At 67.9% G+C, this 111,887-nt stretch carries 104 protein-coding genes and 1 pseudogene (1 of these 105 running past the window's edge); 45 read left to right on the forward strand and 60 right to left on the reverse strand.

The window, feature by feature from the left end; translation table 11 throughout:
* The coding region (locus QZ951_RS11360; protein ID WP_293000709.1) for a Calx-beta domain-containing protein at positions 1 to 1,752 on the forward strand (1,752 nt) is incomplete at its 5' end.
* A 34-nt stretch (positions 1,753 to 1,786) separates the two neighbouring features.
* Here the strand turns inward: QZ951_RS11360 and QZ951_RS11365 are convergent.
* Positions 1,787 to 2,224 (reverse strand): Ohr family peroxiredoxin, encoded by a 438-nt coding sequence (locus tag QZ951_RS11365; protein WP_293000710.1) that lies wholly within the window; start codon positions 2,222 to 2,224, stop codon positions 1,787 to 1,789.
* Between the two features lie 134 nt (positions 2,225 to 2,358).
* On the opposite strand from QZ951_RS11365, the gene QZ951_RS11370 reads away from it, so the two are divergent.
* Positions 2,359 to 2,712, forward strand: a complete 354-nt coding sequence (locus tag QZ951_RS11370; protein WP_293000711.1) for a helix-turn-helix domain-containing protein — start codon at positions 2,359 to 2,361, stop codon at positions 2,710 to 2,712.
* Positions 2,713 to 2,720: 8 nt separating this feature from the next.
* On the opposite strand, the gene QZ951_RS11375 is transcribed toward QZ951_RS11370, so the two are convergent.
* Positions 2,721 to 4,031: a GDSL-type esterase/lipase family protein gene (locus QZ951_RS11375; RefSeq protein ID WP_293000712.1), complete on the reverse strand. Its 1,311-nt coding sequence runs from the start codon at positions 4,029 to 4,031 to the stop codon at positions 2,721 to 2,723.
* A gap of 346 nt (positions 4,032 to 4,377) precedes the next feature.
* Between QZ951_RS11375 and QZ951_RS11380 the strand changes: the two genes are divergently transcribed.
* Together QZ951_RS11380 and QZ951_RS11385 are read left to right on the forward strand one after the other, a co-directional pair.
* On the forward strand, positions 4,378 to 4,782 hold the full coding sequence (locus tag QZ951_RS11380) for a high-potential iron-sulfur protein (RefSeq protein WP_293000713.1): 405 nt from the start codon (positions 4,378 to 4,380) through the stop codon (positions 4,780 to 4,782).
* Between the two features lie 184 nt (positions 4,783 to 4,966).
* Positions 4,967 to 6,838 (forward strand): ATP-binding cassette domain-containing protein, encoded by a 1,872-nt coding sequence (locus QZ951_RS11385; protein WP_293000714.1) that lies wholly within the window; start codon positions 4,967 to 4,969, stop codon positions 6,836 to 6,838.
* 9 nt (positions 6,839 to 6,847) lie between these two features.
* On the opposite strand, the gene QZ951_RS11390 is transcribed toward QZ951_RS11385, so the two are convergent.
* Positions 6,848 to 7,636 (reverse strand): glutathione S-transferase family protein, encoded by a 789-nt coding sequence (locus tag QZ951_RS11390; protein WP_293000715.1) that lies wholly within the window; start codon positions 7,634 to 7,636, stop codon positions 6,848 to 6,850.
* A gap of 232 nt (positions 7,637 to 7,868) precedes the next feature.
* On the opposite strand from QZ951_RS11390, the gene QZ951_RS11395 reads away from it, so the two are divergent.
* The 5 genes from QZ951_RS11395 to QZ951_RS11415 all read left to right on the forward strand — a co-directional run bounded on the left by QZ951_RS11395 (position 7,869) and on the right by QZ951_RS11415 (position 15,194).
* Positions 7,869 to 9,428, forward strand: coding sequence for an FAD-dependent oxidoreductase (locus QZ951_RS11395; RefSeq protein ID WP_293000716.1), 1,560 nt, complete (start codon positions 7,869 to 7,871; stop codon positions 9,426 to 9,428).
* Positions 9,429 to 9,461: 33 nt separating this feature from the next.
* Positions 9,462 to 10,052, forward strand: a complete 591-nt coding sequence (locus QZ951_RS11400; protein WP_293000717.1) for a RidA family protein — start codon at positions 9,462 to 9,464, stop codon at positions 10,050 to 10,052.
* A gap of 278 nt (positions 10,053 to 10,330) precedes the next feature.
* A complete protein-coding gene (locus tag QZ951_RS11405; RefSeq protein ID WP_293000718.1) occupies positions 10,331 to 13,000 on the forward strand; it encodes a TonB-dependent siderophore receptor in 2,670 nt (889 codons plus the stop codon).
* 155 nt (positions 13,001 to 13,155) lie between these two features.
* Positions 13,156 to 14,754, forward strand: coding sequence for a flavin monoamine oxidase family protein (locus QZ951_RS11410; protein WP_293000719.1), 1,599 nt, complete (start codon positions 13,156 to 13,158; stop codon positions 14,752 to 14,754).
* Between the two features lie 23 nt (positions 14,755 to 14,777).
* The gene (locus QZ951_RS11415; protein WP_293000720.1) at positions 14,778 to 15,194 is read left to right on the forward strand and encodes a cytochrome c; all 417 of its coding nucleotides are present in this window, start codon (positions 14,778 to 14,780) and stop codon (positions 15,192 to 15,194) included.
* A gap of 8 nt (positions 15,195 to 15,202) precedes the next feature.
* On the opposite strand, the gene QZ951_RS11420 is transcribed toward QZ951_RS11415, so the two are convergent.
* From QZ951_RS11420 to QZ951_RS11445, 6 genes are all read right to left on the reverse strand, one after another.
* Positions 15,203 to 15,490, reverse strand: a complete 288-nt coding sequence (locus QZ951_RS11420) for a YkgJ family cysteine cluster protein (protein WP_293000721.1) — start codon at positions 15,488 to 15,490, stop codon at positions 15,203 to 15,205.
* Positions 15,487 to 15,828, reverse strand: a complete 342-nt coding sequence (locus QZ951_RS11425) for a low molecular weight protein tyrosine phosphatase family protein (RefSeq protein WP_293000722.1) — start codon at positions 15,826 to 15,828, stop codon at positions 15,487 to 15,489. The genes QZ951_RS11420 and QZ951_RS11425 overlap by 4 nt, the downstream gene beginning before the upstream one ends.
* A 49-nt stretch (positions 15,829 to 15,877) precedes the next feature.
* The gene (locus QZ951_RS11430; protein WP_293000723.1) at positions 15,878 to 16,285 is read right to left on the reverse strand and encodes a GFA family protein; all 408 of its coding nucleotides are present in this window, start codon (positions 16,283 to 16,285) and stop codon (positions 15,878 to 15,880) included.
* Positions 16,286 to 16,317: 32 nt separating this feature from the next.
* On the reverse strand, positions 16,318 to 17,268 hold the full coding sequence (locus QZ951_RS11435; RefSeq protein WP_293000724.1) for a LysR family transcriptional regulator: 951 nt from the start codon (positions 17,266 to 17,268) through the stop codon (positions 16,318 to 16,320).
* A 72-nt stretch (positions 17,269 to 17,340) separates the two neighbouring features.
* Positions 17,341 to 17,841 carry a TlpA disulfide reductase family protein gene (locus QZ951_RS11440; protein WP_293000725.1) on the reverse strand — a complete coding sequence of 167 codons (501 nt, stop codon included), beginning with the start codon at positions 17,839 to 17,841 and terminating at the stop codon, positions 17,341 to 17,343.
* Between the two features lie 122 nt (positions 17,842 to 17,963).
* A complete protein-coding gene (locus QZ951_RS11445; protein ID WP_293000727.1) occupies positions 17,964 to 18,320 on the reverse strand; it encodes a hypothetical protein in 357 nt (118 codons plus the stop codon).
* Between QZ951_RS11445 and QZ951_RS11450 the strand changes: the two genes are divergently transcribed.
* The 4 genes from QZ951_RS11450 (at position 18,301) to QZ951_RS11465 (ending at position 20,790) form a co-directional block, all read left to right on the forward strand.
* Positions 18,301 to 18,570, forward strand: a complete 270-nt coding sequence (locus tag QZ951_RS11450) for a hypothetical protein (RefSeq protein ID WP_293000728.1) — start codon at positions 18,301 to 18,303, stop codon at positions 18,568 to 18,570. The genes QZ951_RS11445 and QZ951_RS11450 overlap by 20 nt on opposite strands.
* A 172-nt stretch (positions 18,571 to 18,742) precedes the next feature.
* Positions 18,743 to 19,345: an NAD(P)H-dependent oxidoreductase gene (locus tag QZ951_RS11455; RefSeq protein ID WP_293000729.1), complete on the forward strand. Its 603-nt coding sequence runs from the start codon at positions 18,743 to 18,745 to the stop codon at positions 19,343 to 19,345.
* A gap of 56 nt (positions 19,346 to 19,401) precedes the next feature.
* A complete protein-coding gene (locus QZ951_RS11460; protein ID WP_293000730.1) occupies positions 19,402 to 19,788 on the forward strand; it encodes a DoxX family protein in 387 nt (128 codons plus the stop codon).
* 123 nt (positions 19,789 to 19,911) lie between these two features.
* Positions 19,912 to 20,790, forward strand: coding sequence for a pirin family protein (locus tag QZ951_RS11465; protein WP_293000731.1), 879 nt, complete (start codon positions 19,912 to 19,914; stop codon positions 20,788 to 20,790).
* Positions 20,791 to 20,812: 22 nt separating this feature from the next.
* Here the strand turns inward: QZ951_RS11465 and hutG are convergent, their stop codons facing one another.
* The 3 genes from hutG to QZ951_RS11480 all read right to left on the reverse strand — a co-directional run bounded on the left by hutG (position 20,813) and on the right by QZ951_RS11480 (position 23,572).
* Complete coding sequence (gene hutG / locus QZ951_RS11470) at positions 20,813 to 21,613, reverse strand: N-formylglutamate deformylase (RefSeq protein ID WP_293000732.1); 801 nt, start codon at positions 21,611 to 21,613, stop codon at positions 20,813 to 20,815.
* 34 nt (positions 21,614 to 21,647) lie between these two features.
* Positions 21,648 to 23,021: a formimidoylglutamate deiminase gene (locus QZ951_RS11475; protein ID WP_293000734.1), complete on the reverse strand. Its 1,374-nt coding sequence runs from the start codon at positions 23,019 to 23,021 to the stop codon at positions 21,648 to 21,650.
* 119 nt (positions 23,022 to 23,140) lie between these two features.
* A complete protein-coding gene (locus QZ951_RS11480) occupies positions 23,141 to 23,572 on the reverse strand; it encodes a DUF3429 domain-containing protein (protein ID WP_293000735.1) in 432 nt (143 codons plus the stop codon).
* Between the two features lie 177 nt (positions 23,573 to 23,749).
* On the opposite strand from QZ951_RS11480, the gene QZ951_RS11485 reads away from it, so the two are divergent.
* Positions 23,750 to 24,637 (forward strand): fatty acid desaturase, encoded by an 888-nt coding sequence (locus tag QZ951_RS11485; protein ID WP_293000736.1) that lies wholly within the window; start codon positions 23,750 to 23,752, stop codon positions 24,635 to 24,637.
* A gap of 15 nt (positions 24,638 to 24,652) precedes the next feature.
* Here QZ951_RS11485 and QZ951_RS11490 read toward each other — a convergent pair whose 3' ends face one another.
* The 4 genes from QZ951_RS11490 to QZ951_RS11505 are packed head-to-tail and all read right to left on the reverse strand — an operon-like array spanning position 24,653 to position 27,105.
* Positions 24,653 to 25,330 carry an MBL fold metallo-hydrolase gene (locus QZ951_RS11490; RefSeq protein WP_366943882.1) on the reverse strand — a complete coding sequence of 226 codons (678 nt, stop codon included), beginning with the start codon at positions 25,328 to 25,330 and terminating at the stop codon, positions 24,653 to 24,655.
* Positions 25,327 to 26,463 (reverse strand): mechanosensitive ion channel family protein, encoded by a 1,137-nt coding sequence (locus QZ951_RS11495; RefSeq protein ID WP_293000737.1) that lies wholly within the window; start codon positions 26,461 to 26,463, stop codon positions 25,327 to 25,329. Before QZ951_RS11495 ends, QZ951_RS11490 begins: the two co-directional genes overlap by 4 nt.
* Before the next feature lie 25 nt (positions 26,464 to 26,488).
* The gene (locus QZ951_RS11500) at positions 26,489 to 26,875 is read right to left on the reverse strand and encodes a type II toxin-antitoxin system death-on-curing family toxin (protein ID WP_293000738.1); all 387 of its coding nucleotides are present in this window, start codon (positions 26,873 to 26,875) and stop codon (positions 26,489 to 26,491) included.
* The gene (locus QZ951_RS11505; protein WP_293000739.1) at positions 26,875 to 27,105 is read right to left on the reverse strand and encodes an AbrB/MazE/SpoVT family DNA-binding domain-containing protein; all 231 of its coding nucleotides are present in this window, start codon (positions 27,103 to 27,105) and stop codon (positions 26,875 to 26,877) included. Before QZ951_RS11505 ends, QZ951_RS11500 begins: the two co-directional genes overlap by 1 nt.
* A 122-nt stretch (positions 27,106 to 27,227) precedes the next feature.
* Here QZ951_RS11505 and QZ951_RS11510 point away from each other — a divergent pair, with 122 nt between their 5' ends.
* Positions 27,228 to 27,626 (forward strand): hypothetical protein, encoded by a 399-nt coding sequence (locus QZ951_RS11510; RefSeq protein ID WP_293000741.1) that lies wholly within the window; start codon positions 27,228 to 27,230, stop codon positions 27,624 to 27,626.
* A gap of 13 nt (positions 27,627 to 27,639) precedes the next feature.
* Here QZ951_RS11510 and QZ951_RS11515 read toward each other — a convergent pair whose 3' ends face one another.
* Positions 27,640 to 28,053, reverse strand: a complete 414-nt coding sequence (locus QZ951_RS11515) for a YchJ family metal-binding protein (protein WP_293000742.1) — start codon at positions 28,051 to 28,053, stop codon at positions 27,640 to 27,642.
* Positions 28,054 to 28,061: 8 nt separating this feature from the next.
* Complete coding sequence (locus QZ951_RS11520; protein WP_293000743.1) at positions 28,062 to 28,664, reverse strand: DUF938 domain-containing protein; 603 nt, start codon at positions 28,662 to 28,664, stop codon at positions 28,062 to 28,064.
* Between the two features lie 160 nt (positions 28,665 to 28,824).
* Here QZ951_RS11520 and rsgA point away from each other — a divergent pair, with 160 nt between their 5' ends.
* Positions 28,825 to 29,853 (forward strand): ribosome small subunit-dependent GTPase A, encoded by a 1,029-nt coding sequence (gene rsgA, locus QZ951_RS11525; protein WP_293000744.1) that lies wholly within the window; start codon positions 28,825 to 28,827, stop codon positions 29,851 to 29,853.
* An 11-nt stretch (positions 29,854 to 29,864) separates the two neighbouring features.
* A complete protein-coding gene (locus tag QZ951_RS11530) occupies positions 29,865 to 30,662 on the forward strand; it encodes a hypothetical protein (RefSeq protein ID WP_293000745.1) in 798 nt (265 codons plus the stop codon).
* 143 nt (positions 30,663 to 30,805) lie between these two features.
* Here QZ951_RS11530 and QZ951_RS11535 read toward each other — a convergent pair whose 3' ends face one another.
* Positions 30,806 to 31,663, reverse strand: coding sequence for a D-hexose-6-phosphate mutarotase (locus tag QZ951_RS11535; protein ID WP_293000746.1), 858 nt, complete (start codon positions 31,661 to 31,663; stop codon positions 30,806 to 30,808).
* A 300-nt stretch (positions 31,664 to 31,963) separates the two neighbouring features.
* On the opposite strand from QZ951_RS11535, the gene xth reads away from it, so the two are divergent.
* Positions 31,964 to 32,764, forward strand: coding sequence for an exodeoxyribonuclease III (gene xth / locus QZ951_RS11540; protein ID WP_293000747.1), 801 nt, complete (start codon positions 31,964 to 31,966; stop codon positions 32,762 to 32,764).
* Between the two features lie 131 nt (positions 32,765 to 32,895).
* Positions 32,896 to 33,879 (forward strand): HD domain-containing protein, encoded by a 984-nt coding sequence (locus QZ951_RS11545; protein ID WP_293000748.1) that lies wholly within the window; start codon positions 32,896 to 32,898, stop codon positions 33,877 to 33,879.
* Between the two features lie 123 nt (positions 33,880 to 34,002).
* Here QZ951_RS11545 and QZ951_RS11550 read toward each other — a convergent pair whose 3' ends face one another.
* From QZ951_RS11550 to pyrE, 19 genes are all read right to left on the reverse strand, one after another.
* A complete protein-coding gene (locus QZ951_RS11550) occupies positions 34,003 to 35,238 on the reverse strand; it encodes a hypothetical protein (protein WP_293000749.1) in 1,236 nt (411 codons plus the stop codon).
* A 165-nt stretch (positions 35,239 to 35,403) separates the two neighbouring features.
* Complete coding sequence (ggt, locus tag QZ951_RS11555; protein WP_293000750.1) at positions 35,404 to 37,140, reverse strand: gamma-glutamyltransferase; 1,737 nt, start codon at positions 37,138 to 37,140, stop codon at positions 35,404 to 35,406.
* Positions 37,141 to 37,174: 34 nt separating this feature from the next.
* Positions 37,175 to 37,426, reverse strand: coding sequence for a YfhL family 4Fe-4S dicluster ferredoxin (locus QZ951_RS11560; protein ID WP_293000751.1), 252 nt, complete (start codon positions 37,424 to 37,426; stop codon positions 37,175 to 37,177).
* Between the two features lie 127 nt (positions 37,427 to 37,553).
* Positions 37,554 to 42,470 (reverse strand): protease pro-enzyme activation domain-containing protein, encoded by a 4,917-nt coding sequence (locus QZ951_RS11565; protein WP_293000752.1) that lies wholly within the window; start codon positions 42,468 to 42,470, stop codon positions 37,554 to 37,556.
* 284 nt (positions 42,471 to 42,754) lie between these two features.
* Positions 42,755 to 43,624 (reverse strand): hypothetical protein, encoded by an 870-nt coding sequence (locus QZ951_RS11570; protein WP_293000753.1) that lies wholly within the window; start codon positions 43,622 to 43,624, stop codon positions 42,755 to 42,757.
* Entirely contained in the window at positions 43,621 to 44,307 is a 687-nt protein-coding gene (locus QZ951_RS11575; RefSeq protein ID WP_293000754.1) for a sigma-70 family RNA polymerase sigma factor, read from the reverse strand. Before QZ951_RS11575 ends, QZ951_RS11570 begins: the two co-directional genes overlap by 4 nt.
* Positions 44,304 to 47,582 (reverse strand): CHAT domain-containing protein, encoded by a 3,279-nt coding sequence (locus QZ951_RS11580; protein ID WP_293000755.1) that lies wholly within the window; start codon positions 47,580 to 47,582, stop codon positions 44,304 to 44,306. The genes QZ951_RS11575 and QZ951_RS11580 overlap by 4 nt, the downstream gene beginning before the upstream one ends.
* Before the next feature lie 86 nt (positions 47,583 to 47,668).
* A complete protein-coding gene (gene coaD, locus QZ951_RS11585) occupies positions 47,669 to 48,160 on the reverse strand; it encodes a pantetheine-phosphate adenylyltransferase (RefSeq protein WP_293000756.1) in 492 nt (163 codons plus the stop codon).
* Positions 48,157 to 48,732 carry a 16S rRNA (guanine(966)-N(2))-methyltransferase RsmD gene (gene rsmD, locus QZ951_RS11590; RefSeq protein ID WP_293000757.1) on the reverse strand — a complete coding sequence of 192 codons (576 nt, stop codon included), beginning with the start codon at positions 48,730 to 48,732 and terminating at the stop codon, positions 48,157 to 48,159. Before rsmD ends, coaD begins: the two co-directional genes overlap by 4 nt.
* The gene (locus QZ951_RS11595; RefSeq protein ID WP_293000758.1) at positions 48,729 to 49,139 is read right to left on the reverse strand and encodes a type II toxin-antitoxin system VapC family toxin; all 411 of its coding nucleotides are present in this window, start codon (positions 49,137 to 49,139) and stop codon (positions 48,729 to 48,731) included. The genes rsmD and QZ951_RS11595 overlap by 4 nt, the downstream gene beginning before the upstream one ends.
* Positions 49,136 to 49,549 carry an AbrB/MazE/SpoVT family DNA-binding domain-containing protein gene (locus QZ951_RS11600; RefSeq protein ID WP_293000759.1) on the reverse strand — a complete coding sequence of 138 codons (414 nt, stop codon included), beginning with the start codon at positions 49,547 to 49,549 and terminating at the stop codon, positions 49,136 to 49,138. Before QZ951_RS11600 ends, QZ951_RS11595 begins: the two co-directional genes overlap by 4 nt.
* Before the next feature lie 72 nt (positions 49,550 to 49,621).
* Positions 49,622 to 50,341, reverse strand: a complete 720-nt coding sequence (locus QZ951_RS11605; protein WP_293000760.1) for a hypothetical protein — start codon at positions 50,339 to 50,341, stop codon at positions 49,622 to 49,624.
* A complete protein-coding gene (gene tldD, locus QZ951_RS11610; protein WP_293000761.1) occupies positions 50,338 to 51,780 on the reverse strand; it encodes a metalloprotease TldD in 1,443 nt (480 codons plus the stop codon). Before tldD ends, QZ951_RS11605 begins: the two co-directional genes overlap by 4 nt.
* Before the next feature lie 78 nt (positions 51,781 to 51,858).
* Positions 51,859 to 52,707, reverse strand: a complete 849-nt coding sequence (locus QZ951_RS11615; protein WP_293000762.1) for a carbon-nitrogen hydrolase family protein — start codon at positions 52,705 to 52,707, stop codon at positions 51,859 to 51,861.
* Positions 52,700 to 56,560, reverse strand: a complete 3,861-nt coding sequence (locus QZ951_RS11620; RefSeq protein ID WP_293000763.1) for a YhdP family protein — start codon at positions 56,558 to 56,560, stop codon at positions 52,700 to 52,702. The genes QZ951_RS11615 and QZ951_RS11620 overlap by 8 nt, the downstream gene beginning before the upstream one ends.
* Before the next feature lie 40 nt (positions 56,561 to 56,600).
* Complete coding sequence (gene rng / locus QZ951_RS11625) at positions 56,601 to 58,061, reverse strand: ribonuclease G (RefSeq protein ID WP_293000764.1); 1,461 nt, start codon at positions 58,059 to 58,061, stop codon at positions 56,601 to 56,603.
* A complete protein-coding gene (locus QZ951_RS11630; protein ID WP_293000765.1) occupies positions 58,058 to 58,660 on the reverse strand; it encodes a nucleoside triphosphate pyrophosphatase in 603 nt (200 codons plus the stop codon). Before QZ951_RS11630 ends, rng begins: the two co-directional genes overlap by 4 nt.
* Positions 58,661 to 58,938: 278 nt before the next feature.
* Entirely contained in the window at positions 58,939 to 59,661 is a 723-nt protein-coding gene (locus QZ951_RS11635; protein WP_293000766.1) for a hypothetical protein, read from the reverse strand.
* A complete protein-coding gene (gene pyrE, locus QZ951_RS11640) occupies positions 59,648 to 60,295 on the reverse strand; it encodes an orotate phosphoribosyltransferase (RefSeq protein WP_293000768.1) in 648 nt (215 codons plus the stop codon). The genes QZ951_RS11635 and pyrE overlap by 14 nt, the downstream gene beginning before the upstream one ends.
* Positions 60,296 to 60,461: 166 nt before the next feature.
* Here pyrE and QZ951_RS11645 point away from each other — a divergent pair, with 166 nt between their 5' ends.
* Positions 60,462 to 61,247: an exodeoxyribonuclease III gene (locus QZ951_RS11645; RefSeq protein ID WP_293000770.1), complete on the forward strand. Its 786-nt coding sequence runs from the start codon at positions 60,462 to 60,464 to the stop codon at positions 61,245 to 61,247.
* Here the strand turns inward: QZ951_RS11645 and QZ951_RS11650 are convergent.
* Positions 61,235 to 62,563 carry an MFS transporter gene (locus QZ951_RS11650; protein WP_293000772.1) on the reverse strand — a complete coding sequence of 443 codons (1,329 nt, stop codon included), beginning with the start codon at positions 62,561 to 62,563 and terminating at the stop codon, positions 61,235 to 61,237. The two genes, QZ951_RS11645 and QZ951_RS11650, sit on opposite strands and share 13 nt — an antisense overlap.
* Before the next feature lie 49 nt (positions 62,564 to 62,612).
* Positions 62,613 to 63,242, reverse strand: coding sequence for an N-acetyltransferase (locus QZ951_RS11655; RefSeq protein ID WP_293000774.1), 630 nt, complete (start codon positions 63,240 to 63,242; stop codon positions 62,613 to 62,615).
* A gap of 118 nt (positions 63,243 to 63,360) precedes the next feature.
* On the opposite strand from QZ951_RS11655, the gene QZ951_RS11660 reads away from it, so the two are divergent.
* From QZ951_RS11660 to arsH, 4 genes are read left to right on the forward strand one after another with little or no spacing between them, the layout of a single operon-like run.
* Positions 63,361 to 63,729: a metalloregulator ArsR/SmtB family transcription factor gene (locus QZ951_RS11660; protein WP_293000776.1), complete on the forward strand. Its 369-nt coding sequence runs from the start codon at positions 63,361 to 63,363 to the stop codon at positions 63,727 to 63,729.
* Positions 63,726 to 64,439, forward strand: coding sequence for an MIP/aquaporin family protein (locus tag QZ951_RS11665; RefSeq protein WP_293000778.1), 714 nt, complete (start codon positions 63,726 to 63,728; stop codon positions 64,437 to 64,439). Before QZ951_RS11660 ends, QZ951_RS11665 begins: the two co-directional genes overlap by 4 nt.
* Complete coding sequence (gene arsC, locus QZ951_RS11670) at positions 64,436 to 64,867, forward strand: arsenate reductase (glutaredoxin) (protein ID WP_293000780.1); 432 nt, start codon at positions 64,436 to 64,438, stop codon at positions 64,865 to 64,867. Before QZ951_RS11665 ends, arsC begins: the two co-directional genes overlap by 4 nt.
* Positions 64,848 to 65,582: an arsenical resistance protein ArsH gene (gene arsH, locus QZ951_RS11675; protein WP_293000782.1), complete on the forward strand. Its 735-nt coding sequence runs from the start codon at positions 64,848 to 64,850 to the stop codon at positions 65,580 to 65,582. Before arsC ends, arsH begins: the two co-directional genes overlap by 20 nt.
* 99 nt (positions 65,583 to 65,681) lie before the next feature.
* On the opposite strand, the gene QZ951_RS11680 is transcribed toward arsH, so the two are convergent.
* Positions 65,682 to 67,115, reverse strand: a complete 1,434-nt coding sequence (locus QZ951_RS11680) for a mannose-1-phosphate guanylyltransferase/mannose-6-phosphate isomerase (protein WP_366943885.1) — start codon at positions 67,113 to 67,115, stop codon at positions 65,682 to 65,684.
* 635 nt (positions 67,116 to 67,750) lie between these two features.
* On the opposite strand from QZ951_RS11680, the gene QZ951_RS11685 reads away from it, so the two are divergent.
* From QZ951_RS11685 to QZ951_RS11705, 5 genes are all read left to right on the forward strand, one after another.
* The gene (locus QZ951_RS11685) at positions 67,751 to 70,693 is read left to right on the forward strand and encodes a ribonucleoside-diphosphate reductase subunit alpha (RefSeq protein WP_293000785.1); all 2,943 of its coding nucleotides are present in this window, start codon (positions 67,751 to 67,753) and stop codon (positions 70,691 to 70,693) included.
* 738 nt (positions 70,694 to 71,431) lie between these two features.
* Complete coding sequence (locus QZ951_RS11690) at positions 71,432 to 72,643, forward strand: ribonucleotide-diphosphate reductase subunit beta (protein WP_366943910.1); 1,212 nt, start codon at positions 71,432 to 71,434, stop codon at positions 72,641 to 72,643.
* Between the two features lie 32 nt (positions 72,644 to 72,675).
* Positions 72,676 to 72,969: a BrnT family toxin gene (locus QZ951_RS11695; RefSeq protein WP_293000789.1), complete on the forward strand. Its 294-nt coding sequence runs from the start codon at positions 72,676 to 72,678 to the stop codon at positions 72,967 to 72,969.
* Positions 72,950 to 73,234, forward strand: a complete 285-nt coding sequence (locus QZ951_RS11700) for a hypothetical protein (protein WP_293000791.1) — start codon at positions 72,950 to 72,952, stop codon at positions 73,232 to 73,234. Before QZ951_RS11695 ends, QZ951_RS11700 begins: the two co-directional genes overlap by 20 nt.
* A 212-nt stretch (positions 73,235 to 73,446) precedes the next feature.
* Complete coding sequence (locus QZ951_RS11705) at positions 73,447 to 75,498, forward strand: AAA family ATPase (RefSeq protein WP_293000793.1); 2,052 nt, start codon at positions 73,447 to 73,449, stop codon at positions 75,496 to 75,498.
* Positions 75,499 to 75,767: 269 nt separating this feature from the next.
* Here the strand turns inward: QZ951_RS11705 and QZ951_RS11710 are convergent, their stop codons facing one another.
* Complete coding sequence (locus tag QZ951_RS11710; RefSeq protein ID WP_293000795.1) at positions 75,768 to 76,007, reverse strand: hypothetical protein; 240 nt, start codon at positions 76,005 to 76,007, stop codon at positions 75,768 to 75,770.
* A 398-nt stretch (positions 76,008 to 76,405) separates the two neighbouring features.
* On the opposite strand from QZ951_RS11710, the gene QZ951_RS11715 reads away from it, so the two are divergent.
* The 5 genes from QZ951_RS11715 to QZ951_RS11735 all read left to right on the forward strand — a co-directional run bounded on the left by QZ951_RS11715 (position 76,406) and on the right by QZ951_RS11735 (position 81,994).
* A complete protein-coding gene (locus QZ951_RS11715) occupies positions 76,406 to 77,545 on the forward strand; it encodes a restriction endonuclease (RefSeq protein WP_293000797.1) in 1,140 nt (379 codons plus the stop codon).
* Positions 77,546 to 77,724: 179 nt separating this feature from the next.
* Positions 77,725 to 78,429: a deoxyribose-phosphate aldolase gene (gene deoC / locus QZ951_RS11720; protein ID WP_293000799.1), complete on the forward strand. Its 705-nt coding sequence runs from the start codon at positions 77,725 to 77,727 to the stop codon at positions 78,427 to 78,429.
* Positions 78,416 to 79,654 carry a phosphopentomutase gene (locus tag QZ951_RS11725; RefSeq protein ID WP_293000801.1) on the forward strand — a complete coding sequence of 413 codons (1,239 nt, stop codon included), beginning with the start codon at positions 78,416 to 78,418 and terminating at the stop codon, positions 79,652 to 79,654. The genes deoC and QZ951_RS11725 overlap by 14 nt, the downstream gene beginning before the upstream one ends.
* Positions 79,651 to 81,006 (forward strand): thymidine phosphorylase, encoded by a 1,356-nt coding sequence (locus tag QZ951_RS11730; RefSeq protein WP_293000803.1) that lies wholly within the window; start codon positions 79,651 to 79,653, stop codon positions 81,004 to 81,006. The genes QZ951_RS11725 and QZ951_RS11730 overlap by 4 nt, the downstream gene beginning before the upstream one ends.
* A 268-nt stretch (positions 81,007 to 81,274) precedes the next feature.
* Positions 81,275 to 81,994, forward strand: coding sequence for a hypothetical protein (locus tag QZ951_RS11735; protein ID WP_293000805.1), 720 nt, complete (start codon positions 81,275 to 81,277; stop codon positions 81,992 to 81,994).
* A gap of 42 nt (positions 81,995 to 82,036) precedes the next feature.
* Here QZ951_RS11735 and QZ951_RS11740 read toward each other — a convergent pair whose 3' ends face one another.
* The 3 genes from QZ951_RS11740 to QZ951_RS11750 form a co-directional block, all read right to left on the reverse strand.
* Positions 82,037 to 82,240, reverse strand: coding sequence for a hypothetical protein (locus QZ951_RS11740; RefSeq protein WP_293000807.1), 204 nt, complete (start codon positions 82,238 to 82,240; stop codon positions 82,037 to 82,039).
* Positions 82,241 to 82,412: 172 nt separating this feature from the next.
* Positions 82,413 to 83,108, reverse strand: a complete 696-nt coding sequence (locus QZ951_RS11745) for an SET domain-containing methyltransferase (RefSeq protein ID WP_293000809.1) — start codon at positions 83,106 to 83,108, stop codon at positions 82,413 to 82,415.
* A gap of 110 nt (positions 83,109 to 83,218) precedes the next feature.
* A complete protein-coding gene (locus QZ951_RS11750) occupies positions 83,219 to 84,322 on the reverse strand; it encodes an alpha/beta fold hydrolase (RefSeq protein ID WP_293000811.1) in 1,104 nt (367 codons plus the stop codon).
* Positions 84,323 to 84,686: 364 nt separating this feature from the next.
* On the opposite strand from QZ951_RS11750, the gene QZ951_RS11755 reads away from it, so the two are divergent.
* Positions 84,687 to 85,268, forward strand: coding sequence for a hypothetical protein (locus QZ951_RS11755; RefSeq protein WP_293000813.1), 582 nt, complete (start codon positions 84,687 to 84,689; stop codon positions 85,266 to 85,268).
* A gap of 65 nt (positions 85,269 to 85,333) precedes the next feature.
* Here the strand turns inward: QZ951_RS11755 and yghU are convergent, their stop codons facing one another.
* The 5 genes from yghU to QZ951_RS11780 form a co-directional block, all read right to left on the reverse strand.
* Positions 85,334 to 86,209 carry a glutathione-dependent disulfide-bond oxidoreductase gene (yghU, locus tag QZ951_RS11760; protein ID WP_293000815.1) on the reverse strand — a complete coding sequence of 292 codons (876 nt, stop codon included), beginning with the start codon at positions 86,207 to 86,209 and terminating at the stop codon, positions 85,334 to 85,336.
* Positions 86,210 to 86,438: 229 nt separating this feature from the next.
* On the reverse strand, positions 86,439 to 87,539 hold the full coding sequence (locus QZ951_RS11765) for a hypothetical protein (protein ID WP_293000817.1): 1,101 nt from the start codon (positions 87,537 to 87,539) through the stop codon (positions 86,439 to 86,441).
* Positions 87,540 to 87,553: 14 nt separating this feature from the next.
* Positions 87,554 to 88,669 (reverse strand): phosphotransferase, encoded by a 1,116-nt coding sequence (locus QZ951_RS11770; RefSeq protein ID WP_293000819.1) that lies wholly within the window; start codon positions 88,667 to 88,669, stop codon positions 87,554 to 87,556.
* Positions 88,670 to 88,809: 140 nt separating this feature from the next.
* Positions 88,810 to 89,244: a thioredoxin TrxC gene (gene trxC / locus QZ951_RS11775; RefSeq protein WP_293000821.1), complete on the reverse strand. Its 435-nt coding sequence runs from the start codon at positions 89,242 to 89,244 to the stop codon at positions 88,810 to 88,812.
* A 91-nt stretch (positions 89,245 to 89,335) separates the two neighbouring features.
* Complete coding sequence (locus QZ951_RS11780) at positions 89,336 to 90,367, reverse strand: hypothetical protein (protein ID WP_293000823.1); 1,032 nt, start codon at positions 90,365 to 90,367, stop codon at positions 89,336 to 89,338.
* A gap of 250 nt (positions 90,368 to 90,617) precedes the next feature.
* On the opposite strand from QZ951_RS11780, the gene QZ951_RS11785 reads away from it, so the two are divergent.
* Positions 90,618 to 91,898, forward strand: coding sequence for a PHB depolymerase family esterase (locus QZ951_RS11785; RefSeq protein WP_293000825.1), 1,281 nt, complete (start codon positions 90,618 to 90,620; stop codon positions 91,896 to 91,898).
* A gap of 30 nt (positions 91,899 to 91,928) precedes the next feature.
* On the opposite strand, the gene QZ951_RS11790 is transcribed toward QZ951_RS11785, so the two are convergent.
* The 5 genes and pseudogenes from QZ951_RS11790 to motA all read right to left on the reverse strand — a co-directional run bounded on the left by QZ951_RS11790 (position 91,929) and on the right by motA (position 97,679).
* The gene (locus tag QZ951_RS11790) at positions 91,929 to 93,350 is read right to left on the reverse strand and encodes a histidine-type phosphatase (protein WP_293000827.1); all 1,422 of its coding nucleotides are present in this window, start codon (positions 93,348 to 93,350) and stop codon (positions 91,929 to 91,931) included.
* A 106-nt stretch (positions 93,351 to 93,456) separates the two neighbouring features.
* The gene (locus QZ951_RS11795; protein WP_293000829.1) at positions 93,457 to 94,971 is read right to left on the reverse strand and encodes an NAD(P)/FAD-dependent oxidoreductase; all 1,515 of its coding nucleotides are present in this window, start codon (positions 94,969 to 94,971) and stop codon (positions 93,457 to 93,459) included.
* 255 nt (positions 94,972 to 95,226) lie between these two features.
* A complete protein-coding gene (locus QZ951_RS11800) occupies positions 95,227 to 95,511 on the reverse strand; it encodes a hypothetical protein (protein ID WP_293000831.1) in 285 nt (94 codons plus the stop codon).
* A gap of 260 nt (positions 95,512 to 95,771) precedes the next feature.
* Positions 95,772 to 96,824, reverse strand: a pseudogene (motB, locus tag QZ951_RS11805) (flagellar motor protein MotB); the annotation flags it as partial.
* Positions 96,825 to 97,679 carry a flagellar motor stator protein MotA gene (motA, locus tag QZ951_RS11810; RefSeq protein ID WP_293000835.1) on the reverse strand — a complete coding sequence of 285 codons (855 nt, stop codon included), beginning with the start codon at positions 97,677 to 97,679 and terminating at the stop codon, positions 96,825 to 96,827. It lies immediately after the preceding pseudogene.
* A gap of 323 nt (positions 97,680 to 98,002) precedes the next feature.
* On the opposite strand from motA, the gene QZ951_RS11815 reads away from it, so the two are divergent.
* The 4 genes from QZ951_RS11815 to QZ951_RS11830 all read left to right on the forward strand — a co-directional run bounded on the left by QZ951_RS11815 (position 98,003) and on the right by QZ951_RS11830 (position 101,083).
* Positions 98,003 to 98,626 (forward strand): flavin reductase family protein, encoded by a 624-nt coding sequence (locus QZ951_RS11815; RefSeq protein ID WP_293000837.1) that lies wholly within the window; start codon positions 98,003 to 98,005, stop codon positions 98,624 to 98,626.
* 143 nt (positions 98,627 to 98,769) lie between these two features.
* Positions 98,770 to 99,441, forward strand: a complete 672-nt coding sequence (locus tag QZ951_RS11820; RefSeq protein WP_293000839.1) for a porin family protein — start codon at positions 98,770 to 98,772, stop codon at positions 99,439 to 99,441.
* Between the two features lie 151 nt (positions 99,442 to 99,592).
* Positions 99,593 to 100,261 carry a nitroreductase gene (locus QZ951_RS11825; protein WP_293000841.1) on the forward strand — a complete coding sequence of 223 codons (669 nt, stop codon included), beginning with the start codon at positions 99,593 to 99,595 and terminating at the stop codon, positions 100,259 to 100,261.
* Positions 100,262 to 100,387: 126 nt separating this feature from the next.
* The gene (locus QZ951_RS11830; RefSeq protein WP_293000843.1) at positions 100,388 to 101,083 is read left to right on the forward strand and encodes a mobilization protein; all 696 of its coding nucleotides are present in this window, start codon (positions 100,388 to 100,390) and stop codon (positions 101,081 to 101,083) included.
* A 76-nt stretch (positions 101,084 to 101,159) separates the two neighbouring features.
* Here the strand turns inward: QZ951_RS11830 and QZ951_RS11835 are convergent, their stop codons facing one another.
* Both QZ951_RS11835 and QZ951_RS11840 read right to left on the reverse strand, forming a co-directional pair.
* Positions 101,160 to 101,948 carry a hypothetical protein gene (locus tag QZ951_RS11835; protein WP_293000845.1) on the reverse strand — a complete coding sequence of 263 codons (789 nt, stop codon included), beginning with the start codon at positions 101,946 to 101,948 and terminating at the stop codon, positions 101,160 to 101,162.
* 202 nt (positions 101,949 to 102,150) lie between these two features.
* Positions 102,151 to 103,014: a PA4780 family RIO1-like protein kinase gene (locus tag QZ951_RS11840; RefSeq protein ID WP_293000847.1), complete on the reverse strand. Its 864-nt coding sequence runs from the start codon at positions 103,012 to 103,014 to the stop codon at positions 102,151 to 102,153.
* Between the two features lie 113 nt (positions 103,015 to 103,127).
* On the opposite strand from QZ951_RS11840, the gene QZ951_RS11845 reads away from it, so the two are divergent.
* The 4 genes from QZ951_RS11845 to QZ951_RS11860 all read left to right on the forward strand — a co-directional run bounded on the left by QZ951_RS11845 (position 103,128) and on the right by QZ951_RS11860 (position 105,916).
* A complete protein-coding gene (locus tag QZ951_RS11845) occupies positions 103,128 to 103,475 on the forward strand; it encodes an FKBP-type peptidyl-prolyl cis-trans isomerase (RefSeq protein ID WP_293000849.1) in 348 nt (115 codons plus the stop codon).
* A 13-nt stretch (positions 103,476 to 103,488) separates the two neighbouring features.
* Positions 103,489 to 103,827 (forward strand): alpha/beta fold hydrolase, encoded by a 339-nt coding sequence (locus QZ951_RS11850; protein ID WP_293000853.1) that lies wholly within the window; start codon positions 103,489 to 103,491, stop codon positions 103,825 to 103,827.
* Positions 103,828 to 103,853: 26 nt separating this feature from the next.
* A complete protein-coding gene (locus tag QZ951_RS11855) occupies positions 103,854 to 104,492 on the forward strand; it encodes an alpha/beta hydrolase (protein ID WP_366943887.1) in 639 nt (212 codons plus the stop codon).
* Between the two features lie 74 nt (positions 104,493 to 104,566).
* Positions 104,567 to 105,916, forward strand: a complete 1,350-nt coding sequence (locus QZ951_RS11860; RefSeq protein ID WP_293000855.1) for a DUF5666 domain-containing protein — start codon at positions 104,567 to 104,569, stop codon at positions 105,914 to 105,916.
* An 84-nt stretch (positions 105,917 to 106,000) separates the two neighbouring features.
* Here the strand turns inward: QZ951_RS11860 and QZ951_RS11865 are convergent, their stop codons facing one another.
* From QZ951_RS11865 to glnE, 3 genes are all read right to left on the reverse strand, one after another.
* Complete coding sequence (locus QZ951_RS11865; protein WP_293000857.1) at positions 106,001 to 106,441, reverse strand: hypothetical protein; 441 nt, start codon at positions 106,439 to 106,441, stop codon at positions 106,001 to 106,003.
* 405 nt (positions 106,442 to 106,846) lie between these two features.
* Positions 106,847 to 107,782 (reverse strand): ADP-glyceromanno-heptose 6-epimerase, encoded by a 936-nt coding sequence (gene rfaD, locus QZ951_RS11870; RefSeq protein WP_293000858.1) that lies wholly within the window; start codon positions 107,780 to 107,782, stop codon positions 106,847 to 106,849.
* Positions 107,779 to 110,589 carry a bifunctional [glutamate--ammonia ligase]-adenylyl-L-tyrosine phosphorylase/[glutamate--ammonia-ligase] adenylyltransferase gene (gene glnE, locus QZ951_RS11875; RefSeq protein WP_293000859.1) on the reverse strand — a complete coding sequence of 937 codons (2,811 nt, stop codon included), beginning with the start codon at positions 110,587 to 110,589 and terminating at the stop codon, positions 107,779 to 107,781. Before glnE ends, rfaD begins: the two co-directional genes overlap by 4 nt.
* A 247-nt stretch (positions 110,590 to 110,836) precedes the next feature.
* Between glnE and QZ951_RS11880 the strand changes: the two genes are divergently transcribed.
* Positions 110,837 to 111,887, forward strand: the 5' portion of a protein-coding gene (locus QZ951_RS11880) for an FAD-dependent oxidoreductase (protein WP_293000860.1). It continues 212 nt past the right edge of the window; the window shows 1,051 of its 1,263 coding nt (coding positions 1-1,051); its start codon is at positions 110,837 to 110,839; its stop codon lies beyond the right edge, outside the window.

Genomic DNA, 111,887 nt, shown 5'->3' on the forward strand with positions numbered 1-111,887 from the left:
AGCTGCAGCGGCGTGATCTCGGTGGCGTCGATCGGCGATGGCGGCAGTCGCGCGCCGTACTCGAACTACGGCACCGGCGTCGACATCGCCGCACCCGGCGGCGACATGAGCCGCGGCAGCACGCTCGGCATCCTGTCGACCTACAACAGCGGCGCGACCACGCCGGGCAACGATTCCTACGCCTACCTGCAGGGCACCAGCATGGCCTCGCCGCATGTCGCCGGCGTCGCCGCGCTGCTGGTCGCCGCGCAGCCGTCGCTGACGCCGGATCAGGTCGAAGCGGCGATCAAGGGCAACGTCCGCAGCTTTCCCGGCACCTGCACCGGCTGCGGCGCCGGCCTGATCGACGCCACGCGGGCGCTCGGTTCGCTGGCGCCGACGGCCGGCACGCTCGCCTTCACCGGCACCGCCTTCACCGTGGCCGAGAACGGCGGCAGCGCCACGATCAGCGTGCAGCGCACCGGCGGCTCGGCCGGCGCCGTCACCGTGGCCTACGCCACCGCCAACGGCACGGCGACCAGCGCCGACTACACGACCAGGACCGGCACGCTGAGCTGGGCTGCCGGCGACACGGCGACGAAGACCATCGCCATCCCGATCACCAACGACACGCTGGCCGAAGCCACCGAAACCGTGAACCTGACGCTGTCCGGCGCCACCGGCGGCGCCACGCTCGGCACGGCACGCACGGCCGTGCTGTCGATCACCGACGACGACAGCGCCGCCGGCAGCGTCAATGTCTCGGCCACGGCGGTCACCGTCGCCGAGAACGCGGGCGCCGTCACCGTCAGCGTCACCCGCACCGGCGGCAGCAACGGCGCGGCGTCGGTCGCGTACGCCACGGCCAATGGCAGCGCCACCGCCGGCAACGACTACAGCGCGACCAATGGCACGCTGACCTGGGGCTCCGGCGACAGCTCGACCAAGACCGTGCGCATCCCGATCGCCAACGACACGCTGTCCGAATCGAGCGAAACACTGCAGCTTCGGCTGACGTCGCCGGTCGGCGCCACGCTCGGCGCGGCGGCCACGAGCACGGTCACGATCACCGACGACGACACCATCAGCGCCGCCGGCGTGGTCGCGGTGTCGGCGGCATCGGTCACCGTCGCCGAGAACGCCGGCAACGCGACCGTCACCGTGTCGCGCACCGCGGGTGCCACCGGCGCGATCAGCGTTGCGTACGCCACCAGCAACGGCACCGCGACGGCCGGCAGCGACTACACCGCGAAGAGCGGCACGCTGAGCTGGGCCGCGGGCGATGCCACGTCCAAGACGATCATCGTGCCGATCACCGACGACACGCTCGCCGAAGCCAGCGAAACGCTGCTGGTGACCCTGAGCGCGCCGACCGGTGGCGCGACGCTCGGCAGCAACAAGGTCGCCACCGTCACCGTCACCGACAACGACGGCCAGCCCGGCACCGTCGGCTTCTCGGCGACGGCGTACAGCATCGGCGAATCCGGTGGCGCAGTCGTGCTGACCGTGACCCGCACCGGCGGCAGCACCGGCACGGCAGCGGTCGACTACACGACGGCGAACGGCCTCGCGCAGGCCGGCAGCGATTTCCTCGCAAGCAGTGGCCGGCTGGTCTGGCAGAACGGCGACAGCGCGGCGAAGACGATCACCATTCCGATCTACAACGACGCGCTGCGCGAGGGCGCCGAAACCATTCTCGTGCGGCTGAGCAATGTCGTGACGGCGCGCCTCGGCACTGCCTCGGCGACGGCGACGATCGTCGACAACGACTGATCGTCGCAGCACGCCGCCGCAGCTCGGCCGGCGCTCAGGCTTCGATGGCGTCGTCCGCCGATGCCAGCGTGATCGCCGTCTCGATGTTGCCGCGCACCGCGTTGGCGAAGGCGCAGATGCGCCGCGCCTCGGCCAGAACTGTCGCGCCGGCCTCGCCGCGCAACCCCGGCGCCGTCACCCGCAGGCTGACATCCAGCAGGTAGCGGCCATCATCGGCCACGGACAGGCCGACCGTGGCCTCGGTCTGCACCGCGCCGGGATCGAGCTGGCGCTGACCGGCCACATAGCGGACCGAGCTGGTGAAGCACGCCGCATACGCGGCCCCGAACAGCTGCTCCGGATTGACGCCGCGACCGCTGCCGCCGATCGCCGGCGGCATCGCCAGCGGAACGTCGAGCTGGCCATTCGCCGAGCGCGCGCGGCCGTCGCGGCCGCCACTGACCTGAACCTGCTCCGCATAAAGCTTCTTCATCGCAGCACCTCCAAGGGTCGATAATCACGAGGCGCGCAGTCTCGTGGCCGCCTTCGGCAGCGTCCACGCACAAATTTGTTCGTGATGGCGGGGTCCGGTGGCGCGCACCGCACGGCCCGGCACGGAGGCCAGCGATGGCGATCACCCGCAAGAAGCTGTCCGGTTGTCCGATCGAAGTGACGATCAACGCGGTCGCCGCGCGCTGGAAGGCGATGATCCTGTGGCAGCTGCGGCCCGGCGCGCGCAGCTTCACGGCGCTGCGTCGCGCGATTCCCGGCATCTCCGATCGCATGCTGCAGACGCAGTTGAAGCAGTTGGCGGACGATGGCGTCGTGCGCCGCAGCGCCGACGACGTTCATCCCGAGTGGCAGCTGACCCCGCTCGGCGAGCACCTGCTGCCGGTGATGGATGCGATGAAAGCCTGGGGCGAAGCCTCGCAGGCGCTGACCGCCGGACGCGCTGTCGCGCCGCCGCGCGCGACCCGGTGAAACGCCGCCTACTGCAGCCTGTCGAGCTCGACGCACGCCGCCATCGCCGCGTAGCCGCTGGCGTTGGGATGCAGGTGGTCGCCGCTGTCGTAGTCGGCCCGCAGGTGATCGCTCGCGACCGGATCGCGCAGGCAGGCGTCGACATCGACGACGGCATCGGCGATCGACTGGCTGCGAACCCAGGCGTTGACGAGCTGCCGCGCGGCGTCCGCTGCCTGTGAACCATGCAGTGCGCCGAAGCCACCGGGCTGACCGATCGCGCCCAGCGGCCCGGCGAAGGCACCGCGCGCCGGCGGAATGGTGCCGAGCAACACCCGCAAGCCGGCCGCCTTCATCCGGCTGACCGCCGTCGTCAGCCCGGCGATCACCGGTGCCGGGTCCGGCGCACGGCCGGCGCTGCCGAAGCCGAGATCGTTCTGGCCGGCGATGACGATCACGTCGCTGACGCCGGGCACGGCCAGCGCGTCCTGATCGAGTCGATCGACCAGCGACGGCCCGTACGTCGGCAGGAACGGCCCGGCCGCGACGCGATTGCCGGAGATGCCGGCGTTGACCACGGTGTAGCGGCCGGGAAAGCGCTGCGCGAGCCGCAGCGCGAGGAAATCCGGATAACGCTCGTTGAGGCCGAGCCGCGTGTTGTCCGACAGCAGCGGCGAGCCGCCGCTGGAGATGTAGCCATCGGTCAACGAATCCCCGAACGCGACGAGCGTGCGGCGAGCGTCGGTGTCGCGCACGTCGACGCCTTCGAGCAGCACGAACACGTTCTGGTTGCCGAGCGGCCGCGCGCGGTAGCCGGCGCCGTCGAGTTGATCGACCGCGGCCGGGTCCCGGCTGAAGGTCGGCGTGTCGCGGGCGATCGCGTGCTCGGTTACCTGCGCGACCGCGCTGCTCGTCGCGACGCTGATCACCAGATCCTGAAACGCAGCGACCGGCAGATCGATGGCATCGCTCGCCACCGACTGGCCGCCGGGAATGGTGACGCCGCGCGCGCCGCCGAAGCGCACCGCACGCAGGCTGCCGGGGACGATGCCGATGCCGTTCGCGCTGCCGGCATCGCGCAGACCGACGCTGACCGCGCCGAGCGTCACTGCCTGCGTGCCGTAGCGCTGCGTCAGCCGCAGCCGCAGTTGCCGGCCCGAGGCCGACAGATGCACGACCTGCCGCACGCTCTGATTCGCGGCCAGCGGCAGCGACGTCAGCGCGTGCGACGGGCTGGCGCCCCAGACCGCGCGCCAGGATTCGGGCGTGCCGGCGGCGGCCAGCATCGGCAGCAGCAGGCTCAGCAGGGCAAGCGTGACGGACAGCGGCGAGCGGGGCATGGACTAAATTCCGGTGGCGGGCAGGCTGTCGCGGACGGCAGACGCTGCCCTGTGTCGGCACTACGCGCCGGCATCGGCGTGCGGATGCGCGAACGTGGGCGCCGCGCGTGAACGTCCCGGCGAGCCCGGACAAATGTGCAAACAATGTCAATGACGTTGGCCTCGACGGCGGCTTGCGGCCATTTCGCCACGGATGGCGGCTTGATCGAGGTTCAAAGCACGAAGAAGACTGACGATAGATGTGCAGCCTGTGATAATTTCAGCAGGTAGATACCGCTCCGCTCGCTGCGTTGTCGCGATGCGCTCTCACACGTTGGATTACCCACCTCCACTCAGGGAAACAACCATGGCCACTCGTCGCAAGTTCCTCCAGTTCATCCCCGTTGCCGGCGTTGCCGTCGTCGCCGCCTGCTCGAAGAAGGAAGAAGCTCCGGCCGCTCCGGCTGAAGCCGCTCCGGCTCCGGCCGCCGAAGCCGCTCCGGCTGCTGCGCCGGAAGCCGCCGCTCCGGCCGCTCCGGCCGAAGCGCTGACCGAAACCGATGCCCAGGCCGTCTCGCTCGGCTTCGTGCTCGAAGCGGCGAAGGCCGACAAGACCAAGTTCCCGACCTACGCCGAAGGCCAGAAGTGCTCGGGCTGCGCCCTGTACGCCGGCGCTGCCGATGCCGCGACCGCCCCGTGCGGCCTGTTCGGCGGCAAGCTGGTGCCGGGCGCCGGCTGGTGCAGCGCCTTCGCCGCGAAGCCGGCCGCCTAAAAGCGCTCCGCTTCAGCGAGAACCCCGCGCCGGGTGACTGGCGCGGGGTTTTTTGTGTCCGATGGTCCTCGCCGCCGAGCGAATCCGGCCCGAACTGCCCATCTCGGCCACCCATCGGCCGCCATTCGACCGGTTTCCGTGCTGCATCGCATCAGAGATACGCGCCAGCCAGTAAACTGCGCGGATGATCTCTGCCTCCCGCCTCACCCTTCGCCGCGGCCCGCGTCCGCTGCTCGAAGATGCCAACTTCACGATCCATCCTGGTTGGCGCTGCGGCGTCATCGGCCGCAACGGCACCGGCAAGTCGACCCTGTTCGCCGCCGTGCTCGGCCAGCTGGCGCCGGACAAGGGCGAAATCTCGTCGCTGAAGAACCTCGCGGTCGCCACCGTCGCGCAGGACACGCCGTCGCTGCCGGATCTGGCGATCGAGTTCGCGCTCGATGGCGACGTCGAGCTGCGCGAGCTGGAACGCCGGCTGGTGATCGCGGAAGACAAGCTCGACATCGACAAGATCAGCGCGATCCACGAGCGCCTGAACGACATCGGCGGTTATGCCGCCCGCGCCCGCGCCGCCGCGCTGTTGCACGGTCTCGGCTTTTCGCAGGAAGCACAGCAGACCGCCGTCGCCGACTTCTCCGGCGGCTGGCGCATGCGTCTGAACCTGGCGCGCGCGCTGATGTGCCGGTCCGACGTGCTGCTGCTCGACGAGCCGACCAACCACCTCGATCTCGACGCTGTGATCTGGCTGCAGAGCTGGTTGAGCAGCTATCCCGGCACGATGATGGTGATCTCGCACGACCGCGAGTTCCTTGACGCCATCACCACGCACACGCTGCATCTCGAAGGCACCAAGGCCACGCTCTACACCGGCAACTACTCGCAGTTCGAGCGCACCCGCGCCGAGAAGATGACCCTGCAGGCCGGCATGTTCGCCAAGCAGCAGAAGCAGGTCGCGCACCTGCAGAAGTTCATCAACCGCTTCCGCGCCAGTGCCGCCAAGGCCACTCAGGCGCAGAGCCGCATCAAGGCGCTGGAACGCATGGAGATGGTGTCCGCCGTCCACGCCGATTCCGAGTTCTCGTTCGAGTTCGCCGAGCCGGATCGCCTGCCGAGCCCGCTGGTCCGGTTCGACGACGTGGTCTGCGGCTACGGCGAGAAGGTGGTGCTGAAGAACGTGCGCCTGCTGATCGCGCCGGGCGAGCGCATCGGCTTGCTGGGCCCGAACGGTGCAGGCAAGTCCACGTTGGTGCAAACGATTGCGGGATCGATCCCCGGCCTTCGCGGCGACATGATGCGCGACGGCTATCTGCGCGTTGGCTACTTCGCCCAGCACACCACCGACAGCCTCGATCCGAAGGCCTCGCCGATCCTGCACCTGAAGCGGCTCGATCCGACCGCCACCGAACAGAACCTGCGCGGCTTCCTCGGCGGCTTCAACTTCAAGGGCGACCGCGTCTACGAGAACGTCGAACCGTTTTCCGGCGGCGAGAAGGCGCGCCTGGCGCTGGCGATGGTGGTCTACCAGAAGCCGAATTTATTGTTGCTCGACGAACCAACGAACCATCTCGATCTCGACATGCGTCACGCGCTGGAGACCGCGATGCTCGAATTCTCCGGTGCGGTGATGGTGGTGTCGCATGACCGCCACCTGCTGACCTCGACCTGCGATCAGCTGTGGCTGGTCGCCGAAGGCGGCTGCCGGCCGTTCGTCGGCGATCTCGACGACTACGCCAAGTGGCTGAATTCGCGGGAATTGAATCCGGGCAGCGGGAAGAAGAAGGACAAGAAGCCTCAGCGCAGCGCCGAGGAAATCGCGGCCCAGACCAAGGCCCTGAAGGACACCGTGCGCAAGCTCGACCAGCAGATGGCCAAGCTCAGCAAGGACGTCGACACGCTGACCGAAAAGCTGGCCGATCCGGCGCTGTACGCGCCGGAGAAGAAGTGGGATTTCACCAAGCTGCAGAAGGAACAGGCTGCGGTGAAGAAGAAGCTGGCCGAGACCGAGGAAGAGTGGATCGCGGCCACCGAGCAGCTGGAAGCGCTCAGCGCAGCGTAGGCGTCGGCGTCACCGGCGCGGCGGAATCCGCGCCGCCGCCAGCATCAGCGGCGACTGCTGCGGTTCCAGCGGCCGGTGGCGCGCGTAGACCTCGCGCACCCATTGCAGCGTCGGGTGCCGTTCCCACGGCGCGATGGCCTCGGCCATCAGCGCCCGCACCGTCGGATGCGCGTAGATCGGATGCGCGGCCGGCGCCGCCAGCGGCGCCAGCAGCGCGCAGACGCTCAGATCCTCGACCGTGAACGCGCCGGCCAGCGTGTCGGCACCGGCACGCCGGCGGTCGATCGCGTCCAGCGCGCGTGAAATGCCGTCACGCGCTTCGGCGCCATGGGCGTCGTCGATGCCGAAGCTGCGCTTGAATCCGGGCAGCAGCACCGGCAGCAACTGCTTGATCGCGAACGCTTCCGTCGGCGTGGCGCTCAGCGTCCACATCATCAGCATCGCGCCGGGCTGCCGCACCAGCGGACGATAGACCCAGCGCATCACATGGCGACCGAGCGCGTCGTGCGCCGCCGCCGCGGCGAGGCAGGCCTGATGCTCGTCCGGATCATCCGGCAGCACGGCGGACAGGTCGAAGCGTGCGCCGAGCCGCGCGAGGATGCGGTCGCTGCCCTGCACGCGCAGGCCGTCGCCGGTGATGATCGGCACCGTCGTCGCGCGGCGCGACAGCCACAGCGTGGTCGGCATGTGCAGCCCGGGCACCAGCGGCACTTCGACGAACGGCAATCCGGCCACGCGCAGGACCCAGCGGATCTTCTCGCTGAAATGGGAAATCGCGAATGTGTGCAGGGTCAGCATGGTGGCCAGCGGCAGCGGTGTGGCACCTGATCATGCCCGCGCAGCGCGGCAGACAGATGAAGGCGGTGCACCGAAGCGACGCAGCCGGCGCCGCGGCTTGACCTGAATTCGACGTCGACGCGACCCGGTTTCGACCTGCAATCAAGGCGCTGTCAGCGTTTCCGCGACCCGGCATGGTTTTCGCTCACGAATCTGTCACAAACCCCGAACGCCTCGGGCGAGACGTTTTTCGATGCCGATGACCCGCCGCCAGTTCGTGACCGCGCTGAGCCGTGCCGGCGGCTACCGCGCTGCGTTCGGCGCGATGCGGGCGCTGGGTCTCGTCGCCGTGCCGGTGGCCGCCGCGAAGACGCCGCAGCTCGGCAGCGGTCACGGCCGCGGAAAGAAGGTGGTGATCCTCGGCGCCGGCATCGCCGGTCTGGTCGCGGCCTACGAGCTGGGCAAGGCCGGCTATCAGTGCATCGTGCTGGAGGCGCGCGATCGCGTCGGTGGCCGCAACTGGACGATCCGCGGCGGCAGCAAGGTCGCGATGACCGATGGCAGCGTGCAGACCTGCGCCTTCGACGACGGTCACTACTTCAATGCCGGCCCGGCACGGCTGCCGAGCCATCACAGGACCATCCTCGGCTACTGCCGCGAGTTCGGCGTTCCGCTCGAAGTGGAAGTCAACATGAGCCGCAGCGCGTTGCTGCACTCGGACGACGCCAACGGCGGCCAGCCGATCGAACTGCGGCAGGCCGCGCACGACCTTCGCGGTCAGGTGTCGGAACTGCTGGCGAAGTGCAGCGCGCAGCACACGCTCGATCAGGAACTGAGCGCGGTCGATGTCGCGGCGTTCCGCGAGTTCCTGCGTAGCTATGGCGATCTCGACCCGGACTTCCACTACGCCGGCTCGGCCCGCGCCGGCTATGCGGTGCTGCCGGCGGCGGGCGATGTCGTCGGCCGCGTGCGCGAGCCGCTGCCGTTGAAGACGCTGCTCGATCCGGTGTTCTGGGGCGGCGCGCAGTTCGACGACGAATTCGAGATGCAGCCGACGATGTTCCAGCCGGTCGGCGGGATGGATCGGATTCCGCAGGCCTTCCACGCACGGCTCAAGTCCGTGGTGCGGCTGAACGCGGAGGTCACCGACATCCGCAACGGCGAGCGCGACGTGCGCGTGGCCTGGCGCGACGGCAAGTCGGGCAAGACCCAGACGATCGCCGCCGACTACTGCATCTGCACGATCCCGCCGAAGGTGCTCGAAACCATCCCGAGCAACTTTTCGCCGGCGTTCGCGGCGGCGATCCGGCAGGTGCCGGCCGGGGCGGCGAACAAGATCGCGTGGCAGGCGCCGCGCTTCTGGGAAAGCGACCGCGGCATCTACGGCGGCCTGAGCTTCATCAAGCGCGACATCCAGCTGATCTGGTATCCGAGCGGCGGCTACTTCCAGCCGGAAGGGGTGCTGGTGGGCTGCTACAACTTCGACGACGTCGCTGCACGCTTCATGCAGCAATCGATTCCACAGCGCCTGCAGGCCTCGCGCGATGCCATCGACGCGCTGTTCCCCGGCCGTGCCCGCCTGCTCACGCGCGGCATCACCGTGGCCTGGAATCACGTTCCGCACACCCTGTCGCCGTGGCATCACTGGGATGACCCGAGCGGTCCGGTCTATCGCCTGCTGGACCAGCCGGAAGGCCGCGTCTACCTCGCCGGCGAGCACATGAGTCATGTCAACGGTTGGCAGGAGGGCTCGGCGCTGTCGGCGCACCGGGTGCTGAAGCTGATTGCCGAGCGCGTCACTGCTACCGTCTGACCTCACCCGCTCAACGCACGAGGATTGCCACCGATGCTGTCGAATTCCCGTTCCACCCGCCGCCCGTCCAGCCCACTGTCCGGGGCTCTGTTCGGCGCCATTGCCGGCCTTGCCCTGTTCGCCGCCGCACCGATGGCGTCGGCGCATGACGAGGTCACCCGCAAGTCGCTGGGCGACCCGAAGTTCCCGATTGCCGCCGCCGTCACCGTGCCGGCCGGCTTCGAGACCACCTACCTCAGCGGCAACCTGCCGGACGTGGCCAATCCGGACGCGCCGAAAGGCTCGCTGGAAGCCTATGGCAACACCGAAACGCAGACGGCGTCGGTGCTGAAGAAGCTCGGCGACACGCTGACCTCGCTCGGCCTCGGTTATGGCGACGTGGTCTCGGCCACGGTCTATCTGGTCGGCGATCCGGGCAAGGGCGGCGAGATCGATTTCGCCGGCATGAACGCCGCATTCTCGAAGGTCTTCGGCTCCGAAACGCAGCCGAACAAGCCGGCCCGCTCGACCGTGAAGATCGCCGGGCTGGTGATTCCGGGCGCGCTGGTCGAGATCGACTTCATCGCCGTGCACAAGCCGGAATCGCACAAGGGCGAGAAATCGTCGAAGGCAAAGGCGCCGTAAGGCAGGGATCAACCTCCGGAAGCGCTGATCGCGGCGGCTAGCCGCAGGCGCTCCCGGCTTTCAGGCAGCAGGACACGCGATGCCCGCCACGCGGGCATGACGGCGGAGCTTTGCCCGCAATCCGGCGGGACAGCCGCCATGGCAACGGAAAGCAGCACCGGCAGCACGCAGCAACCGTCGGGAGCGATGCCGGCCACAGAGCCGGCACGGAGTGGAGTGCGAGAAGGACCCGTCATCTGGGGATTCACGTCTGATCACACTCAAGGGGGTTGGCATCAATGAAACGCAAGTCAGATCTGTTCACGGCGGCAATCGCGGCGAGCTTCGGCGCCACATTCGGCGCAGGTTTCGTGACCTCGGCCCGTCAGCGGCGAAAAGCCGGCCCGGCCTGGTTCCTGGCGCTGGGCATGGGCGCGATGCCGGTCTTCGTGCAGGCGGCGGCACCCGAAGCCGCCGCCCCGGTGGAAGTGGCGCAAGTCGAGGTCGCGCAGGCCGGCGGCACCGAAGTGGCTGCGAGCGATGTCCCCGCCACCAGCAAGGTGCTCGAACAGGTCGTCGTCACCGGCACCCGCAGCAAGGGGCTGCAGGCGTCGGAAACCCTGGCGCCGGTGCAGGTGCTCGGTGCCGAAACGCTGAAGAGCGCCGGCCAGCCGGATCTGATCGGCGCGATCGCGCAGATCGTGCCGTCGTTCACCGCGCAGGCCTTCGGCGGCGACCAGGCCAACCAGACCTTGACCGCCAAGCTGCGCGGCGTGTCGCCGAACCATGCCCTGGTGCTGATCAACGGCAAGCGCCGGCACACCACCGCCAACCTCGCAGTTCTCGGCGGCCCGTTTCAGGGTGCAGCCGCGGCCGATCTCAACTTCATCCCGGTTTCGGCGATCAAGCGCATCGAAGTGCTCACCGATGGCGCCGCAGCGCAGTACGGCACGGATGCCATTGCCGGCGTCATCAACATCATCCTGAAGGACAAGGACGACGGCGGCCTCGTCGACGGGACCTACGGCGGCTATCTCGACGGCGGCGGCGGAACGGTGAATGGCTCCGGCAACATCGGTTTCAGCCTCGGCAGCGGCGGATACGTGAACCTCACCGGCGAAGTGCGTCGACGCGAGCGAAGCTTCCGCGGCGGCATCGATCCGCGCGTGATCGATCCCGGCAACCTGGCGACCTTCCCGAACTCGAACCTGCCGCAGGCCAGCGGCTTTCCGTTCCTGAACCGCATCCAGGGCGATCCCGAAATCGATCTCTACAGCGGCTCGTTCAATGCCGGCTACAGCTTCGAGAACGTCAAGCTGTACAGCTTCGGCACCTACGGCATCAAGAAGGCCAACTCGTTCCAGAACTATCGCCTGCCGAGCCGCGCCTCGTACACGCCGCCGCCGATCACGGATTCCAACGGCAACACGGTGCAGCCGCCGACCGAGTACTTCTACCCGTTCGGCTTCAGCCCGCGCGAGGCGACCGACGAAGAAGATTTCGCCGCGACCTTCGGCGCCAAGGGCACGGTGTTCGGCAACTGGGACTGGGACCTGAGCACGACCTACGGCAAGGACGAGGTCAAGTTCTTCACGCTGGATTCGATCAATCCCGATCTGTATGCGCTGAACGGCACGTCGCCAACCGATTTCTTCGGCGGCGTGTACCTGTCGAGCCAGCTGACCAACAACTTCGACGTGGTGCGTGAGTTCGACGTCTCGCTCGCCAGCCCGCTGACGGTCGCGGTCGGCCTCGAACAACGCTACGAGACCTATCAGCTCAAGACCGGCGATCTGGCGTCACGCTTCGGGTCCGGCGCGCAGGCCTTCCCGGGCGTGCAGGTCGGCGACGCGGGCTCGCATGGTCGCCACAACTACGCGGTCTATGCCGATCTGTCGACGTCGCCGATCCAGAACCTGCAGGTCGATGTCGCCGGCCGATTGGAGTACTTCACCGACTTCGGCAGCACGCTGGTCGGCAAGCTGACCTCGCGCTACGACTTCACGCCCGCCGTTGCGGTGCGCGGCACCATCAGCAGCGGTTTCCGCGCACCGACCCTGGCCGAATCGTATTACTCGGCCACCAACGTCGGCCCGCGCAGCGCGTTCGTGCAGTTGCCGCCGAATGCGGCCGCCGCGAGCCTGCTCGGGCTCGGAAGCGGCTTGCGGCCCGAGGAATCGACCAACTTGAGCCTCGGCGTGGTGCTGCATCCGATCGAGCGCCTGTCCGTCACGATCGACGCGTACCAGATCGAGATTCGCGACCGCATCGTCGGCTCCGGCACGCTGTTCAGCCAGTTCAACGGCGTGCCGGTGCCGGGTGCCGAAGCGATCACCGCCGCGATCATCGCCAACGGCAACGTGCTGGATCCCACGGTCACCGACACCGGCATCAACATCTTCGCCAACGGCCTGACCACGAGAACCCGCGGCGTCGATCTGGTGCTGAGCTACCCGTCCAACTACGCGTGGGGTGCGGTCGACTGGTCCGCCAGTGCCAACTACAACAAGACCAAGGTCACCAAGATCAACGCCAGCCCGGCGCAGCTGGGTGGTCAGTCGCTGTTCGATGCGGTGGCGCTGTCCGATCTGGAAACGGCCTCGCCCGAGTACCGATTCAACCTGGCTGCCGTCTGGAGCCTCAATCGGTTCTCGGTGACGTTGCGCGAAACGATCTACGGTCCGTCGGCGCAGAATGAGATCGGCAACGACGGCACGATCTTCAACAACCGGATCAAGGTCACGCCGATCACCGATCTCGAAATCGGCTTCAAGGCGACCAAGCAGGTCAAGCTGAGTCTCGGCGCGAACAACCTGTTCAACGACTATCCGGAACAGAAGAACGCGGCGCTGTTGCAGGGCTATCGGGACGGCAACAACAATTCCGCGGTGGGCATCTATCCGTCGTCGTTCTCGCCGTTCGGCTACAACGGCGGCTACTACTACGCAAAGCTCGCGTACACGTTCTGACGCGTCGTCAGGATGGCCTGGTGGCGGCCCGTTCCGATCTGTGACGGGCCGCCGCCTCGCCGCGCAACAGTGACCGGGTCGACACAACCCGCGGCCCGGTCCCGGTGATCGTGGCAGCACGGTCGACCGGGTTTTCACGCGACATGGAGCAATCGATGAATCGATCCGAAGTCCCCTCGTCGCTGACGCGACGGGAATTGCTCACCCTCATCGGCAGCATCGCCGGCACCACCGCCTCGTACACGGCGATGGCCGGCATCGGCCTGACCACGCCGTCGAACTACAGCGGACCGGTGAAGCTCGAGGGCTCCGGCCGCGGCACCTCGGTGCTGATACTCGGGGCCGGACTCGCCGGCATGACCGCAGCCTACGAACTGCGCAAGGCCGGCTACAAGGTCCGGATCCTCGAATACAACAACCGTGCAGGCGGCCGTAACTGGACCCTGCGCGGCGGCGACAGCTTCACCGAACTCGGTGGCCTGACGCAGCGCTGCGAGTTCGACAAGGACCTGTACATCAACCCCGGTCCCTGGCGCATTCCGTACCACCATCACGGCGTGCTCGATTACTGCCGCCGCCTCGGCGTGGCGCTGGAGCCGTATGTGCAGGTCAACTACAACGCCTTCGTGCATTCCAGCCGCGCGTTCGGCGGGGAGCCGCGACGCTTTCGCGAAGTGCAGTCGGACTTCCACGGCCAGATCGCCGAGATGCTGGCCAAGGTCACGCAGCAGGACAAGCTCGATCAGGCGGTGACCAAGGAAGACAAGGAGATGCTGCTTGAAGCGCTGCGCGATTGGGGCGCGCTCGACAAGCATTACGCGTACACCGAAAGCAAGGAAAGCAGCGAGCGCCGTGGCTTCGAGAAGCCGCCCGGCGGTGGACTCGATGCCGTGCCGATCCATTCGAAGAACATCATCCCGATGCAGAAGCTGCTGCAGTCGCGGATGTGGGCAGCGATCGGCGCCGGCCACAACTTCGAGATGCAGACCATGCTGTTCCAGCCGGTCGGCGGCATGGACAGGATCGGCGACGCGTTCAAGCGCGAAGTCGGCGATCTGATCCAGTACAACGCCAAGGTCACGAGGATTCATCAGGAACCGGGCAAGGTCACCGTCACCTACACCGACAGCATCAACGGCGGCACGCCGCGCACGGCAACGGCCGACTGGTGCCTGTGCACGATTCCACTCTCGGTGCTGAGCCAGATCGAGATCAATGTCGGCGACAAGATGCAGGCCGGCATCAACGCCGTGCCGTACGCGGCATCGGCCAAGATCGGCCTGCAGTTCAAGCGCCGCTTCTGGGAGCAGGATGAGCACATCTACGGCGGCATCACCTACACCGACCTGCCGATCCGCGTGATCGCGTATCCGAACTCGGGCTATCACCAGTCCGGCAAGGGCGTCTTGCTCGGCGGCTACATGTTCGGCCCGAATGCCTTCGAGTTCACCTCCCTGTCACCGCAAGAACGAGTGCGGCAGGCCGTGGCGTACGGCGCGCAGATTCATCCGCAGTACAAGACCGAGTTCGACAACGGCGTCGCCGTCGCCTGGCACCGCGTGCCGTGGACGCTCGGCTGCCTCGGCATCTGGTCCGACGAGCGCCGCGAGCAGCACTACGCCAACCTGTGCCAGATCGACGGCCGGATCCTGCTGGCCGGCGAGCATGCCTCGTACATCCCGGGCTGGCAGGAAGGCGCAGTGCTGTCGGCGCTCGATGCGATCAAGCGCCTGCACCAGCGGGTGGTGGCATGAACCGTTTGATGGAGTGCACATCGATGATCCGCATCACTTCCGTGGCTGCCGTGCTGCTGGCTGCCGTCGCGATGCCAGCGGCGCAGGGCCAGACCGATCTGAAATCCGGCACCCTGTTCAGCAGCGGCAACACGTTCGAGGAACAGGACGGCGCCGCGCTGTATCACGGCATCTGCCAGGGCTGTCACCAGCCTGATGCCAAGGGCGCGATCGGCGCTGCCGCCTACCCGGCGCTGGCCGAGAACCCGAAGCTGGTCACGCCGCTGTATCCGGCCGTCATCGTGCTGAAGGGCCTGCGCTCGATGCCGGCTTTCGGCGACAGCCTGAGCGACGAGCAGATCGCGCAGGTGGTCAATTACGTGCGCAGCCACTTCGGCAATCACTACACCGACACGATCACGGCCGAGACCGTGAAAGGCCTGCACCCGGAAGCACCGTAAGGACCGCGCTACGCCGGACCGACGGTCTGGCAGCGCGCGGGCGCCGTCGCCGCTTCCAGCCGCGTCAGAAACTGCAAAGCCTGACCGCGCGTGGTGCCGCACATCTCCACGCTCGGTTTCAGGCCGCTGCAGACGGCCGGACGACGTGGATCGCCGAAGATCAGGCAGCGTTCGTCATCACCGAGCTGCACGCAGCGCACGCCGGCCGGCTTGCCGTTCGGCATGCCCGGGATCGACGAGGTGATCGACGGCGCGGTGCAGCAGGCGCCGCAGCCGGCGCGGCATTCCACGGTCATTGCGGGGCTTTCAGCTGCGGCAGATACGGCGGAACCTTCCTTTCCAGCAGTGCAATGAGTGCGGCATCCATGTAGTCGTACTCGTCCGGAATGCCGAGACAGATCACCCGCTTGCCGTTCAGGGCCGCCCAGCACTTCCGCTGCAGCTTGCGGCGATGCGCCGGCTCCATCACGAAGATCAGGTCAGCCCAGGCGACCAGCTCCGCCGTCAGCGGATTGTCGGCCGCGACATCGGTGCCTGCCGAAGCGGTTTCGACCCCCGGCCAGCGCGCGAACACCTGCTCGGCCGTCGGGCTGCGCAGGCGGTTCTGGCTGCAGACGAACAGTAGCTTCTTCATGGCGCCCGAACTCGGCCCGCGCCGACGCGCACGCGACAGGGCCGATCGATCAACCCGGCATCCGCTCGAACGACGGCACGCCGTCCGGAATCTGGTGGAAGCTCTGGCGGTCGATGGTGAACACGGCGATGTCGGGCTTGCCGAAGACCGAAGGGTCATCGAAGCTGCCGACCTTGACCAGCACCATGCCGGCGAGCGCCGGCGCGCGCGAGGTCAGCGGCGTGCCGCAGTCGCCACAGAACTCGCGCGTGACCGGCTGCGACAGGTCGGTGCGGCGGAACACCTTCGGCGTGCCCTTGATGTAGCTGAAGCCGGCTTCCGGCAGACCCATGATCACGTTCGGGCTGCCGCCGCTGATGTACTGACACTCGCGGCAATGGCACTGGGCCTTGATCTGGCTCGTGCCTTCCGCGCGGAAACGCACGGCGCCGCAGTAACAGCCGCCTTCGATGCTCATGGTGTTGCTCCTCGTGTTGTTATGGGGACGATCTAGAGACCGGGCACGACCATCGGCGGCAGCGCCGGATCGGGCGTCGGGCAGGTCGATGTTGCCGTCTCGCGCAGGATTTCCGCCAGTTTCAGCAGCCCGGGGCCGGCATAGTCGCGGTCGGCGAAGATCAGGTACAGCGTCAGCACGCGCACCGTGCCTTCGCGCAGCGGCAGCACCTTGAGCCGGCCGGCGACGAGTTCGTCGACGATCTTCTCTTCCGGGAACCACGCGAAGCCGTGACCCATGGTCGCGGCCTGGATCGAGGTCGACATGTGGCTGACCACCCAGCGCTGCTTGGCATCGAGCGAGTACTGGTTGCTGCCCGGCCGCAGGTCGCGGCTCAGCGCGGAATCGCGGACCACGAGGTGGCGATGCGCGCGCAAGTCCTCGCGCGTCAGCGTGCGGCCCAGGCGATGCAGCGGATGATCCGGATGCGCCACCGGCAGGAAGCGCAGGCTCATCAGCGGATCGCCGAGGAAGCCCGGCGGAATCACCGGCGCGATCGCGAGATCGACCTTGCCGGTCAGCAGCGCCTCGCTGGTGCCGCCGATCACCGATTCGATCAGCTCGATCCGGGTGTGCGGGCTGATCTCCCCGAACGCCGCGAGCGCCGGCAGCAGCACGCGGTTCGGAAAGATGATCTCGACCGCCAGCCGCAGCTCGGCTTCCCAGCCGGCCGACAGCACGCCGGCGGCGCGTTCGAGGCTCGCGGCTTCATCGATCAGTGCCTTGGCACGCCGCACCAGCAGCTGCCCGGTCGCGGTCAGCACTGCCTTGCGGCCCTGCACCTCGAAGGCCTTGATGCCGAGCCGCGCCTCGATCTGCTGCACCGCATAGGTGATCGCCGACTGGCTCTTGTGCAGCGCTTCGGCAGCCTGCGCATAGCCGCCGGATTCGACGACCTGCAGCAGCGCGCGCCATTGTTCGAGGGTGATCCGGGGAGCCGACATGCCGCGCATGATGCGGCAGGCCGTGGCGGCCTGTCGCGCAGCTTTCAACGCGCGCTGCGGCAGCCGCGCGCGTCAGCGAGACGCGGACGAACCAGCCGTCGCGGCGACTTCGACATCGCCGAGTGCCACGGCGATCCTGCGCGCAAGCTCCTCGGCTTCGCTGCGGCGGAAGCTGCGGCGAACCAGCACCACCTTGCCGGCGGGATCGATCAGGAAGGCCGTCGGCATCGTGTCGACCTCGTAGTTGCCGGGTGTGTAGGCACTGCCGTTGAACAGCACGGTGAATGCCGGCGCTGCCTGGTCGAGAAACTGATGGGCGGCCACGGCATCGGTATCGATGTTGATCGCCAGCACTTTCAGGCCGCGCGCAGCATGACGCGCCTGCAGCTGATCCATCCACGGAAAGCTCTGGCGGCATGGCGCGCACCAGGAGGCCCAGAAATCGACGTAGACATAATGGCCCCGCAGACTTTGCAGACTGACCGGCACGCCGTCACGCGTCGGCAGAATGAACCCCGGCGCCACGGCGCCGGCATCCAGCGCCTGCGCGGGCGTCAAGCCGATCAGCAGCATCGCGGCACCCGCTGCCGATGACCGGCGTGCGGACTTGCAGAACCTGCGGATGGCGGAGATGGCGCTGATGGCGAAGCGTCCGGTGATTGTGGGCCGACGTTGCGCAACAGTAAGTCAAGCCATCAAAAACAACCACTGCTGATGATGGATGGTGAGCCGGCGCTGATCGAAGGCGTTCCGCTGCGGCGGGCCGCGCAGGACGGGCCGCTGACTACGAAACTGGCGTTGCTGGCCGCGATCGCCGTGATCGACAGCGCCGCCGTGCCGGTGTTGCGCAGGGTCACGGTCTGGGCAGCGCTGCTGCCGACGGCGACCGAGCCGAAGGCGAGCGCGGCTGGCGACGCGCTGGCGATCGGCCCGGCGGTGACGTTCGGATTGCCGAGGTACGCGGCGATGTCGGCGACATCGACCGCGGTCAGCACGTTGTTGCGGTAGATGCCCATGCCGCCGGTGTTGCCGTTGATCCCGTTCTGGATCACGGTCGGGTTGTTCGCGCTGCGCAGGTTCCTGTTCGTGCCTCGCGTCGGGTCGGTGCCGTGGCAGCTCGAATGGGCGCAGGAGATGCTGCCGGGCGTTGTGGCGTCCAGCGTCTTGCCGCGCAGGGCATCGGCGGCATGGGCCGGCAGCGCGAGCGACGTCGATGAAACGGACGAACTTCGTGAACCTGCGTTGGAGATCCATGCGCACCGACCGGCGGCGGCGGGCGATTGGGTCCTAGTGAGTGATTAAACAGGGATTTAACCTTCTGGAGCCGCACAACGCACGCGCCATACATCGAACGAATCGATGATTAAGCGCGAATATTTGCGCTTTTTTATCGAATGGATCGCGAGTGAAATAGCCGCACGTTCCAGCCGCCCACGCCGACATTCCGCCGGCGGGCCCCATTCGGAGAACTGCGATGACCACCCTGCTCCAGATCAACACCAGCCTGTTTGCCGCCCATGGCCAGTCCAGCCAGCTGGCTGACCGTTTCGTGGCCGAGTACCTGGCCGCCCATCCGGGCACGCGCCGGGTGCTGCGCGATGTCGCCAGCGAACCGCTGCCGCACCTCGATGGCCGTCGCTTCACCGCGTTCACCACGCCGGCCGACAGCCGCAGCGACGAGCAGCGCGCCGTGATCGCCGAATCCGATGCCCTGATCGCCGAACTGAAGGCAGCCGACGTGATCGTGCTCGGCCTGCCGATGTACAACTTCGGCGTGCCGAGCCAGCTGAAGAGCTATTTCGACCACATCGCCCGCGCCGGCGAGACCTTCCGCTACACGGCGAACGGCCCCGTCGGCCTCGTCACCGGGAAGAAGGTCTATGTCTTCGCCACCCGCGGCGGCCAGTACGCCGGCACGGCGCTGGACACGGAAACGAAGTACGTGCGCGACTTCCTCGCGTTCATCGGCATCACCGATGTCGAGTTCGTCTACGCCGAAGGCCTCGCCTATGGTCCGGAGCAGAAGGACGCCGCCGTCGCCAAGGCCATCGCGACGATCACCCAGCTCGCGGCCTGAACCCGCAGCCGCCCTCTCATCCCCTGCTGCCCATCCCTTCATTCAGGAGAATCGACATGAACCCGAACAACCCCGCACTCGAACTGGCCGGCCGCATCCTGCTGGCCTCGCTATTCTTGCTGGCCGGTCTGACCAAGCTCGGCGGCTATGCCGGCACGGAGGCCTACATGGCCTCGGTCGGCGTGCCCGGCGCGCTGCTGCCGCTGGTGATCGCGCTGGAAATCGGCGGCGCGGCTTCGATCATCGTCGGCTTCAAGACGCGCCTCGTCGCCGTGCTGCTGGCCGGCTTCTCGGTGGCGGCGGCGGCGCTGTTCCACAACAATTTCGCCGACCAGATCCAGACCATCCTGTTCCTGAAGAACGTCTCGATCGCCGGCGGCTTCCTGATCCTCGCCGCCAACGGCCCGGGCGCCTGGAGCCTGGATGGCCGTCGCCAAGCCTGAACCCGAGCCCGTTCCACAGAACTTCGCCTCACCCAGGGCTACCGCCCGTTCGATTGCCGCTCGAAAGTGCCATTCGCGACACTTCTGGAAGCACGCGGCATCGAACCCTCACGGAGTAACGCCATGACGACCCGCACCCTGCAGCACGTGATCCCGTCGATGCCGACCAGCGATGGCGCCGGCGTCAAGCTGCGCCGCTCGATCGGCGCGCAGCGCGGGCTGTATCTCGATCCGTTCCTGATGCTCGACGAGTTCGGCACCGACAACCCGGGCGACTACATCGCCGGCTTTCCGGCCCATCCGCATCGCGGCTTCGAGACCGTGACCTACATGCTCGATGGCCGCATGCAGCACCGCGATCACCTCGGCAATGTCGGCGACCTCGGTCCCGGCGGCGTGCAGTGGATGACCGCCGGCCGCGGCGTGATCCATTCGGAGATGCCGCTGCAGGAAAGCGGCCGGATGCGCGGCTTCCAGCTGTGGATCAACCTGCCGGCGCGCGAAAAGATGAAGCCGGCCTGGTACCGCGACATCCCGGCATCCGAGATTCCGGCGCACGGGCTGCCGGGCGGCGGCACGGTCAAGGTGATCGCGGGCACGACGCAGGTCGGCGACGCGACCGTCAGCGGCCCGATCAATCCGCCGACGGCGACGCTGTCGACCGATCCGCTGTATCTCGACCTCGTGCTGCCGGCCGGTGCGCATTTCGAGCAGGCCATCGGCAGCATGCACACGGCATTCATCTACGCCTACGAGGGCCAGGTGGTGATCGGTGACGGCGCGGCAGCGAAGGCGCTGCCGACGCAGGCGGCCGGCGTGCTGACGCCGGGCGACACGGTGCGCGTGACCGCCGGGCCGAACGGCGCCCGCGCGGTGCTGATCGCCGGCTTGCCGATCCGCGAGCCGATCGTGCAGTACGGCCCGTTCGTGATGAACACGCGGGAAGAGATCGAGCAGGCGATCCGCGACTACAACGACGGCACGCTGGCGAAGGTGGCCTGAGCGGCCGGCACCGGTCGGCGGCTCAGGATGCGGGTCGCCAGCGCGCCAGCAGGTCGATCAGCCGCTGCAGCACCGGCCGCAGCCGCAGGCCGTCGGCCGGTTGCCAGGCGGCCGGCGCGGCCTCGTTCATGTAGCAGGCCTGCACGATTTCGAGCTGCATCGCGTGCAGGCCTTCGTCCGGAATGCCGTAGCGGCGCGTGATGTAGCCGCCCTTGAAGCGGCGGTCGATCGCGAGGCTGAATTCCGGGCTCTGGTCCAAGGTCTCGACCACGGCTTCGCGCAGGTCGGCGCCGCAGCTGCGGCCTTCGAAGGTACCGAGGTTCAGGTCCGGCAGGCGGCCGCTGAACAGGCGCGGCACTTCCGCGCGCACCGAGTGAGCGTCGAGCAGCACGACGTGGCCGTGACGGCCATGGACCTCGGCGATGCGCTCGGCGAGGAAGTCGTGGTACGGCTCCCAGTAGCGACGGCGACGGTCGTCGACCTCGTCCGCCGTCGGCGCCTCGCCGGGGCTGTAGATCGCTTCGTTGGCGAAGGTGCGGGTCGGCACCAGCTCGGTGCCGTCGAGGCCGGGATACAGCGGCGTGCCGTCCGGATCGCGGTTCAGATCGACCACGTAGCGCGAATGCGTGGCGGCGATCAAGGTCGCGCCGTTGAACACCGCGAAGTGATACAGGAACGACAGGTGCCAGTCGGTGTCCGGCGTGGCGCGGCCGGCGTCGGTCATGCGGGCCGCGAATTCGGCCGGCAGCAGCGTTCCGGAATGCGGCACGTTGATGATCAGCGGCGAATCGCCGCGGATCAGCAATTGCAGCGGTTCCGTCATTCCAGCGCCGCCATGCCGGACGCCGCGCGTGCCATCAGGCCAGCAGCCGTTTCATGACGCTGCGGTAGCGCGCGAAGCTCGCCGCGCCGTCGGCATGCAGGCCGTCGCGCACCACCCAGCGGCCGGCGACCATGACATCGCGCACCGGCTGCCGCGCCGGGCCGAAGATCGCGGCGTCGAGCAGGCCGTCCTGACGCTGTTCGGCCAGCGCGGCATCGTCCGCGTTCAGCACCAGCCAGTCGGCGCGGTTGCCGACCGCGAGGCTGCCGACCGGCTGCCCGATCGCCTGGGCGCCACCCGCCGCGGTGATCCGGTACAGATGGCCACCCAGCGAATCGCCGATGCCCTTGGCCAGCACGTTGCGGCGCTCGAAGCGCACGCGCTGGCCGTATTCGAACAGGCGCAGTTCGAGGAACGGATCGACGCCGACGTGGCTGTCGCTGCCGATGCCGATGCGGCCGCCGTTGCGCAGGAACGGCACGGCGTTGAAGAAGCCATCGCCGAGGTCACCCTCGGTGGTCGGGCAAAGCCCCGCCACGGCACCGGTGCGCGCGAGGCGCTCGGCCTCGCCGACTTCCATCTGGGTGGCGTGGATCACGCACCAGCGGGCATCGAGCTTCACGTGGTCGAGCAGCCACGTCACCGGCCGCTGCCCGGACCACGCGAGGCAGTCGTTCACTTCCTTGAGCTGTGCGGCGAGGTTCAGGTGGATCGGCAGGCCGGGTTCGAGGCTGTCGGCCAGGATCACGGCCGCGTTCAGCTGGCTGGGCGTCACCGCGCGCAGGCTGTGCGGGGCGATGCCGATGCGTCGCGCCGGTCGGCCTGCGACCGACTTGCGCAGCGATTCGACGATCTGCGCATAGCCGACGGCGTCGTTGATGAAGCGCTTCTGGCCGTTGCTCGGTGGCGTGCCGCCGAAGTTGTCGTGCGCGTACAGCACCGGCATCAGGGTCTGGGCGATGCCGGCGGCATCGGCCGCGGCCAGCAGGCGCTCGCCGACTTCGGCGCGGTTCGCGTACGGCGCCCCCCCGGCGTCGTGGTGAAGGTAGTGGAATTCGGCCACGCTGGTGTAGCCGGCGCGCAGCATCTCGATGTAGACCTGCGTGGCGATGACTTCGACATCGTCCGGCCGCAGGTTTTCGAGGAAGCGGTACATCAGCTTGCGCCACGACCAGAAGCTGTCGCCCTGCGGTCCGCCTTTCTCGGTCAGGCCGGCCATGCCGCGCTGGAAGGCATGCGAATGCAGGCTCGGCATGCCCGGCACGACCGGCCCGTTCAGCACTTCGGCATCGCCGGCGGCGGCGCGCGGCGTGATCGCCGTGATCAGGCCGGCGTCATCGACATCGAACAGGACCTGTTCGGACCAGCCGGTGGCGAGCAGGGCGTTGGCAGCGAAGTAACGGGGCATGGACGGTTCCGGATGGCGACTCGGGCGGCAAGATGCGCGCAAGAGTACGAAATCCCGCAGATTTTCGCCGTCCACCGGGTCACGGATGAACAGCAATTTATGCTCAGCCTCACAGGGTCCTAGAGCAGGGCGTAGCGCCAGCCGATGCAGACCAGCACGCCGGTGGTCAGCGACACGCGCAAGGTGAAGTAGCCACTCAAGGGATCGAGCACGCGCTCGCGCCAGACTTCGGCCAGCACCAGCAGCACGAACACCGCGCCGAGCGCCAGCAGCGCCTGCGGAAACGGCAACGCCGTGGCCGCCCAGGCCAGCAGCATCAGCCCGGTCGACAAGGCCATGCCGGCCAGCCCGTTCGGCCCTTCTGCCGTGGGCAGCGCCAGCCCCCACAGGGTGCCGGCCATGAAGCTCGCGATCATCGCGGTGTACGACAGCCACATCGGATCCAGCCAGGCGGGCGCGCCGGCCGGCGCGGCGGTCAGCCACAGCGGGCCGGCGATGAATGGCAGCAGCCCGGCATAGCCGAGCGCGAAGACCAGTGGCGGCAGTTTCATGGCAGGCGGTGTCCCGAGTTCGAAGGAGGTGCGAAAGCATGGCAGAGCGCATTCGACCCTTGGTCGCGTCGAGGCTGTGCCTTCACCGAAGTTTGTTGTACGATCGTTCAATAAACACCGTAAATGTTTGCGCCGATCGTTGTGATCGCGGCGACGAGCGTCAACCGAGGAGCATCCATGTCGCATTCCGTGTCGTCCGCCGCCCTGTCCGTGCCCGCCGCGCCGCGTCCGAAGGTGCCGAAGGATCCGCTGTACCAGCCACCGTCCGTGGCCTGGCCGACCCTGCTGCTGTTCGTCGTGGCGCTCGCGCTGTGGCTGACCGGCCTGCACGGTGCGCTGACCGGCTGGCTGCCGCCGGCCGCCGCCATCGCGCTGCAGACCGTCGCCGCGTTCATGCACTTCACCGTGCTGCACGACGGCGTGCACCGCTCGTTCATGCGCGGCCACCCGCTGCTGAACGACCTGATCGCGACGATTTCCGGCGCCTCGCTCGGGCCGGTCGTCACCGGCGCCGCCTTCCGCCACGTGCATTTCTCGCATCACCGCAACACCAATGACCCGGTGAAGGATCCGGACTGGTGGAGCGGTACAGGCCCGGCGTGGCGCATGCCGCTGCAATGGGCGACGGTCGATCTGATGTACGCGGTGGTGCTCCTGCGCGAATGGGCCCAGATCAGCACCAAGGAGCGGGTTCAGATCATCGTCATCACCGGCGGCCTGTTCGTCGGCTATGGCCTGAGTTGGGTGTTCGGCTTCGGCTGGGAAGCGACGCTGTACTGGCTGCTGCCATCGCGCATCGCGATCACCTGGCTGGCGTTCGCGTTCAACTACCTGCCGCACCATCCGCACAACGTGCCGCAGTCGCACAACCCGTACGCCGCGACCAATGTCCGCCGCGGCGGCGAGCCGGTGATGAAGTGGCTGTTCCTGTACCAGAACTACCACGTCATCCATCACCTGTTCCCGAGCGTGCCGTTCTACCGTTACCTGAAGATCTGGAACGCGCGGCGCGAGGAGTTCACGCGGCTCGGCACGCCGGTGGTGCCGATGCTGAAGCTCGGCTGAGGCTGGCGGCGCCGCTCAGTCGTCGAACATCGAATCGGCAACATACGGATTGCTCTGCCGCTCGCGGCCGAAGGTCGACATCGGGCCGTGGCCCGGCACGAACTGGGTGTCGGGCCCGAGCGGAAACAGCCGCGTGCGGATCGCGTGGATCAGGTCGGCGTGATTGCCGCGCGGGAAATCGGTGCGGCCGATCGAGTTCTGGAAGATCACATCGCCGACCATCGCGAGCTTCGATGCCGGATGGTGGAACACGACATGGCCCGGCGTATGGCCCGGGCAGTGCAGCACGTCCAGAGTCAGCGAGCCGACGGTGACCGTGTCGCCATGCGCCAGCCAGCGATCCGGCACGAAGCTGCGCGTCGGCGGGAAACCGTACTGCTTCGCGGCATTCGGCATGCCGTCGATCCAGAACGCGTCATCGCGATGCGGACCTTCGATCGGTATCGTCAGGCGCTCGGCGATCTCGGCCACGGCCCCGGCGTGATCGAGATGGCCGTGCGTCACCAGCAGCTTTTCCAGGGTCACGCCGCGTGCGGCCACGTGCGCCAGCAGTTTGTCCGCCTCGCCGCCGGCATCGACCAGCGCACCCCGCATCGTCGCCGGGTCCCAGATCAGCGAGCAGTTCTGCTGGAACGCGGTGACCGGGATGATCTCGCCGCGCAGCACGGCCGGTGTCGTGCGCGGGTCGGTCATCGCTTCATCTCCGGGGCATCGCTGCCGCCGCCGACCTGGGCCACCGAACCGGCCGCCGCGGCCGCGGCCGCGACCTCGCGGCGCGACGGGCCGGGGAACGAGAAGCGGATGCCGGCTTCGTCGAAGCCCCGGACGATGCCGAGCAGCACCGCCTGCCGCGTGTCCATGTACAGCGTGTAGTTCGGGTCGAGCATCCAGTAGACGATCTCGAACTGGTAGGCGCCGCCGGTCAGCGCCTTCAGGTGCGCGCGGTCCATCCGCACCAGCGGCTGCGCGGTGACGATGTCGGCCAGCAGCTTCGGCACGGTCTCGACGACATCCGGCGCGGTCGCGAACTCGACATCCAGCGTCAGCACCACGCGCCGCTCGACCATGCGCTTGTAGTTGCGCAGCCGGGCCTTCAGCAGATCGCTGTTGGAGAAGATCAGCTGCTCGCCGCTGTCGGCGCGCACGCGCGTGGTCTTGAGTCCGACATGCTCGACGGTGCCGGAATAGCTGTCGACGACGATCGAATCGCCGATCACGAACGGCTTGTCGATGACGATCGACAGGCTCGCGAACAGGTCGCCCAGGATGTTCTGCACGGCCAGCGCCACCGCGATGCCGCCGATGCCGAGCGACGCCACCAGCGCGGTGACGTTGATCCCGAGATTGTCGAGGATGAACAGCAGCATCATCATCCACAGCAGCAGCTTGCCGATGAAGCTCAGCGCCGACAGGCTCGTGGCCTCGGCCAGATTGCCCTGCTCCGCGCGCATCCGCGACGTGGCAACCCAGAAGTCCAGCATCGCCGAAATCCACAGGCCGACCTGCAGCAACGCGGCGACGGTGACGATCTTGTCGAGCACGCCCTCGGTCTTCTTGCCGAGTTCGAGGTACTGGCTGGCGAAGTACAGCGAGATGAACACGACCAGCCACAGCTTGGTCGACTCCACCGCGCGGATCATCGCCTTGTCGAGGCGTGTCGGGTTCTTGCGCGTGCCGCTGGCCAGCCAGCGGATCAGTATCCGCTGCACCGCGAACACGACCAGCACGATCGCGAGGCCAACCGCGACGGCGACCAGCCAGTCGCTCAACGGATTGCGGACCAGGATGCGGTCGAGGCTGGACAGATAGTTGAAGAGGTCGTTCATCGAGTCAGGCAGGGGCTCGCAGCGGTCAACGGGTGGAAGGCTTCAACGGCTGTCGCGACAGCCAGTCGGCAAAGGCGGATTCATCGAGCGTGCCGTCGGCGAGCTGGACCATGTGCTCGACGGCTTCTACGCGATCTGGCGTGATGCGGCGACCGTTGACGGCGAGAAAGGTCCGCGCGACCGTCCACGCGGTTCGCTTGTTGCCATCGACGAACGGATGATTCCGCGCAATGCCGAACGCATAGGCCGCAGCCAGCGTGTGCAGATCGTCAACGCCATAGGCATGTCGATTTCTTGGACGATCCAGTGCGGAATCGAGCATCGCCGCGTCGCGCAGTCCCGCCATGCCGCCGTGTTCCGCCAACTGCCGATCATGAATCGCCAGCACGACTTCCTTGTCGATGAATGTCATCAGCGCTTGGCCAGCACGCGCAGGATGTCACGGTCTTCGCGCATCACATCTTCCGCAGCCGCCATCTGCTCGGCGAAGCTCTCATCGAACGGCGTGATCCGGAACGAGCCGTCCGGCGCCTTGGTCGCGAAGATCGAATCGCCCTGCTTCAGGCCGAGTTCGGTCATCATTTCCTTCGGCAGCAGCACGCCGGACGACGAGCCGACGGCGCGCACCTTCAATTCGTACATGGCCAGTCTCCTGATGAATGTCGGGCCGCAGCGCGTCATGGGCACGCGCTGCACGGCCGTTCGAGCCTATATATTGCCACGCTTGTTATAACTCACTGGCCAACCGGACTTACCCGCGGACCATGATCGACCTCCCCGAAGACCCGCTGAAGCGCGCCGGCCTTGTCTTCACGTTCCTGTGGTTCGTCGTCGGCGGCGCGGGCCATTTTCTCGTGCCGGCGTTCTTCGTCTCGATCTGCCCGCCGTGGGTGCCGGAGCCGCTGCTCGTGGTGCAGGTCAGCGGCGTGATCGAATTGCTGCTCGCCGCGCTGCTGATTCCGGCCCGAACCCGCAGCCTCGCCGGGCTGGCGCTGGTGGCGCTGATTGCCGCGGTCACGCCGGTGCATGTCTACATGCTGCAAGTGCCGGAAAAATACCCGCAATTCCCGGTCGCCGCGCTCTGGCTGCGGCTGGTGATCCAGGCCTTCTTCATCGTCAACGTCGGGTGGAGCACGCGGCCGGAACCGGCCCCGGCCCGCTAGGCGGAACCGGCGGTCACTGCTGATCGCCGTCGACGTAGTACCAGCGGCCATCCTCGCGCACGAAGCGGCTGGTTTCGTGCAGGCGCACCGCACTGCCGCCGCCGAGGCGATATCGGGCCACGAATTCGACGATCGCCGCGTGCTCGCCGGTCAACCGATGCTGCCGCACCTGCAGGCCGAGCCAGCGGGTCGGCGGCGTGGTGACGAGATTCAGGTCCGGCGCCCGGGTGCTCGCGTGCCAGGTCGCGAGCAGATAGTCCTTGAGCCCGAGCACATAGGCGCTGTAGCGCGACCGCATCAGCGCTTCGGCGGTCTCCGCCGCCGTGCCGGCATGGGCCGGGCCGCAGCAGGTCCGATAGGTCCGACCACTGCCGCAGGGGCAGGCGTCGTCAGGCTGGATCGTCACGAAATCCGTTTTCGCAGTCATCGAAGGGCTCATGGCGCGGTGCGCCGGAAGATCAGACAGCGATTGTTGGCCGGCATCGCGTGATCCGCCGTGCAGGTCAAGCCGATGCCGGCGGCGAGTTCGATCAGCCATTCGGCATCGCGAATGCCGCGGCTCGGGTGATCGGCGCGCAGGGCTTGGTCAAACGCGGCATTGCTGGCGCTGGTGTGCGCGCCGGCATAGCGGAACGGGCCGTAGATCGCGAGCGTGGCGTCGTCCGCGAGCACCGCCGGCAGCATCGCGAACAGGGCTTCGCCATCCGCCTGACTCATGATGTGCAGCGTGTTCGCGGTGAACACGGCATCCGCCCGAATCGCCGGCCACGGGCCGTTGACGTCGAGCAGCAGCGGCGCGGGCGTGTTCGGCAGCGCGGCCTCATCGAGCCACTGGCGGATGCCCGGCAGGTATGGCGCGCGGTCGCTGGTCTGCCAGATCAGGTGCGGCAGCGCGGCCGCGAAATGCACCGCGTGCTGGCCGGTGCCGCTGCCGATTTCCAGCACGTGCTTGCGATCGGCGAACGCTTCGCGCAGCACCGCGAGGATCGGCTCGCGATTGCGTTCGCAGGCGGGCGAGAACGGTTTGTCGGGGGTCACGTCAGGGCAGCGGGTTCGATGGCACGGAATGGCGCGCAGCATAGCGACGCCACCCGCAACGCGGGCAGCGGACCGTCCGCACACGGCGACCGACAGCGTTCACGGCCAGCCGCTACCATGCGCAACACCACTGACATCCTGCCTAACCGATGACCCGCGCTTGAGCCTGACGATCGACGAACCCGCACTGCGCGCCATCGGCTGGAATGCGCATTGCGCCGCTGCCCTGGCGGCGATGCCCGATGCCATTGGCCGCCCGGCCCGCGTGATCGAGCAGCATCGCGCGCACCTCGTCGTCCATGACGGTGCCGAGGGGCTCAAGGCCAAGACGCTGACTGCGCTGTTCGATCGTCTGGAAGCGAACACCGATGGCCTCGCCGTTGGCGACTGGGTGCTGATCAACGAGGACGGCGGCAGCCTCTACATCCACGAGGCCCTTCCGCGCCGCAGCCTGTTGCTGCGCAGTCGTGCGGACAACGGCGTGCAGCGCATCGCCGCCAATGTCGACAACGCGATCCTCGTGATGGCGCTCGACAACGACTACAGCCCGAACCGCCTCGAACGCTACCTGCTGATGGTGCGCGGCGCCGACGTCACGCCGATCATCGTGCTGACCAAACCCGACCGCGCGACCGATCTCGACGCGCAGCGGGCCGAGATCGCCGCCCTCGCCGGCCCCGGCACGCCGATCTTCGCGCTCGATGCCCGCACGCCGGCCGTCGTTGCATCCCTCGCGCCGTGGCTCGCCGAAGGCCAGACCCTGGTGCTGCTCGGCTCGTCCGGCGTCGGCAAGTCCACCCTCGTCAACAGCCTGCTCGGCAGCGAAGCGCAGCGCACCGGCCACACCCGCGCGTATGACGACCGCGGCCGCCACACCACGACCACCCGCACCCTGCGCACCCTGCCGCAAGGCGCCTGCCTGATCGACACGCCTGGTGTGCGCGAACTGAAACTCGGCGGCGAAGAGGACGTGACTGCCGATGCCTTCGAAGACATCGCCGAACTCGCGCGCCACTGCCGCTTCCGCGACTGCCGCCATGGTGCCGAACCCGGCTGCGCCGTCGTCGCCGGCCTGCCGCCGGAACGCCTCGACAACTACCGCAAGCTGCGCAGCGAACTCGCCGCCACCGCCCAGAAACGCCTCGAAGCGCCGACGGTGGTGGTCACGCGGCGATCGAAGAAGCGGTGAGGGCCTAAGAAATGTCACGGATTCAGCCAGATCCGGTTTCGCTAACGACGCATCATTTGCATTTTCGCGTCGCTACAACAGACACCATCGTTTCATCCGCGACTGGATTTGCCTACCGATATCAGGATCAATTTTTCCTGATTACCAATTGGCACAATTTAACTGGTAAGAATCCGCTGACTGGTGAGATGTTGGGGAAAGGCGCAATTCCAGACACCGCATCAACACTTTTTAGACGGAAAGATAATCCAAGTAACTGCGCCCGCGAGACTCTTCGGCTTTATAGTGACAACACATTGTTAGAGCCTCTATGGCTTGAACATCCTGTTCATGGGCGAGCCGTCGACGTTGTAGCACTTCCGCTAGATGCTTCAACCGCCGATCGATATGCACTTTTCCCAATCAACGACATAAGTTTTGATCGCGGGTTCAAAGCGGAAGTGGCCGACGACGCGTTCATCATTGGCTATCCATTTTCCGATCCTACTTACCTCCAACTACCTGTTTGGAAACGAGCCAGCCTAGCTTCTGAACCTGACGTAAACATCGATCAACTCCCGAAAATGCTGGTCGATACTGCAACACGCGCGGGCCTCTCCGGATCACCGGTCGTTACACAACGCACCGGCGTACATGGCTTGAAAAACGGAAGTTTTTCCCCAGATACCGTCATTGGTCGAATACGCGACTTCATTGGCGTGTACTCGGGCCGAATTGGTGACGACGAACTAAAAGCGCAACTCGGCATCGTTTGGAAAGCTCACGTCATTGACGAGATTCTTAGACGAAGTGTCCATGGCTCAAATTGAGCGATTGCGAATAGCTCGAGTGTTGGGCAAACGCTCGCGCCCTCGAAAGCCGCAAAGCGTAATGCCTCGTTAGGCGGAGCGGTATTGACCCGACGGCAAGCAACACCTCCGCCATAAGGCGTTGCCCAGCCTAAACAATCGCCTCAACCCGCCAACAACACCTGCTCGCCCACCCACCGCCCGCCTGCCGCCAGTACCACCGGCCGGCCGACGACGGCGGCTTCAATGCACAGCATGTGCGCGTAGCCGCCGTCATCGAGATCGGCAAGCTGCGCGCCTTTTGCCGCCCCCGGATTCCAGACCACGGTGTCGCTGAACCCGGTCTGGCGGATGCGTAGATCGCCGCGCGGCTGGCGCAGCACGGTTTCAGGCGGGGCATCGAAGTAGATGCGGTCGACTTCGCCGCGGATCGTGACCTCGGAGGATGTTTCCTCGCGCGCGACGTTGCCATTGGCGGTGTCGCGATAGCGCAGGCCCTGCAGGCCGAGCACGCGCGCTTCGTCGATGGTGTCGACCGCGAGATAGGTGTGCAACGCGGCGGTGAAATCGAATGGCTGGTTGCCGGTGTTGTCGATGGTCAGCCGCACCGCGAGTTGCTGGCCGTGGATCGTGGCGCTCAGTTCGGCGCGGAAAGCGTGCGGCCAGATCGCGCGGGTGGCGGCGGAATCGGTCAGTTGGAAGCGCAGCCGCAGGCCGCTGCCATCGACGGGCAGCGCGTCGACGAAATCCCAGCGCGCGGTACGGGCGAAGCCGTGCTTCGGCAATGCGCCCTCGCCCGCGAACTGCGGAAAGATCACCGGGATGCCGCCGCGGATCGCCGCGGTGCTCCGGTAATCGGCCTTGCCGCTGAGGTACAGGCGTTCGAGGCCATCGACCGGCGTCCACGACGTGATGTGGGCGCCATGACGGTGGACGGTGATGCGGGCGCCGTCGGCTGCGACCAGATTGATGATGGCGGCGCTGGCGTGGCTTTCGGTGAGCGGATCGGGCGTGGCAGTCATTGCAGGAGCATAGCGTTGACCTCGGCGGTTTCGGAATCGCAGCCGCGATCAGCGTTTCGCTTGGCGCAGACGGCGCGCGGAACAACGGAATTCGCGAAACGCCGTGATAACAGCTGTTGTCTATCGCATGAAACGGGGCAATGGTGGGCAAGCGCTTGTTCCAGCAACACAATTCACTGAGATTTCGATCACGATCGTTCACCGGAAAATCAATAATGAACGGCGTTTTCTATTGTGTTTTCGCACAGCAAACACTCGTTTTCCGGTAGGCTTTCGACTCGCCCGCGTTGGACTGCCGCCTTGAGAATCGCGACCTGGAACGTCAACAGCCTGAAGGTCCGGCTGCCGCAGTTGCTGGACTGGCTCGCCGTCCGGGCCGAGTCGGCGCCGGTCGACGTCATCGGCCTGCAGGAAACCAAGCTGACCGACGAGGCCTTTCCCGGCGCGGAGCTGGCGGCGGCCGGCTGGCACTGGGTGCATGCCGGGCAGAAGACCTACAACGGCGTCGCGATCGTCTCGCGCTGGCCGCTGAGCGAGGTGCAGGTCGGCATTCCCGGTTTCGACGACGAGCAGAAGCGCGTGATCGCGGCCACCGTGGCCACGCCGGACGGCCCGCTGCGCTACGTCTGCGTCTACGTCGTCAACGGCCAGGCGGTCGGCTCGGACAAGTACGCGTACAAGCTGCGCTTCCTCGCCGCGCTGAGGGACTATCTGGCGGCGGAACTGGCGCAGCACCCGAAACTCGCGGTTGGCGGCGACTACAACATCGCACCGTCTCCGAGCGATACCCATGACCCGGCGGTCTGGGAAGGCAACATCCTGTGCTCCGAACCGGAGCGCGAAGGTTTCCGCGCCTTGCTGGCGCTGGGCCTGCGCGATGCCTTCACCCTGTTCGAGCAGCCGCCGAACAGCTTCACCTGGTGGGATTACCGTGCCGCCGGCTTCCGCCGCAATCTCGGCCTGCGGATCGACCACCTGCTGCTGTCGGCACCGCTCGCAGCGGCCTGCCGGTCGGCCTCGGCCGATCTCGCGCCGCGGAAGTTCGAGCGGCCATCCGACCACACGCCGTTCATCGCGGAGATCGCTTCCCCGTCGTCCTGACACGGCCGCCGCGTTCGTCGGAATTCGTCCGCGGACACCGACACCGATGTGACGGCGGTCACAACAGCAGGGTGGCAAACCGCAGCCTTGGCCCCATGCTCCCTCCAACTATTCAGACCTCGAGGCTCGATATGGAATCGCGCCGACGCAACCATTACGACGTCAGCAACAAGGTGTGCATTGCCGATCCGGATGCGGTTCGACAGGAAGTCGAGCGCCTGATCGCGACCCACCATCCGCGCGTCGACCGCGCCGTGCTGGCTACCGCGTTTCACGACTTCACTCGGCTGCATGCCGGGACCTTGCCCGGCTATGCCGCGGCTGACACGAACTATCACGACGCACAGCACAGTCTCGACTGCACGCTGGCCGCGGCGCGGATGATCGAAGGCCACGAGCGCACGGCCACGGGCAACGAAGCACTCGGCGCACGGCGGGCAGTGCTCGGCGTGCTGATCGCGCTGTTCCACGATGCCGGCTATGTCCGCCGGCGTGGCGACGCGGCCGCGAACGGGGCTGCGTACACCTTGACGCACGTGCAGCGCAGCGCCGAATTCCTCGGCGTGATGCTGCCGAAACTCGGCTACGGCGACGAAGCCGAACTGGCCGGCGAGATCGTCCACTTCACCGGATTCGAGCGCGCGCTGGACGCGATCGACGTGCAAGACGAACGCGACCGGCAGCTCGGTTTCATGATCGCCAGTGCCGATCTGCTGGCGCAGACCGCGGATCGCTGCTACCTCGAAAAGTGTCGCGACTTCCTGTTTCCGGAGTTCGAGGCCGCCGGGCTTGCCGGCGCATCGGTCCCCGGCGGGCAGACGCCGCTGTACCGGGACCGGTACGATCTGCTGAACAGCACGCCGGAGTTCAACGCCCGGATCTGGGCGGATCGTCTCGATGGCTATTTCGGCGGCATCCACCGCCACCTCAGCCAGCACTTCAGCGGCACGGCCAGCGGCCGCAATCCGTACGTCGACTGCATCCACGACAACCTGCGCCGGATCGGACGCTCGATCGACCGCGGCCACTTCCGCGATCTGACCCGCCATCCGCGCGCGATCGGCGCGGCCTGCATGCGCAGCCGTCTCGACAGCGCTCGGCAGCTCGCCGCCTGAAGCCAGACGCCAGCGACCGCGGCCACGAAAAAGGGCGGCGATCCGCGAGGACCGCCGCCCTTTTTTGTCAGCATCCGGCGTTGCGGTGCCGCCCGTTCGGGACGACGCCGCAGCCGGCGACGCTCAGTTGGCGTTGGCGATCGATTCCGGCCCGCCGACGCTGCCGAGCGAGGCCGTGGTCACCGAGCGATTCGGCGCGAGGTTGCCGCCGGTGCTGCTCAGGATGCCGTTGAACACGAGGATCTGGCCGCCGCCGTTCAGCTTTTCGGCGACATAGAGGCTGCCGTCGCCGCGCAGCGTCAGATCCACCGGGTTGCCGAGGCGCGTGTTGCTGCCGCGGATCACCGCCGCCGGCTGCACGATCGGCACGCCGTTGGTGCCGGTCGCGACGTTGTTCGCGGCATTGGCGCCGTTGAACACGTAGATGCTGCCGTCGCTGGCGTTTGCGGCGTCGGCGACGTCGGACACGATCAGCTGGTCGGTACCCGGGTTGTAGAAAATGCCGTGCAGGTTGGTCGAAATCGACGCCGACACGCCGTTGGCGACCATGCCCGGGGTGATCAGGCGGCTCGGCGTGACGGCCGGGCCACCGAGGCTGGCCAGCAGCGAGCGGCCACCGAAGGCGTCATAGACCGCGACGGTGCCGTTGGTCATCGCCGCGAACAGGCGATCACGCGGGCTGTCGTACGCCACGTCCCAGGTCCGGCCGCCGGCTGCGGCCACCGACACCGTGTGCAGGATCACCGGTCGCGGCGCCAGGCCCAGCACGCTGCTGAGCAGATGCACGGACGGCAGCGTGGCCGGATCGTCATTGGCGCCCGACGGCGGCGCATCGGCGACGACCGCCGAATTGCGGGTCAGGCCGGCGAAGTCGATGCCGCGCGGCGCGATGATCTCGTTGAACTGGAACTCGCGGTCCTGGTTCGGATCGTAGGCCGTGTTGCCGCGGTTCGCGAAGTTGGTGAACTGGCGCAGGGTGGCGATGCCGCCGACGACGCCGACGCCCTGCAGCGTGCCGGAATTGTCGACGATGCCTTCGTTGAGGCCGGTGTTGAAGGTGGCGATGCGCGACGACAGGTCGCCGGCATAGGTATCGGTGGTGCCGATCTCGCCGCCGCCGTCGAACGAGACGTAGACATTGCCGGTGCCGCCGACGATGCCGCCCGTCGTGCCGCCGGTCGAACCGCCCGTGGTGCCGCCCGAGGAACCACCCGTGGTGCCGCCCGTCGTGCCGCCGCCGGTGCTGCCACCGCCGGTCGTGCCGCCGGGGCTGTCGCTGCTGCCGCAGCCGACCATCCCGAGCGTTGCGGCCATCAGCGCCGCGATGGTGCCCAGCCGAATCCGTTTTGCAGTGCCCATCGTTGACCTCGTTCAGTATGGATAAGGGGCGCTCTGCCGATGCTGACAGAGCATTCAGCCACAAATTCTAGCGGCTGATGTTTGCCGACATCATGAATCTTTCACGGCCGAGCATATTCCGCGGCGGCCGCGCGCAATGACGCGGCGTCCGGGGCTCGCGCTGCCTCAGCGCCGCGTCAGCCGCACTTCGCCGCTGCCGACGCCGCGCGGATCGGCCGCGGCATCGAGCGTGTCGGTCGCCGGCTTCCAGATCACGGCCTGCAGGTTGCCGTACGGGCTGTCGAGCGGCTTCAGCACGTGACCCAGCGCGGTCAGCCGCGCCTGTTCGGCCGGGTTCAGGCCGCCCGGCTCGAACTGCACGACATCCGGCAGGTACTGATGGTGGTAGCGCGGCGCGCCGACGATGGCCTTGGCATCGGCGCCGTTGATGAAGTTCAGGATGCCGAGCAGCACCATCGTCGCGATCCGGCTGCCGCCCGGCGTGCCGATCACCAGCACGCCGTTCGGGCCTTCGACGAAGGTCGGCGTCATCGTCGACAGCGGCCGCTTGCGCGGCGCGATCAGGTTCGCGGCGGAGCCGATCAGGCCGTAGGCGTTGCTGGCCGTGGTGGACGCGGCGAAGTCGTCCATCTCGTCGTTCAGCAGGATGCCGGTGCCCGGCGGAATGTAGGCCGAGCCGAACGACAGGTTGATCGACATCGTCGCCGACACCCGGTTGCCGTCGGCATCGATCACCGAGAAGTGCGAGGTGTTGTCGCCGCCCTTGGCCTGCGGGCCGGTCGGCGGCAGGCTGGCGGACGGCGTGGCGTGCTCGCGGTCGATCTGCGCGGCCAGTTCCAGCGCGTAGCTGCGCGACGTCAGCTTGGCGATCGGCAGCGGCACGAAATCCGGATCGCCGAGGTAGGCAGCGCGGTCGCGGTAGGCGCGGCGCAACGCTTCGATCACCAGATGCTTCGAGGTGCCGTCCGTGGTGTCGGTCCAGCCGAGCGCTTCAAGCTGCTGCAGCGTTTCGGCCAGCGCCAGTCCGCCGGCCGACGGCGGTGCGGCCGACACCAGCTTGTAGTCGCGGAAATGGCTGACGATCGGCGCGCGCTCGACCACGGTGTAGCGGTGCAGGTCTTCCGCCGTCCAGATGCCGCCGGCATCGGCGACACCGGCCAAGAGGCGCTTCGCGGTCTCGCCGCTGTAGAAGCCGGGCAGGCCCTTGTCCGCCAGCCGCTGCAGCACGCCGGCGAGATCGGTCTGCCTGATCGTCTGACCAACCGCCGGCACCTTGCCGCCGGGCATGAAGATGGCCTTCGCGGCCGGCGAGAAGCGCTTGGCGCTCTGCTCGATCGCCTTGATCAGCTTGGCGTCGGCCGGAAAGCCGTTCTTCGCGTAGCCAATCGCCGGCTGCAGCGATTTCGCCAGCGGCAGGCGGCCGTATTTCTTCGCCAGATAGACCAGCGCCGCCGGCTCGCCCGGAATCGCGGCGGAACGCGCGCCATCGCGCGACGCCTTGTCGACGGCGTTGCCGTCGCTGCCGAGATACATGTCGGCATTCGCGGCCATCGGCGCCACTTCGCGGCCATCGACCATGGTCTCGAAGCCGTCGGACTGCCGATGCAGCAGCCAGAAGCCGCCGCCGCCGATGCCGGAACCGGTCGGCTCGACCACGGCGATCGCCGCCGTCACCGCCACAGCGGCGTCGAAGGCATTGCCGCCGGCGGCAAGGATGTCGAGCCCGGCCTTGGTCGCCAGCGGATGCGCGCTGGCCACGGCATGGCCCGGCGGCCGGTCGCCGGCCTGCACGCCGATGACAAGACTCGCGCCGAGCAGCAGCCCCATCGCCAGCAGGCGAGCGACACGCGGGCGGCGAGTCTGGAACGGTTGGGACGCGGACGACGGGGCGATCGGGAACATGGTCACTCGGAGGGCGGTGGAGCCGGCGCGGCGATCAGCCGGCGGCAGTCAGGCGCTGGTACTTGGTCAGCAGTTCGTCGCGGCTTTCGACATGCCGCTCGTCGAGCGGGATGCAGTCCACCGGGCAGACCACGCGGCACTGCGGCTCGTCGAAATGGCCGACGCATTCGGTGCAGCGCGCCGGGTCGATCTCGTAGAACTCGGGCCCCTGGAAGATCGCCGTGTTCGGGCACACCGGCTCGCAGACATCGCAGTTGATGCAGGCATTGGTGATCTTCAGGGCCATGGCGCGATGATACGGCAGGCCCTGCCGACCGCGCCGGTCGCACGCCCGGCACCCTGAACGCCGTGGCCCCTCGCGCCGCCGGCTGGCAGGCGCAAGGGGCCGTCGTCCGCGACCGCCTCGCGACGGATCAGCGCACGGGCGTCTGCCCGCGCCGCCGCCGCAGCAGGCCGGCGAGCAGCATCAGCCCCAGCAGGGCCGCACCGTCGAACGCCCCGCCCTTGCGCCGCGGTGGTGGCGGTGGTGGCGGCGCGGCGGTGACGGTCAGGGTTGCGCTCGCGGCGGTCGTGCCGCCGCTGCCGGTGCAGCTCAGGGTGTAGACGGCGCTGCCGGTGGCGGTCGGCGTCACCGTTTCGCTGCCGCTGGTGGCGCGGCTGTTGCTCCAGGCGCCGCTCGCGCTGCATCCGCCGGCATTGGTCGACGACCAGGTCAGCACCGCGCTCTGGCCCAGCGTGATCGTCGTCGGTGCGACGCTCAGGCTCACGGTCGGCAATGGTGGCGGGGCAGCCATCGCGACGAAGCCGATGCTGGCCGAAGCCGGCAACAGCGCGGCCGTGCCGGCGAAGCTGGCGCGCAGCGTGGCGGGACCGACCGCCGCCGGCGTGAGCGCGCAGCGCGCCAGCCCGGCAGCATCGGTGGTCGCGCGGCAGCTGCCGGCGCCGAGCGTGAAGTCGACGAGCTGCCCGGTGGCGGGCGTTGCCGGGGCGTTCGAGACATCGGCCAGCGCTGCCGCCACGGTGACCGGCTGACCCGGCGTGCCGGACACCGGACTCGGATTCAGGCTCAGGAAGCTCGTGTGCGGCCCGACCGTCCAGGTGATCTCCGCCGTGTTCGACACCAGCGTGCCGACCTCGGCTCCGGCGGTCGCCCCGTCGCCGCCGGCGACCCGCGATGCCGGATCGACCGGGCGCGCAGCCGACGGCACCGGCGGTGCCACCGCTGGCTGGCGAACCCCGATCGCCGGAATGCCGGCTCGCCCCGCGGCGGCGGTCGAGGCCGCGTAGGCGATGCCGTCGCCGCTGCGCGTGGCGGCGGCGCTCGCGGGCAAGGTCGCGGCGCGTGGCGCGATGCCCGCAGCGCGACGGCCCGACGGCGCGGTCGGCGCGGCGGTCGACGGCAACTGCACGGTCGCCGTGATCGTGTCGCGGCCCGGATTCACCGCGCGGTAGCTCAGCGCGGCAACGCCATCGGCGCCGGCGCGCACCAGCTTCACCTGCGGATTGGCCCCGGCCACGGTGAACAGGATCGGCAGGCCCGCCGGTGCGGCGACATTGCGCAACGTGGCGGTCAGGGTCTGCGCACTGCCCTGCGCCGGAGGTGGCGACACCGTGTCCGGCGTCAGCACCAGTGACGGCAGTGCCACGGTCGGTGCGAAACGGCAGGCGCCGCTGATCGGCGCGAGGCGATAGATGGCATCGGCCGCGGTCAGGTACTGGCAGCCGTCCGGTCCGGTGGTGCCGGCGCTTGCCGGTGCCAGCAGCGACGTCAGCGCCGGAGCGGCGGCGGTGATGTCGGCAATGCTCAGGGCGCGCTGCTCGAAACTGCCGGGATCCACCAGCAGCGAACGCGCCGCCCCGGCGGCATCGGCCTCGCCGATCGCCGCCGAGAAGCGTGTGGCGAGGCCGGGTACCGGCTGCACCGTTGCCGGCTGCGGCCGGTTGGTGCCGCTGATCCGCAGCACCGGCGGCGCGTCGTCCAGATAGCCGCTCATGGCGAACAGCGTGCCGTCCGGCGCGAACGCCATGCCGAAGTTCGGCGTGCGCGGCAGGGTCGCGTAGATCGACAGGGTGCTCGGCTGGCCACCGGCCGCCGCCGGATTCCGCACCCGGAAGATCGACGCGACGTCCGAGCCGCCGCCGAAGCAGCCGCCGTTGAAGAACAGGTCGCCGCTCAGCGGGTCTTCGGTCAGCCCGCCCGGGCAGGTCAGGTTCGCCGCCACCACGCGCAGCAGCGCGCCGGTCGCCGGGTCGATCTGGATCAGGTCGCCGGTGCGGAAATCGCCGGTCGTCGCCGAACGCGTGGCGTACAGGTTGCCGTCGCGGCCGAAGATCGGCTGGCCCAGAGTCAGCCCGAGGTTCGACAAGCGCGTGGCCGGCGTCGCCGCGCCGCCACCCGGCGGCAGGCGATGCAGGTCACCGGTGCGGAAGTTCGCGACATAGGCGTTGCCGGCGGTGTCGAACGTCGGATTGCTGGCGCCGCCGCAGCCGAAATTGACGTTGCCGAAGAAGAAGGCCTGCGCCAGATAGCCGTTCGAATACGGTGTGATCGCGTAGCCCGGTGCCGGCGTCGGTGGCCCGCCGGCGCAGGATGTGCTCGCCGTCCCGCCGAAGGTGATCGCGACCGAACCGGGCACCGGCAGATTGCCGTCCGACAGCACGCGCGCCGTGTAGGTCACCGTTTCGGCGACGGTGCTGGAGACGTTGAACACGATCGTGCCATCGGCTCCGGTCGCGCCACTGGCCGGACCGGCGATCAGCGAGCGCCCGGCACCCTGGGCGATCGCCACCCGCTTGCCCGGCGTCGGTCGGCCGAGCGCATCGCGCAAGGTCACGGTGATCGGCACGGTCGCCACGCCGTCATTGACTGCGGTCGTGGTCAGTGCGGTGATGCTGGCGGCGGTCGCGGCCGGCGTGACGAACGGCAGCGGCGCGGTCTGCGCGAGCGGCGTGCCGTCGACCGTGGCACTGAGCGTGACCTGCGCCGGCGCCAGCGCGGTGATCCGGAAGCTGGCGCTGCCATTGTCGATGCTGGTGACGGCCGTGGCCGGCGTGATCGTCACCGTGCCGCCGCTGGCGGTGAGGCTGACGCTGCGGCCGGCCAGCGTGTTGCCGTTGCCGTCGACGACGCGAACCAGCACGCCGCCGGCCTCGACGCCATCGGCCTGAATGCCGCCGGACTGGCGCTGCACCGCGGCCAGCGGCACCACCGGCGTCACCTGCGAGGCGCCGGCATCGAGCGCCCCCGGAGCCTGGCCGCGCAGCAGGCGGCCGAGCACGTTGAGATTCGGCGAGCCCAAGCCGACGTGGGCGAAGTCGCTGCCGAGCGATGCCGGGCGATGGAAGGCGTCGCTCGCCGCCAGCGGATACAGCAGCGGATTGAAGGCGCCGAGATTGCGCCCGGCGCGCTCGTTCAGCAGCGCCGCGAAGCCGGCCCAGATCGGGGCCGACAGGCTGGTGCCGCCGTACAGCCGGCCGCTCGGGCAGCCGCCATCGCGTGCCTGGCAGATCATCACGCCGGCATCCGGGTCGGCGTTGACCGCGACATCCGGGATCGAGCGCATGGCGTTGGCGTTCAGGCCGTTCTGGTACGCCGGCCGCGTGAAGTGACGGCTCAGCCCGTAGCCGCCGGCGCCGCCGATCGGCGCATCGTTCCAGTAGGTTTCGCTGCCGTAGGTGCCGCCGGGTCCGAAGCGCAGCGAGGTGCCGCCAACCGCCGTCGCGTTCGGCGACGACGCCGGCACCGCCGCCGTGTTCGGGCTGCCGTTGAGGCAGGTGCTGCCGCTGTCGCCGCTGGCGTTGAAGACACTGATGCCGGACGCGGCGGCGGTTTCGAAGATGCGATCGATCGCCTGCGCCTCGGCCAGCGACACCTGATCCTCGCACGAGGCCCAGCTGTTGCTGATCACGCTGACGCCGCCGTTGACCATGGCGTTGAACACGGTGACGTAGCTGGTGGCGCGGCCATCGAACGGCGCGCTGTAGACCGCTGCCCGCGCGCCCGGTGCCAGCGTCATCACGGTGCTGACGTCGAGCAGCACTTCGGCCTCGTCGACGCCGCGCGGGGCGCCGCCGTTGACCGCGACGACCGACAGATCGTCGATGCGCGTCGCCGGTGCGCCGATCAGCGCGAAGTAGTCCTGCATGTCCTGCCGATCGACGTTGTCGAACGCGACGATGCCGACGGTCTGGCCGCGACCGGTCGCCGCACGGTCGCCCGCGGCGGCATCGGCGCGCAGCACCAGCGGCGCCCCCGTGGCACCGCCGCCGCCCCCGCCGCCCGACGGTCCGTACGCCGCGCCGTAGACCAGGGCGGTGATGCAGACCAGTGCCAGCAAGGCCAGCACCGCCGCACCGAGCGGCGTGAACAGCACAGGCGTCAGCACGCCGCCGACGAAGATCGCGCCATTGACCGCCAGCGCGCCGGAGGCGCCGACGATCGCGCACAGGTTCTGGGCGTCCGAGACCGACCGCACCGCATGGCGCGGCGTCGCGAGGTTCGACAGGCCCGAGATCGATTCGACCGACGACGCCAGCCGCGCCGGCAGCGCGGGATCGTCGACATTGGCGCGGAACGCGACATCGCCGATGCGGAAATCACGAATGTCGACGGCCAGCGCCGCTTCCGCCGCGCGACGCGTGCCGCGCACGGTCACGGTCAGGCGGTTCGGCGCCGGATCGACGACGGTGAAGCCGTGACGGCGGAAGTGGTCGACCACGCGCTCGTGGCGCGAGCGCGACGGCCCGAACCGGTCGGACAGCGCCAGCGGCGACTGGTAGCGGCGGAACTGCGGCGAGGCCGGGTCCTGCACCGATGCGAGATAGCGCGCAAAGCCGGCTGCATCGTCGCGACGCAGCAGCACGGTCAGGGTCAGCGGTTCCTCGTCGGCAGGCCCTTCGAGCGGCCCCAGCCGCGCCAGCGGCCGGGCGCTGTCGAGCGCGGCCAGCACGTGTCCGGGCAGGCGTCGATGGCCGCGTCCGGGATCGGGGCCGATGGCACCGGACGCCGCCGGCTTCGCAGTCGCCAAGCGTGCCAGCTGCAGGCGATCCTCGTGCTGCAGCAATGCCTGCCGACGATGCTCGGCCGCGGCGGCCGCCGTCACCGCCTGCTGCACCTCGCGCACGCTGCCTTCGACAAAGCCGCGCGAGGCCGTCAGCGCCTCGGTCGCGCGACGGTCGGCGGTGCCGTGCCAGCCTGCCGGCAGGCCGCTGGCGGCCCAGGCCGCCTGTTCGACCAGCATCAGCAGCACCATCGCGATCAGGCACTGGCTGCCGAGGTGTAGCAGGCGCGCGCGGAGTCGGTCGACGCGCGGTTCGTCGTGGTTCGTCATGTCTGCATCCCTTGCCGTGGACGGGTTGATCGACTCCGCGTCCGCAGGCGGGCGCAGGGTCCTGTCCCAGCAGTGGTCGAGAACCGCGATCCATCACGGCGCAGGCGCTGCCGTTGGTCGGCTGACGCGTCCGATGCCCGCGCCGGGGCGAGCGCGGCGCGGCAGGCATGGCCGCGAATCAGCGGCGATCGGGTACCGCGGCAGGTGCGAGCGGGCGTGAGCCGCGCCGCCCGGATCGCCGCTGATGCAGGAGCCGCCGCGTCAGCCGGCGGCGGCGGGCGGGCTCAAGGCCGGATCGGCAGCACGGTGCGCGGATCTTCCGGCGGCTGCACGCCGGCCTGCACCGGCCATTCGAACGCGAACGCCGCGGCCGGCGGCTGCGATTCGATCCGGATCGTGCGCTGCGCCTGCGCCAGCAGCTTCGTCGGCAGCAGCGCTTCGACGAAGCTGTAGCGGCCGACCCGCGACAGACGGATGTCGTCGAACGTCAGCAGCGGCGCGGCGGCCCCTTCATCGCCGAGCACGAGCAGGCGATAGCGCGCGTTCTCGTCCGGCTGCTCGACTTCCGCCTGAACGCGGATGTCGCCGGCATCGTCGGCCAGCAGCAGCCGCACGGTTGGCCGCTGCGCGCCGCGCTGGACCGTGGCCAGCAGCACAAGGGTCGGCTCGGCCGCGTGCTTGCGGGCGAGCGCGGCCTTTTCGGCCGCGAGCGCGGCGTCGGGATTGCGCAGGTAGATCGACGAGACGACGGCCAGCACGACCGCGATGGCGGCGCCGGTCAGCGAGAACCACAGCGTGCGCCGGCTCCGTCGTGCAGGCTTGTGCTTGAAGCGCTGGTTGCGTGCGGCGGCCGGGCGCGGCACGACCGGCTTCAGCGCATGGGCAAAGCGCAGGCGCTCGCGCGCTTCGGGCGTGTTCAGCCGGTGCTGCTCGAACGCGGCATGCTCGACCGACGTCAGGCGCAGCCGGGCGTAGTCGTCGAACAGGTCGGCTTCGGCTTCGTTCAGCGCCGCCAGCGCTTCGGGATCATCCAGCAGCCGCTGTTCGAGCGCCGCCGCAACGTCGTCCGGCAGGCGATGCAGCAGCAGCGCGCGCCAGTCGGCCGGCGTCGGCACGCTGGCATCGGATGCGGCGGCGGTCGGGGATTCGTTCATGACAGTTCAGTGGCGGACGGCGCGCTTCCATCACGCGACGACGGATGGGCGGTGGTGCCGGATCCGGCTAGTGGGGCGGCGGGCGGCGCGGTAACCGGCGTGCCGGCAAGGCGGGCGCGGACACAGGTTTCCAGCTGCTGGCGCAGCCGCAGGGCCCGGTTGCGCAGCGCATTCAGGCTGACGCCGAGCCGCCCGGCGAGCTGCTGGCGGCGGCGGATGCGGCCTTCGCCGTCATCGTCGTAGTAGGCCAGGATCAGACGCGCCGATTCCGGATCGAGCTTCGCGAAACAGGCGCGCAGCGCGTTGCGGGCATCGATGTCGATCTCGTCTTCCTCGGCCATCGTCGTCGGCGGCGCCGGCAGTCGTTCCAGCGCGTCGGCCGCGGCGCGGCGCTCCTGCGGGCGATCGCGCGCTTCCAGCAGCACCAGCCGCGCGATGCCGTGCAGATACGCGCCGACCTGCTCGACTGCAACACCTTCGTGCAGACGCCGCGCCAGCCGTTCGAGCGCCTCGTCCGCCAGCGTTTCGGCCTCGATCGGCAGATGCAGGCGGAACACGGCGATCAGCCGATGACGCAACTGCTCGTAGACTTCGGCAGGCGCTGCGCCGTCGCGGCCGAGGCGTGCCAGCAGCGCGTCGAACGCGCCGCGGTCGACGGCCGTCGGTGCCGGCTCGGCGCTCATCGCGCGGCCTCGCGCCAGTCGCCCTGCAGGACGTAGCCGGCCCAGTAATACGGTGCTGCCCAGTGTGGATCGTTGGCCATGCTGAATTGTGCCCGTTGCAGCGCGCTTGCGGCATCGAGCCGTTCGCCGAGATGCGCGTCGTAGAAGCGCCGCATGAATTCGGACGCGGCGCGGTCGTCGACGGTCCACAGGCTGGCCAGCACCCGGCGGGCACCGGCATAGAACAGCGGCCGCGCCAGATTGAACACGCCTTCGGCCCCGCTGCTGGCGCCGAGCGCCGATTCGCAGGTGCTGAGCACCACGAGATCGACCGGCAGCTTCAGCCGGTACAGATCGTTGATCCTCAGGAAGCCGTCCTGCGGCTGGCCGCGGGCATCGAACAGCGACAGCACGACGCCGGACAGCTCGGGCCGCTCGAAGTCGAGCAGCGCATGGGTCGCGAAGTGGACGATGCGGGTGTTCGACCAGTCGGCATTCAGCGCCGCGTCGCGGCTGGCGTCGAAATCGACCAGCACGCGCCGGGCATCCGCCGGCACCCGCGCCGACAGGCTGTCGGCCTCCGCGCGCGAATTCGGCAAGCGCGGCAGGCTCGGCACGCCAGCCGCGGCGGCGGCACGGTCGACCGACGGCTGGCGCGCGGCGCTGCCGACCGGCCGTGCCTTGAGCCGCGGATCGTCCGGCGCGAACACCGGGTCGGCGAGGATCGCGACCTGCTGGCCCCTCCGCGGCGCGGCACCATCGCGCAGCCAGCGCAAGGTCTGGATCGACGGCAGATAGACGCTGGCCGGCCCGTTCGCGTCGTCGAGCACCGCCAGCGGCAGCCGCTGCAGTTCGCCGTCCGCCACGATCACGCGGCGCGTCTGCGGCATGGCGCCGGCCGGGCCGAGCAGGGTCTTGCGCAGCGCCGTCGCCATCTGCCGCGTGGTCGCCAGATCCTCCGCCTCGCGCGCGGCGAGATCGGCCAGCGTCTGGCCGGGCAGCAGCGGCACCGGCGTGGCGATGCGCTGACGCAGGGCGGTGATCGCCGGTTCCAGCGCGCCGCGCGGCGGCAGGCGATGCACGGCGAGGCCGTCGCGGGTCAGCACCCAGAGCCAGCTCGCGCGGCTGCCGAACCAGGTTTCGAGCAGCACGGTGTCGGCATCGAGCGCGTGCTGCTGCACGTCACGCAAATCGACGGGCTGCGGATCGGCCGCTTCGGCAAAGCGCGCATCGGCGGCGCGCAGCCGGCCGCGAACGGCATCGAGCGCCCGCGTGGCGCGGTCGAGATCGCGCTCCAGCAGCCGGCGCGCCGCCGGTTCCGAGGTCGGCGTGCGCGTCAGCCGGTACGACAGCACGCGCAGCGCGTCGGCGGCGGCATCGCGCTCGGCCAGCAGGGCGGTCACGGCCTTCGACGGCGGTGCCAGCGCGGCAACGAGGCTGCGACTGGCCAGCTGGTCGCTCAGCGTGCGCGCCCGCGCCCGCTCGGCCACGACCAGCGCCGCCGCGGCATAGCCGGCCTGCGGCTGACGCTGGTGCTGGGCCATGCGGATGTCGATCAGCAGCTCGTAATAGGCGCGGGACGACTCGAAATAGCGCGTGCGCAGGCTCGGTTCGTCGATCCGCGCCCGCTCGGCCTCGACCCGCGCCAGCGCCTGCTCGATGCGGCTGCGCGCGCGATCGAGCGCGCCGGCGTCGAAATCGAGCCGCGCGAGGCTGGCCAGCGCCACCACCTCCGAACCGTGCTCGGCCTGCGCCTGCGCGAGGCTCAGGCCGAACTCGTACTGGCTGCGCGCCTGCGCCACGCGGCCGACCTTCTGTTCGAGATCGCCGAGCGCCAGCAGCGCGACGATCTCCTCGCCGGCGCGCACGCGGCGAAACGCGGCGACCGCGCGTTCGAGCAGCACGCGCGCCTCGTCATGCTGGCCGCGCGCCATCGCGCACAGCCCGAGCCCGCGCTGCAGGTAGGCGATCTCGCGGGCGCGCTGCCCGTCCTGCGCCAGCATCAGGCCGCGCCGGTAGTCGGCCTCGGCGGCATCGAGCCGGCCTCGGTCGCGGTGCAGGTCGCCGCGGCTGGCGAGAATCGAGATCAGGCAGCCGTCGTCGTGACTCGCGGTGCAGATGCGCTCGCCATCGGCCCAGGTGTCGAGCGCGGCAGCATCGTCGCCGAGCCGATACAGCGTGATGCCGAGGTTCAGCCGGGCATTGCCTTCGACCAGCGGAAACTTCAGCCCTTCGAGATCGACCAGCGTCTGCCGGTGCAGCGCCAGCGCCGTCGCCAGTTCGCCGCGCGTCAGGTACAGCCCGGCGAGGCTGTCGCGAGCGAAGGCGATGCGCTCGCGATCGCCGATGCCCATTGCGAGATCGAGCGCCTCCCGCACCGTCGCCAGCGCGCGGCCGCCGTCGCCGATCACGCGGTACATCGTGCCGAGGTTGCCGAGCAGGGTCGCCTCATTGACCGGATCGCCGCCGATCGCGCGCGTCAAGACCAGCGCCAGCTGTTCGGAAGCGGCGGCGCCGAAGTAATCGCCGAGTGCCGAGTTGGTGACCGCCAGCAGATGATGGACCTTGGCGATGTCGGCGCGATCGTCCGGGCAGCGCGTGGTCAGCGCCGCACGCCCGGCCGCGGCGGCGGCGGTGTAGTCGGCGGCACCGTATTCCAGCCGGCCGCTGCCGAGCCAGGCCACGCGCAACTGGCAGCCGGCACCGGCCGCGGCGAAGGCCGTGCGCGCTTGCGTGTACAGCGGGCGGGCTGCGGCGAAGCGTCCGGCATCGCTGCCGCGGCGCAGCGCTTCGGCGCGGGCCAGCGCCGTTTCGCCCTCGATGATCCGGCGCACGGTCGGCGTGATCGGCACGGCCTCGCTGAGGCTGACGCGATAGGCCGTGTCGCGCCCGGGCTGGCTTGCCGGCTCGCTGGCCGCGACGGTCATCGGCAGCGGACTGCCGGTGATCGTCAGCAACAGGCGCGATTCGCGCCCGCCGGCCGGCTTCTGGATCGGCGCATCGCCGGTCGGAAAGCCGCGCAGTTCCAGCGGCTGGTCGATCTGGCTCAGGGTCAGCGTGGCGGCGAAACCGTCCGGCACGGTGATCGACAACGTGTCGGTCGCGTTCGCGGCGAGGCGCGCGTCAAGGCTCTGGCCCGGCGTCAGGCTGCGCTCGGTCGCCTGCGCCTTCGACACCGCCATGGCGAGCAGCACGATGACGACCGCTGCGCGGCTCAGCGCGCCCCAGCGCGAAGGCGGCGCGATCCGTCCGTCGCTGCCGCTGCCTGTCCGAATGATGGCGCCCTGGCCGCGCATGAAGTCCGTCTCCTGAAGTCGGGCGGACTGTAAGCGGGCCGGCGCGCGGCCTCAATGATTCCGCGCGGACGCGCGGCGCATGACGATCAGCGCGTCTTGCGGCCGAAGCGCGCGAGCAGCGCCGGAATCACCGGCTTCGGCACCAGCTTTTTCACCGGCGCGCCGAGGCTGGTCAGCTCGCGGACGAGGCTCGACGACAGATGCTCGAACTGCGGGCTCGGCGCCAGCATCACGGTGTCGAGGTCCGGATACAGATCGCGGTTCATCGTCGCCATCTGCTTCTCGTACTCGACGTCGGCCACGGTGCGCACGCCTCTGACCAGCACGGTCACGCCGTTGTCGCGCGCGAAATCGACGACCAGTCCGCGGAAGCCGATGACGGTGACGTTGTCGAGATCACTGACGCAGTCCTCGATCAGCGCAACGCGTTCTTCGAGCGTGAATTTCGGGCTTTTCGACGGGTTCAGGCCGACCGCGACGATCAGCTTCGGGAACATCTTGGCCGCCCGGTGGATGATGTCGTTGTGACCGAGCGTGATCGGGTCGAAGGTGCCCGAATAGGCGGCGATGACACTCACGGTTGCGGGTCTCCCGGTGGCGCGTACGTGAACAGGCCGTAGCTTACCTGCCCGGCGGCCTTTTCCTTCAGCATCGCGTAGCCGGCCGGCAGTTCCGGCGGCTTTCCCTTCGGCCATTCGAGGTAGATCCGGTTCATCTCCTTCAGCACCTGCGGCAGGTTGGCCAAGGTCGCTACCAGCAGCGCGCTTTCGTACGGCGGGTCGATGAACACGATCTCGAAGCGGCGCGGCGTGGCGCGCAGCAGCGAAATGCCGTCGCCGCGCATGACATCGCTGCGCTCGACACAGCCGAGCTTGGTGATGGCGGCGCGGATCGCCTCGGCCTGCTTGCCGCCGGTTTCGGCAAACGTGGCGTGGGCCGCACCGCGCGACAGCGCTTCCAGCCCCAGCGCGCCGCTGCCGGCGAACAGATCGAGCACGGTGCTGCCGTCGACCACCGGGCTCAGCCAGTCGAACACGGTCTGGCGGACGCGGTCCGGGGTCGGACGGACGCCGGCCTCGGCATCGAAATCGATCAGGCGGCTGCGATATTCGCCGCCGATGATGCGCAGGCGGCCAAGCGGTCTTCTCATGAGGTCTTCGGAATCCAGTTTTCGAGCTTCAGACCCGGCACGCGCCGGAACTCGGTTTCATTGTTGGTGACGATGGTCAGGCCGCGGCTCAGGGCCTGCGCGGCGATCAGCAGATCGTAGGGGCCGATGGGCGTGCCTTTGCGCTCGAGGTAGGCGCGTTGTTGTGCGGCGATACGTGCATCTTCGCGCGTCAGCGGCAATACGGTCAGCGAGGCCAGAAACCGGGCCAGCGTTGATTCATAGCGAATGCCGCGCTGAGACTTGATTCGTTCGACTTCCAGTTCCAGTTCCGTCATCACCGACAAGATGCAGTCGGCGACGCTGAAACGCCTTGCGATCTCGATCGACTCCGGGCGGCGGCCGTTCAACAGGTAGATGCAGATGTTGGTGTCGAGCAGATAGCTCACGGCCGCTTGCGCTTGGCACGGTACGGCTGGGTCAGCGTCTCGGCGACCGGCAGGCCCTGCGTCCAGTCGCGCTCCCGCATCGGCGGCTGGTTGCGCTCCAGATTCAGGCCTTCCGGACATTCGGCGTAGAAGCGTTCGATGACATCCGCCAGCGATTCGCCGCGGCTTTCAATCGGCTCCATCACCACCCGGTTGCCTTCCTTCCAGATCCGCACCTCGGTGCCGCTCATGCGGAATTCCTTCGGCAGACGCACGGCCTGCGATGCGCCGTTGGTGAACAGGCGCGCGGTCTTGCGCTCGCTGGTGGCGGCAGCCGTGGCCGCCGCGACAGCCTGATCGGCCCGGCTGATGCGCTTGCGCTTGCCACCCACGAGCGACACCGGGGCGACAGGGGATGCGGCAGCTTTCATGGCGAGCACTCCGGATGTCTATACAGGCTGTATAGACTACGCCGCCGCTCGAAACGCGACAAACCGGCGCGATCAGCGGCCGGATGCGCTGCCCGTCGCTGCTGGCGCGGGGGCCGGGGCTGCACCCGCCGTCCGCTCGCGCGCCACGGCCACCTGCGCCGCTTCCAGCAGCGGCAGCATCCGCCGCTCGACGTCCGCCAGTTCCGCGTACTGGTTCGAGCGCAGCCGCAGGTAGCGCGAGCCGTTCGCGAAGTCGGTCTGGATGGTGGCGCTGGCGTAGGTGCGCAGCAGATCGTCGTAGGCGCTCTGCTCGGCGTACAGCGCCGACAGCTTCAATACCGTGTCGATGCCGATGCGCGGCAACACCTGCGCGATCACCGCGGAGTCGTACGCGGCCCGCGAGAAGCGCACGGCGGCGCTGCGATTGCGCGCGTCGTCCGGAAAGCGGAATTCGCCGGATTTCTCGAACACTTCGTACGCCTCGCGAAAGGCGATCGCCATGCGGTCCTGATAATCGAGCGCGGCATTGATCGCGCCGCGGTTGGCGTCGATCTCCTGCGCCAGCGCCGCCAGCACCGACTGCGTCAGCGCCGCCTTTTCGCGATCCTCGCGCCAGTTGTCGAGGGTCAGCGCGAGCAGCACGCTGATCACCACGAGCAGCATCTCGAACAGGCTGCGACCCAGCGCGCGCCGATGGCGGCGGCGAGGCTTCGCCGGCGGCGCGGCGGCGGCAGGCGCCGCAGGATCGCGCGTCTCGGGCGTCGCCGAATCGGCGGCCGGCGTCTCGCTCACGCCGCGGTGCCACCGACGGTCATGCTGTCGATCTTCAAGGTCGGCTGGCCGACGCCGACCGGCACGCTCTGGCCGTCCTTGCCGCAGGTGCCGACGCCGCCGTCGAGCTTCAGGTCATTGCCGACCATCGACACGCGGCCCATCGCTTCCGGGCCGTTGCCGATCAGGGTCGCGCCCTTGACCGGCCGCGTGATCTTGCCGTTCTCGATCAGATAGGCCTCGCTGGCCGAGAAGCTGAAGTTGCCGTTGGTGATGTCGACCTGGCCGCCGGCGAAGTTCACCGCGTACAGGCCCTTTTCGACCGACGCGATGATCTCCGCCGGATCGCTGGCGCCGGGCAGCATGTAGGTGTTGGTCATGCGCGGCATCGGCAGATGCGCGAACGATTCGCGGCGGCCGTTGCCGGTGGCCTTCATTCCCATCAGGCGCGCATTCATCTTGTCCTGGATGTAGCCGCGCAGGATGCCGTTCTCGATCAGCGTCGTGCACTGCGTCGGCGTGCCTTCGTCATCCAGCGTCAGCGAGCCGCGGCGGCCGTAAAGCGTGCCGTCGTCGACGATCGTGCACAGCTCGCTCGCGACCTTCTGGCCGATGCGGTTCGAATACGCCGACGTGCCCTTGCGGTTGAAGTCGCCTTCCAGCCCGTGGCCGACCGCCTCGTGCAGCAGGATGCCGGGCCAGCCGGCACCGAGGACGACCGTCATCGAACCGGCCGGCGCCGGCACCGCTTCGAGCAGCATCAGCGCCTGCCGCACCGCTTCCGCGGCATGACGCTCCGGGGCATCGCCGCCGAAGAAATCCGAATACGCGCCGCGGCCGCCACCGCCGCTCGACGCCTGCTCGCGCCGGCCGTTCGATTCGGCGATCACCGAGACATTCATCCGCACCAGCGGACGGACATCGGCCGCCAGCGTGCCGTCGGTCGCGGCGACCAGGATGATCTCGTGCGTCGCGGCGAGCGACACCATCACCTGCGTGATGCGCGGGTCGATGGCGCGGGCCGCCGCATCGGCGCGCTTCAGCAGTTCCAGCTTCTTCTCGGTGGCCCAGCCGTCCAGCGGGCTCGCCGCCGGATACAGCGCCTTCGGGCTCGCGGTCAGGATCGCGCCGAGCGAGCCGGTCTGGCCCTGACGGACGATCGCGGTCGCGGCACCGGAGGCATCGACCAGCGCCGGCAGGCTCAGCTCGTCCGAATACGCGAAGCCGGTCTTCTCGCCGCCGATGGCGCGCACGCCGACGCCCTGCTCAGTGTGGCTGGAACCGGACTTGACGATGCCGTCTTCGAAGAACCACGACTCGGACACCGAGTTCTGGAAGTACAGGTCGGCGGCGTCGATGCCCGGCTTCATCAGCCCGGACAGCACGCGCTGCAGCACGCCTTCATCGAGTGCCGAGGGTTGCAGCAGGGTTTCGCGGGCCAGCGTCAGCGCAGAGGTCATGGGGTCGGAAAGGAAAACAATCGATCAGGATGGAGGGAGCTTGGCGACAATCGGCGGCGATGCAAGCGCAGGTCCGGCTCAGACGCCGATCCGGCGCTGCGACAGGTTCGGAAAGCTGGCGCGCAGCCGGTGCAGCGCCGGCACGTCGGCATCGGCGATCGCCACGCCTTCGCCGCTGTCGATGCAGGCCAGCACCTCGCCCCACGGACCGATCACGCTCGAATGGCCCCAGGTCTGGCGGCCGCCGGCATGGGTGCCGGTCTCGCCGGGCGCGATGACGTAGACCTGATTCTCGATCGCCCGTGCCCGCAGCAGGATGTCCCAGTGCGCAGCACCGGTCTTCGCGGTGAACGCGGCCGGGATGCAGAACAGCTCGGCTCCTCGCGCGGCGAGCGCGCGAAACAGCTCCGGAAAGCGCAGGTCGTAGCAGACCGACAGTCCGAGCCTGCCGGCCGGCGTGTCGATGACGGTGAAGCTGGCCGGATCGCCGGCGGCGATCGAGTTCGACTCCCGATAGCGCTCGCCCTGGGCATTGGGCACGTCGACATCGAACAGGTGGATCTTGTCGTAGCGCGCGACCTGCCGGCCGTCGGCATCGAACACGAGGCTCGCCGCCCAGACGTGCTTCGGGTCGCCGTCGACCGCGATCGGCACCGTGCCGGCGACGATCCACAGCCGAAGCTTCTTCGCGGTGTCACTGAGAAAGCGCTGGATCGGCCCGTCGCCGAGCGGCTCGGCCACCGCCAGCTTGTCGGTCTCGCGCGCGCCCATCAGCGCGAAGTTTTCCGGCAGCGCGGCCAGCACGGCGCCAGCGGCGGCGGCCTCGGCCAGCAGGCGGCCGGCGGTTGCGAGGTTTTCGGCGACCACGGCGGTCGAATTCATCTGGATCGCGGCCACGCGGGGCAGCGGGTGCACGGGTTCAGCCATGGTTGTCGGCTCCAACGGTTTCCGGGGCAGCGGCGGGATGCTGGTCATCCGCGCCCTTGTTGACGATGGGATCGTCCCAGCTGCCGGTGACACGGTAGCTGAACTTGCCGAGCTGGTTGAACGGCTTGTCGAACAGCTGCTGCGCGACCAGCAGGATGCCGCCGGCAATCGGCCCGCCCAGCAGGGTGGCGCCGACCGTGACGCCGGTCGACAGGTCCGGGTAGACGGTGACTTTCTGATCGTAGTCGCGCGCCGCCAGCCCGATGCGGCCGCGCATCTCGACCTTCAGCGACGGCCCGTCGATCTTCAGGTTGTCGGTCACGGCATTGCCATCGGCCAGCTTGAACCGGCCCTTGAGCTGGTCGAAGCCGAGCCCGTCGGCGACGACATCGCGGAAATCGAACAGCAACCGGCGCGGCAGCGCGTACAGGTTGACGAGGCCGAGCACGCGGCCGGCACCCGGCTCCACCGCCTTCAGCGAACCGTTGTCGACCGCAACCTCGATGTCGCCGGTCGCCTGCGACAGTTCCAGCCCGGCCGGCACCCGCGGCCAGACCAGCGCGCCGGAGAACATCGCGCGCTCGGCGCTGAGGTTCGGCGCGTAGCCGAACACGCGCAGCACGTCGCCGATCGCGTCCGATTCGACCTCGAAGCGCAGGTCGGCGCTCGAGCCGTCGATGCCGGCTTCGCGGCTGCGCAGCCAGAAGCCGCTGGCCTTCGCGGTCAGATGGCCGCCATCGAGCCGCAGCGTGTCGATGCGCTGGCCGTCGGTGACGCGCGACGTCACCGCCGCGAGCTGGCCAAGCGCGACATCGCCGACCGTGAGCTGCGCGACCTGCAGGTCGAGCGTCGGCACCCGCTGCGGTCGCAGCGGCGCGTCCGCCGGGGTTTCGGGCGCGGCACCCGGCGCCGGCGGTGGCAGCGGCGTCAGCGCCGCGAGCGCCAGCGCCTCGAGCCGCGCGGTGACGCGGCCACTGTCGGCCGGCTGCCAGTCGACCGTGCCGCTGGCCGCCCCCGTCGCCCGCACGGTGATGCCGTCGCCATTCGGCAGCGCGACGAGATGCGTCGGCCCCAGGGTCCAGCGACGCAGGCCGACCTGTGCGGCGTGGACATCGGCACTGGCGAAGCGCAGCGCCGGGTTGCCGAGGCTGCCGGTACCGCCGAGGAAACCGATCCACGCGCCGAGATCGAGAAACGCCGGCGCGCCGATCAGCACCACGCCGTCGCCGTTGGCCTGCGGCATGTCGCCCGGCCCCAGCCGCACTTCGACGCCGCGCGTCTGTGCCGCGCCACCATCGGCGGGCGGCAGCATCCGCAGGCCCACCTTCAGTTCATCGCCGGCCGTGATCCGCAACCGGGTCGCGTTCGCGGCCGGATCGCCGGCCAGTTCGATCGCGACCGGCAGTGCGGCGTCGGCGGCCTTGGTCAGCGGTCGCGGCAGGGTCGAGGTCACGCCGCGCAGCGCGCTGGCGAGACTGAGACGGCCGTTGTCCGGCCCGCCGAGCGGCAGCCGCAAGGTCATCGCGGTGCTGCCGCTGAGTCCGCCGCGCAGCCACGCGGGGATGAACGCGGCCGACAGCCCGTCGTCGCGGCCGGGCTCGACCGTCAGCCGGCCGCTCAGGATCGGGTCCGGCGCGCCGGGCTCCGGCGCGATGCGGGCTTCGATCGGGGTGTCGAACAGGGTCGCCGTGAGCTTGTCGGCGCTGATCGACTTGCCGAACTGCAGCCGGCCGGTGACCGCGCGCAGCGGTTCGGCAAGGCCGCGGACGGTCATGGTCGCGCCCGCGACATCGACCGTGCCGCTGGCCTCGACCGGCGGCTGCGGGATGTGCAGCGGCACGCGCAGGCTCAGCTCGGCGCTGGCCGGGCCGCTGGCCTCGGTGCGCGCCAGCAGGCCCGACAGCCGCGTGCGCAGCGGCGAGTCGCGGAACAGCCGGTAGAAGTCCGCGGCATCGCCGGCAATGCGGCCGTCGAGCTTCAGATCGGCCTCGAAGAAGTTGGCGATGTCGGCGCGCAGCCGCTCGATGCGGGCGCCGCTGACGGTGCCGTCGCTGGCCGCGATGTCGAGCCCGCCATCGTGGAAATCGAGCTGGGCCGTGAGGTTCTCGGCCACCGGCCAGTCGCGCGCGAATTCCAGTGCTGCCCCGGTCACGTTCAGGCGCAGCTGCCACGGGATCGTCGGGTGGTTGTCGGCATCGCGCGGCGTCATCGGCGCATGGATCGTCAGTTCGCCGGAGGTCACCCGCGCCTCCTTCAGCGCCCGCGTCAGCCAGGCGCGGGTGTTGACGCCCCAGGTCTTTGGCATGTACGGCTTGAGCGCGGCGGCGTCCTGCGAGCGCAGGTCCAGCCGCAGGTCGAGATCGGGCACCTGCCCGTCATGCAGGGTCACGCCGAGTTCGCCGCCGACTTCGCTGCCGCCGAGCCGCATGTCGAGCGCCGGCGAATCGATGCGCCAGCCGTCATCGCGCCGGGCCCAGCGCACGCTGCCGCGCAGCGAGCTGATCGGCACCGGCACCTCGAACACCTTCGGCAGCCGCAGTTCGAGCGCGGCATCGGCCAGATCGATCGACCCACCGTCGCGGGTGGCTTCGACCGTGCCGGTCAGCCCGGCGAAGCCCGGCTCCTCGTCGCTGCCGCTGACGCCGACGCCGACCAGCGACGCGCGCACCGCAACCGGCTGCGGACCTTCATCGGCGATGCGCGGCGCAATCGTCAGCAGCAGGTTTTCGAGATCGCCCTGCACGTCGCGCAGCCGCGCCAGCGGCTTCGGCAGGTCGCGCCAAGTGCTGAGCCACGGCGCCAGATCGTCGAGCCGCAGGCGATGCGCGGTGAGCTGCCGCGCGCCGCCCGGCATCTGCTGCAGCGCAAGCTCGCCGGAGGTCCACGGGCCGCGCGTGCCGGTCCACGCGGCATTCGGCACGCGCAGGGTCCAGCCACCGTCGTCATTCGGCTGGAACTGGGCATCGGCGACGATGTCGGCGAGCGCCGCCACCGGCGTCTGCGCCCGCGCCGCCGCCACGCGACCGACGCGCAACTGCATCGCGACGCTCGTCGAACGACCCTCGACCACGGTGCCATCGAGCACCAGCCGGCCCTCGTCGATGCTGAGCGCGGTGCCCGGCTTCAGGCTCTGCGCCAGCCACGGCCAGCCCTCGATGCGGGTGAACTCGGCGCGCCAGCGGCCGGCCAAGCGCTCCGGCTGCGCCAGGTCGCCGGTGACGGTGGCGCTGACATCGACCCGCCGCGCCAGCGCCGCCGGCGGCCGCAGCACGGCTTCGGCAACGTAGCGATCGCCGTCGTGACGCAGGCTGCCGGTCTCCAGCACGAATTCGAGCGGCGTCTTGTCGGCGAGACGGGCATCGGTCAGCGTCAGGCGGCAGTCGCGCAGGCGGATGCGCTCCAGACGCGCGAGATCGGCCGTCAGCGATGGATGGCCGCCCGGCTTCAGCTCGAAGCCTCGCAGATGCAGCGTGCCGTCGGCATCGGCGCTGGCGAACAGCTGCACGCCGAGCGCGTCGATGGCACTGGGCACGCGCGGCCCGAACGCGAGCCGCCAGATCGAGAAACCGAGCCGCAGCCGTTCGGCTTCGAGCAGCGGCACGCCGGCGGCATCGAGCAGCGCGATGCCGCGCAGTTCGAGCGTCGGGCGGATGCCGCGCCAGGTCAGCGCCATCGAGCCGACCCGTGTGGGATGGCCGACGGCCTTCGCGACCTGCCGCTCGAGCTCGATCCGGTACGACGGCACCGAATCGACCAGCAGCCGGAAGCCGACGCTCAGCGTTGCCGCGAACACCGTGAACACCGCCAGCACCGTGACCAGTCGGGTCCACCAGCGCTTGCGGTTCCGCTTCATCGTTCGCCGAAGGTATGCGACAGCAGGCAGGACGCTGCCGTCACACCGGCACCACGTCGAACGTCTCCTGCGAGTAATGGGTCTCCGCCTGCAGCTTGATCGGCCGCTTGAGCTGCGCTTCCAGCTCGGCCAGACCGCCGCTCTGCTCTTCCTGCAGGCGCTCGATCACTTTCGGATGCGCCAGCACGAGGAAGGCCTTCGGGTCGTACATGCGCGCGGCGCGCTGCACTTCGCGCGCGATCTCGTGGCAGATGGTCTCGACGGTCTTGACCACGCCGCGGCCATCGCAGGCCGAGCACGGCTCGCACAGGATGTGGCCGAGGCTTTCGCGCGTGCGCTTGCGCGTCATCTCGACCAGACCGAGTGGCGAGAACGGATAGACGTGGGTGCGGGCGGAATCGCGCGCCACGTCCTTCTCCAGCGTGCGCAGCACCTGCGCGCGATGCTCTTCGGACTTCATGTCGATGAAGTCGATGATGATGATGCCGCCGAGGTTGCGAAGCCTCAGCTGGCGCGCGATCGACGCCGCCGCCTCGAGATTGGTCTTGAGGATGGTCTCCTCAAGGTTGCGGTGGCCGGTGAAGGCGCCGGTGTTGACGTCGATCGTGGTCATCGCTTCGGTCTGGTCGATGATCAGATGACCACCGGACTTCAGATCGACCTTGCGATCGAGCGCGCGGTTCAGTTCGTCCTCGACGCCGTACATGTCGAAGATCGGGGCATGGCCCTGATACGGCTCGATCTTCGACGCCGCCGCCGGCACGAAGACCTTGGCGAACTGCTGCACGCGTCGCGCTTCCTCGGCGTTGTCGATGCGGATGCGCTCGACCGTGGTGCCGAGCAGGTCGCGCAGGATGCGCATCGACAGCGGCAGGTCGCCATGCACCAGATGACCGGGCTTGGCGAACTGCGTCTGCTGGTTGACGCTGCCCCACAGCCGGGTCAGGAAATTCAGGTCCTGGCGCAGCCCGTGCTCGTCCGCGCCTTCGGCCGCGGTGCGCGCGATGACGCCCCAGTTCGGCGACAGCTCGGGCACGATCACTTCGAGAATCGCCTTCAGCCGCGCGCGCTCGCCTTCGTCCTCGATGCGGGCCGACACGCCGACATGCTTCTCGAACGGCATCAGCACGAGGAAGCGCGACGGGATCGACAGCAGGGTGGTCAGCCGCGCGCCCTTGGAACCCATCGGGTCCTTCAGGATCTGCACCAGCACTTCCTGCCCTTCGTGCAGCAGCTTTTCGACCGGCGGCAGCGGCACGCCGGCATTGCCTTCGCTGGCGATCATGTCGGCGACGTGCAGGAACGCCGTGCGATCGAGCCCGAGATCGACGAACGCCGCCTGCATGCCCGGCAGCACGCGCACCACCGTGCCCTTGTAGATGTTGCCGACCAGCCCGTGACGCGCCGCGCGCTGCACGTAGATTTCCTGCGTGGCACCGCCTTCGACGAGCGCGACGCGGGTTTCCTGCGTCCCGATGTTGACGAGGATTTCGGTGCTCATGCGGTCACGCGGCCATGGTCGATCGGCGTGCCGTGGATGCCGAATCGCGCCAGCAATTGCGCCGTCTCGTACAACGGCAGGCCGACGATGTTGGTGTAGCTGCCGTCGATGCGCCGCACCCAGCGCGCCGGATAGCCTTGGATGCCGTACGCGCCGGCCTTGTCGAGCGGATGGCCGGTGGCGGCATAGGCCTCGGCATCGGCCCGGTCGATGACGCCGAACTCGACCTGCGTCGTCACCACCACCGTGTCCAGACGCGCACCGTCGATCACGGCCACGGCGCTGACCACGTCGTGCGCGCGGTTCGACAGCCGCATCAGCATCGCCACGGCATCGTCGGCATCGCGCGGCTTGCCGAGGATGCCGCCATCGATCGCGACGTCGGTGTCGGCGCCGAGCACCGGCAGCGGCCGCTCGGCATGGGCGGCGCCGGCGCGGGCCTTGGCGATCGCCGTTTCCTGCGCGTAATCGGCCGGCGACTGGCCGGGGCGGGGTTGTTCGACGACGTCACCGTCGACCAGCGCGTACCGCAGGCCGAGCGCCGACAGGAACTCGGCGCGGCGCGGGGATCGCGAGGCTAGATAAAGCTGGAACGACATGGCCGGAAGGGAAAACCATCAATTGGGCCCTATTGTCGGCGATTCGTCGTCGGGCTGGAAACCCGCCCTTCGACCGGGTGCCGGCCGCGACCGGCCGCCGCCGCGAGTGGCAGCCCGACGATCAAGCGTGGCGAGGCCGTCAGGCAGCATCAAGGCGGAAGCGGGAGGCAGCGGGGCGGCGATGGGGCCGCGGTCGCGCGCCGTGTCGGTCACCCGTAACACGATGCCGATGGGTCGTCGCCGTCGGGGGCGTATCAGTGCCGGCGATTGCGCTGGCGTCAGGGCGCCGGGGACGGTGCCGGCGCAGCCGGTGGTGTCGACGCCGCTGCTGCGGGCGCCGGCGCGCGCAGTTCGCGGTAGCGGTTGATGTCGCGCGCGAAATCGCTCTGGATGCGCTCGCGCTCGTGGCGGAGCCGGGTCACCGCCTCGGCCTGGCTGGCGCGGCTGGCGGTGAAGGTCGCGATCTTGTCGGCGAGCTTCGGATCGATCTCGTCGGCCGCGGGTTTCGTGGCGGCCGGCGCTGCCGGCGCTGCCGTCGCGGCCCGCTGGCGCAGTTCGTTCAGGGTCGCGCTGGCATCGGCCAGCGATTTCTCGGCGATGCGCAGGCGGGCGTCGATGGCGGCGATGCGCTCGTCGCGCGCGCGGCCGATCTCGTCGACGCTCTGGTAGGCCTGCAGCAGGTAGCGGTCGTAGGCCTCCGCCTGCTCGCGCGCGTGCTGGGCTTTCAACTGCGCTTCGATCTCGGCGGCGGATTTCTGCGCCGGCAGCACCTTCTTCACCACGCCGCGCTGGTCGATGATCGCGCGCTGGCGGCGCGCTTCGCCGGGCGGCACGGCATCGCCACAGGCGCGCTGACCGGGATCATCGGTCCAGCATTGCAGCTTCTTGGCGTTGCCCGTCGCCGCCTGCGCGAGCACCGGCGACGGTGCGGCGGCCAGGCTCAGCGCCAGCAGCGCCAGGGCGCGGCCGAACGCTAGGCGGCAGCGTCTATGCCACGCCATAACGCTGCTGGTAGTCGGCGATCGCCGACACCACGTCCGCCAGTCCGCCCTTGTCATGCAGGTAGCGGAGCAAGTCCTGGACCGTGACCAGCGAGATCACCGGAAGCCCTGTCTTTTCAACAAGTTCAGCGACCGCCGAGCGGCCGTTGGCGCCAACTTCCTGACGATCGAGCGCGGTGATCGCGAGCACCGGCACGGCACCGGACGCGACCAGCAGCTGGTGCGATTCGCGCAGCGCGGTGCCGGCGGTCAGCACGTCGTCGACCACCACGACCCGCTGCCCGGCGACCGGGGCTCCAACCAGCACGCCACCCTCTCCATGATCCTTCGCTTCCTTGCGGTTGTAGGCAAACGGTACATCACGCCCGGTCAGTTCGGCATGGGCGATGCTGACGGCTGCCGCCAGCGGAATGCCCTTGTAGGCCGGACCGAACAGCAGGTCGAATTCGATGCCGTGGGCCATCAGCGCTTCGGCGTAGGCGCGGCCGAGCGCGCGCAGCGAGGCACCGGACGAAATCTTGCCGAGATTGAAGAAATACGGGCTGATCCGGCCGGATTTCAGCGTGAAGCTGCCGAACTTCAGCACTTCGGCCTTCAGGGCGAGATCGAGAAACGTGGTCTGGTACGGCTGCATGCGCGGGAGATTCGAGGTCGGGCGGAAGATCAGGACATCGCGAAGTTTCGCATATGGGGCCTGAAAGCCACCTGAACGGGAACGGACGGGCGGACGTCGCCACGCGGTAGCATTTGCGCCTTCCGCCGCCGGCGCCGTGCCGGGGCCCGCCTCCGGATTCCGCTCGATGCGCGTCATCTCCGCCAACACCAACGGCCTTCGTTCCGCGGCCAAGAAAGGCTTTTTCGACTGGCTGGCCACCGCCGATGCCGACTATGTCTGCATTCAGGAAACCAAGGCGCAGCCGGAAGACCTGACCGACGCGCTGTTCGCGCCGGCCGGCTATTCCGCGCACTTCCGCAGCGCGGTGAAAAAGGGCTACGCCGGGGTCGCGGTCTACGCCAGGCACGCGCCCGACGCCGTGCTCGACACGCTGGGCGCCGCCGAATTCGATGACGAGGGTCGCTACCTCGAACTGCGGCGCGGCAATCTGTCGGTGGTGTCGCTGTATCTGCCGAGCGGCTCGTCCGGCCCGGAGCGGCAGGCATCGAAGGATCGCTTTCTCGCGTTCTTCCTGCCGCGCTTGCGCGAATGGAAGGCGTCCGGCCGCGACTATGTGATCTGCGGCGACTGGAACATCGCCCATCGCAACATCGACATCAAGAACTGGCGCTCGAACCAGAAGAACTCCGGCTTCCTGCCGCACGAGCGGGCCTGGCTCGACACCGTGTTCGGCGCCGAACCCGCCGGCCTCGGCTGGGTCGACGGCTTCCGCAGCCTGCATCCGACGATGGAAGGCGAGGCTTACAGCTGGTGGTCCAACCGCGGCAACGCCTACGCCAACAACGTCGGCTGGCGCATCGACTACCAGATCGTCACGCCGTCACTGGCGGCGAAGATCACCGCCGCCGAGGTCTACAAGGGCCAGAAGTTCTCCGACCATGCACCGGTGGTGATCGACTACGCCGACTGACCGTCGGCCTGATCGGCCTCGCGCGCCGGAATCGAGCCATCGATCAGCCCGGCCCGCCACATCCACGCGAACAGCAGCACGCCGGGCAGCGCCACGATCGTCGTCAGCACATAGAACTGCACGTAGCCGAGGGCCTCGATCAGGGCCCCGGCGGTGGAGCCGGTCAGCACCCGGCCGACCACCGAGGTTGCCGCCGACAGCAGCGCGAACTGCGTGGCCGTGAAGTTCAGCGAACACAGCGCCGACAGGTAGGCGACGATCACCACGCCGCCGATGCCGCTCGCGGTGTTCTCGAAGCCGATGGTGAACGCCAGCAGTTGCGGGCTGTGGCCGACCGAGGCCAGCAGCGCGAAGCTCAGGTTCGACACCGCCATCAGCACCAGCGCGATCAGCACCGAGCGCTTCATGCCGAGCCGCGCGTAGATGACGCCGCCGATGAAGATGCCGACCAGAAACGCGATGAAGCCGACGCCGACGTCGTAGGTCGCGATCTCGTCATTGCTGAACTTCAGATCGTTCAGCAGCAGGCGCAGGGTCAGGTTGGCCAGCGTGTCGCCGATCTTGTGCAGCAGCACGAACAGCAGCACTAGCCACGCCCCGCGGCGCCGGAAGAAATCGACCAGCGGGCCGATCACGGCATCGCTGAACTGCGAAATCCCCTTGCCGACGAGGGCCTGCCGCCGCCGCACCGGCTCGCCGAGAAACAGCGTCACCGACAGCGCCGGCAGCACCAGCAGTGCGCACAGTCCGTAACCCAATCCCCAGCCGGCGCGATCCGCGACCAGCAGTGCCAGGGTCGCGGCGACCACCGAGCCGATGCGCCAGCCGTACTGCGACATGCCGGAGCCGACGCCGAGCTGCGACGGCGCAAGCAACTCGATGCGGTAGGCGTCGATGACGATGTCGAACGTCGCACCCGCCACGCCGACGAGGATCGCCGCCAGCGCCATTCGCGGCAGGCCGTCTTCCGGCGTCACCAGACCCAGATGAATCACGCTGAGCGCGACCAGCGCACCGGCGAGCCACAGCCACGACACGCGTTGGCCGAGGTGCCCGAGCAGCGGCAGCCGCGCCCGATCGATCAGCGGCGCCCAGAGGAACTTCAGGTTGTAGACGAGGAAGGCCAGCGAGAACGCGGTGACCGTGCGCTTGTTGATGCCGTCCTGCGCCAGCCGCGTGGTCAGCGTCGCGCCGATCATCGCGTACGGAAAGCCGGACGAGATGCCGAGCAGCAGCGCCGCCAGCGGGGCCGATTCGGTGTACGGCTGCAGGGACAGCGGCAGGCGCGCGCGCCAGCCGGGATTCAGGGTCGTCATTCGGTGCGGGAAACGAAGAGGTCGAGGTGCTGCGGCCGGTCGCGAGCGTTCAGACGGCAACCGGCGGCGCGATCATCACATCGTTCATCAATTGTGCGAAGCGCAGCGCCGTGCCGTTCTCCACCGGCACGTCGCGCCCGCGGGCATAGACCGGCATCTCGAGGGTCGCGACGTTCGATTCCGAGCCGACCACGCGCCCACCGAGCGCCTTCAGGTAGCGCAGGAACTTCTGGTTGTCGAGCAGCACGTCGTAGACGAACGTGCGGTAGCCGTGACGCGACGCGGTCAGGTGCAGGCAGGCATGCAGCAGGGTGCCGGCGCGGATGTTCTGGTAGCGATCGACGATGGTCAGCGCCACTTCGGCAACGCCCGGGCGCTCCATCAGGCCGATGTAGCGGGCCACGCCGATGCCGACCGGCTCCTTCTCGCGCAGGTCGAGCGCGCCCCAGGCCTCGTGCTTCACGTGATCCAGCTGCGTGAAGAACGCCAGTTGCTTCGCCGACAGCTCCGCCGCCTGCGAAAAGAAACGCAGATGGCGCGATTCGGCCGACAAGGTCGAGTAGCCGCGGACGAAGTACGGCACATCGCTGGCCCGCACCGGCCGGATCAGCGCCCGCGTCTCGTGTCCGAGCACGAAATGGAATGCCTGCGGGGGCAGCGGCAACAGCGGATCGGGCATGGCGACACTGTAGCGGCTTGCGCGGCGCGGCCGGCCGGGCGCTGCGTGTCGCTCGCAGGCGAGCAAGACGTCCGCTCGTGGCTTGCGCCGATTTCGATATTTCCATTATTGTCGAACTATGGAAATCAAAACCGCTGTCGGCGCGCTCGCTGCGCTGGCCCAGGACACGCGGCTCGCGGCGTATCGGGCGCTGGTGCAGGCCGGGCCGGGCGGACTCGCGGCCGGCCGCATTGCCGACCTGCTCGCGGTCCCGCCGGCGACACTGTCGTTCCATCTGAAGGAACTCGATCGTGCCGGCCTGATCACGGCGCGGCAGGACGGACGCTACGTGCTGTATTCGGCCAACTTCGACCAGATGAATGCCCTGCTCGGGTTCCTGACCGAAAACTGCTGCCGCGGCCCCGACGCTGCCGCGCACCCGGACTGCCCGGGCACGGCCGCGCTGCCGACGGCCTGTTGCCCGCCGCCGGTCGAGGCCCAAGCATGAGCGCACGCCCTGCCCTGCCGCGCGCAATCGCGGCCGAAGCGCTCGGCAGCGCGCTGCTGCTGGCCGTCGTCGTCGGCTCCGGCGTCATGGGCGAGCAACTCGCCGCCGGGAACACGGCGGTGGCGCTGCTGGCGAACGCAATCGCCACCGGCTGCGGCCTCGTCGTGCTGATCGTGATCTTCGCGCCGCTGTCCGGCGCCCACTTCAATCCGGCGGTGACTGCCGTGTTCTGTGTGCGCGGCGAGCTGCCGTGGTCGCAACTGGCGGCCTACCTGCCGGCGCAACTGTCGGGCGCGGCGCTCGGCGTGGTCGCGGCGCACGGCATGTTCGGGCTGCCGCTGATCGAGGCCAGCCAGCACGCCCGCACCGGGGGCGCGCAGTGGCTCGGCGAATTCATCGCGACATTCGGACTGATCGTGACGATTCTCGGCTCGCTGGCGACGCGCCCGGCCTGGACGCCGCTGCTGGTCGCGGCCTACATCACCGCCGCGTACTGGTTCACCTCGTCCACCAGCTTCGCGAACCCGACGGTGACCATCGCCCGCTCGCTGACCGACACCTTCGCCGGCATCGCGCCTGCCGACGTCACCGGCTTCATCGCCGCGCAACTGCTCGGTGCCGCCGCCGGCGCCGTGGCGGGCCGCTGGCTGTGGCCGGCGGACGGCGCGGCCTGGCGCCTTCCCTGCACTCTCAAAGGATCAAGCCCATGAGCATCACGATCTATCACAACCCGGCCTGCGGCACGTCGCGCAACACGCTGGCGATGATCCGCAACGCCGGCGTCGAACCCACCGTCATCGAATACCTGAAAACCCCGCCGGACCGCGCCACGCTGGTCGACCTGATCGCACGCACCGGCCAGCCGGTCCGCGCGCTGATCCGCGACAAGGGCACGCCGTTCGACGATCTCGGCCTCGGCAATCCGGCGCTGACCGACGATCAGCTGATCGACGCGATGCTCGCCCACCCGATCCTGATCAACCGGCCGCTGGTGGTCACGCCGCTCGGCGTCGCGCTGTGCCGGCCATCGGAGAAGGTGCTGGACCTGCTGACGGAAGCGCAGCGCGGCGCCTTCACCAAGGAAGACGGCGAGGCGGTGATTGACGCGGAGGGCCGGCGTGTCAAGCCTTCAACCTGAACTGAACGACGGCCTGCCGAATCTCGACCTCGCCGAGTTCCGCCGCCCGACCCTGGAAGCGCTGACGCCGGCGACGCGCGCCACGCACCCGCCGCGCATCCTGCTGCTGTACGGCTCGCTGCGCACGCGCTCGTTCAGCCGGCTGCTGACGTTCGAGGCCGCGCGCCTGCTGCAGGCGATGGGCTGCGAAACCCGGATCTTCGACCCGACCGGCCTGCCGCTGCCGGACGGCGCGCCGGACACCCACCCGAAAGTGCAGGAACTGCGCGAACTCGCCGCGTGGTCGGAAGGCATGGTCTGGACCTCGCCGGAACGCCACGGCGCGATGACCGGCATCCTGAAGGCGCAGATCGACTGGCTGCCGCTGAATCTCGGTGCGGTGCGCCCGACGCAGGGCAAGACGCTGGCGGTGATGGAAGTCAGCGGCGGCTCGCAATCGTTCAACGCCGTGAACCAGATGCGCATCCTCGGCCGCTGGATGCGGATGATCACGATCCCGAACCAGTCCTCGGTCGCCAAGGCCTTCCTCGAATTCGACGCGCACGACCGCATGAAGCCGTCGAGCTACTACGAGCGCGTGGTCGACGTGATGGAAGAACTGGTCAAGTTCACCTTGCTGACCCGCGACGTCGCGCCGCATCTCGTCGATCGCTACAGCGAGCGCCGCGAGTCGGCGGCGGAACTGGCGAAGCGGGTGAATCAGCGGTCGATCTGACGCGATCGGCCAGCGCCTGCCCGGGTCCGGGCGGCGCAGCGAGCACGGCGCCCTTCGCCGCGCGCGTGCCTCGCGCGGCGAAGGGCCGGAACCGGCGCCTTACGGCATCCCGGCCGGCGTGCGCCCGTAGACATCCTCGAAGCGGACGATGTCGTCCTCGCCGAGGTAGCTGCCGGACTGCACTTCGATCAGCTCCAGCGGCACCTTGCCCGGGTTTTCGAGGCGGTGGCTGTGGCCGAGCGGGATGTAGGTCGACTGGTCTTCGCCCAGCAGGAAAACCTTCTCGCCATTGGTGACGCGGGCGGTGCCGGTGACGACGACCCAGTGCTCGGCGCGGTGATGGTGCATCTGCAGGCTGAGCTTCTCCCCCGGCTTCACCATGATCCGCTTGACCTGATAGCGGTCGGCCAGCGAGATCGTCTCGTACCAGCCCCACGGCCGGTAGACGCGCGGGTGGCTCGCCGCTTCGCTGCGGCCGGCGGCTTTCAGGCGGGCGACGACCTTCTTCACGTCCTGCACGCGATCGCGGGTCGACACCAGCACGGCATCGCCGGTCTCGACCACGACCAGATCCTTCACGCCGATCAGGCTGACCAGCCGGGACGTCGCCTGCACCAGCGAGCGGTCGCTGTCCTCGATCAGCACGTCGCCACGCGCGACATTGCCGCGGGCATCGGCCGGCAGGGTCGCGAGGAAGGTCCACGAGCCGACGTCGTCCCAGCCGGCGTCGAGCGGCACCAGTGCCGCCTTCTCGGTCGTTTCCATCACCGCGTAGTCGATCGATTCGTTGCGCGCGCTGCGGAACGCGGTGGCGTCCAGCCGCACGAAGTCGACATCGCGCTTGGCATCGGTCAGTGCGGCGCGGCAGGCGGCGTCCATCGCCGGCTCCAGCCGCGCCAGTTCGGCGAGGAAGACATCGGCCCGGAACAGGAACATGCCGCCATTCCAGAAGTAGCCGCCCTCCTCGAGGAAGGCCTGCGCCTTGGCCAGCACCGGCTTCTCGACGAACGCGGCGATGGTGCTGGCACCGTCAACCGCGGTGGCACCGCCGGCCTTGATGTAGCCGAAACCGGTTTCCGGATGCGTCGGCTTGATGCCGAAGCTGACGATGTGGCCGGCCTGCGCGGCCTTCACGGCCACCTCGGCGGCGGCGGTGAACGCGGCGGTATCGGGAATGATGTGGTCGGCCGCCATCACGAACAGGATGGTGTCCGGGCCATAGGTCTCGTGGGCCCAGTGCGCGGCGCAGGCCGCGGCCGGCGCCGTGTTGCGGCCTTCCGGCTCCAGCAGGATGGTCGAGCCGGCAATGCCCGCGGCGCGCAACTGCTCTGCGACGATGAAACGGTGGTGCTCGCCGCAGATCGCCAGCGGTGCCGCGGCCTGCGGCAGCTGCCGGGCGCGCAGCGCGGTGTTCTGCAGCAGGGTGCGATCGTCGGTCAGCGCGAGGAATTGCTTCGGGTACTGCTCTCGGGACAAGGGCCAAAGGCGAGTGCCGGAACCTCCGGCAAGCAGAACGGGCAGCAGGGTCATCATCAGGTCTCGGGGGGATCGGGTACTGTCGGCTGCAAAGCCTAGCCGATGCTTCGCTCTTTTCTCATGGCGGTGGTGCGTCACGGCCCCGGTCGGGCCAGGTTCGCGGCACGTGCCGGCCGGATCATGGCGCAATCGCCGGGTACGGGCGCCGCCGGGCGCGTCCGTCCGCGTGCGGGCGCTTCCCGAGGCAGCGGGCGCAAGGATCGCGCCAGCCGCGGCCACGGGGCGTGCGCGGGCGGTGTCGAAACCGGTCGCACGGCGCCGGCAGCGCGTCGTGTGGCGCTCGCTCCGGCGGCCAGCGGCGAGCTGCGCGGCGCGATCGATCTTTCGACAAAACCATTCGTCGGATGCAAACGGATGATGGGTCGTGAAAGCGGGTTTGCACCGGGGCCGACGACCACCGGCACGGGCCCGGTTTCGTGTTTCGGCAGACGCACTTAGGTCATTTATGCACAGCTTGTGCACGGTGCGTTCAATCGGCCATCAACAGACTTAACCACCGCATCTTGGGGTTGACCGCATGGATAACCCCTATATATTGATCCCCCAAGCCACCCAGATGGCTTGGACACCTTCCGTCGCATGCCGGTCCCGCACCGGCCGCAAGCCCGCCGCATTGGGGAGAATCCAGATCCATGCAAACTCAAGCTGTCACGCCGTCGACCTCGCGCGCCGCGCCGTCCGAAGCCCCGTCGAATGTCCCCAGCGCCGCTGAACTGGCCGCCACCGCACCCGGCGCGATCAAGGTCATCCGCCGCAACGGCAAGCTGACCAACTTCGACGCCAGCAAGATCGGCATCGCGCTGACCAAGGCCTTCATCGCCGTTGAAGGCGGCCAGGCCGCGGCCAGCGCCCGTATCCGCGACAAGGTCAACGAGCTGACGCAGTCGATCGTCAGCGCGCTGACCCGCCACCTGTCCGGCGGCGGCACCCTGCACATCGAGGACATCCAGGATCAGGTCGAACTGGCGCTGATGCGCGCCGGCGAGCACAAGGTCGCCCGCGACTACGTGATCTACCGCGACGAGCGCGCCCGCGCCCGCGCGGCCGAAGCCGCGGCGAAGACCGCACCGGTCGCCGCACCGACGCTGAACGTCAAGATGGACGATGGCCGCCTGCTGCCGCTCGACGAGGCCCGCATCACCCGCGTGGTCAACGAAGCCTGCGCCGGCCTCACCGGTGTCGATGCCGGCGAAGTGCTGGCCTCGGCCCTGCGCGACCTGTACGAAGGCATTTCCGAATCCGAGCTGAGCCAGGCGCTGACCCTCGCCGCCCGCGCCCGCATCGAGAAGGAGCCGAACTACACCTACGTCTCCGCCCGCCTGCTGTGCGACGCGATGCGCCACGAGGCGCTGACCTTCCTCGGCATGCCGGAATCGCGGCCGACGTTCGAGGACATGAAGGCGGTCTACGCCGACTATTTCCGCGAGTTCATCCACAAGGCGGCGGAGCTGGAACTGGTCGACTCGAAGCTGTGCCTGTTCGATCTCGACAAGCTCGGCGCCGCGCTGCTGCCGGAGCGCGACGCGAAGTTCGACTACCTCGGCCTGCAGACACTGTACGACCGCTACTTCATCCACAGCAACAAGACCCGCTTCGAGCTGCCGCAGGCGTTCTTCATGCGCGTGTCGATGGGTCTGGCGATGAACGAGATCGACCGCGAAGCCCGCGCGATCGAGTTCTACACGCTGCTGTCGTCGTTCGATTTCATGTCGTCGACGCCGACCCTGTTCAACTCCGGCACGCTGCGCCCGCAGCTGTCGTCGTGCTACCTCACGCAGGTGCCGGACGACCTGCACGGCATCTTCAACGCGATCCACGACAACGCCATGCTGTCGAAGTTTGCCGGCGGCCTCGGCAACGACTGGACGCCGGTGCGCGGCATGGGCGGCTGGATCAAGGGCACCAACGGCAAGTCCAATGGTGTGGTGCCGTTCCTGAAGGTCGCGAACGACACGGCGGTCGCCGTGAATCAGGGCGGCAAGCGCAAGGGCGCGGTCTGCGCGTACCTCGAAACCTGGCACCGCGACATCGAGGAATTCCTCGACCTGCGCAAGAACACCGGTGACGACCGTCGCCGCACGCACGACATGAACACGGCCAACTGGGTGCCGGACCTATTCCTGAAGCGCGTGATGGAAGAAGGCCAGTGGACCCTGTTCAGCCCGGAAGAGACGCCGGACCTGCACGAGCTGTACGGCAAGCCGTTCGAAGCGCGCTACACCGAGTACGAGAAGCTGGCCGATCAGGGCCGGATCAAGAACTTCAAGCGCATTCCGGCGCTGAACCTGTGGCGCAAGATGCTCTCGATGCTGTTCGAGACCGGCCACCCGTGGATCACGTTCAAGGACCCGTGCAACCTGCGCTCGCCGCAGCAGCATGTCGGTGTCGTGCACTCGTCGAACCTGTGCACGGAAATCACGCTGAACACCAAGGCGAACCAGGAAATCGCGGTCTGCAACCTGGGCTCGGTGAACCTGCCGTCGCACATCGTTGACGGCAAGCTGGATGTCGCGAAGCTCGAGCGCACCATCACCACCGCGATGCGCATGCTCGACAACGTCATCGAGTACAACTACTACTCGGTGGCCACGGCGCGGAATTCCAACCTGCGTCACCGCCCGGTGGGCTTGGGCGTGATGGGCTTCAACGACGCGCTGTTCAAGCTGCGCCTGCCGTACGAATCGGCCGAGGCGATCGAGTTCGCCGACCGTTCGATGGAAGCGATCAGCTACTACGCGATCAAGGCCTCGGCCGATCTCGCGGTGGAGCGCGGTGCCTACGCCAGCTTCAAGGGCTCGCTGTGGGATCAGGGCATCCTGCCGCTGGACTCGATCAAGCTGCTGGCCGACGCCCGCGGTCCGTACCTGAAGCAGGACACGAAGGAATCGGGCCAGTTCGACTGGCACAGCCTGCGCAACCAGATCCGCGTCACCGGCATCCGCAACTCGAACACGATGGCGATCGCGCCGACCGCGACGATTGCCAACATCACCGGCGTGTCGCAGTCGATCGAACCGGTCTACCAGAACCTGTACGTCAAATCGAACCTGTCGGGCGACTTCACCGTCGTCAACGAATATCTCGCGAACGACCTGAAGAAGCTCGATCTGTGGGACGAGGTCATGGTGCACGACCTCAAGTACTTCGACGGCAGCGTGCAGAAGATCGACCGCATCCCGGCCGAGATCAAGCAGCTGTACAAGTGCGCGTTCGAGATCGATGCCAAGGTGCTGGTCGATGCCGGCTCGCGTCGCCAGAAGTGGCTCGATCAGGCGCAGTCGCTGAACCTGTACATGGCCGCCCCGTCGGGCAAGAAGCTGGACGAGCTGTACCGTCACGCGTGGCTGTCGGGCCTCAAGACCACGTACTACCTGCGCACCCTGGGTGCCACGCACGCCGAGAAGACGACGATCCAGGACGGCAAGCTGAACCAGGTCGGCAGCGCGCCGGCCAGCCAGTCCGCCGCGCCGGCCGCCAAGGCCGCGCCGAAGCCGGCGTCGATGGCAGCCGCCAGCGAGCCGACGGCGCCGAAGGTCTGCTCGATCCTCGATCCGGACTGCGAGGCCTGCCAGTAAGCCTGCTCCCGCGTTGATGGCCGCCCCCTTCCGCCGGACGGCGGACGGGCGGAACGAGAAGCCCCGGTGTGGTTGCCGGGGCTTTTTCGTCGGTGTCACCGGCCTCATTGCGATGGCGGCGACGCCGGCGCCATGACCACCCGCAAGCCGATGCTGCCGTCACGCAAACCGTTCGTCGGCTCAAAGACGGCTTTGCAGCGAGAATCGGTCCAAATCGCTACATGTAGTGGTTTGCGAGACCAAAGACACAACTAATCGTGTCCGATGACATTTTTCGGGTTGACTTCGATCAGGTCGCGGAGCAACCTAGAGGCCGGTTTCGACGCGCGGCAGACGCCGGTTTTCCGGCCCGCCAGCCGTCAGGATCACGCCCCGCCCGGCGCTTGCCGGCAGCCTGTCGATCGATGTGCCGGCACGCTACCGGTGGCCACCCGGCCAGAACCGGCACCGTCGGCAACAACGCCAGACAGGCGTACGGTCGGGCGCGGCAAGGCCTGAGGGCTTGGTCGGTCATCGTCCGCCGCGTTGCCGGCCCCGGTTGTTCAGCAGTACCCGAATCATCGGCACCGCGTGTTGCGCTCCCGCAGCCGCACCGCGAGGCCGTCACCGTTTCACCTGCTCACGGCGCGCTGCCGCACTGGCGTTGCCGCACCACTTTCGATTCGACTTCAAGAGGACAGACACATGCTGGATTGGGATGACGCCCCGGTTGCCACCGCCCCGACCGCTTCAACGCCGATGCACGTGCCGCCGATGATCGATCCGATCGTCGCCACGCCGCGTGTCGCCGCCCCGGCTGCGCGCCCGGTCTACGCCGCGCCGACGCCGGCCGCCACGCCGCGCATTCCGGAAGCCAGCGAATTCAAGCTGACGCCGCCGCAGGCCAAGGCCGAAGCCGGTGCCACCGGCCTCGAAGACATCACCATCGGCGCACGCCGGATCCAGGTCGACGACAAGAAGATCATCAACTGCCGCGCGGACCTGAACCAGCTCGTGCCGTTCAAGTACGAATGGGCCTGGAAGAAGTACCTCGACGCCTGCAACAACCACTGGATGCCGCAGGAAGTGAACATGAGCGCCGACATCGCGCTCTGGCAGGACCCGAACGGCCTGACCGAAGACGAGCGCATGATCATCAAGCGCAGCCTCGGCTTCTTCTCGACCGCCGACAGCCTCGTCGCGAACAATCTCGTGCTCGCCGTCTACAAGCACCTGACGAACCCGGAATGCCGCCAGTACCTGCTGCGTCAGGCGTTCGAGGAAGCGATCCACACGCACGCCTACCAGTACTGCATCGAATCGCTCGGCCTCGACGAAGCCGAAGTGTTCAACATGTACCGCGAAGTGCCGAGCATCCACGACAAGGCCGCGTGGAGCCTGCCGTTCACCCAGAGCCTGGCGGATGAAAGCTTCCACACCGGCACCCCGGAAGCCGACCAGCGCCTGCTGCGTGACCTGATCGCGTTCTACGTCGTGTTCGAAGGCATCTTCTTCTACGTCGGCTTCGTGCAGCTGCTGAGCTTCGGCCGCCGCAACAAGATGGTCGGCGTGTCCGAGCAGATCCAGTACATCATGCGCGACGAGTCCATGCACATGAACTTCGGCATCGACGTGATCAACCAGATCAAGATCGAGAACCCGCACCTGTGGACGCCGAAGTTCCAGGACGAAATCGCCCAGATGCTGACCGAGGCGACCGAACTCGAAATCAAGTACGCCCACGACACCATGCCGCGCGGCGTGCTCGGCCTGAACGCCAGCCAGTTCAACGAATACCTGAAGTTTGTCTGCAACCGCCGCTGCTCGCAGATCGGCCTGAAGCAGCTCTACCCGGGTGCGGAGAACCCGTTCCCGTGGATGAGCGAGGTCATGGATCTGAAGAAGGAGAAGAACTTCTTTGAGACGCGAGTGACGGAGTATCAGACGGGTGGGGCTTTGAGCTGGGATTGATTCCGCCGCAGATTTTGAGGCTTTAATCCCCAATGATCCGGTTCGAGTGGGACCCCAACAAGGACCACGCGAACCGGATCAAGCATCGGCTCAGCTTCGAAACAGCCGTTCTGGTGTTTGACGATCCAGTCGCACTGACAATCGCGGATCGTGATTCCTCAGTCGGCGAGCAACGCTGGCAGACCATCGGCAAGGCAGGATCAGCACTGCTGGTCCTGGTTGTACATACGCACCGTGACGAGCAGGATAACGAGGTTATCCGCATCATCTCGGCCCGCCGGGCCACACCGTCGGAACGCAAACGCTATGAGCAAGCTGACCGCTAAACAGCGCCAGGAGCTGGAAGCACTCGCTGCGCAGCCGGACGATCAGATCGATACGTCTGACGCTCCCGAAATCCAGGATTGGAGCAACGCAGAACGCGGGCGCTTCTATCACAAGGATGCCGTCAAACAAATCCCGATTTATCTCGATGCCGACGTCATGGAATTCCTCGCGGACCGCGCCGAGCGCCGCAAGATCGACACCAGTACGCTGGCGAATGAGTTGCTCAAGAAGAATGTCGAACTCATCATGGCGGCGGAAGCATGAATGCCGCTCGCCGTGTCTGCACATCGAATTGAAGCAGCCTTGCACTGGCACGAAGCACCCGCTCCCATAGATAAGCAAGGTCACGGATCTGAAGAAGGAGAAGAACTTCTTTGAGACGCGCGTGAAGGAGTATCAGACCGGTGGGGCTTTGAGCTGGGATTAATAAAAGGCCGGCTTGCCGGCCTTTTTCTTATGACGGCACCGAGTTAAGTATGAAAATTAATAAAGTAAGTATCAAAAATTTCCGAAAGCTGGCTGATATTGAGTTTTCACTTAAAAAAAATATTTCAGTCGTCGTTGGCCCCAATGCTGCTGGGAAAAGTTCGATTTTCGAATCAATTCGGCTCGCCAAAGCCGTCCTATTCCCAAGAATGCAAGATGAACTGCGTAATGTGCTTATTCACCTAGGGGCAACCAGCGCACACTTCTACAATGGTCAGCTTCAATATGATTTTTCCGCGCTCGCGGGGGATGTAACTAAGCCAGTTAACATAGCGTTAACTTTGACCTTCACAGCGTCAGAGATTGAAACACTTAAACGCTGTAACACTCAGATAGCTCGGAACTTGGTCTCCGCGCAACTAGGGCGGTCGTTTGATGACCCAACCTATGATCTGCGCGCGTATTTCTCGACTAATGTCGGACAGCAAGCCCAGCTGGAAGCTTCGGCTCATGTAGAGGAAGCTTTGGCATCACTGAAACCAGACGCACCCTTCGTTACTTCAATTGAGATAACTGCAACGCAGATATCCACATCCGGCGCCATCATCAATCTCTTCGTAAGTGCGGTCGAAAGAAATCTTACCCCCGACAAAGCGATCTTTAGTTACTTTCCAGCTGATAGATCCCTCCCTCAGGGGGAAATTGCGATACAAATTGGCCCACAAGATTTTAAAGCACAAACTGATAGTCACTTTGCTACTGCAACAACAAAATATGGTCGACTAAAACAATCTGTTATAAATCAAACGCTTCTTGGAGCGATGGAAGGCATCTCAATTGAGTCAGAATTTAACAAGATATTTACAACTTTCTTGCCTGGTAAGCAGTTTATAGGCCTAAGTCAGAAACCATCTGGGCTACTTGCGGTCCTGGTTAAGGATATTACCTCCGGTAAGATTTTTGATATTGACAGCCTGAGCAGCGGAGAAAAAGGACTAGTACTGAGTTTTCTTCTCTTTCGTAATGCTATCACTGAGGGAAGTATCATCCTTGTTGATGAGCTTGAACTTCACCTTAACGCTGCAGTATGCAAAAAAATTCTTCCATACCTTGCAAAAGAAATTGTTGGAGTAACTGATTCTCAGTTTATTGTATCTACCCATAGCCCAGAGTTAATGCGTGATGCTTTCGAGCATGATGATGCTGAACTTTTTCATCTACGAAGCGACACTGATATATCTCCAGTTTTACCGCAAGATAAAATAGAAGTTTTAGAGATAGTAAGACGTCTTGGTGTGAGTACGGAAAGTGCACTAACTTCCAAAGCATTAATGTTCGTGGAAGGCGACAGCGACGTTGCAATACTGGAAGCTGCATTTCCTTCGGATTTGGTTGGCGTTCAAAGTCGCGGATTAAATGGAAGACCGGAAGTAGAAAAATCAATACGAGACCTACAGGCTGCAGAAGCAAAAGGATTACTTCGAGAACCTCAAGGCTTTCTATTTGATAATGATCGTCAGCCGACGCAATTCAAAAGCAGCAACTTAGTCAAAATTGCTCAGTTAAACAGATACTGCATTGAGAACTATCTTTTAGATGAGGAAGTACTTTACGACAAGATTCAGAAATCGGCCAAACGACCACCCGACTCCCGTGGCACTTTTTCGCGCCACATTAAAGAGCTTGCAATCGCGCAACTCGAACGAGTAATACTTAATGATTTGATCAATGAATACCGATCAATAACAGTAGCAATTAAAGCCAAAGAATTGAAAAATAAATCTGTAACTGATATAGCAAATTTACAACTACAAAAATTCAATGAAGCTGCTGATCAGTTAAGAGTATTGACCTCGAAGGCTGATTGGGAAACAGATTTTTACACGAAATTTGATGCCAGACGAGGTGAATTGCAGCCGCAATGGGAAAACGACTGGAAATCTTTGTGTAGTGGCAAGCTCCTGTTCGAAGATCTACAACGTCACTATGAAATTGGGGTAGATTTACTTAAATTTAAGACCGCGCTGGCCGAAGAATTAGGGCGGCAAAACAAAGATGATATCTTAGCGCTCCGAAGTACAGTAACGTCATTAATTTCTTGAATTAAAGGGGCTTGAGTTAAAAGGGGCCAGGCTCAATTTAATTGTTGCCAATCCCTCGCCAGCTAACTGCATCGGCGAATTACGGTGACAGCTTACAAATTCACCCAATCCCCGTGTGCGATAGGTCGCGACGTCAGACGGTAGCGATCTAGCTTACGGCCTCGCGGCCCCGCCACAACTGTAAAAAAACCTCTCACGCGTAGGCGTAAGAGGTGGCTTGTGCAACGAACCACGAGCGTTAGCGGCCTGTGGCCGCCAGCGTCTCAGGCTTATTCGGGCTTCTTTTCCTTCTTCTCGGCGGTATCGCCACCGACGCTGATCGACGTGCTGTTCTTGCCGTTGTCGCTTTCGTAGGACACGGCACCATCCTTGGCGTTGATGCTGAGGCTGGTGCTGGCAGCGGCGGCGGCCGGGGCGGCGGCGGGTGCGGCTTTCGGGGATTCGCTGCCGGAGCAGGCGCTCAGCAGCAGAACGAGGGCGGCGGCGGAGGTCAGGGTCAGAGTGCGCATGTGTGGTTTCTCGATGAGGGTCACACACGGTACGCCCCGCTACCTGAACGGCAGCCGCTGGAATCCCGAAGGATGGCGATGACCCTTTGCTGGACCGCACGCGTTCGGCGCCACTGAGGCAAGCCCACGAATCAGACGGTCCCAGTTCACCCCTGCGCTGAACTCCGGTGACACGGTGTTGGGTTGCAGCGTCCACTCCGTGCCATGGATCGCGAACTCAGGCGTATGACCTGACCTGTGGCCTTGCCCGAACGCCACCGCCGCAAGGCATTTTTCGCCGCAGGCCATGACCGGCGGCCTGTGCAACGCGCCGTGAATGGAGACGATCTGTCGTCGCCGAGAACTCAGGCTTACGCTAATGCCTTGGCTGCCGGAAGCCGTCTCAGCATCGAGGGTTCGTGAACGTGTCGAACTGCCTGAATGCCGTATTGCTGGTGGCACTGGCCGTGCTGGCGCAGCAGGCCGCCTTTGCCCAGGGAACGCAACGCCCGTTCTGGGTTTGCGTGGGGGCGGATGGCGCGCGGAAAGCGCAGGACAGGGCTTGCGACGTCCAGGATCAGACGATCAGCGCCCCGCGCGGTGCAGTGTCGACGCCACCGTCGGTTCAGCCGGCGGCAGCGATCAAGGTGGACGGTAATTTCGCGGCGGCACAGGCGCCTTCATCGGTCGACGGTCGCCCCAACCCGTTCAAGCCGATCATGGACGTTGCGGTGAAGGGCTTCGGCGTGACCGCAGTTATCCTGCTTGCCATCGGCGCGATCAAGGTGCTGGTGATCAAGGCGACGACGCGCAAACAGGGCGGGCGATCGAACCGTCGATCTAGCGGCCAACCGAACCGGCGCGCGTCGAACCCTTCAAGCCGCAACGGCGAGGCGGCGTCTCCCGTGCGGGACCCGTACGAATCGGAACCGGACGCGCCGAGCCGGCCGGCGCCGTCTGGGCCAGCCCGATCCGAACAACCTGCGGACGCTGCGCAGGCTCCGTTGACGTGGAACATCGCCCTGATCCGGGAGCTGGAGTGGAAGCGCTTCGAGGAACTGTGCATGCAGTTCTGGAACTGCAAGGGCTATCCAGCGCGACTGAGCGGTCCGGGTGCGGATGGCGGCGTCGACGTCCTGATCGCCGACCGGCGCGATCCCGGCAAGATCTTCGCAGTGGCGCAGTGCAAGTCCTGGTCGTCAAAGCCCGTGGGGGTGGAGTCAGTGCGCGCGCTGTGGGGAGCCAAGGATCACTTCAAGGCCAATCTCGCGCTGTTCTACGGCTTGTCCGGTTTCACGCCGGACGCCCGGGCATTCGCCGAAGGCAAGCATCTGAAACTGATCAGTGGCGAGGAACTGCTGCAGCAGATCATGGCGCTGACGGCTCCGGAACAAGCCGAGCTGCTGGCGACGATCACGCGTGGCGACTACACCACGCCGACCTGTCCGGCCTGCGACATCAAGATGCATCGCCGAACCGGCAAGGACGGAAAGCCGGACTTCTGGGGCTGCAACAACTTTCGCCGTTGCGGTTCGAAGCCGATCCCCCTTCGTGGCTGAAGCCCGTCGGGCCGGTGACCGGCACGGCAGTCGCCGCTCGCATCACGGCCATTGATCCGCATCGCTTCCAGCCCGACTCCCCCACCCGACCGCGGCCGTTGTGGTTCAGTATTCGCCGCTGAGCCCGGTCGATTGCACAACCGGCCGGGCCGCTCACGAATCAGGGGATTTGCCGACTCATGGATGCCGCTCGACTCGCCGGAATGATCGACCACACGCTGCTGAAAGCGGAGGCGACGGCGTTGCAGATTCGCCAGCTGTGCGCGGAAGCGGTCGAGCACGGCTTCTATTCGGTGTGCGTCAATCCGCGCTGGATTCCGTTCGCGGTGCAGTGCTTGGACCATGCGCCGGTGCTGCCGATCACGGTGGTCGGCTTTCCGCTCGGCGCGAGCCTGGCCGGTGCCAAGGCGCGGGAAGCGCGCGAGGCGGTGGCGGCCGGCGCGCAGGAGATCGACATGGTGCTGGACGTTGGCGGCGCCAGGTCCGGCCTCTGGGACGAGGTGGCGAACGATATTCGCGACGTGGTCGCCGCCAGCGGCGGCAAGCCGGTGAAGGTGATCCTCGAAACCTGTTACCTGAGCGATGACGAGATCCGCTTGGCCTGCGCGGCGGCGGCGGCCGGCGGTGCGCGCTTCGTGAAGACCTCCACCGGCTTTGGCTCGGGCGGCGCCACCGCTGCCCACATCCGCCTGATGCGGAACTGCGTGGGCGCTGATCTCGGCGTGAAGGCCAGCGGCGGCATTCGGGATACGGCGACGGCGCTGGCGCTGGTCGAGGCCGGGGCCACTCGGTTGGGCTGCTCGGCGTCGATCGCGATCATTCGCGGACTGGCCGCATCGACAACGGCGGCGACTGCCGACGGCGGGACGCATGGCCTGTATTGATCGCGTCATCCTCGTGGTGCTGGATTCCGTCGGCGTCGGCGCGGCGGCGGATGCCGCGCGCTTTGGCGATGAGGCCGCCCACACGCTGCGGCATGTCGCCGAATGGTGCCGCGATCATCAGCCGCCGTTCGCGCTGCCGAATCTCGAACGCTGGGGCCTCGGCAACATCGCGGCCGTGCCCGGCTGCGGCGCGGTGGCTGCGGCGCAGGCCGCGACCGCGCGCTTGCAGGAGCTGTCCCCCGGCAAGGACACGACGACCGGGCACTGGGAAATGGCCGGGCATGTGCTGCAACACGAATGGCCGCTGTTTCCGCAGGGTTTCAGCACCGAGCTGATGGAGCGCTGGTGCCGGGACAACGATCTGCCCGGCTGGCTGTGCAATCGGCCGGCGTCCGGCACGGCGGTGCTCGACGAGTTCGGCGACGAGCATCGGGCATCCGGCAAGCCGATCGTCTACACCTCCGGCGACAGCGTGTTTCAGGTCGCCTGCTCGGAAGAAACCTTCGGGCTTGAGCGCCTGTACGCGATCTGCCGCTCGGCCCGTGCGCTGCTGGACCCGCTCGGCGTGGGCCGCGTGATCGCCCGGCCCTTTATCGGCACGGGCACGGGGTCGCAGGCCGGCGCCTACGTGCGCACCGAGAACCGCCGCGATTTCAGCATGCCGCCGCCGGCGCCCAATCTGCTTGATCTGCTGGTGGCGCGGCAGCATGTCGTGGCCGGCATCGGCAAGATCGAGGACATCTTCGCGCACCGCTCGGTGACGCTCGTCGAGCACACCGGCCGCAACGAGACCAGCCTTGCGGCGACGGTGGAAGTCATGGCGCGCACGGCCGGAAGCCGAGGGCTGATCTTCACCAACCTGATCGACTTCGATCAGTTGCACGGCCATCGCCGCAATCCCGGCAGCTACGGGCAGGCGCTGATCGATTTCGACGCCTTCCTGCCCACGCTCGAAGCCGCCTGCGGCCCGCGCGACCTGCTGGTGCTGACCGCCGACCACGGCAACGACCCGACGCATCCCGGCACCGATCACACCCGCGAGGACGTGCCGCTGCTGTTCTGGAGCCCGTCGGCCGCGTTCAAGGCGCAGGACTTCGGCACCGTGCCGGGCTTCACCAGCATCGCGCGGCTGACGCTCGACAGCCTCGGGCTCGACGATGCGCTGGTGCAGCTCGAAGATGCCGCGCGCAGCCCGGCGCTCGCGGCCGCGAGCGGTCTGGCATGACGGCCGCACCTGCGTTCCTGGTCTCGGAGCTGCTGCGGAAGAAGCGCGACGGGCTGGCACTGAACGATGACGAGATCGCCTTCCTCGTGCGCGGCTTTTCCGATGGCTCGATCCCGGACTATCAGGTCGCCGCGTGGCTGATGGCGGGCTACCTGAAGGGCTTTTCGCGCCACGAAACCCTGTTCCTGACGCGCAGCGTCAAGGAATCCGGCCGTTGCTTCGACTGGCGTGCGCTCAGCGCGAACTTCCACAACGCGGTGTTCGCCGACAAGCATTCGTCCGGCGGCGTTGGCGACAAGGTATCGCTGGTGCTGGCACCGGTCGCGGCCTGTCTCGATCTCAAGGTGCCGATGATGAGCGGCCGGGGCTTGGGCCACACCGGCGGCACGGTCGACAAGCTGGAATCGATTCCCGGCTTCACCATGCAGCCGAGCGAACGGCAAATGGTGGAATGGCTGGATCGCACCGGCGTCTGCCTGACCGCGCAATCGCACGACCTGTGCCCGGCCGACCGCAAGCTCTACCACCTGCGCGATGTCACCGCGACCATCGACAGCGTGCCGCTGATCACGGCGAGCATCGTGTCGAAGAAGTGGGCGGAAGGGGTGGACGTGGTGGTCTATGACGTGAAGTGCGGCGAGGCCGCGTTCATGACCGACCTGCCGCAGGCGCGGGCGCTGGGCCGTTCGCTGGTCGATGCCACCGCCGGTGCCGGCATCCGCGCGCTGGCCTGCGTCACGCGCATGGACGAACCGCTCGGCAGCATGATCGGCAACGCCAATGAAGTGACCGAATGCCTGTGGATGCTGCGCGACGACTACCCGAGCGCGAACCATCGCCGGCTCGCAGCACCACTGCTGGAATTGTCGCTGCGGCTGGCGGCGGAGATGGCCGTGCTCGGCGGCACGCGCGGCACGATGGCGCAGGCGATCAGCGATGCGCGGGCGGCGATCACGTCGGGCCGCGCGCTGCAGGTGTTCATGGACATCGCCCGCAACCAGGGCGCGGTGGCCAGCTGGGAAAGCCGGCTGCCGCAGGCGGCGGTGACGCGTGTCGTGAAGGCGACGCGCAGCGGCACGATCACGCACATCCACGCGCGCCGGCTCGGGCTGGCCGGCATCCGCATGGGCGCGGGCCGCGCGACCGCGGAAAGCCGGATCGACGTGGCCGTCGGCATCGAGATGCTGGTGCGGCCGGGCGACGTCGTCGCGAACGGCGACGCGCTGATGCGGCTGCATCTGCAGGCCGGCCAGACGGTGGAGATCGAGCCCGAGATCGAGCGGATCTTCGGCTTTGATGATCCGTCCGGACCGCCGGTGTCGGAACTGCTGATCGAGCGGATCACGGCCTGACCGGACGAGGACCGGGACGAGGCTGCAGACGCGGATGGCGGCCGCGGCCAGCCGCTGGCGATTGATCGTCGTCCATGGTCCCGGCGCCGTCGCGGTGTAAAACCCCGATGGAGCCCGTCCCGTCCACGGCCACGCGCCGTCGACGGTTGTGATGCAGCGCTCATTGCGGGTCGCGATCGCCCTGTCTGTGTTTCATCGTCCGTTCCTACTATCAACTGGCAGCCGTGGCGGTTGCGCGAGCCGTGAGTGATCAGACTGGGAGACGACGATGAATCCGTTAAACGCATTGAATCAGTTGCAGGCGAATCCCGATCACTTCTTCCGCTACTACCCGATCCGCATCGCTGGCGCCTCGGCACCGTGGGTGCCGGGCGCGGCCAACCTCAAGCCGTTCTACCTCGCCAAGAAAGGGGCCGGCCATGCCGGACAGATTGGCGGGCAGGTTCGAAAGGAGGGTCATTACGGCGCAACGCGACCGGGCTTCCTGCACACGAAGGAGATTTCGAGCTTCTTCCTGCAGGAGGGCGTGATGCCCAACAGCACCGGGCCGTTTCAGACCCTCGGCGTGCCGATGGTGAATTACAACTCAATGTTGTATGGCTGCCCGAATCTGGCCGGCAACATCGGGGCGATGCCGCACTATGTGGTCGACCACTCGGCCAACCTGATGACGACGGGACAACTGTCCGGCTGCACTTTCGCGTGGATCACGCAGGGTGCAGATCTGTGGTGCATCCATGTCCAGCCGAAGGACGGAATCGTCGGCACCGTGCTGCATACGCAACTGGACGTGAACGGCCATTTCGCGGCCGCGGCCGGTGTGCCGCTGCAGACCTTTGGCCCCAACGACTACCACGGCGCTCGCGCCACCGTGATCGGCGTCCGGCATGCCGGCGCCTGGCGGCTCTACGCACAGACCTCGATCGACATGTTCTCGACCATCAGCGGCGCGTGGCGCCTGCATCCCGGGCCGGTGGTCGCGCTGTAGCAGCACCGCACCGCCGCGCGCGCCGAAGCGATCAGCGATCGATCAGCCTTCGTCCGGCGAATCAGCGCTGCCATCCGGCAGCCCGCGCCCGATCGCGTTGCGGATGAACTGGCGGCCGTAATGACGGTTGCGCCGGTTCTTCTTGGCATCGGCGCGCTGCTCGTTGCGCTTGTCGACGATGATTTCGTCGAGACGGCTCAGGTCGTCGAGGCTCTTCAGATCGTTCGGGGAATTGCGCTTCGGCATGACGGATTCGGGGCCAGCGCGGATGGTGCCGCGCGCGGTGATCGTAGCGTGTCGATCGCTCCGGAAGTGCTCGCGATGGCGTTCGCCGGCAGTCGTTCACGGTGGCCGCCGCTGATTCTCCTGGGCGTGGTGGACAGGGCCGTGGCCGCTGCCGATGAAGGTTGCCCAACCCTCAGCCGATGCGCTGGAACCAGGCGGCGATCTGCGCCTTCGGCAGCGCGGCGATCTCGGGCGGGCGCTCCGCCTCGCAGCGGCTGCAGCGACACAGGAAGCGGAAGTCCTTCAGCAGCTGCGCGTTGCGCGCGAACCAGTCGAGCGCGAGGAACGAATCGTCGCCGAGATAGTTCCAGCAGATCGCAGTGCCGGGCGCGATCGGACGGGTCGCGATCAGCAGTTCCAGCAACGGCTGGCCTTCGCTGGCGCCGAGGCGCGCGTTCGGGTCGCAGGAGTGATTCGAGCGGCTGACGATCGGCCACAGGCCGTAGCCGATCACGCCGCCCTGCGCGTAGCGGATGTTGTTCGCGGCAACGCGGTGATAGAGCTGCGTGAGCTTCTTCGGATTGCGCCGGTAGACCGCGGCGTAGTGCGCGAGCCGTTCGGTCTCGCGCCCGCTCAGCGTCCAGACGCCGAGCTTGAGGTCCGCCGCACGGTCATGCGCCTCGCGGTCCTGCGTCGCGAGGATCGATTCCAGCAGCAGCAGCGCGCCGTCGTCTTCCTCGTGCGGCTGGACCTCGACGAAGGCGATCGGATATTCGGCGACGAGCACCGCGCCGGGCTCGATGGCAGCGGCCGCCAGCAGTTGCCGTTCCTCGCCCCAGCGTTCGATGCGAACCAGCTCGGCGTAGGCGGCAGGCAGTGACACCGTCATCGCGGCGTTCTCGTCGTGCGGTTGGACATCCGGCAGGCCCCTCCCGAGGCAGGCAATCCGGCGACGCGCAGTCTAACGAGCGCGTGCCCCGCCCGGCAGTGGCGCGGCGATCAGGCCGAGCGCGCCGCCAGCCAGTCGCCGACCAGCGGCCAGACCGTGGTCGGGGCCTGATTGCCCGACACGATGGCCATGTGGCCGCCGGGCACGACCTCGACCTTGACGTCGCGGCTGGCGACGAACTTCAGCAGCGCCCGGGTGCAGGTCGGCGTGACGATCGGATCGCCGCGCCCGGCGACCAGCAGCAGGTTCGCCCGGATCGCCGAGAGGTGGGCATCGCTGCCCGGAATCGGCAGGCGGCCGGCGGCCAGCACGTTGTCGGCCCACAGGTACTGCACGGTGTCCTGAATGACGCCGCCCGGGTAGGCCACCATGTCGTCGAGGAAAGCGGCATGGGTGGCGTGCGCGGCGACCTTTTCGCGGTCGTGCAGCTCGGTCAGCAGATCGAGATACGGCCGCAGGCTGGCGGCGGGCGCGGTGAGCTTGTACAGCGCGCTGTTGAACCAGCCCGGCGCGCGCCACAGCCGCGGCGGCGTGGCATGCGGGCGCAGCGCGCGCACCTTGCCCAGCCCGCGGATCACACGGCTCAGGCGCTGGTGCTGGCGGCCGATCGCGCCGTTGTCGTGGTAGTCGCACGGCGCGCCGAGCAGCACGAGGTTGCGGATGTCGGCGTCGCCGCTCCACGCCGTGTAGCCGTACGCGAACAGCCCGCCGAAGCTCCAGCCATGCAGGCTCAGCGTCCGCGTGCCGGCATGCGCCCGCACCTGGGCGAGCAGGGCCGGCATGAATTCGGTGATGTAGGTCTTGAGCCGCCAGTGATCGTGCGCAGCGTCCGGGCGGCCCCAGTCGATCAGGTAGACCTTGCAACCGCGCGCCAGCAGGTCACGAACGAGACTGCGCTCCGGAAACAGGTCGTAGATGGTCATGTTGACAGCGAGCGGCGCCACCAGCACCACCGGCACCGCGTGCACCGGCGTGGCCGTCGGCGTGTAGCAGCGCAGCTGGATGATGTCCTGCGTGTGGATGACCTCGAACGGCGTCTGCCCGGACTGCACCAGCGTGTCGGCGGCGAACAGGCGATCGCGCAGGTTGTTCAGGCGTCGGGCGGCACCCCGCGCGGCACGGGCCGGCGAGCGAAGACGGGCGGTCACGGACATCGGCAAGCAGTCTCGACAGGGGCCTTGCGGCCGTGGGATTTCGGGCGGGCGCGCAGCCCGGCGCAGGGTCGCGGCGGGCAAGCCGGTTTTTGCGCGGCCGCAGTGTGCACGATCGTTCACTCGCTGCCCACTGCCGCCGAGCGTCGACTGCTCACGGATCGATCGTCGTCCGATGACCGCGATTCGCTGCGGCCACCAACGACGCGACGAACCGCGTCGCGCCGCCCGCGCCGGCCGACATTGGCGCGCGATCGGCATCGGGAACTCGGTCACGAACGGTGGACGCAATCGGTTGCAATGAGAACAATCGTTCACTAAATTGAACACAGGATTATTCAGCCCGTCCACCGCAGGGAGTTTCGACATGGCGATATCGCGCGTTCCGCTGTACTTGCTGACCTCCACCGTGCTGGCCGCCGTGTCGGCGTTGCCGGCGACCGCGCAGCAGGCCCGCGCCTCGGTCGGCGTCAACGTCGACGTCGAAGTCGGAGATCGCGACGGTCGACGACACGACGACCGCTATTACGGACGCCACGACGACCGCTATGACGATCGCTATGACGATCGCTATGACGATCGCTATGGCGGGCGCTACGACGATCGCTATGACGACCGGGGTCCCGGTCGTCGGCCCGGACTGGTCGGCGGCATCATCGGCGGCGCGCTGGGCGTGGCGGACACCGCGACGCGCGGCGCCCTCGGCGTGGCGGGCGATGCGACGCGTGGCGGGCTCGGCCTTGCCCGCGACGTCACCCGCGGCAGCCTCGGCATCGCCCGGGACGCCACGCACGGCGCGCTGGACACCGCCGGTGGCGTCGTCCGCGGCACGACCCGCGGCGGCGTGAATGTCGGTGTCGACGCCCGCGTCAACGCCAGCGCCGGCAATGCGCGCCGCCCGGCACCGGCGCCGCGCCGTCGCGACGACTCGCGCGACGACCGCCGCTAGACCGCGGACTCACCTTGGTCCGGTCGCCGCCGGGCAGCACGCTGCGGCGGCGATGCCCGTCGCGATCAGGCCGGCTTCTTCAGCTTGTCGAGCGTGCCGGTCTCGAAATCGCTGGCGTCGTGACGCTCGTGCAACTGTGACGAGGCCTCGCCCCACAGGCGGTTGACCATGCGGCCGCGCTGCGAGGCCGGGCGCTCGTTGATCTGATCGGCCCAGCGCACGACGTGGCGATACTCCTGGACCTGCAGGAACTCGGCGGCGTCGTACAGCAGGCCCTTGACCAGCGCGCCGTACCACGGCCACGTGGCGATGTCGGCGATGCTGTATTCGTCGCCGGCGAGATAGGCATTCGTGGCCAGATGCCGGTCGAGCACGTCGAGCTGGCGCTTGACTTCCATCGTGAAGCGATCGATCGCGTACTCGATCTTGAACGGCGCATAGGCGTAGAAATGCCCGAAGCCGCCGCCGAGATACGGCGCGCTGCCCATCTGCCAGAACAGCCAGTTCAGCGCCTGCGCGCGAGCCGCCGGGTCCTTCGGCAGCAGCGCCCCGAACTTCTCGGCGAGATACAGCAGGATCGCGCCGGATTCGAACAGGCGGGTCGGCGTCGGCGTGCTGTGGTCCATCAGCGCCGGAATCTTGGAATTCGGGTTGACGTCGACGAAGCCGCTGCCGAACTGATCCCCCTCGGTGATGCGGATCGGCCAGGCGTCGTACTCCGCACCCGCATGGCCGAGTGCCAGCAGTTCCTCGAGCATCACCGTGACCTTGACGCCGTTCGGCGTGGCCAGCGAATACAGCTGCAGCGGATGCCGGCCGACCGGCAGCACCTGCTCCTTCGTCGCGCCGGCAATCGGACGATTGATGTTGGCGAACTGGCCGCCGTTGGGGCTTTGCCAGGTCCAGATCTTCGGCGGCTTGTAGGTCGGGGTATCGGACATGGCGGGGCTCGGTGGATGCGGATGCAAGGGACAGACGGGAAGACGGCGCACGACACGGACGTGCCGGGTGCGAGGGATGGACCCTGCCCGGCTCGCCGAGTTCGATCGACGCGAGGTGCCGAGGGTGCCCCGGCACGGCCGCCCCAGCAAGCCGGTGGCGACCGCGGTCAACGCCGCGCGGCGTCGATCTGCACGCCGGCGCGATCCGCGGCGCTCGGTCAGCCGCTGCTCACGGCATCGGATCGAGCAGGCCGGTCAGGCCCAGTGGCTGGTACGGTCCGATCAGCAACTGCTCCATCACGCCGTAACCGTGCTGCACGCGGCCATCGGCGTGCGTCATCGTGGCGTGGACGAAGGCCTGGATGTGCGTGTACGGCGGCGCGTGGGTCTTGATGTCGGCGGTGCGGATCTCGTCATAGCCGATCGCCAGCGGGCCCTTGTTCAGGCCGTGCGCCCAGTCCGGATTGAAGTAGCCGAGGCCGGTCATGAAGAACGGCCACTTCACCGTGACATCGATCCGGCTTTCGTCGCCATTGCGATGCACGAGCTTGTACACGGCCGCCTCGGCGTGGCGCGTGCCGGACGGAATGCACAGCGCCGAGGTCGCGCGGCGCATGTGATCGACATCGCCGCTGCCGCGCCGGCCGATCACGGCATCGGTGTTCCACGGCTCGCCAAACTCGTCGGCATTGAGGTGGTACAGCACGTAGCAGTCGTCGAAGTGCAGCGGCGACCAGATCCAGTGGAACTGCGAGAAGTTCGGCGGATCCATGGCTTGCGGGTCCGGCAGGCCGATCGGCCGGACACCCCACGAGCGGTCGCGGGTGCCGCGGGTACCGGCGACGTCGAAACGCCGGCCCTTGAGTTCGACCCAGCCGCTGTAATCGCCCTGCTGGGTCAGCCGGGTCAGGTCCATGAACATGCGCGGACCGTTGCGGCGCGTGTAGCGCGGCTCCTCCAGCACGTCGGCATAGCCGGTGAACAGCAGGTCGGCCTTCAGGCCGTGCTCGGCGGAATCGACCCGCACCCGGAGCTGCTGCAGCGGCACGACGACGTCGATCGCGATCGGCCCGACCGTCGTGTCCATGCGCTCCATCTTCAGGTGCCGCGAGGCATGCAGGTTGTGCTGCACGCCGTCGACGACGACGCAGAACGACGCATCCATCACGTTCAGCAGCGGATAGACGCCGAGGGCCGCCGCGAAGTACAGCGTGCCTTCCGGGTTGTAGCCGTTGAAGAAGTAGCGGTCGTAGAAATTGCGATCGGTGCCGGCGTAGGCAATCGGCTCGGCCGTCTGGTGAATCGGGTAATCATCGCCCTTGGTCAGCATGGTCAACGCTCCGGTCAGCGAATCAGCGACAGCGTGTCGAGGTCGACCATCTGCCGGGCATGACGATTGATCATCGTGCTCAGCATCCGGTCGCCGCGTTCGGTCGGGGTGGTGATGGCGGCGCCGACCACGGCCATGATCAGGCCGTGCGCGGCGGTCAGCCGGTAGTCATGCCAGCAGCGGTCCCAGTCGTAGTCGCGGATGCCGCGCGCCAGCAGGGCCGCGTGATAGCGGCGGGCCAGCCGTTCCTCGTTCGCGCGGCGATCGTCGGCAAGCAGGCCGGCGCCGATGAAGTAGGCGACGTCGAGCACGCCGGGACCGGCCATCAGCGTCTGCCAGTCGAGCGCGGCGACGGGTGTTGCGCCGCCGCGGGCATCGAACAGGATGTTGTCGAGCCGGTAGTCGTGATGGGCGATGGTGAACGGCGCGGTCTGCTGCGCGAACCATGGACCGATCACGGCCGCGAAGGCATCGAGGATGGCCGGCACGCCCGGCTCCAGCAGCGCCGCGAAACGCGGCTTGATCGCCGCCACGCATGGCGGCAGTTGCGCCGTGTACATGCCGACCATCTGCGCGCGCGCCATCCACGGCTGCGCCAGCGTCTCGGCATCGCCCCAGACCGAGGCGTGGATCGCGGCGGCGGTGTCCATCGCCGCCTCGGCGTCGGCAACGCTGCAGCCGGTCAGCTGATCGCCGCCGCGCGCCGGTGCCAAGTCTTCGAACAGCAGGCAGAAGGTCGCGCCGTCGGCGCTGACGTCGGCGAAGTAGGTCGTCGGCACCGGGCCGCCGATGCGCGGCGCGATCACCTGGTAGAAACGCGTCTCGCGCTCGTACAGGCCGAGCGCCGCTCCGGACGCGCGGCTGGTTTCGCCGGCGGCCTGCAGCTTGGCGACGAGGCTGGCCGGCGCACCGGCTTCCGGCTGGTCGTAGCCGAGCTTGATCCGCAGATTGGTGCCGAGCATGCCGTTGCCGACCGGTGTCGTCGTCGCGGACGTGACCGTCGCCGTCCTGAGCTTGCCGACCGCGCGCAGCACCGTGGTCAGCCAGACCGGTGTCAGGCCTTCCGGACCCGGAATCAGGGGATGACCCGCAGCCGGGTCGTGCCGCAGCGGGGCGGTCGGGGTGTTCATGGGGTCTCCTCGCACTGGAAAGTGGACTGCCCGGCTGGCGTGGTCGCTGCCGGATCGATGACGGCGCGTGCCGGTGTCATCGGCACATTTCCGATTCTAGCGACCGCCCCGAGTCGCCGAACCCGAACTTGCTGCCGGGGTCAGCCGAACTGCCCGGCCCACTTCAGCAGCGCCGGCAGCGGCAGGGCGCCGCTCTGCCGCGCCAGTTCCCGGCCGCCCTTGAACGCGATCAGGGTCGGAATGCTGCGGATGTGGTGACGCGCGGCGATCGCCGGCTCGGCTTCGGTATCGAGCTTGGCCAGCCGCAGCCGCGGTTCGAGTTCGGCGGCGGCGCGCTCGAAGCTCGGCGCCATCGACAGGCAGGGGCCGCACCACGGCGCCCAGAAATCGACGATCAGCGGCAGTTCGCCACGCGCGAGCTGGACATCGAAATTGGCGCGGGTCAGCACCAGTGGCTGGCCGGTGAACATCGGCTGCGTGCAGCGACCGCACATCGGGCTGACCTTCGGGCGCTCGCGCAGGCGCTCGTCCGGAATGCGGTTGGTGGTGTTGCAGTGCGGGCAGGCAACGAGCATCGAGGCCACTCCAGAAGCAGCGGCCGGATCGGCCGCCGCGATGCTGGCGATGTGCGTGCGTCGCCGCCGGAATCAAGGGTCGCGGCCGCCATCAATACGGCAGCGTCGCTCTCCACGGCGGCGTCGACGGCACGATCGCGACCTGCACGCCGCGTCGGTCGTAGGCCTTCTGTCGACGCTTGAACGTGTCGCTCGACTCGTACCAAGCCTTGGCCGGCTGCGATGTCGTCTTCTGCGTTTCCAGCGCCTGCGAGACCGCCGTCCACTTGTTCACAGTGGCATCGAAATAGAGGAAGTTCAGCGAGGTCCGCACCTGCACCGCGGTGCCGGGAATGGTGCTGCCGGAGCCCGATTCCACCGCCCGATACTGCGCAAGGTCGCCGTACGACGTGCGCACGCAGGGGATCGGCGCCAGCGGCTGCACGCCGGACTTGTCGCCGACCGAGCCACTGCGCGTGCGCGTGACCGGCGCGCTCAACGCACGCAGCAGCGGCGCCCGCTTGTTGGCCGAGGCATAGCCCTCGTCGGTGTAGTCGATCCGGCCGTAGACGATGTCGTCCTTGAACGTGTCGATGCCGTGCACGGAGTCGTGATAGACGCGCAGCTTGGTCGGGTCGTTCGGGTGCTCGGTGATGACCATCGAGCAGCCGTTCATCGCGCCGGTCAGCATCAGCCGATGCGCGGGGTTGGTCTTCGGCAGGTCGACATACGGGATCCGCGCCTTGCCGGCACCCTGAATGCCCGGAAACTCGTAGCCGAGCCAGTACGCGCTCAGCGGGGCGTCGCTGCCGCGCTCGAGGCCGCCGTACTCGACCTTCGGCGCAAACTGCCCTGGCACGACGAACCGCAGATAGATCACGGTACGGCCTTCGAGCGTCACCGGTTCGAGATCGAACTGGCCATGCCCAGCCAGTTCGATGCTGCGCTTGGCCTGCCCCACCTGCTGGAAATAGGCGCTGCTTGGCCCCGGGATGACGCGGCCCAGGTTGTCGTAGGTCAGGACCTCGCCGTCGAAATCATGGCGATCCTTCTCGCCATGCACTTTCATCGACAGGTGATTGATCGCGTAGCGCTGGCAATAGGCAAACGGATCGCTCGCGAATGACTTGTTGTGACCGTGCATGCGCTCCTCCCGGCTTCTGTCACCGATGTTGGATGCAAGATTGTCACAACGAATCGGCGGCGCGCCAGCGCGCCGCGCGGGCAGCCGATGAACTGCGGGAGCGACAATCTTTCCTGCCCGATCGCTGCCGCGGGGGCCGATCGACTGGCCTTCGACCGGCATCGGCTTGCGCGGCGTCATCGACGGTTTGTCTTTTCCGGCCGGGCCGTGGCAGTGTTCCGGCCCCGTTCACAAAACCTCGACTCATTCCATGGAAGGACAACGACGCGCTGGCTGCAGCAACACACGCCACTGGCTCACCCGCGGGCTGGCCTGCAGCCTGTTCGGCGGCCTGGCTGCATGGCCGGTCGCCTCGGCGTTCGCGGCACCGGCAGGCACTGCAGCGGCCGTGGCGGAACGGCCCCGGTCCGAGCTGACCGCGGCGCGCCCGGTCGCCGCGCTGGCGCTGGCGCCACCGCTTGCCGCAGCACGTCCCGCCGCGCCGGTGACGCTGGCGCCGGGCGATTTCGGTGGCCTGCTCGGCGGGCTGGGCGGCACGCTGGGCGACATCGGCGGTGCGCTCGGCGGCACGCTCGGTGACCTCGGCGGAACGCTCGGTGAACTGGGCGGCGCACTCGGCGAACTCGGCGGCAATCTGAACGCGATCTTCAGCCAGTTCAGCGCCGGGCTGGCAACGCTGCTGGCGGAACTGAGCGGCGAGATCTCGCCGACGCCGGGCACCGAGACCTTCAGCGGCAGCATCGTCTGGGCCGGGATCAGCCGCGACTACCTCGGCATCCGGCCGGTCAACGCACCGGCCGGCGCACCCGTGCTGTTGCTGCTGCACCCGAACGGCCTGTCGCCGGGCCGCATGGCCAACCTGACGCTGGCCGGACGCCTTGCCGCCGACTACGGCGCCTGGGTCTATTTGCCGGCTTCGCGCGGCGGCGCCTGGGCGGACGATCCGGGCGCGCTGTTCGGCGCCGACGATGTCGGCTTCCTGGACGCGCTGCTGACGCGCGAAGTCAGCGCACACGCGCTCGACGCCAGCCGCATCTATGGAGCCGGCTATTCGAACGGCGGCTTCATGATCGAGCGGCTCGCGTGCGAGCGGCCTGCCCTGCTCGCCGGCATCGCGCTGGTGGCGGCAACGCTGCGGGATTCGGTCGCCAGCCGCTGCACCGGGCCCAGTCGCACGCCGACCGTGCTGTTCAACGGCACCCGCGATCCGATCGTGCCGTACAACGGCGTCCCGACCCTGGCCAGCGCCACGAACACGGCCGCATTCTGGGCCGCGCGCAACCAGTGCGTGGCGACCGAGCGCAGCATCACCAACCTGCCCGATCTCGACCGCACCGACGGCACCACCGTCAGCGTGAGCCGCTACACCCGCTGCGTCGACAGCGTGGTCGCGCAATACACGATCAACGGCGGCGGCCACACCTGGCCCGGCACGCAATACGCGAACTACACGCTGGCGCTCGGGCCGACCACCGGCGACATCGACGCCACCCTCGAGCTGTGGCAGCAGCTGCTGCCGTATTCGCGCTGAAGCGCGTCGAAGGCGTCCCGCGCGTGGCGACTACGGCGTCATCCGCGTGCCCAGCAGCGGCGCGACGTCCGGCAGGCTGCGCTCGCGGCGAAGGCTGACGGCTCGCGGTCGCGCGGCCTGCGGGCAGTCCGGCGCGAAGCCTTCGAGGAAGCGGGCGTGGACTTTCGGCAGCGGGCAGGCGCCGTCGATCTCGTCCTGCGCGCAGCCGGGAATGTGCAGCACGACCGTTGCGGGCGGATGGGCGAGATCGAGCGCGGCCTCGGTCCGCAGCTGCGTCAGCGTCTGGTAGACGACGGACGTGCGGATGTAGCGCTGCCCGTTCGGATGGCGCAGGCGTTCGAAGCGCAAGGCGACACCGGGGGCGTGGGCATCCGGCTGACCGGGCAAGGTCCAGTCGAGGCCGAGCACACCACCGAGGGTGGCGAGGTGGATGTCGCGGCCGATGATCGCGACCCATTGGTTCGCGCGCAGCGGCGTGTCGGCGGCGGCCGGCGGATTCGCCGCTTCGGCTTCGAGGATCGCAAGCACGGTCTTGGCGAGGGTCGTGCCATTGCGTGACGCGATGTAGGCCGGACGGCGCGTCAGCTTCAGGTACAGGTTGCGCGGCGCGAGCAGCGGCGCCAGCGTTTCCGGCGTCGCGGCGTCGCCCCAGGCCACATCCTTGTCGGCGAAGCCCTGCAGGTACTCGAGCAGGAAATTCTCGCCGACGGTGGTCGCGGCCTTCAGTCCGCCTTCGAGCCGCACGCCTTCCGGGCCGGTTTCGAGGCGGTTGGCGAAGCCGTCGATGCCGCACGACGACACGCCGACTTCGCAGCCGGCGTTGCTGCGCACGTCGAGAATGCCCTGCATCTTGAGCAGCGCCGGCCGGACGCTCGCGGCCGCGGCACCGAGACCGCCGCCGGCCGCGTCGAGGATCGCGGCACGGGCCTTGTCGTGGTCGATCGGGCAGGTGCCGGTCTCGACCGGCTGGAACAGCGGATCGACCCCCGGCGGCGGCGCAAAGTACGGCTTGAAGTCGCAGCCCGGCGCCAGGCCATCGAGCAGCGCCTGCCCGCTCAGCGCGATGCGCTTGGCCGAGTTGTCGGCCCAGACACCGATGCTGCCGGCCGCCGGGCAACCCTCTGCCGGCAACAGCCCGGCGGCGGCGAGGTGCTGGCGGTGGTAGCGGCCGAGCACGGTGACCAGCGCGGCACCGCGCTCGGTCAGCTCGCCCTTCGCCACCGGCCATTGCGGCCACGGCCGGCGTGACGACTGGGCCAGTTCTTCCGGGCTTTGCGTCGGTGCGCGCACGCCATGACGCATCAGCAGCACCGACTTTTCGAGTTGCAGCGTCACCGGCTTGCCGGCGCTTGGCGCAGCGGCCGCCGTGAGAACGATCAGCTGCGACAGCGCGAACATCGTCAGCGCCGTGACGAGGCGCGGTCTTGCGGTCGGAAGGTCGGGATCGATCATCGGATGGATGCCGGCCCGGCAACGAACCGGGCCGCTCGAAAGTAAGCCCGCGACGAAGGCATCGTCGCGGGCCGGATCAGCGATGGCGCGGAGTTGCCGGCACCGGTCAGGCCGCAGCGGACATCTCGCCGGCCTTCTTGCCGCGCTTGCCCTTGCTGCCGGCCTTCGGTGGCGGCAAGAACTGCAGGTACTCGTCCTCGATCGGCGCTTCGGTCAGCATCGGCTTGTCGACCTCGTAGGCGTTCAGCACGCGCCACGGCAGCTTGCGGCCCTGACGCGGCAGCGTGCTCGCCGCGCGCTGGATGTAGCCCGAGCCGAGCGAGCCGAGGATCGATTCGTCCAGCTTCTCGCCGTCCGGCGCGTGGGCGACGAAGCTGGCGCTGCCGGTCTTGTCCAGATGCTGGATCACGCGGCACAGGTAGCGCGAGGCGATGTCGGCCTTCAGCGTCCACGACGCGTTGGTGTAGCCCATGATCCAGCCGAGGTTCGGCAGGTCCTGCATCAGCGCGCCCTTGTAGGTCATCAGCTCGCCGGAGCTGCGCGCGACGCCGTCGACCGACACCGCGATGCCGCCGAACACCTGCAGGCTCAGGCCAGTCGCGGTGATGATGATGTCGGCATCCAGATGCTGACCCGACTTGAGCTGGATGCCGGTCTCGGTGAACGACGCGATGTGATCGGTGACGACCTCGGCCTGGCCCGAACGGATGGCCTTGAACAGGTCACCGTTCGGCACGGCGCACAGACGCTCGTCCCAGGGCTTGTAGCTGGGCGTGAAGTGGCGCATGTCGGCCTTGTCGCCGAGCTGGCGCTCGACATTGGCCAGCAGGAACTTGCGGACCTGGTTCGGATAGCGCTTCGCGGCCTTGTACAGCGTGCGCTGCAGGCGGATGTTGCGGGTGCGCGACAGCTTGTAGACCCAGCTTTTCGGCAGCAGGCGGTTCATCACGCCGGTCAGCTTGTCGACGGCCGGCACCGAGAACACGTAGCTCGGCGAGCGCTGCAGCATGGTCACGTGGCTCGCGGTACCGGCCATTGCCGGCACCAGGGTCACGGCCGTGGCGCCGCTGCCGATGATCACCACCTTCTTGCCGCGGTAATCGAGCTTTTCCGGCCAGAACTGCGGATGGATCTTGACGCCCTTGAAGCGCTCGGCACCCGGGAAGTCCGGCAGGTAGCCCTGGTCGTAGTTGTAGTAGCCGGTGCAGCTGACCAGCACGCGCGTCTTGAACTGCTGCTCCGTGCCGCTGGCCTCTTCGAGCGCGGTGACGGTCCACAGCGCGTCGCTGCTTGACCAGTCGGCGGCGGTGATCTTCAGGCCGTACTGGATCTTGCTGTCGACGCCGTACTCGCGCGCGGTGTCGCGCACGTAGTTGCGGATCGATTCGCCATCGGCGAGCACTTTAAGCTCGTACCATGGGCGGAATTCGTAGCCGAAGGTCAGCATGTCCGAATCCGAGCGGATGCCCGGGTAGCGGAACAGGTCCCAGGTGCCGCCGATGGCATGCCGGCGTTCCAGAATCGCGAAGCGCTTGCCGGGGCATTCACGCTGCAGGTGACAGGCCATGCCGATGCCGGACAGGCCGGCGCCAATGATCAGCACGTCGTAAGCATCATTCATTGCGCGTCCACTCCTCGGTTGGGTTGCCGAACCGGGACCGACGGCGTCTGTGCGCCATGCCCGGATCGTCACCGCGAATGATCCGGCATTGTTCGAATCAACACCAAACAGGAATATGCATTACCGACGGTGCCCGCCGGCGCGCCGGTTTCCGCGGCTTCGAGATTCGGCGCGTCCCGGCAACAGCGGCCGTGCTGTCAGGCGATCGACCTGCCGCCGGTAACGCGGCCGCAACCGGGCGACGGGCTGCGCGCTTCAGCGTGCCTCGACCACGGCCCTGCAGACCGCGATCGCCAGTGTGTGGCCGACGCAGGCGCGGCCGCTGGGGCCGACCGCAGCCCAGGTGCCATCGTTCATCCGCACCACCTTGGCGATGTAGCGGTCGATCAGGTGCAGGGTTTCATCCGGATTGCGCGTGGGGCGGTACGGTGATCGATCCTGATAGTAGATCGCCTGCCCCGATGAACTGATGCCGATCGCCGGCGAGCCGACAATGCGGGCAATCGTCTGGTCCAGCACGTCCAGTTCGTCGCCATTCATGTTGCTGCCCCACGCGTTCCGAAAGGACGGGAAATGCCGTCCGATGTGGCGGCTGGTCCCGTTCCGCCGGACAGTCCGCTCGCTTCTGTCGCTCCCGTGCACCTTGCCGCAACGACATGGTGACGGCGACGCCACGCGCCATATGTTCGCTGGCGAACATTGATCGTGTCGGAATCGGAACGGGTCGCGGCTGATCCACCCGGAGGCGTCGGCAGGCTGCGCGAGAAGGCGGCGCGCAGCCGGACTCAGTGCGCCGTGCCGGCGGGCGGCGGCGGCGCGGCGGCCGCTTCGGCCGCAGCCGGTGCTGGTGCCGGATCAGTACCATCGGCCGATGCTGCCGCGGCGTCCGGCGTGCCCGCCGCGGCACCCTCGGCAGCCTTGGCTGCAGCGAGATCGGCCGCCTTCGCGGCTTCGATGGCGGCGGCGTCGATTTCCGGATCGCCGCCGGCGTACTCCTTCACCGCTTCGCCGGTGGCGGCGGCTTCGGCTTCCCGGGTCATGACGATGATGCTGATCCGGCGGTTGATCGGCGCCTGCGGGTTCAGCTTGTCGAACAGCACCGACGACGACAGACCGACCACCACCGCGACCTTGTCGTCGCTCAGGCCACCGGCCAGAAGCGTCCGGCGCGCCGCGTTCGCGCGATCGGCCGACAGCTCCCAGTTGGTGTAGCCGTTGGTGCTGTTGTATGCGGTGAGATCGGTGTGGCCGCTGATGCTGATGCGGTTCGGCACTTCGCCGATGAACTTGGCCAGCTCGTGCAGGATGTCGGTCGTGTAGGACTTCAGGCTGGTGCTGCCGATGTCGAACATCGGGCGGTTCTGCTTGTCGACGATCTGGATGCGCAGGCCGGCCGGCGTGATGTCGAGCAGCAACTGGTCCTTGAACGGCTCCAGCGCCTGGCTTTTCTCGATGGCGGCCTGCATTTCCTTCATCAGCGATTCGAGCTTGCGATGCTCCATCGCCTTCACCGCCTGCTCGATCTCCTTCTTGGTCGGCTTGCGCACCGCGGCCTTGCCGATGTCGGTGCCGGTGCCGAGCTTGATCAGGCTGGTGCTGGCACCGCCCGGGCCGTTCATGCCCGGGCTCGGCGCCGTCGCGCGGCCATCGAGCATGCTCGGGTTGTTGAAGTATTCGGCGATGGCGCCCTTCTGCTCCTTGGTCGTGGCCGCGATCAGCCACATCAGCAGGAAGAACGCCATCATCGCGGTGGCGAAGTCGGCGAAGGCCACTTTCCAGGCGCCGCCATGATGGCCGCCGCCGACAACCTTCTTGACTCGGCGGATGACGATGCTGGGCGCGGCCTCGGCCATTTACTTCGCGCCTCGGCAGTGGGCTTCGAACTCGGCGAACGTCGGCCGCACGTTGTGCGACAGGATCTTGCGCGCGAACTCCACCGCGATGTTCGGGTTGTAGCCCTGCAGGTTCGACACCAGCGCGGCCTTCACGCACTCGTATGCCTTGGCGTCTTCCTTGGCCCGGCCTTCCATCGCCGCCGCCAGCGGGCCGACGAAGCCGTACGCCAGCAGGATGCCGAGGAAGGTGCCGACCAGGGCCGCCGCCACGTGACCGCCGACCACCGAGATGTCGCCGCCGATCGACCCCATCGTCGTCACGATGCCGAGCACTGCGGCGACGATGCCGAAGCCCGGCAGCGAATCGGACACCTTGCTCAGCGCATGGGCCGGCGCTTCCGCCTCGTGATGATGGGTTTCCAGTTCGGCTTCGAGCAGCGGCTCCAGTTCGTGCGGGCTCATGTTGCCGGACACGATCATGCGCAGACAGTCGGTGATGAACTCGAGCAGGTGATGATCCTTGACGATCTTCGGATACTTCGAGAACAGCGTGCTCTTGTCCGGTTCCTCGACATGCGATTCGAGCGACATCAGGCCGTTCTTGCGCGCCGAACTCAGGATTTCGTACATCAGCGACAGGATGTCCAGATAGTCCTTCTTCTTGTACTGCGGCCCCTTCAGCACACCGAAGATGCCGGAGCCCACTTCCTTGACCACCTTCATCGAATTGGAGATCAGGAAGCCGCCGAGGGCGGCGCCGCCGATGATCACCAGCTCGAACGGCTGCCACAGGGCGCCGACCTGCCCGTGAGACGCGACAAACCCGCCCAGCACGCTGACGACGACAACGATGGAGCCAACGATCACCAGCATGGACGGTCCCCGGGGGCAAGGAATGAAGATGTTTGTTCGAACGGCTATCGGCGCACGGCCGCCCGCCTTGAGCGGATTGCCGCAGGAGTCGGCCAGCGGCAGCTTCCGCGGCGCCGGCGGTCGGTCGGCCGCACACCGACGCCCGACCGGCTGCGGCGCGTCGCGAATCCGACGATCAACCGGCACCTCAGCCGGTCCCTTACAAGCCGCGGGCCACGATGGCCGCCATGGCAGCGCGTGTCGTATCGGCGGAAACTTGACGGCACCGACGCCCGCGCCGGCATCACCGCTCAGCCGCCCCTCAACCCTGAATCCCTTGCGCCATGACCGACCGCTTCCACCGCTACGAGCCGCGCCATGGCCACGGCCTGCCGCACGATCCGTTCAACGCCATCGTCGGCCCGCGGCCGATCGGCTGGATCTTGACACGGAGCGCCAGCGGCGCGCTGAACCTGGCGCCGTACAGCTTCTTCAACGCCTTCAACTACACGCCGCCGATCATCGGGTTCTCCAGCATCGGCTGGAAAGACACCGTGCGGAACATCGCCGAAACCCGCGAATTCGCGTGGAATCTCGTGACCCGGCCGCTGGCCGAGGCGATGAACGCGAGCTGCGCCTCGGTGCCGCCGGACGTCGACGAATTCGTGCTCGCCGGCCTGACACCCGCCGCCTCCTCGGTCATCGCCGCGCCGCGCGTCGACGAGAGCCCGGTGTCGTTCGAATGCCGCCTGAGTCAGCTGATCCAGTTGCAGGGCGCCGAGGGCGCGCCGGTCGACAGCTGGCTGGTGCTCGGCGAAGTGGTGGCCGTGCACATCGACCGGCAACTGCTGGTCGATGGCATCTACGACACCGCCGGCGCACAGCCGGTGCTGCGCGCCGGTGGCCCGGCCGACTACTACGAAATCGCCGCCGCGCAGCGCTTCCGGATGTTCCGGCCGCGGGTCTGACCCGACAGCGCCACCGGGTACGTCTCGGGCAAGCGCGGCTGCCGGCGGAAGCGATGAAAAATGTCGTCGAAAGATGAATTTTCGGTCATTTCATTCATAATTGGTGGCCCACATTGGGTTTCGACCAGATTCCGCCGATAAAAATGAAGAAAAGACTGCTGACGCTCGCTGCGCTCGCCGCCATCACCACCAGTTTCAGCGCTGCCGCCGCTGGAACCGCAGAATCCCGTCTCGATGTCTACGGCTTCGTCGGCGCCGCCAATCTCAAGATTTCGAACGACACCGATTCGTTCAAGGCCGACGGTGTCGATCTCGGCGCCCGCGCCGTGTTCAATGTCACCCCGAACCTCTTCCTGCTCGGCGAATACACCTATGCCGATACCGATGGCGACGCCTTCGGCACCACGGTCAAGATCAAGGTCGACGAAGCCCGCGGCGGCGCCGGCTTCCGCTTCGAAGTCGCGCCGGGCCTGAAGCTCGGCGTGTTCGGTCAGTACGTCTACCAGCAGACCTCGTTCGGCGCCGATGGCTTTTCGATCTCGGCCGACTACAACGGCTACAACGTCGGCGGCCTTGCGCAGTACGACATCATCCCAGGGCTGCAGGGCTTCGGCCGCGTGGGCTATCTGACGATCGAGGACGACGGCACCGACGGCTCCAAGCTCGACGGCCTCGACCTGAACGCGGGCCTCTCGTATCGGTTCACCCCGAACCTCGGCATCTACATCGAATACCGCTACAGCGGCCTGTCGACGTCCGACAATACCGACTTCGACTACAACTCGTTCCGCGGCGGCGTGAAGCTGTCGTTCTGACCGGCCGGCGGTTCCACGACCGCAGCGGATCCAGCCCGCTCCGGAATCCCGGGGCGGGCCTTTCGATGGCGGCCTGCGCCATGCTTGCCGCCGGTGCGTGCCCGCCTTTACCTTCATCGTCGCCCGCCCGACAGACTTCACATCCATCGCCATGACCGTCACCGAAGCCCTCAAGGCCCGCATCTCGACCCGCGCCTTCCTGCCGACACCGCTGAGCGAAGCCACGGTGCGGGAGATTCTCGATGCGGCGCGCTGGTCGCCGTCGGGCGGCAACATGCAGCCGTGGCAGGTCATTGCCGTATCCGGCGCGGCGCAGGAAGCGGTGATGGCGCTGGCACGGAACTACCCGGGGATGTTTCCGGCGGAGGAAGGCGCCTATCCGGTCTACCCGGCGAACCTGTGGGACCCGTACCGCAGCCGGCGCTTTCAGGTGGGCGAGGACATGTACGCCTTGATGGGCATCGGCCGCGACAACAAGCCGGCGCGCCTGAAGCACGTGGCGCGCAACTTCGAGTTCTTCGGCGCACCGGTGGGCCTGTTCTTCGTCATCGACAGCCGGCTCGGCCACGGGCAGTGGGCGCATCTCGGCATGTTCATGCAGTCGGTGGCGCTGGCGGCGACCGAACGCGGCATCGCCTCGTGCTTTCAGGAACTGTGGGGCACCCTCAGGACGACGCTGAAGGCGCACTTCCAGCTGGCCGAGCACGAGATTCTGTACTGCGGCATGGCGCTGGGCCATGCCGATCCTGCTGCGCCGGTCAACGGTCTGCGCTCGGCCCGGGCACCGGTAGACGAGTTCGCGCGCTTCCACTTCGACTGAGCCCGCCGGGGCCGGGCGCGCGCGCCGTGCGCTATCGCCCGGCACGCGCAGTGCGTATCGTTCGCGGCCCCTGACCGACTGCCCCGCACCCTGCCCTGCACGACGTCCCCTACCGGAGCATCACGCATGGCAACGATTCATCTCATCGGCGGCGAGAAAGGCGGCGTCGGCAAGTCGCTGGTCGCGCGCGTCGTCGCGCAGTACCTGATCGATCATCAGCTGCCGTTCCTCGGCTTCGATTCCGACCGCTCGCACGGCGCGCTGCTGCGCTTCTATGCCGACTTCGCGTCGCCGGTCGTGATCGACCAGTTCGAAAGCCTCGATGCCATCGTCGAAGCCGCGGCCGAGCAGCCGGAGCGCCGCATCCTGGTCGATCTCGCAGCCCAGACCCATCAGCCGCTGGTGCGCTGGATCGAGGAATCCGGCGTGCTGGAACTGGCGCGCGAAGTCGGCATCCGCATCCGCTACTGGCACGTGATGGATGCCGGCAAGGATTCGGTCGACCTGCTGAAGAAGCTCTATGACCGCTTCGACGATCAGCTGGACGTCGTGCTGGTGCTGAACGAGCTGCGCGGCGACGATTTCGGCATCTTCGAGGCGTCTGGCGAGAAGGCCCGCGCCGTCGCCATCGGCTCGCGCATCATCCATTTCCCGAAGCTGCACGAAGCCGCGATGACGCGCATCGACGCGCGCAGCACCAGCTTCTGGGCCGCCGCCAACAGCGGCGACAAGGAACTGACCGGCTTGGGGCTGCTCGAGCGCAGCCGCGTCAAGGTCTGGCTGGCCAAGGCCTATCAGGCGCTGGACGCGGTCGGCGTCTGACCCTCCGGTCGCCCGATCGATGCCGACAAAAAAGCCCGGTGATCAGACCGGGCCCGTGAACCACCGGCGCTGACGCTCAGCCGCCGACGAAGCGGCCGTCGATGCAGAAGTCGTGAATGCGGACGGCGTTGATCACATTCGCCGTCAGCACGCCCGGCACCACCGACAGCGTGGCGCTGTTGAACGGCCGGGTCGTGCGCACGCCGATGAAGGCCGACGACGGGCCCACGCCGACACCGAGCAGGCCGAGGCCGGTCTGGTTCAGCGTCTGCGTCTCCTGCAGCACGTTTTCCAGATAGGTGCTGACGGTGATGCGGTTGAACACCGACAGGTTGACGAGGGTGCTCGGGAAGCTGACCGCGAACACCGCGTACTTGCCCGGCTGCATGGTCGAGCGCGTCGGCAGCACGACGGTGGTGTCGACCGAGGTGATGACCGGGCCGAGCAGGCCGGCGGTCAGCGTGACGCCGGCAAAGTTGTCGAGGTTGCCGTCGACCGCGAACGGCGGGTTGCTGACGCTGTTGACCAGGCTCGTCACTACGCCAAGGCCGAGCGAGTTCAGCAGATCGGTCAGCAGGCCGCCGACGAGGCCGTTGGTGCCGACGACGACGGTCGGCGCGTCGCCGCTCGCGCTCTGGCTGCAGATGAAGTTGCCGGGCACGGTCTGCGTGCCTTCGACGATGCGGGTCTGCACGGTGCCGTCATTGATCAGGCCGGCGGTGCTGTCGGCGGCACCCCCGGAGACTGCGCCGACGCTGTCGCAGCCGGCGAGGATGGTCAGGCCCCCGATGGCCGCCGCCGACAGCGCGCGTCGCCAGCGGCCGGCCGATGTCGGAGCGGCGATGAGATGACTTGGATTGGACATGTGGCGTTCCCCCGTTGCGGATGATCGAAAGGTATGGAGCGGTGGGTGCCAGTCGTGCGGGCCTCGTGGCCCCGATCGCTGGCAAGGACGGCGCGCACGATAGTCGAAGCGTCCGGCCAAGAAAATCTGACCGACGCGTCATTTGTTAATGAATACAAATGTTTACAGATTGCCGAATGATGGCCGCGCGGCGCGCGGCGGATCAGTCGGCGTCAGCCTCGGCCTGTTCGCGACCGCGCTGCCGGGCTTCGGCCTCGAAGCGCGCTTCCTCGATCTGCGCCAGCACCTCGTCGACATCCACCGCGCTGTCGTCGAACACGTGCTCGCCGGTCAGCACGCTGTCCGGACGCAGTTCGGTGCTCTGGTACAGCTTCCAGATCTCGTGCGCGTAGAACGTGTTGCGCAGTTCCGGCGCCTGCCGTGCGCAGTAGGCGGTGATGTTCTCGACATCGCGCGCCAGCATGCGGAAGGCGTTGTTGTTGCCGGAGGCATCGACCGCCTGCGGCAGATCGATGATCACCGGGCCATCCGGCCCGAGCAGCACGTTGAACTCCGACAGATCGCCGTGGATCAGGCCGGCGCACAGCATCCGCACGATCTGGTTCATCAGGAACGCGTGCCAGGCGCGCGCTTCGTCGGCAGTCGGCGTGACATCGTTCAGGCGCATGGCGGGGCCGCCATCGGCGTCGCGCACCAGTTCCATCACCAGCACGCCATCGAAGTAGCCGTGCGGCTTCGGCACGCGCACGCCGGCCGCTTCGAGCCGGTACAGCGCGTCGACCTCGGCGTTCTTCCACGCCTCTTCCTGCTGCTTGCGGCCGTGCTTCGAGCGCTTGCCCATCGCCCGCTGGTCGCGGCTGCCGCGCGCGCGTCGGCCTTCCTGATACTCGGCCAGCTTGTGGAAGCCGCGCTTCTCGGCTTCCTTGTAGACCTTGGCGCAGCGGATCACGCCGCCGCCGCAGTCGACGACATAGACGGACGCTTCCTTGCCGCTCTTCAGCGGGCGGATCACCGATTCGATGATGCCGTCTTCGATCAGCGGTTCGAGACCGCGCGGAATTTTCATTCGGCATTGTGAACGATCGGGGCGCGACTTCCTTCGACCGGGACCGCGGCAAGGCTGCGCAGGCCTGACGGCAGCGTTATCCTCGCGGGCTCACCCGCTCAAGGATCCGCCCGATGATCACCACCTCTTCCGGCCTGCAGTACGACGACGTCACCCTCGGCGACGGCGCCGAAGCCAAGGCCGGCCAGCATGTCAGCGTGCACTACACCGGCTGGCTGTATCGCGATGGCGTCGCCGGCACGAAGTTCGATTCGAGCAAGGACCGCGGCCGTCCGTTCTCGTTTCCGCTCGGGGGCGGTCGCGTGATCAAGGGCTGGGACGAAGGCGTGCAGGGCATGAAGGTCGGCGGCGTGCGCCGGCTGGTGATTCCCTCGAACCTCGGTTACGGCGCGCAGGGCGCGGGCGGCGTGATTCCGCCGAACGCGACCTTGCTGTTCGAAGTGGAACTGCTCGGCGTCTGAGCCCGATCGCGCGATGAGGATCGCGGCCGGCCTACTGCTGGCGCTCGCGGTGCTGGCGTACGCGCTGTGGACGCCGGACCGCGACCGCGCATCGCTCGAAGCGAAGTACCTGCGCGCCCCGAGCGACCTGCGGCAGGTCGACGGCGTGACGCTGCATGTCCGCGACGACGGCCCGCGTGCGGCCCCGGCGCTGCTGCTGATTCACGGCTTCGGCAGCAGCCTGCACACCTGGGAAACCTGGGCCGGACAGCTCGTCGCCAGCCACCGCGTGATCCGCTTCGATCTGCCGGGCAATGGTCTGAGTTCGCCCGACCCGAGCGGCGACTACTCCCTTCGCGCACGATCGCGCTGATCATCGCGCTGCTCGATCAGCTGGGCGTGACCAAGACCGCCGTGCTCGGCAATTCGATCGGCGGCCGCATCGCCTGGCGCTTCGCCGCCGCGCATCCGGAGCGGCTGAGCAAGCTGATCCTGGTCTCGCCGGATGGCTTCGCCAGCCCCGGCTTCGAATACGGCAAGGCGCCGGACGTGCCGCTGATGGTCGAAGCGATGCGCTGGACGCTGCCGAAATGGCTGCTGAAGCCGAGCCTGGCACCGGCCTATGTCGACCAGAGCGTGATGACCGACGCGCTGACCACGCGCTATCACGAGCTGATGCTGGGCCCCGGCGCGCGCGGCGCGATGATCGCGCGCATGGCGCAGACGGTGCTGGTCGACCCGCGGCCGCTGCTGCGCTCGATCACGGCACCGACGCTGCTGCTGTGGGGCGAGCAGGACCAGCTGATCCCGTTCGCGAACTCGGCCGACTACCTCGCGGCACTGCCGAACGCGCGGCTGGTGCCGTTGCCGCGCATCGGTCATCTGCCGCAGGAAGAGGCGCCGCTGCGCACGCTGCAGCCGCTGGCGAGCTTTCTCGCCGAAAGCGTGCCGCCGGACAGCGGTGTCGAGCTGGTGTCTGCGACCGATACCGCGGCCGCGGGTCGCGGCGAAAAACAATCGCTCGAAGGGGCGGAATAAAGCCGGACTGGAATCGTTTTCAGTGGACAGGGCGCCGTTCTGGCGCGTTCCGCCACCACTGACGAGTGATCTTCATGAAAGCCTCACCCTCCTGGGCACCGTTGTTCCTGACCGCCGCGAGCCTGCTCGCCGCTCCCGCCGCATCGGCCGGCAATACCGATCTGTACTACCCGCCCGCTGCGGTCTCCGGCGGCCATGACTTCAACCATGCGCCGGTCGGCCAGTCGTTCACGGCGCAGGCCGCCAGCGTCAAGGCCGGCCTGTATCTGGCCGATCAGACCTCGTTCAACGGCAGCGCCGGCTATCCGTACTCGGTGGCGCCGAGCCTTCGCGCCAACGTCAAGCTGATCAACGGCGAAGGCACCACCGGCACCGTGCTCGACAGCCGCGATGTCACGCTGACCGCGCCGTTCAACGGCTTCGTGTATGTCGACTACCGCGCCGCCGGCGTCACGCTGAACGTCGGGAGCCTGTACACCCTGCTGGTCACCGACATCTCGAACGTCGCCTACCCGAGCGGCGTCACCGGCTGGCTGGTGCCATCGGTCACCGGCCCGTCCGACGGAACGCCGCTGCCCCCGGGCGCCTACACCGGCGGCCACCCGATCCTGCAGAACCAGCTGGTGGTCAACGAGGGCGGCATCGGCGACAACGCCTTCGCCGTCATCGACCTGAACGGCGCCGGCGGCGGCACGCCGCCACCGACCGCGCCGGGCTGCGCGGCCACCAATGTCGCGATCAGCGCCGTGGCCGCGAGCCACCTCGATGTCGCCACCGCCGGCGGCAGCATCAGCCGCGTGTTCTACGCGCCGGCCTCGTCGACCAAGTTCGAAGGGGGTGCCACCGGGTTCAGCGTCGGCGCCCGCGTCACCTACGTCGGCACGCTCGACCTCGGTGGCTGCCGCGCCAGCAGCATGACCGTGATGCCGGCACCGACGCCGGTCACCATCGGCGGCGCGCTGCCCTACGGCCAGGTCGGCAGCCCGTATGCCGCGACGCTATCCGCCAGCGGCGGCACTGCGCCCTACGTCTGGACGGCTTCCGGCATCCCGGCCGGGCTGAGCTTCGCCAACGGCAGCCTCAGCGGCACGCCGACGATCGCCGGCACCACCACGCTGACCGTCGACCTGTCCGACGCCGCAGGCCGCAGCACCCGCTCGACCTACTTGGTGACGATCAACGCAGCCCCGGCCGATCCCTGCAGCAAGCCATCGGGCACCAGGCTGCAGACCGGCAGCGGGCGGATCACCGCAGTCACCGGCAGCACCGTCCGTGTCGGCCTGCAGACGATCACCGTCAGCGGCTGCACCACCGTGCGCTACCGGAACAAGGACACCGCGCTGAAGGTCGGCCAGACTGTCGACTGGAGCGGCTGGACCGTGTCCGGCACGCTGATCGCGAAGGATATCAACGTCTTGCGTTGATTCGAGCAACAGCGGCGCAACGCCGCCTGCAGCACCCGAAACCCGCCGCTGATCCGGCGGGTTTCGGGCTTGCGCGCGACGCGGCTAGCAGAACTGGTAGCCGAACCCGTTGTAGAAACAGGTGATCGGCACGAGGTAACCGATGTCGAGCGTCGAGACAGCGCCCGTCGACAGGTTCGTCACGGTGACGTACGCCGTGCCTTCGACATCACGGCTGCGGGCCGTGGTCGTGAACGAACAGCTGGCCGACGTCGAGGTGCAATTGTTGGCCTCGGGAATGCTCCACACATAGGACTGGTTGGCGCTGCCGCCGGTGACCTTGAACACCACGGTGTAGCGAGACGCCGCATACGGTGCCGAGCAGTACGACGACGAAAAGCTGTTCTGCGCACCGGCTGGCGTGGCCGAGCAGCTCAGGCTCAGCGGCGGTGCGGACTGGGCGAGCAGCACGCCATCGCCCGGCTTGAACGCCGAGGCCTCGTTGCCAGCAACCGCCGCGAATGAAACCACTGCCAAACCTGCCATCAACAAGCTCGAACCCTGCTTCATGCCGAATCTCCCTGTCAGTTCGCTGGATGCGCCACAAAAAAGTGAATTACGACCACTTGATTTGTTCTACGCATCAAAATCTGACACGACAACGGACACTGATTACGGTCAACAGAGCGCCTGAATGATGCGGACCGATCGACCGGTCCGGGTCGTCATCGCGCATCGGCCCGAAGCCCAGCGCCGGCGCGATGACTTCCAGCAGGCTTGCCGCGGAAGTTCTCGCCCACGAAGATCGTCACGTCTGGATCGAATTCCAGCGTGTTTAGTGCCCGGATGGCCGGAACTTCGAACGGCTACGCGGCGCAACTGGCGATCCGATTGCGTGTCAGCCCGATCGTTCGGACGCAGCGCTTCGCTGCGATGCCGGCCTCCGAGCGGTCAGCCGTTCAACCAGTCCAGATAGCGCTTCACGCCCTGTTCGACGGTCAGGAACGGCCGGTCGTAGCCGATGGCCCGCAGCTGCGCGTGGCTGGCCTCGGTGAAGCTCTGGTAGCGGCCGCGCAGGTTGTCCGGGAACGGCACGTACTCGATCGAGCCCTTGCCGTGCCAGGCGATGACGGCGTTGGCGATGTCGTTGAATGGCTGCGCGCGGCCGGTGCCGCAGTTGTAGATGCCGGACGTTTCCGGGTGATCCCAGAACCACAGGTTCATCGCGACCACGTCATCGACATGGATGAAGTCACGGCGCTGGCCGCCGTTGTCGTAGCCGTCGCAGCCTTCGAACAGGCGGCAGAAGCCGTCCTTCACGATCTGGTTGTTGAAGTGGAACGCGGTCGACGCCATGCCGCCCTTGTGCTGCTCGCGCGGGCCATAGACGTTGAAGTAGCGCAGGCCGACGACCTGCGAAGTCAGCGCCTGCCGGCGCACGTACTGGTCGAACTGGAACTTCGAGTACGCGTACATGTTCAGCGGCTTTTCACAGGCGCGTTCCTCGCGGAAGCCCTGCGTGCCCATGCCGTAGACCGAGGCCGAACTGGCGTAGAAGTACGGAATGCGATGCTGCTGGCAGTAGTGCAGCAGCACCTTCGAGTAGCGGTAGTTCACGTCCATCACGAACTTGCCGTTCCACTCGGTGGTGGCGGAGCAGGCGCCCTGATGGAACACGGCGTCGATTTTGGGCAGATCGCCGCGCTCGACGCGGGCGAGGAACTCGTCCTTGTCGAGATAGTCGGCGATCTCGCCATCGGCCAGATTGCGGAACTTGGTGCCGTCGGTCATTTCGTCGACGGCGAGGATGTCGGTCCGGCCGCGGGCGTTGAGCCCGATGACGAGATTCGATCCGATGAAGCCGGCGGCTCCGGTGACCACGATCATGCTGATTCTCCCAGGACGAGTTGCTGCCACAGTGCCGACACCGCGGCGCGTTCCGCCGCGAAGTCTGCCTGATCGGCCAGACCATCGGCCTGCTGCAGCGCGCGCCGGTGCAGCCAGCCGCGGTACTTGCGGGTGGCGTCGAGCAGCGCATCCTTCTGCGCCATGGTGATCCGGTGGCTGTCGGCCAGCGCTTCGAGCTGACGCCAGTTGTCGGTGTAGTCGATCAGGCTCGGCTGCGCACGGGCGTCGCGCAGGCACAGGAACTGGGTCAGGAATTCGGAATCGATCAGCCCGCCGCCGCCCTGCTTCAGATCCCACTTGCCGGCGACGCGCTTCTCGAGGCTGGCGCGCATCTTCGCGCGCATGTCGACCACTTCCTGCCGCAGCTTGTCGACCGGGCGCGGCCGGGTCAGCACTTCGCGGCGCAGCTCGGCGATTGCCGCACACAGCCCCGGATCGCCGACCACAGTGCGGGCGCGCAGCAAGGCCTGATGTTCCCAGGTCCACGCCGACTCGCGCTGGTACTGCGCGAATGCCGGCAGGCCGCTGACCACGAGGCCGGAATTGCCGCTGGGCCGCAGTTGCAGATCGATCTCGTAGGCGCGGCCGGCCGGCGTCAGGGTGGCCAGCATGTGGACCACGCGCTGGCCGAGGCGGGCGAAGAACTGCGCGCTGGTGATCGGCCGCGTACCCAGGGTCAGGCCATCGGGCGCGTCGCAGTCGTAGACGAATACGAGGTCCAGATCGGAGCCGTAACCCAGTTCGATCGAACCGAACTTGCCGTAGGCGAGGATCGCGAACACGGCCTTCGAGCCATCGGCATTCAGCGGCTCGCCGTGCGGCTCCACCAGCTGCGCCCAGGCGCAGCGCAGCGCCTGCTCGACGATCGCCTCGGCCAGCCAGGTCAGGCGGTCGCTGACCTGCACCAGCGGCAGGGTGCCGGCGAGATCGGCGGCGGCGATGCGCAGGGTCATCTCCTGCCGGTAGCGGCGCAGCAGTTCCATCTGCGGCTCGATGTCGGTCGACTGCAGCCGCGCGAAGCGGGCGACAAGGTCCGCGTGCAGCGCGGCCTTGCCCGGCGCCTCGGCGGCCAGACGCGGATCGAGCAGCGCATCGAGCAGCGCCGGCGTGCGCGCCAGCAAGGTGGTCAGCCACGGGCTGGCGGCGCACAGGCGCACCAGCGCGGCGCGCGCCACGGCCGAGTCGTGCAGAAGGATCAGGTACGGGCTGCGGCCGAGGATCGCGTTGATGACCTCGAACACGCGGGTCGCGGCCAGTGCCGCGTCCGGCTGGCGCGTGGCTTCGAGCAGCAGCAGCGGCAGCAGACCACGCAGCCGCTGCTGGGAAGCATCCGACAGGGTGCGCATCAGGCGGCAGGTGCGCAGATCGGCCAGCGCCTTGGCGACCTTGGCCGCGCCGTCGCCGAAGCCCTGCGCGCGCAGGGTCGCTTCGTCCTCGACCCGGGCATCCCAGGCTTCGCCGGCGGCGGAGTCGAAGGCGCGGGTCTGCGGCGTCTTTTCCGGTTCGGCGAACAGGCGCTCGAACTCCTGCCGCACGCGTTCGCGCGCGGCGTTCAGCGCCGCCAGCAGCGCCGGATACGACGGGGCGTCCAGCGCTGCCGCCAGCGCGGTCTGCCCGGCCTCCGTCACCGGCAGCACATGGGTCTGCTGATCGTCATGCAGCTGCACGGCGTTCTCGCAGCGGCGCAGCAGCACGTAGGCATCGTCGAGCGCGGCGACGCAGTCATGGCTCAGCAGCCCGACCTCGCCGAGGTAGCGCAGCACCGGCCGCAGCCGGGCATCGCGCAGGCGCACGTCCTGCCCGCCGCGGGTCAGCTGGAACAGCTGGACGATGAACTCGACCTCGCGAATGCCGCCGGGGCCGAGCTTGAGGTTGTCCGCCGCACCCTTGGCCTGCGCGTCGCGATCGATCAGGCCTTTCAGGTCGCGCAGCGAATTCAGCGCGCCGTAGTCGAGATAGCGGCGGTAGACGAACGGCCGCAGGCGATCGAGCAGCCACTGGCCGGCGGCGAGATCGCCGGCGCAGGGCCGCGCCTTGATCATCGCGTAGCGTTCCCATTCCCGGCCATGGGTCTGGTAGTACTCCTCGAACGCGGCCGTCGACAGCGCCAGCGCGCCGACGCTGCCGAACGGCCGCAGCAGGGTGTCGACGCGGTAGACGAAGCCATCTTCGGTGATCGCGGCCAGCAGCCGGCTGGTCTCGCGCGCGAGCTTGGCGAAGTACTCCTCGTTGCTCAGCGTCAGACTCGGCGACCGGGCGCCGACCGTCTCGCCGCCTTCGGTGTAACCGAAGATCAGGTCGATGTCGGACGAAAAATTCAGCTCGCGCCCGCCGAGCTTGCCCATGCCGATCACGTACGGCGTTGCCGGCTTGCCGCTTGCGCCGATCGGCTGGCCGTGGCGCGCCTGCAGGTTGCCGGCAGCGAAGGCCAGCGCCGCGTCGCAGGCGGTGTCGGCAAGATCGGACAGCGCCTGCAGCGTCTCGTCGAGCGAGGCGAGGCCGGCGATGTCGCGATAGGCCAGCCGCGCCAGTTCGCGATTGCGGAACGTGCGCAGCGCGCGCATGAACGCGGGCTCGTCGCCGCTGCCGTCAGCCGCCGGGGCCGGCAGCGCCTTGCGCAGGCGCGCCGCGACCGGCGCCATCGGAATGCCGAACTCGCCGCTGCGCAGCGCCGCCTCGCTCCAGTCGCGATGGCGGGCAAAGGTCCGGGCCACGAACGGGCTGGCCGTCAGCACCCGGGCCAGCAGCGGATCGCCGGCGGGGTCAAGCGGGTTGGCAGAACTCATCTCGAAGGGTCTCGGCGGCTCGGGCCGCACTCGGGTGTCGTCAGGCGCCGAGTGTAGCGCCGGGCCTTTCGCCGTCGCCCCGGCCGCCGTCCCGGCCGGCAGCAGGCAGGGCGGATCGATGTTCAAGCCGCGCCCGGCCCGATATTCTTCGCGCCCCGGCGTTCAACCTTGCGCCCGCCAAGCCCCGACCCGCTCCCGGTCGCGGCTCCGGGCGCCTCGAGCCTTCGCCGCGATCGCTGCTTCCCGCATGAACACCTCGATCTCTCCCGCCCCGCACGCGGATGTCCTGATCCTCGGCGGCGGCGTCATCGGCCTGAGCGCGGCGCTGGCGCTGCTCCGCGCCGGCCGCGGCGTCACGGTTCTCGAACAGGGCAGCGCCGGTGGTGCCGCCAGCCACGGCAACTGCGGCACGATCACGCCGAGCCATCTGCCGCTGCACGCGCCCGGCACCCTGGCCAAAGGTCTGAAGTGGATGTTCAAAGCCGATGCGCCGCTGCGCATCCGGCCGAGCCTCGACCCGGCGCTGATCGGCTGGCTGCTGCGCTTCGCCAGGCGCTGCAACGCGCGCGATTTCCTGGCCACGGCCCGCGTCAAGGCGACGCTGCTGCAGGCCTCGCGCAGCCGGCTCGAAAGCCTGATCGCCGACGAAGGACTCGCCTGCGAATTCGAACGCAGCGGCACGCTGTACGTCTATCGCGACCCGGCCAGCTTCGAGCGCGCCGCGAGCGATGCCGCGCTGCTGCCGGAACTCGGCATTCGCTGCGACACGCTGAGCGGCGATGCCGTGCGGGCGATGGAACCGGCACTGAACGGTTCGGTCGTCGGCGCGCATTTCCATCCGGGCGATGCCCGGCTGCGGCCGAACGCCTATGCCGCCGAACTCGCGCGCGCGGTGCGCGCGGCCGGCGGCGTGATCGAGGAAGGCTGCCGCATCACCGGCATCGCGACCGCCGGCGGCCGGATCGCGCATGTCGATACGTCGCAGGGCCGCCGCACCGGGCAGGAGATCGTGCTGGCGCTCGGCGCGTGGTCGCCGCTGCTCGGCCGGCAGCTCGGTCTGAACATCCCGATCCAGCCCGGCAAGGGCTATTCGATCACCTACACGCGGCCGGCGCTGGCCCCGGTGACGCCAATGGTGCTGAAGGAGCGCAGCGTCTGCGTGACGTCGTGGGCCAGCGGCTACCGGCTCGGCAGCACGATGGAATTCGCCGGCTACGACACCACGCTGAACCGCGTGCGGCTCGACGCGCTGGTGCGCGGCGCCGCCGAGTATCTGCACGAACCGGTCGGGCCGACCG

The organism is Nevskia sp. (assembly GCF_021732705.1).
In the GTDB taxonomy this organism is placed as follows: Bacteria; Pseudomonadota; Gammaproteobacteria; order Nevskiales; family Nevskiaceae; genus Nevskia.

Excerpts from the sequence above, each read along its gene's own strand:
- QZ951_RS11365 (WP_293000710.1), bottom strand. The coding sequence starts at position 2,224 with ATGAAGAAGCTTTATGCGGAGCAGGTTCAGGTCAGTGGCGGCCGCGAC.
- QZ951_RS11370 (WP_293000711.1), top strand. The coding sequence starts at position 2,359 with ATGGCGATCACCCGCAAGAAGCTGTCCGGTTGTCCGATCGAAGTGACG.
- QZ951_RS11375 (WP_293000712.1), bottom strand. The coding sequence starts at position 4,031 with ATGCCCCGCTCGCCGCTGTCCGTCACGCTTGCCCTGCTGAGCCTGCTG.
- QZ951_RS11380 (WP_293000713.1), top strand. The coding sequence starts at position 4,378 with ATGGCCACTCGTCGCAAGTTCCTCCAGTTCATCCCCGTTGCCGGCGTT.
- QZ951_RS11385 (WP_293000714.1), top strand. The coding sequence starts at position 4,967 with ATGATCTCTGCCTCCCGCCTCACCCTTCGCCGCGGCCCGCGTCCGCTG.
- QZ951_RS11390 (WP_293000715.1), bottom strand. The coding sequence starts at position 7,636 with ATGCTGACCCTGCACACATTCGCGATTTCCCATTTCAGCGAGAAGATC.
- QZ951_RS11395 (WP_293000716.1), top strand. The coding sequence starts at position 7,869 with ATGCCGATGACCCGCCGCCAGTTCGTGACCGCGCTGAGCCGTGCCGGC.
- QZ951_RS11400 (WP_293000717.1), top strand. The coding sequence starts at position 9,462 with ATGCTGTCGAATTCCCGTTCCACCCGCCGCCCGTCCAGCCCACTGTCC.
- QZ951_RS11405 (WP_293000718.1), top strand. The coding sequence starts at position 10,331 with ATGAAACGCAAGTCAGATCTGTTCACGGCGGCAATCGCGGCGAGCTTC.
- QZ951_RS11410 (WP_293000719.1), top strand. The coding sequence starts at position 13,156 with ATGAATCGATCCGAAGTCCCCTCGTCGCTGACGCGACGGGAATTGCTC.
- QZ951_RS11415 (WP_293000720.1), top strand. The coding sequence starts at position 14,778 with ATGATCCGCATCACTTCCGTGGCTGCCGTGCTGCTGGCTGCCGTCGCG.
- QZ951_RS11420 (WP_293000721.1), bottom strand. The coding sequence starts at position 15,490 with ATGACCGTGGAATGCCGCGCCGGCTGCGGCGCCTGCTGCACCGCGCCG.
- QZ951_RS11425 (WP_293000722.1), bottom strand. The coding sequence starts at position 15,828 with ATGAAGAAGCTACTGTTCGTCTGCAGCCAGAACCGCCTGCGCAGCCCG.
- QZ951_RS11430 (WP_293000723.1), bottom strand. The coding sequence starts at position 16,285 with ATGAGCATCGAAGGCGGCTGTTACTGCGGCGCCGTGCGTTTCCGCGCG.
- QZ951_RS11435 (WP_293000724.1), bottom strand. The coding sequence starts at position 17,268 with ATGTCGGCTCCCCGGATCACCCTCGAACAATGGCGCGCGCTGCTGCAG.
- QZ951_RS11440 (WP_293000725.1), bottom strand. The coding sequence starts at position 17,841 with ATGCTGCTGATCGGCTTGACGCCCGCGCAGGCGCTGGATGCCGGCGCC.
- QZ951_RS11455 (WP_293000729.1), top strand. The coding sequence starts at position 18,743 with ATGACCACCCTGCTCCAGATCAACACCAGCCTGTTTGCCGCCCATGGC.
- QZ951_RS11460 (WP_293000730.1), top strand. The coding sequence starts at position 19,402 with ATGAACCCGAACAACCCCGCACTCGAACTGGCCGGCCGCATCCTGCTG.
- QZ951_RS11465 (WP_293000731.1), top strand. The coding sequence starts at position 19,912 with ATGACGACCCGCACCCTGCAGCACGTGATCCCGTCGATGCCGACCAGC.
- hutG (WP_293000732.1), bottom strand. The coding sequence starts at position 21,613 with ATGACGGAACCGCTGCAATTGCTGATCCGCGGCGATTCGCCGCTGATC.
- QZ951_RS11475 (WP_293000734.1), bottom strand. The coding sequence starts at position 23,021 with ATGCCCCGTTACTTCGCTGCCAACGCCCTGCTCGCCACCGGCTGGTCC.
- QZ951_RS11480 (WP_293000735.1), bottom strand. The coding sequence starts at position 23,572 with ATGAAACTGCCGCCACTGGTCTTCGCGCTCGGCTATGCCGGGCTGCTG.
- QZ951_RS11485 (WP_293000736.1), top strand. The coding sequence starts at position 23,750 with ATGTCGCATTCCGTGTCGTCCGCCGCCCTGTCCGTGCCCGCCGCGCCG.
- QZ951_RS11490 (WP_366943882.1), bottom strand. The coding sequence starts at position 25,330 with ATGACCGACCCGCGCACGACACCGGCCGTGCTGCGCGGCGAGATCATC.
- QZ951_RS11495 (WP_293000737.1), bottom strand. The coding sequence starts at position 26,463 with ATGAACGACCTCTTCAACTATCTGTCCAGCCTCGACCGCATCCTGGTC.
- QZ951_RS11500 (WP_293000738.1), bottom strand. The coding sequence starts at position 26,875 with ATGACATTCATCGACAAGGAAGTCGTGCTGGCGATTCATGATCGGCAG.
- QZ951_RS11505 (WP_293000739.1), bottom strand. The coding sequence starts at position 27,105 with ATGTACGAATTGAAGGTGCGCGCCGTCGGCTCGTCGTCCGGCGTGCTG.
- QZ951_RS11510 (WP_293000741.1), top strand. The coding sequence starts at position 27,228 with ATGATCGACCTCCCCGAAGACCCGCTGAAGCGCGCCGGCCTTGTCTTC.
- QZ951_RS11515 (WP_293000742.1), bottom strand. The coding sequence starts at position 28,053 with ATGACTGCGAAAACGGATTTCGTGACGATCCAGCCTGACGACGCCTGC.
- QZ951_RS11530 (WP_293000745.1), top strand. The coding sequence starts at position 29,865 with ATGTCACGGATTCAGCCAGATCCGGTTTCGCTAACGACGCATCATTTG.
- QZ951_RS11535 (WP_293000746.1), bottom strand. The coding sequence starts at position 31,663 with ATGACTGCCACGCCCGATCCGCTCACCGAAAGCCACGCCAGCGCCGCC.
- QZ951_RS11545 (WP_293000748.1), top strand. The coding sequence starts at position 32,896 with ATGGAATCGCGCCGACGCAACCATTACGACGTCAGCAACAAGGTGTGC.
- QZ951_RS11550 (WP_293000749.1), bottom strand. The coding sequence starts at position 35,238 with ATGGGCACTGCAAAACGGATTCGGCTGGGCACCATCGCGGCGCTGATG.
- ggt (WP_293000750.1), bottom strand. The coding sequence starts at position 37,140 with ATGTTCCCGATCGCCCCGTCGTCCGCGTCCCAACCGTTCCAGACTCGC.
- QZ951_RS11560 (WP_293000751.1), bottom strand. The coding sequence starts at position 37,426 with ATGGCCCTGAAGATCACCAATGCCTGCATCAACTGCGATGTCTGCGAG.
- QZ951_RS11565 (WP_293000752.1), bottom strand. The coding sequence starts at position 42,470 with ATGACGAACCACGACGAACCGCGCGTCGACCGACTCCGCGCGCGCCTG.
- QZ951_RS11570 (WP_293000753.1), bottom strand. The coding sequence starts at position 43,624 with ATGAACGAATCCCCGACCGCCGCCGCATCCGATGCCAGCGTGCCGACG.
- QZ951_RS11575 (WP_293000754.1), bottom strand. The coding sequence starts at position 44,307 with ATGAGCGCCGAGCCGGCACCGACGGCCGTCGACCGCGGCGCGTTCGAC.
- QZ951_RS11580 (WP_293000755.1), bottom strand. The coding sequence starts at position 47,582 with ATGCGCGGCCAGGGCGCCATCATTCGGACAGGCAGCGGCAGCGACGGA.
- rsmD (WP_293000757.1), bottom strand. The coding sequence starts at position 48,732 with ATGAGAAGACCGCTTGGCCGCCTGCGCATCATCGGCGGCGAATATCGC.
- QZ951_RS11600 (WP_293000759.1), bottom strand. The coding sequence starts at position 49,549 with ATGAAAGCTGCCGCATCCCCTGTCGCCCCGGTGTCGCTCGTGGGTGGC.
- tldD (WP_293000761.1), bottom strand. The coding sequence starts at position 51,780 with ATGACCTCTGCGCTGACGCTGGCCCGCGAAACCCTGCTGCAACCCTCG.
- QZ951_RS11615 (WP_293000762.1), bottom strand. The coding sequence starts at position 52,707 with ATGGCTGAACCCGTGCACCCGCTGCCCCGCGTGGCCGCGATCCAGATG.
- QZ951_RS11620 (WP_293000763.1), bottom strand. The coding sequence starts at position 56,560 with ATGAAGCGGAACCGCAAGCGCTGGTGGACCCGACTGGTCACGGTGCTG.
- rng (WP_293000764.1), bottom strand. The coding sequence starts at position 58,061 with ATGAGCACCGAAATCCTCGTCAACATCGGGACGCAGGAAACCCGCGTC.
- QZ951_RS11630 (WP_293000765.1), bottom strand. The coding sequence starts at position 58,660 with ATGTCGTTCCAGCTTTATCTAGCCTCGCGATCCCCGCGCCGCGCCGAG.
- QZ951_RS11635 (WP_293000766.1), bottom strand. The coding sequence starts at position 59,661 with ATGGCGTGGCATAGACGCTGCCGCCTAGCGTTCGGCCGCGCCCTGGCG.
- pyrE (WP_293000768.1), bottom strand. The coding sequence starts at position 60,295 with ATGCAGCCGTACCAGACCACGTTTCTCGATCTCGCCCTGAAGGCCGAA.
- QZ951_RS11645 (WP_293000770.1), top strand. The coding sequence starts at position 60,462 with ATGCGCGTCATCTCCGCCAACACCAACGGCCTTCGTTCCGCGGCCAAG.
- QZ951_RS11650 (WP_293000772.1), bottom strand. The coding sequence starts at position 62,563 with ATGACGACCCTGAATCCCGGCTGGCGCGCGCGCCTGCCGCTGTCCCTG.
- QZ951_RS11655 (WP_293000774.1), bottom strand. The coding sequence starts at position 63,242 with ATGCCCGATCCGCTGTTGCCGCTGCCCCCGCAGGCATTCCATTTCGTG.
- QZ951_RS11660 (WP_293000776.1), top strand. The coding sequence starts at position 63,361 with ATGGAAATCAAAACCGCTGTCGGCGCGCTCGCTGCGCTGGCCCAGGAC.
- QZ951_RS11665 (WP_293000778.1), top strand. The coding sequence starts at position 63,726 with ATGAGCGCACGCCCTGCCCTGCCGCGCGCAATCGCGGCCGAAGCGCTC.
- arsC (WP_293000780.1), top strand. The coding sequence starts at position 64,436 with ATGAGCATCACGATCTATCACAACCCGGCCTGCGGCACGTCGCGCAAC.
- QZ951_RS11680 (WP_366943885.1), bottom strand. The coding sequence starts at position 67,115 with ATGATGACCCTGCTGCCCGTTCTGCTTGCCGGAGGTTCCGGCACTCGC.
- QZ951_RS11685 (WP_293000785.1), top strand. The coding sequence starts at position 67,751 with ATGCAAACTCAAGCTGTCACGCCGTCGACCTCGCGCGCCGCGCCGTCC.
- QZ951_RS11690 (WP_366943910.1), top strand. The coding sequence starts at position 71,432 with ATGCACGTGCCGCCGATGATCGATCCGATCGTCGCCACGCCGCGTGTC.
- QZ951_RS11695 (WP_293000789.1), top strand. The coding sequence starts at position 72,676 with ATGATCCGGTTCGAGTGGGACCCCAACAAGGACCACGCGAACCGGATC.
- QZ951_RS11700 (WP_293000791.1), top strand. The coding sequence starts at position 72,950 with ATGAGCAAGCTGACCGCTAAACAGCGCCAGGAGCTGGAAGCACTCGCT.
- QZ951_RS11705 (WP_293000793.1), top strand. The coding sequence starts at position 73,447 with ATGAAAATTAATAAAGTAAGTATCAAAAATTTCCGAAAGCTGGCTGAT.
- QZ951_RS11710 (WP_293000795.1), bottom strand. The coding sequence starts at position 76,007 with ATGCGCACTCTGACCCTGACCTCCGCCGCCGCCCTCGTTCTGCTGCTG.
- deoC (WP_293000799.1), top strand. The coding sequence starts at position 77,725 with ATGGATGCCGCTCGACTCGCCGGAATGATCGACCACACGCTGCTGAAA.
- QZ951_RS11725 (WP_293000801.1), top strand. The coding sequence starts at position 78,416 with ATGGCCTGTATTGATCGCGTCATCCTCGTGGTGCTGGATTCCGTCGGC.
- QZ951_RS11730 (WP_293000803.1), top strand. The coding sequence starts at position 79,651 with ATGACGGCCGCACCTGCGTTCCTGGTCTCGGAGCTGCTGCGGAAGAAG.
- QZ951_RS11735 (WP_293000805.1), top strand. The coding sequence starts at position 81,275 with ATGAATCCGTTAAACGCATTGAATCAGTTGCAGGCGAATCCCGATCAC.
- QZ951_RS11740 (WP_293000807.1), bottom strand. The coding sequence starts at position 82,240 with ATGCCGAAGCGCAATTCCCCGAACGATCTGAAGAGCCTCGACGACCTG.
- QZ951_RS11745 (WP_293000809.1), bottom strand. The coding sequence starts at position 83,108 with ATGACGGTGTCACTGCCTGCCGCCTACGCCGAGCTGGTTCGCATCGAA.
- QZ951_RS11750 (WP_293000811.1), bottom strand. The coding sequence starts at position 84,322 with ATGTCCGTGACCGCCCGTCTTCGCTCGCCGGCCCGTGCCGCGCGGGGT.
- QZ951_RS11755 (WP_293000813.1), top strand. The coding sequence starts at position 84,687 with ATGGCGATATCGCGCGTTCCGCTGTACTTGCTGACCTCCACCGTGCTG.
- yghU (WP_293000815.1), bottom strand. The coding sequence starts at position 86,209 with ATGTCCGATACCCCGACCTACAAGCCGCCGAAGATCTGGACCTGGCAA.
- QZ951_RS11765 (WP_293000817.1), bottom strand. The coding sequence starts at position 87,539 with ATGCTGACCAAGGGCGATGATTACCCGATTCACCAGACGGCCGAGCCG.
- QZ951_RS11770 (WP_293000819.1), bottom strand. The coding sequence starts at position 88,669 with ATGAACACCCCGACCGCCCCGCTGCGGCACGACCCGGCTGCGGGTCAT.
- trxC (WP_293000821.1), bottom strand. The coding sequence starts at position 89,244 with ATGCTCGTTGCCTGCCCGCACTGCAACACCACCAACCGCATTCCGGAC.
- QZ951_RS11780 (WP_293000823.1), bottom strand. The coding sequence starts at position 90,367 with ATGCACGGTCACAACAAGTCATTCGCGAGCGATCCGTTTGCCTATTGC.
- QZ951_RS11785 (WP_293000825.1), top strand. The coding sequence starts at position 90,618 with ATGGAAGGACAACGACGCGCTGGCTGCAGCAACACACGCCACTGGCTC.
- QZ951_RS11790 (WP_293000827.1), bottom strand. The coding sequence starts at position 93,350 with ATGATCGATCCCGACCTTCCGACCGCAAGACCGCGCCTCGTCACGGCG.
- QZ951_RS11795 (WP_293000829.1), bottom strand. The coding sequence starts at position 94,971 with ATGAATGATGCTTACGACGTGCTGATCATTGGCGCCGGCCTGTCCGGC.
- QZ951_RS11800 (WP_293000831.1), bottom strand. The coding sequence starts at position 95,511 with ATGAATGGCGACGAACTGGACGTGCTGGACCAGACGATTGCCCGCATT.
- motA (WP_293000835.1), bottom strand. The coding sequence starts at position 97,679 with ATGCTGGTGATCGTTGGCTCCATCGTTGTCGTCGTCAGCGTGCTGGGC.
- QZ951_RS11815 (WP_293000837.1), top strand. The coding sequence starts at position 98,003 with ATGACCGACCGCTTCCACCGCTACGAGCCGCGCCATGGCCACGGCCTG.
- QZ951_RS11820 (WP_293000839.1), top strand. The coding sequence starts at position 98,770 with ATGAAGAAAAGACTGCTGACGCTCGCTGCGCTCGCCGCCATCACCACC.
- QZ951_RS11825 (WP_293000841.1), top strand. The coding sequence starts at position 99,593 with ATGACCGTCACCGAAGCCCTCAAGGCCCGCATCTCGACCCGCGCCTTC.
- QZ951_RS11830 (WP_293000843.1), top strand. The coding sequence starts at position 100,388 with ATGGCAACGATTCATCTCATCGGCGGCGAGAAAGGCGGCGTCGGCAAG.
- QZ951_RS11835 (WP_293000845.1), bottom strand. The coding sequence starts at position 101,948 with ATGTCCAATCCAAGTCATCTCATCGCCGCTCCGACATCGGCCGGCCGC.
- QZ951_RS11840 (WP_293000847.1), bottom strand. The coding sequence starts at position 103,014 with ATGAAAATTCCGCGCGGTCTCGAACCGCTGATCGAAGACGGCATCATC.
- QZ951_RS11845 (WP_293000849.1), top strand. The coding sequence starts at position 103,128 with ATGATCACCACCTCTTCCGGCCTGCAGTACGACGACGTCACCCTCGGC.
- QZ951_RS11850 (WP_293000853.1), top strand. The coding sequence starts at position 103,489 with ATGAGGATCGCGGCCGGCCTACTGCTGGCGCTCGCGGTGCTGGCGTAC.
- QZ951_RS11860 (WP_293000855.1), top strand. The coding sequence starts at position 104,567 with ATGAAAGCCTCACCCTCCTGGGCACCGTTGTTCCTGACCGCCGCGAGC.
- QZ951_RS11865 (WP_293000857.1), bottom strand. The coding sequence starts at position 106,441 with ATGGCAGGTTTGGCAGTGGTTTCATTCGCGGCGGTTGCTGGCAACGAG.
- rfaD (WP_293000858.1), bottom strand. The coding sequence starts at position 107,782 with ATGATCGTGGTCACCGGAGCCGCCGGCTTCATCGGATCGAATCTCGTC.
- glnE (WP_293000859.1), bottom strand. The coding sequence starts at position 110,589 with ATGAGTTCTGCCAACCCGCTTGACCCCGCCGGCGATCCGCTGCTGGCC.